Annotated in this window: 111 protein-coding genes and 4 pseudogenes (2 of these 115 only partly in view); 48 read left to right on the forward strand and 67 right to left on the reverse strand. The window is 64.4% G+C overall.

Going from position 1 to position 111,563, the window contains the following annotated elements:
* A protein-coding gene (locus B0I08_RS08340) for an AraC family transcriptional regulator (RefSeq protein WP_106211756.1) crosses the window boundary here: on the reverse strand, positions 1 to 363 show its 5' end (the start). 504 nt of this gene lie to the left of the window's left edge; the window shows 363 of its 867 coding nt (coding positions 1-363); its start codon is at positions 361 to 363; the stop codon falls past the left edge of the window.
* 190 nt (positions 364 to 553) lie between these two features.
* Between B0I08_RS08340 and B0I08_RS08345 the strand changes: the two genes are divergently transcribed.
* The 3 genes from B0I08_RS08345 to B0I08_RS08350 all read left to right on the forward strand — a co-directional run bounded on the left by B0I08_RS08345 (position 554) and on the right by B0I08_RS08350 (position 1,710).
* Positions 554 to 1,072: a helix-turn-helix transcriptional regulator gene (locus B0I08_RS08345; RefSeq protein ID WP_245884710.1), complete on the forward strand. Its 519-nt coding sequence runs from the start codon at positions 554 to 556 to the stop codon at positions 1,070 to 1,072.
* The gene (locus B0I08_RS18020) at positions 1,005 to 1,259 is read left to right on the forward strand and encodes a helix-turn-helix transcriptional regulator (protein WP_245884738.1); all 255 of its coding nucleotides are present in this window, start codon (positions 1,005 to 1,007) and stop codon (positions 1,257 to 1,259) included. The genes B0I08_RS08345 and B0I08_RS18020 overlap by 68 nt, the downstream gene beginning before the upstream one ends.
* 76 nt (positions 1,260 to 1,335) lie before the next feature.
* The gene (locus B0I08_RS08350; protein WP_106211758.1) at positions 1,336 to 1,710 is read left to right on the forward strand and encodes a VOC family protein; all 375 of its coding nucleotides are present in this window, start codon (positions 1,336 to 1,338) and stop codon (positions 1,708 to 1,710) included.
* Between the two features lie 74 nt (positions 1,711 to 1,784).
* Here B0I08_RS08350 and B0I08_RS08355 read toward each other — a convergent pair whose 3' ends face one another.
* From B0I08_RS08355 to B0I08_RS08365, 3 genes are all read right to left on the reverse strand, one after another.
* Complete coding sequence (locus B0I08_RS08355; protein ID WP_106211759.1) at positions 1,785 to 2,438, reverse strand: hypothetical protein; 654 nt, start codon at positions 2,436 to 2,438, stop codon at positions 1,785 to 1,787.
* Positions 2,439 to 2,546: 108 nt separating this feature from the next.
* The gene (locus B0I08_RS08360) at positions 2,547 to 2,672 is read right to left on the reverse strand and encodes a ComEA family DNA-binding protein (RefSeq protein ID WP_106211761.1); all 126 of its coding nucleotides are present in this window, start codon (positions 2,670 to 2,672) and stop codon (positions 2,547 to 2,549) included.
* A 163-nt stretch (positions 2,673 to 2,835) separates the two neighbouring features.
* Positions 2,836 to 3,693: a helix-turn-helix transcriptional regulator gene (locus B0I08_RS08365; RefSeq protein ID WP_106211763.1), complete on the reverse strand. Its 858-nt coding sequence runs from the start codon at positions 3,691 to 3,693 to the stop codon at positions 2,836 to 2,838.
* 163 nt (positions 3,694 to 3,856) lie between these two features.
* Here B0I08_RS08365 and B0I08_RS08370 point away from each other — a divergent pair, with 163 nt between their 5' ends.
* A complete protein-coding gene (locus tag B0I08_RS08370) occupies positions 3,857 to 4,180 on the forward strand; it encodes a putative quinol monooxygenase (protein WP_106211765.1) in 324 nt (107 codons plus the stop codon).
* Positions 4,181 to 4,201: 21 nt separating this feature from the next.
* Positions 4,202 to 4,894 (forward strand): SDR family NAD(P)-dependent oxidoreductase, encoded by a 693-nt coding sequence (locus B0I08_RS08375; protein ID WP_106211767.1) that lies wholly within the window; start codon positions 4,202 to 4,204, stop codon positions 4,892 to 4,894.
* A gap of 13 nt (positions 4,895 to 4,907) precedes the next feature.
* On the opposite strand, the gene B0I08_RS08380 is transcribed toward B0I08_RS08375, so the two are convergent.
* The gene (locus B0I08_RS08380; RefSeq protein ID WP_106211769.1) at positions 4,908 to 6,416 is read right to left on the reverse strand and encodes an aldehyde dehydrogenase family protein; all 1,509 of its coding nucleotides are present in this window, start codon (positions 6,414 to 6,416) and stop codon (positions 4,908 to 4,910) included.
* 100 nt (positions 6,417 to 6,516) lie between these two features.
* Between B0I08_RS08380 and B0I08_RS08385 the strand changes: the two genes are divergently transcribed.
* Positions 6,517 to 7,344, forward strand: a complete 828-nt coding sequence (locus B0I08_RS08385; protein WP_106212274.1) for an SDR family NAD(P)-dependent oxidoreductase — start codon at positions 6,517 to 6,519, stop codon at positions 7,342 to 7,344.
* 70 nt (positions 7,345 to 7,414) lie between these two features.
* Here the strand turns inward: B0I08_RS08385 and B0I08_RS08390 are convergent, their stop codons facing one another.
* The 9 genes from B0I08_RS08390 to B0I08_RS08430 form a co-directional block, all read right to left on the reverse strand.
* On the reverse strand, positions 7,415 to 8,062 hold the full coding sequence (locus tag B0I08_RS08390) for an isochorismatase family protein (RefSeq protein ID WP_106211771.1): 648 nt from the start codon (positions 8,060 to 8,062) through the stop codon (positions 7,415 to 7,417).
* Between the two features lie 100 nt (positions 8,063 to 8,162).
* Positions 8,163 to 9,455 (reverse strand): MFS transporter, encoded by a 1,293-nt coding sequence (locus tag B0I08_RS08395; RefSeq protein ID WP_181243341.1) that lies wholly within the window; start codon positions 9,453 to 9,455, stop codon positions 8,163 to 8,165.
* A 5-nt stretch (positions 9,456 to 9,460) separates the two neighbouring features.
* The gene (locus tag B0I08_RS08400) at positions 9,461 to 10,156 is read right to left on the reverse strand and encodes a GntR family transcriptional regulator (protein WP_106211775.1); all 696 of its coding nucleotides are present in this window, start codon (positions 10,154 to 10,156) and stop codon (positions 9,461 to 9,463) included.
* Positions 10,153 to 11,343 carry an FAD-dependent oxidoreductase gene (locus tag B0I08_RS08405; RefSeq protein WP_106211777.1) on the reverse strand — a complete coding sequence of 397 codons (1,191 nt, stop codon included), beginning with the start codon at positions 11,341 to 11,343 and terminating at the stop codon, positions 10,153 to 10,155. Before B0I08_RS08405 ends, B0I08_RS08400 begins: the two co-directional genes overlap by 4 nt.
* A 50-nt stretch (positions 11,344 to 11,393) precedes the next feature.
* Entirely contained in the window at positions 11,394 to 12,140 is a 747-nt protein-coding gene (locus tag B0I08_RS08410; protein WP_106211779.1) for a maleate cis-trans isomerase family protein, read from the reverse strand.
* An 89-nt stretch (positions 12,141 to 12,229) separates the two neighbouring features.
* On the reverse strand, positions 12,230 to 13,267 hold the full coding sequence (locus B0I08_RS08415; protein ID WP_106211781.1) for an ABC transporter ATP-binding protein: 1,038 nt from the start codon (positions 13,265 to 13,267) through the stop codon (positions 12,230 to 12,232).
* On the reverse strand, positions 13,264 to 15,195 hold the full coding sequence (locus tag B0I08_RS08420) for a dipeptide/oligopeptide/nickel ABC transporter permease/ATP-binding protein (RefSeq protein ID WP_106211782.1): 1,932 nt from the start codon (positions 15,193 to 15,195) through the stop codon (positions 13,264 to 13,266). Before B0I08_RS08420 ends, B0I08_RS08415 begins: the two co-directional genes overlap by 4 nt.
* Entirely contained in the window at positions 15,192 to 16,133 is a 942-nt protein-coding gene (locus B0I08_RS08425) for an ABC transporter permease (protein WP_106211784.1), read from the reverse strand. The genes B0I08_RS08420 and B0I08_RS08425 overlap by 4 nt, the downstream gene beginning before the upstream one ends.
* Before the next feature lie 108 nt (positions 16,134 to 16,241).
* Complete coding sequence (locus tag B0I08_RS08430; RefSeq protein ID WP_181243343.1) at positions 16,242 to 17,783, reverse strand: ABC transporter substrate-binding protein; 1,542 nt, start codon at positions 17,781 to 17,783, stop codon at positions 16,242 to 16,244.
* Between the two features lie 218 nt (positions 17,784 to 18,001).
* Between B0I08_RS08430 and B0I08_RS08435 the strand changes: the two genes are divergently transcribed.
* Both B0I08_RS08435 and B0I08_RS08440 read left to right on the forward strand, forming a co-directional pair.
* Positions 18,002 to 19,099 (forward strand): NAD(P)-dependent alcohol dehydrogenase, encoded by a 1,098-nt coding sequence (locus B0I08_RS08435; protein ID WP_181243345.1) that lies wholly within the window; start codon positions 18,002 to 18,004, stop codon positions 19,097 to 19,099.
* 38 nt (positions 19,100 to 19,137) lie between these two features.
* Positions 19,138 to 20,049 (forward strand): MBL fold metallo-hydrolase, encoded by a 912-nt coding sequence (locus tag B0I08_RS08440; protein WP_106211790.1) that lies wholly within the window; start codon positions 19,138 to 19,140, stop codon positions 20,047 to 20,049.
* Between the two features lie 54 nt (positions 20,050 to 20,103).
* Here B0I08_RS08440 and B0I08_RS08445 read toward each other — a convergent pair whose 3' ends face one another.
* From B0I08_RS08445 to B0I08_RS08470, 6 genes are all read right to left on the reverse strand, one after another.
* Positions 20,104 to 20,310: a DUF4177 domain-containing protein gene (locus B0I08_RS08445; protein WP_106212276.1), complete on the reverse strand. Its 207-nt coding sequence runs from the start codon at positions 20,308 to 20,310 to the stop codon at positions 20,104 to 20,106.
* A 123-nt stretch (positions 20,311 to 20,433) separates the two neighbouring features.
* Positions 20,434 to 20,922, reverse strand: a complete 489-nt coding sequence (locus B0I08_RS08450; RefSeq protein WP_106211792.1) for a HEPN domain-containing protein — start codon at positions 20,920 to 20,922, stop codon at positions 20,434 to 20,436.
* The gene (locus B0I08_RS08455; RefSeq protein ID WP_106211794.1) at positions 20,922 to 22,061 is read right to left on the reverse strand and encodes a DUF262 domain-containing protein; all 1,140 of its coding nucleotides are present in this window, start codon (positions 22,059 to 22,061) and stop codon (positions 20,922 to 20,924) included. The genes B0I08_RS08450 and B0I08_RS08455 overlap by 1 nt, the downstream gene beginning before the upstream one ends.
* A gap of 320 nt (positions 22,062 to 22,381) precedes the next feature.
* Positions 22,382 to 23,383 carry a protein NO VEIN domain-containing protein gene (locus tag B0I08_RS08460; protein ID WP_106211796.1) on the reverse strand — a complete coding sequence of 334 codons (1,002 nt, stop codon included), beginning with the start codon at positions 23,381 to 23,383 and terminating at the stop codon, positions 22,382 to 22,384.
* Between the two features lie 144 nt (positions 23,384 to 23,527).
* Positions 23,528 to 24,697, reverse strand: a complete 1,170-nt coding sequence (locus B0I08_RS08465; RefSeq protein ID WP_106211798.1) for an MvaI/BcnI family restriction endonuclease — start codon at positions 24,695 to 24,697, stop codon at positions 23,528 to 23,530.
* Positions 24,675 to 26,081 (reverse strand): DNA cytosine methyltransferase, encoded by a 1,407-nt coding sequence (locus B0I08_RS08470; protein ID WP_106211800.1) that lies wholly within the window; start codon positions 26,079 to 26,081, stop codon positions 24,675 to 24,677. Before B0I08_RS08470 ends, B0I08_RS08465 begins: the two co-directional genes overlap by 23 nt.
* A 164-nt stretch (positions 26,082 to 26,245) precedes the next feature.
* On the opposite strand from B0I08_RS08470, the gene B0I08_RS08475 reads away from it, so the two are divergent.
* The 7 genes from B0I08_RS08475 to B0I08_RS08500 all read left to right on the forward strand — a co-directional run bounded on the left by B0I08_RS08475 (position 26,246) and on the right by B0I08_RS08500 (position 32,280).
* Entirely contained in the window at positions 26,246 to 26,647 is a 402-nt protein-coding gene (locus B0I08_RS08475) for a very short patch repair endonuclease (RefSeq protein WP_106211802.1), read from the forward strand.
* 533 nt (positions 26,648 to 27,180) lie between these two features.
* A complete protein-coding gene (locus tag B0I08_RS17570; RefSeq protein WP_146134366.1) occupies positions 27,181 to 27,450 on the forward strand; it encodes a hypothetical protein in 270 nt (89 codons plus the stop codon).
* 118 nt (positions 27,451 to 27,568) lie between these two features.
* Complete coding sequence (locus tag B0I08_RS08480) at positions 27,569 to 28,582, forward strand: acetamidase/formamidase family protein (protein WP_106211804.1); 1,014 nt, start codon at positions 27,569 to 27,571, stop codon at positions 28,580 to 28,582.
* A gap of 33 nt (positions 28,583 to 28,615) precedes the next feature.
* Entirely contained in the window at positions 28,616 to 29,377 is a 762-nt protein-coding gene (locus B0I08_RS08485) for an SDR family NAD(P)-dependent oxidoreductase (RefSeq protein ID WP_106211806.1), read from the forward strand.
* Positions 29,378 to 29,617: 240 nt separating this feature from the next.
* Positions 29,618 to 31,198, forward strand: a complete 1,581-nt coding sequence (locus B0I08_RS08490; RefSeq protein ID WP_106211808.1) for an RNA-directed DNA polymerase — start codon at positions 29,618 to 29,620, stop codon at positions 31,196 to 31,198.
* A gap of 173 nt (positions 31,199 to 31,371) precedes the next feature.
* Positions 31,372 to 31,797 carry a hypothetical protein gene (locus tag B0I08_RS08495; protein WP_106211810.1) on the forward strand — a complete coding sequence of 142 codons (426 nt, stop codon included), beginning with the start codon at positions 31,372 to 31,374 and terminating at the stop codon, positions 31,795 to 31,797.
* A 180-nt stretch (positions 31,798 to 31,977) separates the two neighbouring features.
* Positions 31,978 to 32,280: a hypothetical protein gene (locus tag B0I08_RS08500; protein WP_146134367.1), complete on the forward strand. Its 303-nt coding sequence runs from the start codon at positions 31,978 to 31,980 to the stop codon at positions 32,278 to 32,280.
* Positions 32,281 to 32,385: 105 nt separating this feature from the next.
* Here B0I08_RS08500 and B0I08_RS08505 read toward each other — a convergent pair whose 3' ends face one another.
* Positions 32,386 to 33,042 carry a histidine phosphatase family protein gene (locus tag B0I08_RS08505; protein ID WP_106211814.1) on the reverse strand — a complete coding sequence of 219 codons (657 nt, stop codon included), beginning with the start codon at positions 33,040 to 33,042 and terminating at the stop codon, positions 32,386 to 32,388.
* A gap of 118 nt (positions 33,043 to 33,160) precedes the next feature.
* Between B0I08_RS08505 and B0I08_RS08510 the strand changes: the two genes are divergently transcribed.
* Positions 33,161 to 33,628, forward strand: a complete 468-nt coding sequence (locus B0I08_RS08510; RefSeq protein WP_106211816.1) for a VOC family protein — start codon at positions 33,161 to 33,163, stop codon at positions 33,626 to 33,628.
* Positions 33,629 to 33,645: 17 nt separating this feature from the next.
* On the opposite strand, the gene B0I08_RS08515 is transcribed toward B0I08_RS08510, so the two are convergent.
* From B0I08_RS08515 to B0I08_RS08520, 3 genes are read right to left on the reverse strand one after another with little or no spacing between them, the layout of a single operon-like run.
* Positions 33,646 to 34,038: a hypothetical protein gene (locus tag B0I08_RS08515; RefSeq protein ID WP_106211818.1), complete on the reverse strand. Its 393-nt coding sequence runs from the start codon at positions 34,036 to 34,038 to the stop codon at positions 33,646 to 33,648.
* Positions 34,039 to 34,044: 6 nt separating this feature from the next.
* Positions 34,045 to 34,380, reverse strand: a complete 336-nt coding sequence (locus tag B0I08_RS17575) for a hypothetical protein (RefSeq protein ID WP_146134368.1) — start codon at positions 34,378 to 34,380, stop codon at positions 34,045 to 34,047.
* Complete coding sequence (locus B0I08_RS08520; protein ID WP_106211820.1) at positions 34,280 to 34,648, reverse strand: hypothetical protein; 369 nt, start codon at positions 34,646 to 34,648, stop codon at positions 34,280 to 34,282. Before B0I08_RS08520 ends, B0I08_RS17575 begins: the two co-directional genes overlap by 101 nt.
* A 212-nt stretch (positions 34,649 to 34,860) precedes the next feature.
* Between B0I08_RS08520 and B0I08_RS08525 the strand changes: the two genes are divergently transcribed.
* The 4 genes from B0I08_RS08525 to B0I08_RS08540 all read left to right on the forward strand — a co-directional run bounded on the left by B0I08_RS08525 (position 34,861) and on the right by B0I08_RS08540 (position 38,268).
* The gene (locus B0I08_RS08525) at positions 34,861 to 35,451 is read left to right on the forward strand and encodes a YdeI/OmpD-associated family protein (RefSeq protein WP_106211822.1); all 591 of its coding nucleotides are present in this window, start codon (positions 34,861 to 34,863) and stop codon (positions 35,449 to 35,451) included.
* A 42-nt stretch (positions 35,452 to 35,493) separates the two neighbouring features.
* On the forward strand, positions 35,494 to 36,282 hold the full coding sequence (locus B0I08_RS08530) for a transglutaminase-like domain-containing protein (protein WP_106211824.1): 789 nt from the start codon (positions 35,494 to 35,496) through the stop codon (positions 36,280 to 36,282).
* A 42-nt stretch (positions 36,283 to 36,324) separates the two neighbouring features.
* On the forward strand, positions 36,325 to 36,951 hold the full coding sequence (locus tag B0I08_RS08535) for a hypothetical protein (protein WP_106211826.1): 627 nt from the start codon (positions 36,325 to 36,327) through the stop codon (positions 36,949 to 36,951).
* Positions 36,952 to 37,044: 93 nt separating this feature from the next.
* Positions 37,045 to 38,268: an MFS transporter gene (locus B0I08_RS08540; RefSeq protein ID WP_106211828.1), complete on the forward strand. Its 1,224-nt coding sequence runs from the start codon at positions 37,045 to 37,047 to the stop codon at positions 38,266 to 38,268.
* On the opposite strand, the gene B0I08_RS08545 is transcribed toward B0I08_RS08540, so the two are convergent.
* Positions 38,265 to 38,861 carry a putative glycolipid-binding domain-containing protein gene (locus B0I08_RS08545; RefSeq protein WP_106211830.1) on the reverse strand — a complete coding sequence of 199 codons (597 nt, stop codon included), beginning with the start codon at positions 38,859 to 38,861 and terminating at the stop codon, positions 38,265 to 38,267. The two genes, B0I08_RS08540 and B0I08_RS08545, sit on opposite strands and share 4 nt — an antisense overlap.
* A 184-nt stretch (positions 38,862 to 39,045) precedes the next feature.
* Here B0I08_RS08545 and B0I08_RS08550 point away from each other — a divergent pair.
* Positions 39,046 to 39,594: pseudogene (locus tag B0I08_RS08550) on the forward strand (transglutaminase-like domain-containing protein); the annotation flags it as partial.
* A 212-nt stretch (positions 39,595 to 39,806) separates the two neighbouring features.
* On the opposite strand, the gene B0I08_RS08555 reads toward B0I08_RS08550, so the two are convergent.
* From B0I08_RS08555 to B0I08_RS17580, 6 genes are all read right to left on the reverse strand, one after another.
* Positions 39,807 to 41,963: a beta-galactosidase gene (locus tag B0I08_RS08555; RefSeq protein ID WP_106211834.1), complete on the reverse strand. Its 2,157-nt coding sequence runs from the start codon at positions 41,961 to 41,963 to the stop codon at positions 39,807 to 39,809.
* 81 nt (positions 41,964 to 42,044) lie between these two features.
* Positions 42,045 to 43,076 carry a LacI family DNA-binding transcriptional regulator gene (locus tag B0I08_RS08560; RefSeq protein ID WP_106211836.1) on the reverse strand — a complete coding sequence of 344 codons (1,032 nt, stop codon included), beginning with the start codon at positions 43,074 to 43,076 and terminating at the stop codon, positions 42,045 to 42,047.
* 125 nt (positions 43,077 to 43,201) lie between these two features.
* The gene (locus tag B0I08_RS08565) at positions 43,202 to 44,548 is read right to left on the reverse strand and encodes an extracellular solute-binding protein (RefSeq protein ID WP_106211838.1); all 1,347 of its coding nucleotides are present in this window, start codon (positions 44,546 to 44,548) and stop codon (positions 43,202 to 43,204) included.
* A gap of 105 nt (positions 44,549 to 44,653) precedes the next feature.
* Positions 44,654 to 45,601, reverse strand: a complete 948-nt coding sequence (locus B0I08_RS08570; RefSeq protein WP_106211840.1) for a carbohydrate ABC transporter permease — start codon at positions 45,599 to 45,601, stop codon at positions 44,654 to 44,656.
* Positions 45,598 to 46,422 (reverse strand): carbohydrate ABC transporter permease, encoded by an 825-nt coding sequence (locus B0I08_RS08575; RefSeq protein WP_106211842.1) that lies wholly within the window; start codon positions 46,420 to 46,422, stop codon positions 45,598 to 45,600. Before B0I08_RS08575 ends, B0I08_RS08570 begins: the two co-directional genes overlap by 4 nt.
* A 238-nt stretch (positions 46,423 to 46,660) precedes the next feature.
* The gene (locus B0I08_RS17580; RefSeq protein ID WP_146134369.1) at positions 46,661 to 46,861 is read right to left on the reverse strand and encodes a hypothetical protein; all 201 of its coding nucleotides are present in this window, start codon (positions 46,859 to 46,861) and stop codon (positions 46,661 to 46,663) included.
* Positions 46,862 to 46,883: 22 nt separating this feature from the next.
* Between B0I08_RS17580 and B0I08_RS08580 the strand changes: the two are divergent.
* Positions 46,884 to 47,435 (forward strand): annotated as a pseudogene (locus B0I08_RS08580) (formate/nitrite transporter family protein); the annotation flags it as partial.
* Between the two features lie 33 nt (positions 47,436 to 47,468).
* Here B0I08_RS08580 and B0I08_RS08585 read toward each other — a convergent pair.
* The 12 genes from B0I08_RS08585 to B0I08_RS08640 form a co-directional block, all read right to left on the reverse strand.
* Positions 47,469 to 49,253: a glycoside hydrolase family 35 protein gene (locus B0I08_RS08585; RefSeq protein ID WP_106212278.1), complete on the reverse strand. Its 1,785-nt coding sequence runs from the start codon at positions 49,251 to 49,253 to the stop codon at positions 47,469 to 47,471.
* Positions 49,254 to 49,257: 4 nt separating this feature from the next.
* A complete protein-coding gene (locus B0I08_RS08590; protein ID WP_106211846.1) occupies positions 49,258 to 49,932 on the reverse strand; it encodes a bifunctional 4-hydroxy-2-oxoglutarate aldolase/2-dehydro-3-deoxy-phosphogluconate aldolase in 675 nt (224 codons plus the stop codon).
* Positions 49,929 to 50,972, reverse strand: coding sequence for a sugar kinase (locus B0I08_RS08595; RefSeq protein ID WP_106211848.1), 1,044 nt, complete (start codon positions 50,970 to 50,972; stop codon positions 49,929 to 49,931). The genes B0I08_RS08590 and B0I08_RS08595 overlap by 4 nt, the downstream gene beginning before the upstream one ends.
* 8 nt (positions 50,973 to 50,980) lie before the next feature.
* Entirely contained in the window at positions 50,981 to 51,835 is an 855-nt protein-coding gene (kduI, locus tag B0I08_RS08600) for a 5-dehydro-4-deoxy-D-glucuronate isomerase (RefSeq protein WP_106211850.1), read from the reverse strand.
* A gap of 62 nt (positions 51,836 to 51,897) precedes the next feature.
* Positions 51,898 to 52,662, reverse strand: a complete 765-nt coding sequence (gene kduD, locus B0I08_RS08605) for a 2-dehydro-3-deoxy-D-gluconate 5-dehydrogenase KduD (protein WP_106211852.1) — start codon at positions 52,660 to 52,662, stop codon at positions 51,898 to 51,900.
* The gene (locus B0I08_RS08610; RefSeq protein WP_106211854.1) at positions 52,652 to 53,584 is read right to left on the reverse strand and encodes a fumarylacetoacetate hydrolase family protein; all 933 of its coding nucleotides are present in this window, start codon (positions 53,582 to 53,584) and stop codon (positions 52,652 to 52,654) included. The genes kduD and B0I08_RS08610 overlap by 11 nt, the downstream gene beginning before the upstream one ends.
* 28 nt (positions 53,585 to 53,612) lie before the next feature.
* Positions 53,613 to 54,794, reverse strand: coding sequence for a glycoside hydrolase family 88 protein (locus B0I08_RS08615; RefSeq protein ID WP_106211856.1), 1,182 nt, complete (start codon positions 54,792 to 54,794; stop codon positions 53,613 to 53,615).
* Between the two features lie 26 nt (positions 54,795 to 54,820).
* Positions 54,821 to 55,492 (reverse strand): YesL family protein, encoded by a 672-nt coding sequence (locus B0I08_RS08620; protein ID WP_106211858.1) that lies wholly within the window; start codon positions 55,490 to 55,492, stop codon positions 54,821 to 54,823.
* Positions 55,493 to 55,497: 5 nt separating this feature from the next.
* The gene (locus B0I08_RS08625; protein WP_106211860.1) at positions 55,498 to 56,415 is read right to left on the reverse strand and encodes a carbohydrate ABC transporter permease; all 918 of its coding nucleotides are present in this window, start codon (positions 56,413 to 56,415) and stop codon (positions 55,498 to 55,500) included.
* A complete protein-coding gene (locus tag B0I08_RS08630; RefSeq protein WP_106211862.1) occupies positions 56,415 to 57,353 on the reverse strand; it encodes a carbohydrate ABC transporter permease in 939 nt (312 codons plus the stop codon). Before B0I08_RS08630 ends, B0I08_RS08625 begins: the two co-directional genes overlap by 1 nt.
* A gap of 89 nt (positions 57,354 to 57,442) precedes the next feature.
* On the reverse strand, positions 57,443 to 58,741 hold the full coding sequence (locus tag B0I08_RS08635; protein ID WP_106211864.1) for an ABC transporter substrate-binding protein: 1,299 nt from the start codon (positions 58,739 to 58,741) through the stop codon (positions 57,443 to 57,445).
* 50 nt (positions 58,742 to 58,791) lie between these two features.
* Positions 58,792 to 60,843, reverse strand: a complete 2,052-nt coding sequence (locus B0I08_RS08640) for a DUF2264 domain-containing protein (protein ID WP_106211866.1) — start codon at positions 60,841 to 60,843, stop codon at positions 58,792 to 58,794.
* Positions 60,844 to 61,019: 176 nt separating this feature from the next.
* On the opposite strand from B0I08_RS08640, the gene B0I08_RS08645 reads away from it, so the two are divergent.
* From B0I08_RS08645 to B0I08_RS08665, 5 genes and pseudogenes are all read left to right on the forward strand, one after another.
* Complete coding sequence (locus tag B0I08_RS08645; protein ID WP_106211868.1) at positions 61,020 to 63,038, forward strand: heparinase II/III domain-containing protein; 2,019 nt, start codon at positions 61,020 to 61,022, stop codon at positions 63,036 to 63,038.
* Entirely contained in the window at positions 63,035 to 64,192 is a 1,158-nt protein-coding gene (locus tag B0I08_RS08650) for a substrate-binding domain-containing protein (RefSeq protein ID WP_106211870.1), read from the forward strand. The genes B0I08_RS08645 and B0I08_RS08650 overlap by 4 nt, the downstream gene beginning before the upstream one ends.
* 402 nt (positions 64,193 to 64,594) lie before the next feature.
* Positions 64,595 to 64,750, forward strand: a pseudogene (locus B0I08_RS18300) (DapH/DapD/GlmU-related protein); the annotation flags it as partial.
* A 1,295-nt stretch (positions 64,751 to 66,045) separates the two neighbouring features.
* Entirely contained in the window at positions 66,046 to 67,404 is a 1,359-nt protein-coding gene (locus B0I08_RS08660) for a hemolysin family protein (protein WP_106211874.1), read from the forward strand.
* Positions 67,401 to 68,441, forward strand: a complete 1,041-nt coding sequence (locus B0I08_RS08665) for a hemolysin family protein (protein WP_106211876.1) — start codon at positions 67,401 to 67,403, stop codon at positions 68,439 to 68,441. The genes B0I08_RS08660 and B0I08_RS08665 overlap by 4 nt, the downstream gene beginning before the upstream one ends.
* Before the next feature lie 37 nt (positions 68,442 to 68,478).
* Here B0I08_RS08665 and B0I08_RS08670 read toward each other — a convergent pair whose 3' ends face one another.
* From B0I08_RS08670 to B0I08_RS08700, 8 genes and pseudogenes are all read right to left on the reverse strand, one after another.
* Positions 68,479 to 69,024, reverse strand: coding sequence for a CbrC family protein (locus B0I08_RS08670; protein ID WP_181243347.1), 546 nt, complete (start codon positions 69,022 to 69,024; stop codon positions 68,479 to 68,481).
* A gap of 8 nt (positions 69,025 to 69,032) precedes the next feature.
* Positions 69,033 to 69,737, reverse strand: coding sequence for a hypothetical protein (locus tag B0I08_RS08675; RefSeq protein ID WP_106211880.1), 705 nt, complete (start codon positions 69,735 to 69,737; stop codon positions 69,033 to 69,035).
* 109 nt (positions 69,738 to 69,846) lie between these two features.
* The gene (locus tag B0I08_RS18155; RefSeq protein ID WP_106211882.1) at positions 69,847 to 70,830 is read right to left on the reverse strand and encodes a Gfo/Idh/MocA family protein; all 984 of its coding nucleotides are present in this window, start codon (positions 70,828 to 70,830) and stop codon (positions 69,847 to 69,849) included.
* A gap of 57 nt (positions 70,831 to 70,887) precedes the next feature.
* Positions 70,888 to 74,106, reverse strand: a complete 3,219-nt coding sequence (locus B0I08_RS08685) for a cutinase family protein (protein WP_245884711.1) — start codon at positions 74,104 to 74,106, stop codon at positions 70,888 to 70,890.
* A 159-nt stretch (positions 74,107 to 74,265) separates the two neighbouring features.
* Positions 74,266 to 74,931: pseudogene (locus tag B0I08_RS18305) on the reverse strand (cell wall-binding repeat-containing protein); the annotation flags it as partial.
* 92 nt (positions 74,932 to 75,023) lie between these two features.
* Positions 75,024 to 75,512, reverse strand: a complete 489-nt coding sequence (locus B0I08_RS08690; protein ID WP_245884713.1) for a hypothetical protein — start codon at positions 75,510 to 75,512, stop codon at positions 75,024 to 75,026.
* A 62-nt stretch (positions 75,513 to 75,574) separates the two neighbouring features.
* Positions 75,575 to 76,594: an aldo/keto reductase gene (locus B0I08_RS08695; RefSeq protein WP_106211886.1), complete on the reverse strand. Its 1,020-nt coding sequence runs from the start codon at positions 76,592 to 76,594 to the stop codon at positions 75,575 to 75,577.
* A gap of 138 nt (positions 76,595 to 76,732) precedes the next feature.
* Complete coding sequence (locus B0I08_RS08700; protein ID WP_219905638.1) at positions 76,733 to 76,990, reverse strand: hypothetical protein; 258 nt, start codon at positions 76,988 to 76,990, stop codon at positions 76,733 to 76,735.
* 138 nt (positions 76,991 to 77,128) lie between these two features.
* Here B0I08_RS08700 and B0I08_RS08705 point away from each other — a divergent pair, with 138 nt between their 5' ends.
* Positions 77,129 to 78,013, forward strand: coding sequence for a serine hydrolase domain-containing protein (locus B0I08_RS08705; protein WP_106211890.1), 885 nt, complete (start codon positions 77,129 to 77,131; stop codon positions 78,011 to 78,013).
* A 44-nt stretch (positions 78,014 to 78,057) separates the two neighbouring features.
* Here the strand turns inward: B0I08_RS08705 and B0I08_RS08710 are convergent, their stop codons facing one another.
* Positions 78,058 to 78,951, reverse strand: coding sequence for a dihydrodipicolinate synthase family protein (locus B0I08_RS08710; RefSeq protein ID WP_106212279.1), 894 nt, complete (start codon positions 78,949 to 78,951; stop codon positions 78,058 to 78,060).
* A 223-nt stretch (positions 78,952 to 79,174) separates the two neighbouring features.
* On the opposite strand from B0I08_RS08710, the gene B0I08_RS08715 reads away from it, so the two are divergent.
* Positions 79,175 to 80,071, forward strand: coding sequence for a glucose 1-dehydrogenase (locus B0I08_RS08715; protein ID WP_106211892.1), 897 nt, complete (start codon positions 79,175 to 79,177; stop codon positions 80,069 to 80,071).
* A gap of 7 nt (positions 80,072 to 80,078) precedes the next feature.
* Here B0I08_RS08715 and B0I08_RS08720 read toward each other — a convergent pair whose 3' ends face one another.
* Both B0I08_RS08720 and B0I08_RS08725 read right to left on the reverse strand, forming a co-directional pair.
* Positions 80,079 to 81,023, reverse strand: a complete 945-nt coding sequence (locus tag B0I08_RS08720) for an NAD-dependent epimerase/dehydratase family protein (RefSeq protein ID WP_106211894.1) — start codon at positions 81,021 to 81,023, stop codon at positions 80,079 to 80,081.
* On the reverse strand, positions 81,020 to 81,667 hold the full coding sequence (locus B0I08_RS08725; protein WP_106211896.1) for a MerR family transcriptional regulator: 648 nt from the start codon (positions 81,665 to 81,667) through the stop codon (positions 81,020 to 81,022). Before B0I08_RS08725 ends, B0I08_RS08720 begins: the two co-directional genes overlap by 4 nt.
* 174 nt (positions 81,668 to 81,841) lie before the next feature.
* Between B0I08_RS08725 and B0I08_RS08730 the strand changes: the two genes are divergently transcribed.
* Both B0I08_RS08730 and B0I08_RS08735 read left to right on the forward strand, forming a co-directional pair.
* Positions 81,842 to 82,669 carry a class I SAM-dependent methyltransferase gene (locus B0I08_RS08730; RefSeq protein ID WP_106211898.1) on the forward strand — a complete coding sequence of 276 codons (828 nt, stop codon included), beginning with the start codon at positions 81,842 to 81,844 and terminating at the stop codon, positions 82,667 to 82,669.
* A 105-nt stretch (positions 82,670 to 82,774) separates the two neighbouring features.
* A complete protein-coding gene (locus B0I08_RS08735; protein ID WP_106211900.1) occupies positions 82,775 to 83,332 on the forward strand; it encodes a hypothetical protein in 558 nt (185 codons plus the stop codon).
* A 586-nt stretch (positions 83,333 to 83,918) separates the two neighbouring features.
* Here B0I08_RS08735 and B0I08_RS18035 read toward each other — a convergent pair.
* Complete coding sequence (locus B0I08_RS18035) at positions 83,919 to 84,161, reverse strand: hypothetical protein (RefSeq protein WP_245884714.1); 243 nt, start codon at positions 84,159 to 84,161, stop codon at positions 83,919 to 83,921.
* Positions 84,162 to 84,342: 181 nt separating this feature from the next.
* Here B0I08_RS18035 and B0I08_RS08750 point away from each other — a divergent pair, with 181 nt between their 5' ends.
* From B0I08_RS08750 to B0I08_RS17765, 3 genes are read left to right on the forward strand one after another with little or no spacing between them, the layout of a single operon-like run.
* Entirely contained in the window at positions 84,343 to 85,098 is a 756-nt protein-coding gene (locus tag B0I08_RS08750) for a DeoR/GlpR family DNA-binding transcription regulator (protein ID WP_106211904.1), read from the forward strand.
* 49 nt (positions 85,099 to 85,147) lie between these two features.
* Positions 85,148 to 85,585: a hypothetical protein gene (locus B0I08_RS17760; RefSeq protein WP_181243349.1), complete on the forward strand. Its 438-nt coding sequence runs from the start codon at positions 85,148 to 85,150 to the stop codon at positions 85,583 to 85,585.
* Positions 85,546 to 86,247: an MmpS family transport accessory protein gene (locus B0I08_RS17765; RefSeq protein ID WP_181243351.1), complete on the forward strand. Its 702-nt coding sequence runs from the start codon at positions 85,546 to 85,548 to the stop codon at positions 86,245 to 86,247. Before B0I08_RS17760 ends, B0I08_RS17765 begins: the two co-directional genes overlap by 40 nt.
* Positions 86,248 to 86,276: 29 nt before the next feature.
* On the opposite strand, the gene B0I08_RS08760 is transcribed toward B0I08_RS17765, so the two are convergent.
* Positions 86,277 to 86,945: a hypothetical protein gene (locus tag B0I08_RS08760; protein WP_106211908.1), complete on the reverse strand. Its 669-nt coding sequence runs from the start codon at positions 86,943 to 86,945 to the stop codon at positions 86,277 to 86,279.
* A 125-nt stretch (positions 86,946 to 87,070) separates the two neighbouring features.
* Here B0I08_RS08760 and B0I08_RS08765 point away from each other — a divergent pair, with 125 nt between their 5' ends.
* Positions 87,071 to 87,334, forward strand: coding sequence for a hypothetical protein (locus B0I08_RS08765; protein WP_146134370.1), 264 nt, complete (start codon positions 87,071 to 87,073; stop codon positions 87,332 to 87,334).
* A gap of 12 nt (positions 87,335 to 87,346) precedes the next feature.
* Here the strand turns inward: B0I08_RS08765 and B0I08_RS08770 are convergent, their stop codons facing one another.
* Complete coding sequence (locus tag B0I08_RS08770) at positions 87,347 to 88,393, reverse strand: aldo/keto reductase (RefSeq protein WP_106211912.1); 1,047 nt, start codon at positions 88,391 to 88,393, stop codon at positions 87,347 to 87,349.
* Between the two features lie 80 nt (positions 88,394 to 88,473).
* Between B0I08_RS08770 and B0I08_RS08775 the strand changes: the two genes are divergently transcribed.
* The gene (locus B0I08_RS08775; protein WP_106211914.1) at positions 88,474 to 89,598 is read left to right on the forward strand and encodes an epoxide hydrolase family protein; all 1,125 of its coding nucleotides are present in this window, start codon (positions 88,474 to 88,476) and stop codon (positions 89,596 to 89,598) included.
* A 19-nt stretch (positions 89,599 to 89,617) separates the two neighbouring features.
* Here the strand turns inward: B0I08_RS08775 and B0I08_RS08780 are convergent, their stop codons facing one another.
* Both B0I08_RS08780 and B0I08_RS08785 read right to left on the reverse strand, forming a co-directional pair.
* A complete protein-coding gene (locus B0I08_RS08780) occupies positions 89,618 to 90,115 on the reverse strand; it encodes a GNAT family N-acetyltransferase (protein WP_106211916.1) in 498 nt (165 codons plus the stop codon).
* 14 nt (positions 90,116 to 90,129) lie between these two features.
* Positions 90,130 to 90,924: an IclR family transcriptional regulator gene (locus B0I08_RS08785; protein WP_106211918.1), complete on the reverse strand. Its 795-nt coding sequence runs from the start codon at positions 90,922 to 90,924 to the stop codon at positions 90,130 to 90,132.
* Positions 90,925 to 91,169: 245 nt separating this feature from the next.
* Between B0I08_RS08785 and B0I08_RS08790 the strand changes: the two genes are divergently transcribed.
* The 8 genes from B0I08_RS08790 to B0I08_RS08825 all read left to right on the forward strand — a co-directional run bounded on the left by B0I08_RS08790 (position 91,170) and on the right by B0I08_RS08825 (position 100,551).
* Positions 91,170 to 92,063 (forward strand): D-hexose-6-phosphate mutarotase, encoded by an 894-nt coding sequence (locus B0I08_RS08790; protein ID WP_106211920.1) that lies wholly within the window; start codon positions 91,170 to 91,172, stop codon positions 92,061 to 92,063.
* A complete protein-coding gene (locus B0I08_RS08795; protein WP_219905639.1) occupies positions 92,060 to 93,589 on the forward strand; it encodes a tagaturonate reductase in 1,530 nt (509 codons plus the stop codon). Before B0I08_RS08790 ends, B0I08_RS08795 begins: the two co-directional genes overlap by 4 nt.
* 58 nt (positions 93,590 to 93,647) lie before the next feature.
* On the forward strand, positions 93,648 to 95,045 hold the full coding sequence (gene uxaC / locus B0I08_RS08800; RefSeq protein ID WP_106211921.1) for a glucuronate isomerase: 1,398 nt from the start codon (positions 93,648 to 93,650) through the stop codon (positions 95,043 to 95,045).
* A gap of 81 nt (positions 95,046 to 95,126) precedes the next feature.
* On the forward strand, positions 95,127 to 96,584 hold the full coding sequence (locus B0I08_RS08805) for a glycoside-pentoside-hexuronide (GPH):cation symporter (protein WP_106211923.1): 1,458 nt from the start codon (positions 95,127 to 95,129) through the stop codon (positions 96,582 to 96,584).
* A gap of 96 nt (positions 96,585 to 96,680) precedes the next feature.
* On the forward strand, positions 96,681 to 98,228 hold the full coding sequence (locus B0I08_RS08810) for a UxaA family hydrolase (protein ID WP_106211925.1): 1,548 nt from the start codon (positions 96,681 to 96,683) through the stop codon (positions 98,226 to 98,228).
* A complete protein-coding gene (locus B0I08_RS08815; RefSeq protein ID WP_245884715.1) occupies positions 98,225 to 99,235 on the forward strand; it encodes a sugar kinase in 1,011 nt (336 codons plus the stop codon). The genes B0I08_RS08810 and B0I08_RS08815 overlap by 4 nt, the downstream gene beginning before the upstream one ends.
* Positions 99,232 to 99,876, forward strand: a complete 645-nt coding sequence (locus tag B0I08_RS08820; protein WP_106211927.1) for a bifunctional 4-hydroxy-2-oxoglutarate aldolase/2-dehydro-3-deoxy-phosphogluconate aldolase — start codon at positions 99,232 to 99,234, stop codon at positions 99,874 to 99,876. Before B0I08_RS08815 ends, B0I08_RS08820 begins: the two co-directional genes overlap by 4 nt.
* Before the next feature lie 468 nt (positions 99,877 to 100,344).
* Positions 100,345 to 100,551 carry a hypothetical protein gene (locus B0I08_RS08825; protein ID WP_106211929.1) on the forward strand — a complete coding sequence of 69 codons (207 nt, stop codon included), beginning with the start codon at positions 100,345 to 100,347 and terminating at the stop codon, positions 100,549 to 100,551.
* A 21-nt stretch (positions 100,552 to 100,572) separates the two neighbouring features.
* On the opposite strand, the gene B0I08_RS08830 is transcribed toward B0I08_RS08825, so the two are convergent.
* Positions 100,573 to 102,246 carry a cation:proton antiporter gene (locus tag B0I08_RS08830; protein ID WP_106212288.1) on the reverse strand — a complete coding sequence of 558 codons (1,674 nt, stop codon included), beginning with the start codon at positions 102,244 to 102,246 and terminating at the stop codon, positions 100,573 to 100,575.
* A 130-nt stretch (positions 102,247 to 102,376) separates the two neighbouring features.
* Here B0I08_RS08830 and B0I08_RS08835 point away from each other — a divergent pair, with 130 nt between their 5' ends.
* Entirely contained in the window at positions 102,377 to 102,814 is a 438-nt protein-coding gene (locus B0I08_RS08835) for a MarR family winged helix-turn-helix transcriptional regulator (protein ID WP_106211931.1), read from the forward strand.
* 107 nt (positions 102,815 to 102,921) lie between these two features.
* Complete coding sequence (locus B0I08_RS08840) at positions 102,922 to 104,328, forward strand: MATE family efflux transporter (protein ID WP_106211933.1); 1,407 nt, start codon at positions 102,922 to 102,924, stop codon at positions 104,326 to 104,328.
* On the opposite strand, the gene B0I08_RS08845 is transcribed toward B0I08_RS08840, so the two are convergent.
* Positions 104,325 to 104,897 carry a GIY-YIG nuclease family protein gene (locus B0I08_RS08845; RefSeq protein ID WP_106211935.1) on the reverse strand — a complete coding sequence of 191 codons (573 nt, stop codon included), beginning with the start codon at positions 104,895 to 104,897 and terminating at the stop codon, positions 104,325 to 104,327. The two genes, B0I08_RS08840 and B0I08_RS08845, sit on opposite strands and share 4 nt — an antisense overlap.
* 95 nt (positions 104,898 to 104,992) lie before the next feature.
* Between B0I08_RS08845 and B0I08_RS08850 the strand changes: the two genes are divergently transcribed.
* Positions 104,993 to 105,640, forward strand: coding sequence for a hypothetical protein (locus B0I08_RS08850; protein ID WP_106211937.1), 648 nt, complete (start codon positions 104,993 to 104,995; stop codon positions 105,638 to 105,640).
* Here B0I08_RS08850 and B0I08_RS08855 read toward each other — a convergent pair.
* Both B0I08_RS08855 and B0I08_RS08860 read right to left on the reverse strand, forming a co-directional pair.
* Positions 105,577 to 105,807, reverse strand: coding sequence for a hypothetical protein (locus tag B0I08_RS08855; RefSeq protein WP_106211939.1), 231 nt, complete (start codon positions 105,805 to 105,807; stop codon positions 105,577 to 105,579). The two genes, B0I08_RS08850 and B0I08_RS08855, sit on opposite strands and share 64 nt — an antisense overlap.
* Before the next feature lie 43 nt (positions 105,808 to 105,850).
* On the reverse strand, positions 105,851 to 107,629 hold the full coding sequence (locus tag B0I08_RS08860) for an ABC-F family ATP-binding cassette domain-containing protein (protein WP_106211941.1): 1,779 nt from the start codon (positions 107,627 to 107,629) through the stop codon (positions 105,851 to 105,853).
* Positions 107,630 to 107,871: 242 nt separating this feature from the next.
* On the opposite strand from B0I08_RS08860, the gene B0I08_RS08865 reads away from it, so the two are divergent.
* Entirely contained in the window at positions 107,872 to 108,861 is a 990-nt protein-coding gene (locus B0I08_RS08865; RefSeq protein WP_146134371.1) for a hypothetical protein, read from the forward strand.
* A gap of 142 nt (positions 108,862 to 109,003) precedes the next feature.
* Here the strand turns inward: B0I08_RS08865 and B0I08_RS08870 are convergent, their stop codons facing one another.
* The 4 genes from B0I08_RS08870 to B0I08_RS08885 all read right to left on the reverse strand — a co-directional run.
* Positions 109,004 to 109,318 (reverse strand): hypothetical protein, encoded by a 315-nt coding sequence (locus tag B0I08_RS08870; protein ID WP_106211945.1) that lies wholly within the window; start codon positions 109,316 to 109,318, stop codon positions 109,004 to 109,006.
* 78 nt (positions 109,319 to 109,396) lie between these two features.
* The gene (locus B0I08_RS08875; protein WP_106211947.1) at positions 109,397 to 109,879 is read right to left on the reverse strand and encodes a DNA alkylation repair protein; all 483 of its coding nucleotides are present in this window, start codon (positions 109,877 to 109,879) and stop codon (positions 109,397 to 109,399) included.
* Between the two features lie 90 nt (positions 109,880 to 109,969).
* Complete coding sequence (locus B0I08_RS08880; RefSeq protein WP_106211949.1) at positions 109,970 to 110,623, reverse strand: PadR family transcriptional regulator; 654 nt, start codon at positions 110,621 to 110,623, stop codon at positions 109,970 to 109,972.
* Between the two features lie 128 nt (positions 110,624 to 110,751).
* Positions 110,752 to 111,563, reverse strand: the 3' portion of a protein-coding gene (locus tag B0I08_RS08885; RefSeq protein ID WP_106211951.1) for an LLM class flavin-dependent oxidoreductase. Its footprint extends 115 nt past the window's final position; only the last 812 of its 927 coding nucleotides appear in the window; its start codon lies beyond the right edge, outside the window — the gene reads right to left on this strand; the stop codon is at positions 110,752 to 110,754.

Consider the following 111,563-nt stretch of genomic DNA (forward strand, 5'->3'; position numbering starts at 1 on the left):
CCCTTCTATCGTCAGGCGGAACGTGATCTGCGGTTGCGAACGCAGGGGGCCTCCGTCTCGGCGCACAACAGCAGCACCGACGCCGTGCACAGCCACGAACGCACGATTGAATGCTTCGGTCGAGCCATAGCCAAAACGCACCGCAGTTTCCAAAAGGGAGCCATCACCGAGCACATCTGCTGCTGCGACGGTCATGCGCCGCCGCCGGATGTATTCAGACAGGGGGATGCCCGCAAGTGACGAGAACATCCGGCGAACGTGATACTCGGTGGTACCGAGATCGCCGGTGAGGTCGGCCAGGTTGATCTCGTCAGTGAGGTGCTCCTCGACGAAATTCACAACCTGGTTCAGAACTGCGATCACGGTTCCCTTTCCGTATCAAGCCTGCGCATCGGGCCACTGCTACACCCGACTATCGCGGTTCGATTCGATCGCTCTACCTTTCAGGGTTCAGCAATGCTCGCACGCGAGTCCGCTCCCGGTCGCGATTGTATTCGGACATCGCGCATACCGCGCGTCTTGGTCGACTCGAGCGAAGAACTAAAGTCAACGTGTGAATCGCACCGACCGGCTCTACGCACTAGTGGAAGAACTGCGGGCTGTAGCGCCCCGTCCGCGAAGCGCCCGCTGGCTCGCCGGGAAGTTCGAGGTCAGCTCGCGGACGATCGAGCGGGACCTGTCGTCGTTGCAGCTCAGCGGGGTCCCTATCTGGGCGGAACCCGGGCGCACGGGAGGCTACTGCCTCGATCCGACGCACACCCTGGCACCCCTCAACTTCACCGTCGACGAGGCACTCGCCGTGATGATCGCTCTTGGCACCCTGGGCACCAGCCCGTTCCACGATGCGGCGGCCTCGGCGCTCCGCAAGGTCGTCGCCGTCACGGATGAGCGCAGCCTGAGAGACAGCGGACCTGGCTGCCCGCATCCACCTCCTCGGGGAGCACAAGCCGAACGGCGCACCGCCCGAGCTGGGCGACGCGCTGCGAACCGGACATGTTCTGCAGATCGCCTACGTCGACCGGCACGGGTCCGCGACCTTGCGGGACGTGGAACCCATGGGCTTTGTCGGTAAGGGCAGCGACTGGTACCTGATCGCCTGGTGTCGCCTTCGCGACGGCCTCCGCGCTTTCCGGGGCGACCGCATCACCGAGGCGAACCCCCTCAGCGAGCGGGCCGCACGACGCCCGCTCCGCGCGGAAGACCTCGGCATCGTCCACGGGGAACTGCGCATCGTCGCCCCGGCCGAAGAACCGACGTAAACACCGACAGGACGTTGTCGCGAAGCCCATACAGGATGAGGAGTCGGGCCGGACGGCCCGGCTGAAATGGAGCATCATGGACCTCGCATCAATCCGCATCATCACCCACGACGTCGACCGGCTCGCCCGCTTCTACGAGACCGTCACCGGAACAGTCGCGACACGACCCGCCCCTGTCTTTGCCGAGATCCGAACGACCTCGGGAACCCTCGCGGTCGCGAGCACGGCAACCGTCGCGATGCTCGGCGACCAGGCACCGAAGCCGGCCAGCAACAACACGATCGTCATCGAATTTCTCGTAACAGATGTCGATGCCGAGTTCGCCCGACTGGAGAACGAGCTCGACGACATCGTGCTCGAACCCACCACAATGCCCTGGGGCAACAGGTCCACGCTATTCCGCGATCCCGACGGCAACCTCGTCAACCTCTTCTCCCGGCCGAGCCTCTAGAGCGCCTGGCGACCCCGCGGAATACCGGTCGCTGCGCCGCTGACGCCAGCGCCGGCACGGGCCGTCGACGCGTTTCAGTCCCGGTTGATCTCCAGCCCTGGCCGGCGAGTGTACTTGTCCCGCAGGAAGGTGCCGTGGGCTTCGACCGACCGCAGGTCGGTCGAATACAGGGTCTTCTGGATGCGCAGGGCCTCCGCGTCGAGGATGCGCACCTGTTCGCCGAGTGCGTCCCAGGCCCGTACCTGCTCTGGCAACCAGGTTTTACGGAATTTGTGGCCCGGGAGGTTTCGATAGGCCTCCATAAGACCGGGAATGTAGTCGGTGATCATCGCCTCGACGGTGAACCTGTCGTCGATCGTCGTCATCAGCTGTGCCCATTTGGAGAGGATGTCATCGACCTTGGCGATGACCTCGGCCATCTCGGTCGAAACGCGGCGACCGAGGTGCCGCCGAAGGGAGGCAACCTGACGTCGGTCCTTCGCCAGCTCTTTGTACACGGCGACGCGATACTTGTCGGTGCGCGGATCGCCCTCGATCGCGCGCACGGTGCGCCGCGACGAGATGATTTCGAATCGGCTGGTGCGCGCCGTGCGACCGCCGACGATGTAGCCGCCGACCAGCAGGATCGACCAGCCGCCCCAGGGCCCGAACAGGGCGTCCCCCGCGACGGCCACGGCCCCAACGGCCGCGAGTCCGAGGGCCGAGAGGATCGTGCGGGTGCGAGACATGTCGGTGCGCCAATCCTTGTGGGTCGTGGCTGCGTCTTGTTTCCCTTATTCTCTCATCGCAGCCTGGGAACGGCGACTCGGGCCGCCCGACACAGGCCGACAGGGCGTTCAAACCGTGATCAGGTCCTGGAGCGCGGCGAAGGTCTTGTCGCCGATTCCGGTGATCTTGCGGAGATCCTCGATGCTGTTGAACCGGCCCTGAGCCTCCCGGTAGGCCGGGATGCGTTGGGCCATGCTCTACCGGTCACTCCCCCGCGCGATCGTCACGACCGTGAGACCTTTGCCGCTCTTTGGCGGTGTTCTGTTGCCGACAAGGGGCGCGTTTGGCCAGTCAAGAGACCAACCCTGCTTGTAAAGATTCCCGAACAATCGGCTGTATTCCGAAAGACGGCTGGGGTTACCGGTCGGCTGGGATCTGGGAGTGGACAGCGCGGACACGGAGAAAGTCGAGTTTCGCCGCGTCGGGACTGCTCTCCGTTGCGGAATAGACGACGAGTTTGATGTCGGAGTCGGGGACGGTAACTACGTCACAGTCCAGGGTGACGTCTCCAACGAGGGGGCTATGCACGGTTTTCACCATTGATTGGTGTGCGGCCGCGCGGCCTTCATTCCAGAGTGCTGCGAAGCGAGGGCTTTGCTCCCTGACCTGGGCGATGAACGTCTGGAAGTGCGTGTCGCCGGTGAGGATTGCTGCGCTGCGGCGGAGGTCGGCAACGAGGGCCCGTTCGAAGATGTCGGGGCCGCCGTGGGCGGTGGCGATGTCGGCGATGCTGTTCTCCACGAACGTCTGCACGATGAGGTTCTGGGACGGGTCGCTCAGCACAGACGGGGCACCGAAAAGGGCCCGCCAGAGCGGGGTGGAGTGCAGCAGAGTCCAGTCCGCAGCGAACACCGCGAGCGGGAGGTCGGACATTCGGGCGAGCATCCTCTGTACTCCCGACGGAATGTGGTGTGAGACGGTCCCTGCCCCGGGTGGCGCCAAACCTGCGGCACGGTAGAACATCTCGGTCTCGGTGCGGTCAAGCTGGAGGGCTCTGGCGAGGGCTGTCACGATCTGGGCTGACGGTGTGCGAGAGCGCCCTTGTTCGAGTCGCATCACGTAGTCGACGCTGACACCGGCGAGCTGAGCAAGTTCTTCCCGGCGGAGCCCCGCTGTCCGCCGCCGCCCGTAGGACTCCATCCCGACGTCCGCCGGAAGCAAGCGACCCCGCCAGGCGCGCAACAGGCCGGCGAGTGTATCGGCGTCGGATGGCATGCCCCTATTCTCCGCCACCCGGCAAATCTCAGCCTAGGAACACCTTTCCCATGCTGATGCCCGAGTCGGGGCGCCCCCATCGGTGGGTAGCACGATCCTTCTCTGGCTAGCCCGTCTGTCGACGCGCAGGCTGATACCCACAACCAACACAGGAGGAACACGCATGACTGCAACACCGAACGGATACGTCACCGTCATCTGGGAAACCAAAGCGAAGCCCGGGAAAGAAGCCAACCTCATGGCGTTCATCACCGCCGCCGTCACCCCGTCCCGAAATGACGCCGGAAACATCGACTACGAGGCCCACGAGGTTGACGGCCAGCCCGGCGCCTTCGTAATTTACGAGCGCTGGGAAACCCGAGAGCACCTCGACGCCCACTTGAGTGCACCACGCATGCAGGACCTCGTCCCGCAGATGCTCGACCTCATCGATGGATCCATCGAGGACGGCATCACACTCCTCCGCCCCTTTCGCCCCACGCACTGACACCAGAACAAGGAACAAGTCATGACCGTTACCCTCATCACCGGCGGCAACAAAGGCATCGGCTATGAAACCGCACGCCGCCTCATCGCAGAAGGACAGACCGTGTGGATCGGCGCCCGCGACCCCGAACGCGGCCGCCAGGCCGCCGCGACGCTCGGCGCATCGTTCGTGCAGCTTGACGTCACCAGCGATACCTCCGTCGCAGCGGCAGTCGACACCATTCGGGACCGGGCCGGCCGCCTCGACATCCTCATCAACAATGCCGGGATCCTTGGCGACGTCACCTCACCTGAAGACATGACAGTCGACCAGCTCCGCACCGTTTACGAGACGAACGTGTTCGGAGTCGTGCGCGTCACCAACGCCTTCCTGCCCATCCTCCGACAAGCGGCGACGCCGTCGGTCATCAACGTCACCAGCGGACTGGGATCATTCACCATGATTCACGACCCCGAGCGGGTCGAGTCGAAGTACCCGCTCGCTGCCTATGGGTCCTCGAAAACGGCGGTAACGATGTTGACCATGCAGTACGCCAAGACCGCCCCCGACGTGCGGTTCAACGCCGTTGACCCCGGCCAGACCGCAACCGAGTTCACCGGCAACCTAGGGCATAGCGTCGAAGACGGAGCAGCTGCGGCCGTCCACATCGCGACCCTCGGCCCCGATACTCCGACCGGAACGGTGACCGACCGCGAGGGGGTGCTGCCCTGGTAGCGACTTCGATACCCTATCGACGGCGGGGCGGTACAGCTAGCACCGGATACCGGTTCGCAGCCATGCGCGAACCAGGATGGGCGGCGCGCGGGTAGTTGATCGAATGGTTCTGCACGTACTCGGAGAGCCCGAGATCACCGAACTCGCGTCCGTGACCGCTCAGGCCGCGGCCACCCATGGGGGCACGCAACGACACTCCCGCCCGGTTCGCGCAGTTGATGAAGGTAAAGCCGACCCGCAGGCGGCGCGCCACGTCGCGGGCACGATCGGCATCCTTCGACCACACCGATGACGCCAGGCCGTGCTCGACGCTGTTTGCCCGTTCGATAGCTTCGTCGACGGTGTCGTAGGCGAGGATCGGGAGCACGGGACCGAATTGCTCGTCCCTCACAAGTTCGTGATCATCGTCGAGCCCGGTCACCAGCCGCGGGCGCATCCAGTGTCCGCCGGTCGGGAGGGCATCGTCGATCGAGCCGATTTCGATGACCGTGCCGCCCGCGCGTGCCGAGGAATCAACGAGCCGCTCGAGCCGCTCGCGGGCATCAGCGCTGATGACGGGACCCATCGTGACACCCTCTTCTCGTGGATCTCCGACCCGGAGCACCCGCTGTGCCGCTTGCACCAATTCGTTGACGAAGGCGTCGTGGTGGCTGCGCGGCACATAAACGCGCTTGATCGCCATGCAGACCTGGCCACTCGTGAGGAACGCGCCGAAAATGATGCGCTCGGCGAGTTCCTCTCCCCACTCGGCATCTTCCAGAATGATCGCCGCGTCGTTGCCGCCGAGCTCCATAACCGTGGGGCGGATGCTGCGAGCCGCAGCAGCGCCGATGGCACGAGCCGTCGCGGGACCACCCGTGAACGAGATCATGTCGACGCGCGGGTCACTCACGAGAGCGTCGCCCGCCTCGGGTCCCCCGTTGACGAGGTTGAGCACGCCGGCGGGCAGCCGCGCAGCAACATCAGAGAGGAAGCTGGTGACCGCGAGAGGCGCGAGCGGGGACGGCTTGAGTACCATGGTGTTGCCCGTCATCAACGCGGGAATCACCTTCAGCGCCGCGAGTATCACCGGGGCGTTCCACGGGGTGATCGCTGCGATAACACCCATCGGCTCCGCCACCCGAAGCAGCGTACCCTCCTCGTCCTCGGTCCAGTGCTCGGCGCAGATCGCCTCCGCCTGGTCGCCGCAGAACCGGGCGTATCGTTCGGCGAACGCGAACTCGCCGTCGGCCTCGCCCGCAGGCTTTCCCATCTCCGCGGCGATCAGCTGGCCGCTTTGCGCACCAACCGCGAGCACCTCGGCGATAGCAGTCTGGACCTGCTCAACTCGCGCACGCACCGGAACCTCCGCCCAGGCGGGAAGAGCGGAGCTTGCGGCGGCGATCGCCGCGCGCACTTGCTCAGCGGAAGCTGACGCGACGCTCCCCACGACGGTGACACCGTCGATCGGGCTGACACAGACAAGGCGGGCATCTCCAGGCGCGGACGTCGGATGACCATTGATAAACGAGTCGAGATCCATACGCCAAGCATGAGCGAGAGTCGCAACGATCGTATGCAATTTGTGTTACCGGCTCGTAAATTATCGGGTTGCGAAACACAATTGCATGCAAGCTGACTCCATGACAGACGAATCTATTCCCTTCCGGACGGCCATCGTGACGGGCGGCGCGCGCGGGCTTGGCCGCGTGATGGCGCTCGCTCTGCGCCGTGCCGGTTATGCCGTAACTATTACGGCGTCGGGCCCGTCCGCGCAGCTCGACGCAACCGTCGCAGAGAGCGCGACGCTCCCCGGCGGCGACGGCCTGCTCCTGCCCCTCATCGCCGACGTCAGCGATCCGGAGGAATCCACTCGCGTCGTGGCGGAGACCGTGGACAGATTCGGAGCGCTGCACGCGCTTATCAACAACGCGGGGCGAGGCATGCGCGTGGTATCGGAAACGTTCAACACGGTGCCCGTCCCATTTTGGGAAATTGCCGAAGAGAAGTGGGACCAGATTCTTGCGACGAACGTCAACGGACCCTTCTATATGACGAAAGCCGCGATGCCGCATTTCCTCGGCCAGGGCGAGGGCCGAATCATCAATGTGTCGACGAGCGCGCAAACCATGATCCGCACCGGCTATGCGCCCTACGGCGGAAGTAAGGCCGCGCTCGAAGCCATGACTCGCTCGTGGGCCGCTGACCTCAAGGGCTCGGGAATCACCGCGAACCTGCTGCTGCCCGGTGGCGCATCCGACACCGACCTTCTCCCGGCATCTCCGACGAAGCAGGGAGCGGATGGCAACCTCCTCGACCCGGAGATCATGGCCGCGCCCGCCGTGTGGCTGTGCTCGCCAGAAAGCGCACACATCAACGGCGCACGCATCATTGCGCGGTACTGGGACCCCGCGGCGCGGCCCGAGGATGCACTCGCTTCCGCATCCCAGGCCCACGTCGTTGGCGTCTAGCAGGAAAGAGAGCGGGTGCGGGAGCGGGAGCACAGCCTTGCGGCCTCGGTCTCGCACCAGTCCCGCGTGTCTAGCTGGTGAACGCCGCGAGGTACTTGAGCACCTCGTGCTCACCAACGACGTCCGCGTACTTCGCGTCGAGGTCGAAGAGCGCGGCGTCGTGCGGCTCCTGCCGGCGGTCACCGACTGCCTCGCGGACAACAAGGGGAATGAAGCCGTACTGGCACGCGTCGACGGCCGTCGCGCGCACGCAGCCCGAGGTCGACAGGCCCACCAGGATCACGCTGTCACACCCCAGCACCGTGAGGTCGGTCGAGAGGGACGTGCCGAAGAACGAACTGGCGTACTTCTTCGAGATGATCGGATCTTCGTCGCGCGGAGTAAGCGGAGCGGCAATGGCCCCGAGCGGGGAACCTGAGGCAAGCGTTTCGAGCCCGGTCACCTTGCGCGCGAAAACGCCGCCGCCGGTGGGACCCTTGGCCTGCTCGACCACGGTGTAGATGATCGGAATTCCGGCGGCCCGTGATGCCTCCAGGACACGGGTGGCAGATTCCAGCGGTTCCTCGACGCCTGCGTACAGGGGTGATCCCTTGACGAGGTAGGCGTCGACGAAATCGATAACGATGAGCGCGGGCTTTTTGCCGAATCCCAGGCGTCGGCCGAACCCGGACGCTGCATAGTCACTTGCGGCGGTCACCTGCGTGGTGTCTGTAGTCATGATGGAGTCCTTTCCAGCGGTGTGGCGGTTGGGTGGTGAAGCGTGATGGTCACACGAAAAGAGTGGTCACGCGAGACGAGTGATCAGGCGCGAAGAGTGATCAGGCGCGAAGCTGACGCGCGCTGCGGCGATCGGGATGGAAATACGCAGCAACCAAAGCCACAGAAGCAGCGACTGCCGCGATGATTGCGGCGGCGATCCAGCCCGTCGTGGATCCGAAGGAATCGAATACGAAGCCCATGGCGAATGGGCCCGCGGCGCTTCCGATGTAGGCGCCGGACTGGACGAGCCCGGTGGCCCGGGCCGCATTGCTGCCGGCGGCCTGGGACACGACGTAGTGCAACAAGCCGCTCCACCCCCAGCCCAGGCCGAAGGCGAGTACACAGCCGACGGCGAAGGTCCAGGGCAGAGCGATTGCCATGCCCGTGAGCCCGAGGGCGCCGCTCGCCATCATGAGGGCCACCGTCGCCATCGTTCCGCCGATGCCTCGGTCGGCGATCCACCCGACGAGTGGGCGGGAGATCAGGTTTCCGAGTGAGCCCAGGCTGAGGAGCATGCCGGCGACGGCCATCGAGAATCCGGCGTCGATCGCCGCCGAGACGGTGAAGGCGCCGATCACATTGGACTGAGCCGCACCGAGACCGCTTGCGGTCGAGGCGAGGACAAGAAAGAGGAGGAGATCCCTTGGGAGCTTTTCCGTAGTTTTGGCGCGCCGCGCTTTCCGCACAACAGACGGGATCGGCGGCACCTGCCAGGCCACAAAGGCAACAACAAACGCGGCCAGAGAGCCGGCGATCGCGAACGTCCATTGCCATCCCACGGTGAGACCCAGCGATGGAACGGCGAGACCCGCGAAGAATGTCGCCAGGGGTATGGCGCCCTGTTTTATCCCGTAGGCGAACGCTCGATTGCGCGCCGATACGGAGAGGCCGATGAGTTCGTTCGACGGTGGGTGCCCGAGCGCGTTAGCCGCGCCCGCGAGCGCTAGCCACACGAGCAGCCACTGCCAGGTCGGCGTGAGCCCCGCTATGGCGAGGAGCGAGAGGCCACCGAGGGCGGCGGCACCCGACATCCCCCACCGAGATCCGAAACGGGACGAGATGCGGCCGGCCAACGGGGAACACACCGCGGAGGCGGCCCAGTAGGCGGCGACGACTATTCCGAGCCTGGACTGGGTCAGCCCGGTTTCTTCGGCGAGTTGGACCGACAGACCGCCGACGAGGAACACGGGCAGAACCGTCGCGACCGTGGTGCCAATTCCCGCGAGCGTCGACATCCGACCGGGTCGACGCGTGCGCCATTCGGGCATGTTTTGCCGGGGATGTGCCCCGGTCGGCGTGCTCGTGGCGCGTTCGATGACGGGCCCATCGCTGGGCCCGGATTTCTTCGACATGGGGGCTAGTCGCCTGAGGGTGGGGTCGCGGGCACTTGCATCGCGGCGTTGCGCGCGGCGAGGATATGCGAGCGCATCGCCACCTCCGCCCATAGGGCATCGCCGGTCTGCAGGGCGGTCACGATGTCGCGGTGGTGATGGTTCGAACGGCTCCGGAACGTGCTGCCGTAGGTACGGAAGTTGCGAACCATCATGGGCGCCTGGCTGACGCTCCGCAGAAGAGTCTTCAGCTGAAGGCTGCCGGAGACGTCAACGATGTGGGCGTGAAACTCGCTGTTGAGCCGCCCGAGTTCGACGGTGTCTGCCTCCTCGGTCGCGGTAGTCAGCGGTTCCATGCGCTCGATGCGATCCGTGAGCAACGCGATGTCCGCGTCGACGATGCGCGGAGCGGCAAGGCCGGCCGCACGAGATTCCAGCGCTGCGCGCACGAAGTAGGTTTCAGCCATCTGCTCGGCCGTGTAGCCGATGACGGTGGCTCCCTTGTTCGGCTCGTAGTGGACGAGCCCCGTCTCCGCGAGGCGTTGGAGCGCCTCGCGGAGGGGGGTTCGGCTCAACCCAAACTCTTCGGCGAGGGCCTGCGCCCGCAGAACCGTATTGGGCGCATATTGCCCACTCATGATGCGCGAGCGCAGCTCCGCATAGGCGAGCTCACCGCCCGTCAATGTCTCGGGAAAGTTGGAGCGCACCGAGGTGTCTGTCATCGCACACTCGTCAGCATGGAGGCGGTCATCAGGAACTTGTGGCGCGCCACCTCGTCGCGTCCGAGCGCCTCCCACTCGGCACGCTTCGCCGCACGTCGCTCGTCGCTGTTGTCGCGGAGCGCGTTCCAGTTGCCCTCGGTCTCCTCGCCCACGTAGGTCTTCGCGATGGCTCGGCGGTTCTCGGCCCAGAGGTCGAGGTCGGTATCGGGCGACTCGCCCCGGTCGACGCGAGGGAGCACGTCGGCGAGCATAAGCCCGTCGTGGATGCCGCTGTTCATACCCATTCCTCCGAGCGGATTGTTTACGTGGGCGGCGTCACCGATCAGGAAAACATTTCCTTTTCTGAACGTGGCCGCTACCTTGCGGTGCACCTCGTACACGGTGACGTGGACTACAGGATATCCGTCGACGACCGGCACCACACGCCGAAGCTGCGACAGCACGTAGGCGGGGTCGGTTTGCTCCTCGACGCTCAACGCGGGGTCCGAGGGCAACAGCACGCGCCAGCCGCTCGGGTTGCGCAGCAGGACGTGCCAGTTCTCGGGATCAGCGACGTAGTTGACTACGGCGAGGTCGTCGAGGATGTCGTGCAGGGGCAGGCTGGTGGTGATGACGAGGTAGCGCTCGGGGTAGGTGTGCCCTGCGAATTCGATGTCGTAATGCTCACGCACGAGCGACTTTGAACCGTCCGCGGCGATGAGGTAGCGGCCGGATGCCGTCACGGCGCCGTTCTTGCCCGAGACGACATCCACCTCGAATCCTGCACCGGTCTCACGCACGTCTGTCACCTCGGCGTCGAGCATCGCGGTCACGTTCGGCTCGAGCGCGAGGGCTTCGAGGGCGGCCGCGGTGAGGCGGCTCTGCTCGACCTGCAGCCGGTAGGGGTAGCGGGTGTCGTTGTCGAGCACGGAGAAGTCGAGGTCCACGATCTTTCCGAGCTTCGCATCGCGGAACTGGTATGACCGGGCCAGAATGCCCTTTTCGATGAGCGGGTCGGTCAGACCGAGCTCGTCGAGCATCTCGAGTGTCGGCGGGTGGAACGTCGATGCGCGGTGGTCGAGCGTCGCCGCCTCCCGCTTCTCGAACAGGGCGACCTTCATGCCCCGCTTGGCGAGCTTGAGTGCGGTGGTTGTGCCGACGGGTCCCCCGCCGACCACGATGACGTCATAGTCAATTGCTTCAGTCATGATGATTCCTTTGAATTGCGAGCGAGTGTTGTGCGCGTGAATGAGTCGAACTAGAAATTGCGGAAGAGGGTGCCGAAGCCGCCGACGGTGTCGTCGAAGCCCGCCTGGCGCAGGGTGTGCCAGACGGTGGCGGTGTTGATCGCGACGACCGGCTTGCCGAGCCAGCTCTCGGCCTCGTCGGCCATACGAATGAACGACAGGTTGGTGCCCACCTGAACGATCGCTTCCGTCTCCGGGGTGTCGATCTCCTCGAGCACCTTGACGAGGTCTCTCGGCGTGACCTCGGCGATGGAGGTGGCGGTGGGGCAGCGGAGCCCGGTGACGCTGACGACGTCGAATCCGGCTTCGGTGAAGTAGCGATCGACCCATTCGTCGGCGACCGGCTGGTACGGAGAGAAGACGGAGATCTTTTTGACCCCGATCGCCTCGAGGGCGGCCCGGCAGGCGGAGGCGCCCGTGGTCACCGGCATACCGCCGACCTGGTCGCTGACCTCTTTCTGGAAGAGCGTGTTGCCTTCCACTCCCCCGCTGAAGGTCGGTGCCGACATCCCCATCATCATCAGGTCTGGCTTGGCGGTCATCACATCGCGCAGCGCGATCGACATCGATGCGCGAAGCTGCGTCTGCAGATTCACAAACGAGTCGTGGTCGCCCATGGCTTGGTTCTCAACGTACATACGACCGCAGTGAAACGTGATCCCGTGGGGTGCGAGCGCGTTGACGTCGTGTTCGACGACCGTGTTTGTCGAGGGGACGATGACGCCGATTTTGGCGCGGTATCCGGTCACGTCTGGCATGGCACTCTCTTTCTGGTGTTCGTTCTGGCGTTCTGTGGCGCGCTTCTTGGGGCGTTTTTGGGGCGTTCTTTGTGGTGGATGTCGGGGGCCTAGGTGACGGCGAGCTCGACACCGGACATACCGGCGCCCTGCCTCGTGTGGCCGCTGGTCGCGTTGTACATGTGGCAGGCGACGCTTCGCTCCCCGACGGGGGTGTCGGCCGGGCGGTCTGTGGTGCACACCTCCTGGGCGAAGGCGCACCTCGCGGCAAAGGGACAGCCCGCGTGACCCGTCGTCGGGCCGATCTCGGGCGCGGGGCGCACTATCTTTGCCCGCGCTGTGCGGCGCGCTCGCTGCTCGACCGGGTCAGTCACCGGAGCGGCGGCATGCAGTGCCGCCGTATAGGGATGGAGCGGCCGGCTGTACACATCGGCCGACGCCCCCTGTTCCATAACCCGACCCCGGTAGAGCACCAGGGTGCGGTCGGAGATGTACCGCACAACGTCGAGGTCGTGCGCGATAAAGATGTAGGCAAGACCGCGGTCGGCGGCGAGCTTCGAGAGAAGGTTCAGAATCTGCGCCTGGGTTGACAGGTCGAGTGCGCTCACGGCCTCGTCGCAGATGACGAGCTTCGGTTCCATGATCAGCGCCCGGGCGATGCCGATGCGCTGCCGCTGGCCACCCGAGAACTGGCTCGGGTACCGGTCGGCGGCCTCGCGCGGCAGACCGACGGCCTCGAGCATGTCGCGCACTCGTGCATCTGCCTGGGCGTCGGATACGCGGGACAGCGCCTGCAGCGGTTCCGCGAGCGTTTGCCCAATCGTGCGGAACGGGTTGAGGGAGCTGTACGGGTCTTGAAAAACGACCTGGAGACGACTTGCGAGGTCGCGCCGGTTGCGCAGCTTCGAGTGGGCGCCGAGGTCGCTTCCATCAAAGTGGATGTCACCGTCCGACGGGGTCTCGAGACCGAGGATGCAGCGCCCGATCGTGGACTTACCCGATCCGGACTCCCCCACCACACCCACGATCTCGCCGGGGGCAACCGTGAAGCTCACGTCGTCGACCGCGTGAACCGTGTTGCGACGGTTCTTGGGGTTTTTGAAACGCATCTGGAGATGGTCGACCTGAAGCAGCGGCTCAATAGTCATGCGATGTTCCTCTCCTCGGTGCGGTTTCTGCTCTGCGCGAGCACTTCGTCAACGCGGATGCACCGCGAGAGTCCGCCGTGCTGCGCGAGGATCGGCACGGGTGCTGACCGGCAGGCGTCGGTGGCAAAGGCACAGCGCGGGGCGAACCGGCATCCCTCGGGCCAGTCGCGCGGTGCCGGCACTGCGCCGGGGATCGCGTCGAGCGGCAGGCCGGGGATGGCGTGGGACGGCATCGACGCGAGCAGGGCACGGGTGTACGGGTGGGTCGGTGTCGTGAGGAGCGTGTCGACCGCGCCCTGTTCGATCACCTGGCCCGCGTACATCACCACGGCCCGGTCGCAGAGGTCGGCGATGACGCCGAGGTCGTGGGTGACGATGATGACCGCGAGTCCCAGATCCTTCCTCAGACTGCGGAGGAGGTCGAGAATTTCGGCCTGCACGGTCACGTCGAGTGCGGTGGTCGGCTCGTCGGCGACGAGTACATCGGGTTCCCCCGTGAGGGCCAGCGCGATCGCGGCGCGCTGGGCCATTCCTCCGGAAACCTGGAAGGTGTAGCTCGCGGCGGCCTGCGCGGGGTCAGGCATTCCAACGAGGCGCAGCAGCTCGAGGGCTCGATCGTTCAGCTCGCGGCCCTTGCGGCCGGTGTGGTGTGCGATCGATTCACGCAGCTGGGCGCCGATCGTGAAGGTGGGGTCGAGAGCAACCATCGGTTCCTGGGACACCAGGGCGATTGTGGTTCCGCGTACCTTGCGCAGCTCACGGTTGCTGAGCCCAACGACATCCGTACCGTTAATAGTCACCTGACCGCCGGTGATCTTGCCGCCGGGCGCAATAAGACCAAGCAACGCTTTGGCGGTGACTGACTTGCCACAGCCGGACTCTCCGACGATGCCGAGCGCTTCTCCGGGCATAACGTCGAACGAGACGTTCTGCACGACTGCGAAGGTGCTGTTGCGGTCCGTGAACGACACGGTGAGGTCGCGCACACTGACGACGGCTTTCGGATCTGCGGGCACCAGTTCGCTCATCGCGACGGGCTGTTCGGCGACGGGCAGCGGCTTCATCCAGGGCAGGCGCACCCCGGCGAGTACGCCGCCGGGACGGTCGCTGGCGAGCGCATCCCCCAGCACGTTGAAGGAGAGGATCGACAGGATCATGATGGCGCCGGTGGGCACAAGCAGCCACGGGTGCAGGTAGATGAGGTCGCTTGCCTCGTCGATCATGCCGCCCCAGCTGGGCGCGGGCGGCGGAGTGCCGAGACCGAGGAAGCCGAGGCCGGCCTGAATGAGAAGGGCCGCGCCGGCGGTGATGGACAGCTGCACCAGCAACGGGCCACGGATGTTCGGAAAGACGTGACGCACGAGGATGCTGCCCGACGTGATGCCCGCAACGCTGGCCGCGTCGACGTAGAGTTCTCGTCGCACCTGCAGGGTCATGGCGCGGGCGAGGCGGATGAACCCCTCGCACATCGCCACACCGAGGGCGACCATCGCGACCGTGTTGTTGTTACCGAAGGCGCCGATCACCGCCATCAGGATGACGATGGTGGGCAGTGCCTGAAACACGTCTGCGAATCGCGACACCACGGTGTCGACCCAGCCGCGAAAGTATCCGCCGAGCATTCCGAGGGGGATGCCGATGGTCATAGCAACGACGGCCGCGAGGAGGGCTCCGCCGAGGGTTGATCCGCCGCCGTGAATGAGGCGCGAGTAGATGTCTCGACCGAATCCGTCGGTTCCCAGCCAGTGCGCCGCGCTCGGCAGTTCGCGAGCCCGCGCCAGATCTTGGGTGAGCGGGTCGATGGGTGCGACCACGTCCGCGAAAATGACCGCGAACGTGAGCAGGGCAAGGAATACGAGCGCGACGACGGCGCCCGGACGGCGGACGAGTCGAGTGAGGGCGTTGTCACTGCGGCGAGCGCGGGTCATGCGAGCCTGGCCTTCGGGTTGAGGACGCCGTACAGGATGTCGATGAGCAAATTCATCAGGAGGATGACGACGCTCAACGCGACGACAACGCCGAGGATCATGGGCATATCGCCGACATTGACCGACGCGACCACGAGGCTGCCGACGCCCGGGAGCGCGAAAACTTGCTCGATCAGCACGGCGCCACCAAAGAGCGCGACGAACTGAAGGCCGATTACGGTCAACACGGGAATGGACGCGTTGCGGAGCCCGTGGATCCAGATGACCCGCCATTCGGGGAGGCCGGTTGCGCGGAGGGTCTGCATGTAGTCCTTCGCCTGCACGTCCATCATCGCGACGCGTGCCTGGCGGACGACCGCGGCGGTGGCGGCTAGTCCGATCGCGAGCAACGGCAGGGTTGCGCTGCGCAGAAAGTCCAGGGGGTTTTCCGCAATGGGGGTCCATCCGGAGGCGGGGAGAAGTTTGAGGTTCACCGCGAACACGAGCACCAGCAGGACGGCGAGCCAGAAGTTCGGTATGGCCTGAACGACTCCGGCGCTGCCCCGAATAGCGGAGTCGACCCATCCGCCGCGGGTTGCGGCGACCACCCCGAGGACAACACCCAGAACGGTGGTCAGGATGATGCCGCCGATGGACAGCGTGAGAGTGACGGGCATGCGGTCGAGCACCTGGGTGACTACCGGCTGCCGACTGACGTAGGAGGTACCGAGATCGCCTTGGAGGAGACCGGTGATAAAGGAGAAGTACCGGAACAGAGCGGGGTCGTTCAGACCCATCTCTTCGCGGAGCGCGTCTCGAGCCTCACGGGTAGCGTCGGGCCCGAGGATGGCGGACGTAACGTCGTTCGGCATCAGCGCCACAAGGAAAAACGCCAGCGTGACGACGATAAAAACCATCAGTACAGTGATGCCAAGGCGGCGGAGAATGTAGAGGGTCACCGGTGCTCCTTTCTGCGGTCGGTATCTGCGGTCGGTATCTGGTGTTGGTGCGGGATCCCGCGGCACGGAGGCGGGCAGCTAGGTTGCCGCCCGCCCCCGGGGTTAGAACTACTCGCCGGCCGGACGCCATTCGAACGGCAGCGGGTAGGTCTGGCCCGCGGCGAACGAGACGCCGTCGAGCTTGTCGTCGTTCCACGCGGTGTGCGTGTGATAGAACGCCACGGGGGCGAACCAGGCGTTTTCGACGACCCACTCGTTGACGGCCTGCCACTTCGTAGCGGCTGCGTCTTCTTCCAACTCGCCCGCTGCATCCTGGATCAGAGCAGTTAGGGCCGGGTCTACCGTTTCGAACGGGTTGAGCTGCGCGTTGGGGGCGAGCATGTTGCTCATGTTGACGTAGGAGTTCGTTCCGCCGTTCTGCTGGCCCTGTGCTGCGCCGTACTCCTGGTTGGTCATCGCGTCGAAGTAGTCGTTGGTGCGGTCTTCTACCGTCGCGTTGATGCCGATGGCCTCGAGGTACGGAAGTGCCGCCTCAAGACGCTGGATCTCGCCGAACATGCTGCGAGCGAGGATCGGCAGGTCGAAACCATCCGGGTAGCCGGCCTCGGCGAGCAGTTCCATCGCCCTTTCGGGGTCGTACTCGTAGTAGTCGTCGAGGGACTCTTCGTACGCGGTGGTGTAGATACCGAAGACGGCCGAGCTGGGCCGCTGGTACTCGCTCCACAACGCCGTGCCGACAGCTTCGCGGTCGATCGCGTAGTTGATCGCCTGGCGAACACGCACGTCGGCGAGGGCGGGGACAACTGCGCCGGCCCGGTCGAACAGCCAGATTCCGCCGACATTCGACTCGCTGCTGAGGGCGGCGAAGCCCTGGGCTTCGGCCGTCTCGCGCTGGCTCCACTGAGCCGAGATGAGGTCGACGTCACCGGCGAGGAGCGCGTTGAGCTGTGCGGTCAGGTCAGTGATGACCGTGAAGTTCAGCTCGTCTACCGCCACGTCGAGGGGGCCCGAGTACTCGGGGTTGCGGATGTAGTGGTACTCGGAGTCTTCGGCGTAGCTGTCGAGAACCCATGGTCCCGACCCGTACGTGTCGGTCAGCAGCAGGTCGGGATCGTCGATCGCTGCCTGGCTCACCATCATTCCGACGCTGAGTGAGAACGCCTGCGGCAGCGACTGGTCTGCCGTGTTCAGCGTCAGAGACAAGGAGTCTTCGTCGACCACGGTGATGGTGTCAATCGAGTTGAGGCGCGCCTGGTAGGTGCCGGGCGTCGTTCGGTAGCGCTCGAGGTTGGCTGCGACGAGCTCGGCGTCAAGACCCGATCCGTCTTCGAAGACGACATCCGTACGAATGTCCATGGTCATTTCGGTGGGTGTTGTGTACTCCCACGCTGTGGCGATGCCGGGGAGCAGGTTCCCCTCGTCGTCGTACATCACGAGAGTCTCGTAGGCCGCCGCGGCGTAGTCGTACGCGGCTCCGTTCATGTACATCACCGGGTCGAAGGTCGGCGCGCCTTCCAACGAGGCTGCTGTCACCTCGAACGAGCCGTCAGTGCTCGAGGCGTTGGTGGTTCCTGAGCAGGAGGTAAGCACGAGGGTAGCGACGCCGAAGATGGCGACGCCCGTCGTGACGCGGAGCTTCCGAGAACGCATGTGCGTCCTTTCCATAACGTGGGTGCGGTGTTGTGCGGGGAAGGGATCTGAGAGGGACGTTAGCCCGGTTTGCATGCAATTCGGGTCGAAAGGCCCTTTATTTCACACTCTGGAAACAAAACTGCATGCAACGAAACATGGGGGTAACAGGGCTCGACGAAGCTAGAAGTCACGTTACGGAGCGCGCTCGGCGTTTCTCACCGTCACGAAGGAGCCCCATGGTCCTCGCTACAGCGGCAGTCATCACCGAGCACGGAGCCGATTTCGTGCTCACCCCGGTCGAGGTACCCGACCCCGGCCCGTTCGACGTTCGCGTGCGAATTCGCGCTGTCGGGATTTGCCACACCGACATCGCCGTGGCCGGCGGCCATCGGGCAGTACCCACGCCCATCGTGCTCGGCCACGAGGGTGCGGGGATCGTCGAGGCGGTCGGCGCCGCCGTGACGTCGGTCGCGGTGGGTCATCGCGTGGCGCTGTCGTTCGCCTCCTGCGGCGCCTGCGCGGCCTGCGACTCGGGGCACCCGGCGCTGTGCGCAAGTTCGCTCGCGCTGAACTTCGGTGCGCAACCGCAGCCAGGAACGCCAGCGCTCCGTTCACCGGACGGATCGGCCCTGTACGGGTCGTTCTTCGGTCAATCGTCCTTCGCCACCCACGCGCTCGTGCGGGCGGATGCGGTTGCGCGCATACCCGACGACTTCCCTTTCGAGCTCGCAGCGCCGCTCGGATGCAGCGTTCAGACGGGCGCCGGCGCGGTCTGGCGCAACACCGACATCCGTCCGGGTGACACCATCGTCGTGAACGGAGTTGGTGCCGTCGGGCTGTCCGCGGTGATGGCCGCGGTCGTCAGCGGCGCCGAGCACATCATCGCGGTCGACATTACTGAAAGTCGGCTCGAGGTGGCACGCGGAGTCGGGGCGACCCGAGTGGTCGACGGCCGAACGGAGGACCTCCGCGACGTCGTGCGCAGGCTCGCGCCGGCCGGGGCCGATGCCGTCATCGACACGACGGGTGCACCGAGCGTCATCGAACGTTCCCTCGAGGCCCTGCGCCTCGGCGGCACGCTCGCGATGATCGCGAGCGGACGTGGCGACGATTCCGTACCTCTGTCACGACTCGTCGGCAAACGCGTGGTCGGGGTACTGGAAGGGGACTCGGTTCCCTCGCACTCGATCCCCCAGCTCATCGCCCTGCATCGATCCGGTCGTTTCCCCCTCGAGAAGCTCGTGACCACGTACCCCTTCGATGCCATCTCGACAGCGATCGCCGACATGAAGACGGGCAAGGCGGTCAAGCCCGTGCTCGTGATGCCCGACTAACCCCCGACCAGACGCCAGACCAGACGAAGGAGAATTGCATGCAACCGATCCTGCGCCAGGGCGACACCGAGATCTACCGCATCGAGGAGTACCGCATCCCGATGCTCCCCGTCACCGAAATGTTCCTCGACACCGATCGCCTTCGCCCCCAGATTGCCGAGCTCGGACCCCTCGACTACGACCCGTCATCCGATCAGCTGGTGATGTCGTCGAGTAGCTATTTGGTGCGGCGGGGCCAGACGGTCATCCTGTTCGACACCGGCGTCGGCAACGACAAGCCGCGGGCCCGCAGCATCTGGAACCAGCTCTCCACCACCTGGCTCGACGAACTCTCCGCGATCGTCGATCCCGCAGACGTCGACTTCGTGGTCAGCACGCACCTGCACTGTGACCACGTGGGCTGGAACACCGTCATGAATGAGGAGGGCGAGTGGGTACCGACGTTCCCGAACGCCCGCTACCTGTTTAACGAGCTCGACCGAGAGTTCATCACCAGCGACGCCGCGACCGTCATGCTCGAGCGCAACGGCGACTTTCGCGCAGACTCGATCACCCCGGTCTTCGACGCGGGCGTGGCCGACATTGTGCCGCTCCCCTACGAGATTTGCCCCGGAGTTGAGCTCGTGCACGCCCCCGGCGACACTCCAGGACACATGATTGCCCGCATCAGTGATCCCGAATCGTCGACGCCACTCGCCCTCATCACCGGCGACGCTCTTCACCACGTGCTCCAGGTTCCGTTCCCCTGGCTCACGTCAAGCTTCTGCTCACTCAGGCAAGTCGCGGAAGACACCCGGCGGAGCGTGCTCGCGGAATGCGCGGACACCGGCATCCCGATGCTCGCCGGCCACGTCGCCTCGCACGACCTGCTGTACATCGAGCGGACGCCCGACGGCCAGTTCCGTGTGGCCGCCCCCGACATCCCGATCCAACCAGGCGAAACACCCTAAGACCTTCAAATTCATCGAAGGCGGATGCCACGGCGCCCGTCATCGCTCTTGGCTCTACACGAGTCGTTCGAACACGAGTGTCGCTTGGATACGATCGCCGCCGCCGAAGCCCTTGCTTCCCGACGCCGCGGTCGTGATTGTGTGGAGACGGTAGCCGAGCGCGGCCTGCGCGTTGATCGCGTTCTCCAACTCCACGAGATTGCCGGAGCCGGTGCCCATGAACTTTTCCTTGAGCACGATCTGGAGTACTACGTAGTTCATACCGTTTGCCATTATTGCCTCGCGTTTCTTCTCACACGCCCTTGTGGCGCTAGCTGACTATTACAAACGCTTGAACATCGTCTGCAGTATCGGCGGGCTTCGCGTCCCCAGACCCGCGAGTACTCACGGCTTCAATATGCCCCCCTGCGGGTCCCCCAATAGACGGCTTAGATGCCGCACCAGTGCATTGACGTCAGTAAAATAGGAAGAAATCGTTCCCAAGGTGATACCTGAGTCCTGACCGTGGGCGATCAAGTTGCGTACGCTTGCGACGCTGGCCAACGATGCCAGCTCCTCGGGTCGCTCCGTAGATAGTTCAGCCCACCACGCCGCATCGAGCGCCTCCACAATCCGCTGCAGCTTCGTAGCATCGAGCCCCCAAATCTGCTTCAGTTGGGCCGAAACATAGCGATGAACTCTTTCAGAAGATTGCAGCCGAGCGTACTCCGAGATGAGTTCCTTGACTGATTGTTCGGCGAACCCAGCAACCAGCACGCACAAATATTTTGCGTAATGGGCCAGCACCTCCGAAGGGAGATCAAGTCCATCAAGGCTGCGAAATGCCGCCGCCAACCTTTTGTGGCGACGGTCCACCTCTGCCAGGCCGCGCATTATCGGACGGAAGCGAATGCAGCTTCCGCCTCTGATATGCGGGTCGTAACAGAGTCCTCAGCGGCGGTCGAACTAGTTGTCGCAATTCGGTAGGTCGTTTTTGCGATAAGCACGTCGTATGCCGCCGCCAGCGAAGGTGGATCTGTTATCGGGCCAACGAGAAGACGCCGCATGAGGCCCACTGAAAGGGAGTCAACGACAGCAGCGTTTACGGGCCGCACCGGTCGAAACGCACGTGGCCCGACATTCGCCGACAGTAGCGTCATGGCCTGGCTAAATAGGTTCCCAAGCGCGGTCGTCGCGTCTAGTTTTACATGCTGGTTGAGTTCTAGATAATCGTTGAGGTATCCCTTTAGTGGCCTCGCGTAAGGGACAGTATTTTCCAACAAGGCAAGGCTTCGAAGAATCAGTTCTTGATCCTTAAGGCGAGGAGACTTCGCACCATAGAGAGCTCGCCACCCGAGGTCGTCATTGAGCTTGCTTAGCCCACTCAGGAATGGTCCGGGAAAAAGTGCCACCCGTATCTCTTGAGGCTGAAGAGGGCTGCCTCCAGTGTTCAGCCTCTCAAAGATTGAATACACGGCACTCTGAGAGCCGGCGGCCGTCTCTTGCCGAAGTACCGTCGCGTGGATGATGCTGTCGTCCAGACGTCGCCGATCCTCGGGATCGAGCTCGGCGTACGACTGGCCGGCAAAAGGCTTCTGCACCTGTCTCAACTTGTACCTCTGGTCGCCCCAGTAACCCGAGTAAAAGTACTGGAGCGAACGGAGTCGCTGTTGTCCGTCGAGGACTAGCAGACGATTCTTTTTATCTCGGACAAGAAAGATGCCGGGTACCGGAAGACCAAGCAGCAGGCTTTCGATGAACTTATCCATCTGCGGACGCGACCATACGAATCCCCGCTGGAACGCTCCAACGTCCTCCGATTCGGTGTATGCGGGATCAAACGATGGGATGACGATGTCATTTGCGTCCATGCGCTTTATGAGGCCGTCAACGGGATAATCCGCTCCATAAGAAGTTATGTCATAAGCGGCGGTGAGGACCTCCTCGAGCTGATCGACGTCAACCACATCTTCGTCTGGTTGAGCTATCTGGTCATCGCTCGATGGTTCCGAAAGCGCGCTGTCGTCGGTCATGCTGTCTCCCAATCTGGAGTGTATTTCTTTTGGTAGATCGTAGCGGCGGTCAACCCGACGATTTTGTTTGAATGAGCAATGCAACTTGGGAGCCGGCAGGTCAGTCGAGGTCAAAGTAATCGAAGGCGCGCAGCGCGGGGGCTCCGGCGGCAGCTGCCATCATCCGCTTCCGTCTCGGGGCAAGACTCTTGCGGTCGAGATACTGAACCTGTTTCGTCAAATCGCAATCGAGGTCAACAAACAGTCCCTTCACACACCGATGCGCAATTCGGTCCGCTCTCCGGGGTCAGGACGGAGGTTCGCGAGCCCAAGACATTCGTTCAAACAAGTTCTCCGGTCGGGACCTCGTGCAAGTAGGAGATGGGCGTTAGTGAATTCTTCATGATGTCCCACGGGGACACGACGGAGAGGTGCCCACCCGATGCGGTCGAATCATAACCTCGGCGGACGAGTTGTATCTTGCTCACAACTATCAGCATGTTGTGCGGATATACGTCTCGATGAAGTGCAACCTCGTTCTTGGTCAGAATCACATTCGAGCCTGCGGTTGTGGTCCCCTTCACCTCGACCCAGAGCGTTTTTTCGCCATTGACGGCGTGTATGTCATAGGACGAAGTGTCTCCGACGTCTTCCACCTCAAACCCCAGCGTGATCAGGTAGTTGAGTGCCAGATGCATTGCTTGCGTCTCGATTGCCTTTCGCTCTGCCGAGCTCGGATTGAAACCGTGCGCAATCACAACCGATTCCCCATCAACGCCATCCATGCGCATTGGCACGTCCGGCGTCACCCCTCCTTCGATCCCGTCCGCCTTCATCGGTGCGGTCGTTCTAGCCCATCGTCCATCGACATCTAGGCCCGCCGGACGTTCGCCGTTAGTTCCGGCGGACAAGTTAAATAGCCAAAGGACAGACTTCCAACTCACAATCGCGATCGCGTCGTCCGCATTGGCAATTGCCCGGAGAGAGCTGAATCTCATCCGACGATCTCCACGTGCGGTTCTATAAAACTTTGCATCCGCTGCGACGGTGACTCCACCGTCAACAACGAGCACTACGCGCACAAGTACGGGCGTCGCATGGGACTCCCGGTCGTAATCGATGATTCCGGCGCGCAGCAGCATCTGTCTCACCGGGATCGTCGCGTCATGGATCTGCTTGTCGAAACCAGTGAGAGTGGGAGAAAACACTGCTACTAACCCACCCACAGCTTCCAAGTTGTTAAGCCGGGCGGCCTCCGCCAACGTCAATGCTCTGATGTGCGCACACTCCGAATTCTCGATCAACGAGAACCCCGGCCATGCAGCCGATATCTCCGTCACCATCGCAACCACCTAGGGTTAGGTGATCAAGACTCAGCTTACGGCTAATTTAACGAAATATTCCCATGCTCACACCTGACCGATTTGCGTCGTGCGGCTCATCTTGTAGCGGGCTGGCCAGCCAGTCCAGACCGGATTCCCTAGCAGCTAGAGGAAATATTCCTTGGACGGCGGGAAGAGTAGCGGCAGGCTCCCATGCTTCAACTTGAAGAGGGGGCCCCGTTCCGCAGCAGCCCCGTTCTTCTCCCTGACCAAATGATCAAGCGTGATGTCACGGCTCTTGATCAGGGGAACCAGCTGCTCGACGATCGGATCAGCGGTGTGCTCCACTTTCGTGAAGTGAAACTGTTCATTGGAACCGCTTCGACGCGATTCGGCCGTCACCCAGAAAGTCTCCGCATGCTTCGCAAGCAACGCTCCTTCGAGCGCTGCAACTTCCCAAGATATGACCTCGCTGGCTTGAAGACGAGTGGAGCGTTCCCTGACGACGAGTTCGTCGAGCGCGACATCTAAGAAAAGAGTTTGCGGGTTAGGCCGGTCGTAAGCCACCGTGCAATAGAGCTGAAGTCGCCCTTCTCTGACGTAACCGAACTGATCGAGCACCTCACGAGAGCTTTTGAGCGCGCTGATTTCCCAATTCGGTACGCGGGCAAAGAGGTTGTGGCGGTTTCCGCGGCCGCCGCGCGCGGCTTTGATTTCAATGCCTTTGTAGTCGGGTGACTTGCTTGAATTTGCGGCGATTCCGAGCTCGGCCTCCAGCAACATGCCTACAGTCGTATCCGCGCTTCCGATTCCTTCGATGAATCCCTTCGACGAAATAGCCGACAGCGCTGAGAGCAACTCATCCACAACGCTGAACTTCCGGCGCCTGAAAGGGGCCAAGAACTCACTCAATGCCCCCGAGGTCTCGGAATACCTCAGCAGGTCCACGCGGGTCAGATTGAAAATTACGAGCTGATCGCCGTCGTTTGCGACAGCCAGAATGTCACCTGCATCTGCCCAATTGCTGAGTCTCGAAAACCAGACTCGAGGATCACCCGCCTTCGTGACCGGTCGATACAGCGACGCGTTCGCCCGGACAAAATTGTTGCCGTCCGTCAGGAGGATCGCAGGAACAATTCTCTTCGAGGTTGGCCCCTGGGGCTGCAAATCGAAGTCATGTACTCCGGCCAGAAGCAAGAAACGTCGGAAGTCTGACACCGCGTCGATAATGCTCTTGCGCAACGCGATCGCCGTCGGCTCCAGTAAACCGAACTCGACACCAGCCTCTGTTAGTACCGATAGGCGAGCAATCTCAAGCTGACTCAGCAACCTCACTTATGTCCCCCACGGTTTGTTCAATCATCTGTCCCACGGCGAATGCCAAAAACGGCGAGACTGCGTTTCCTACCTGCGAGTATTGCGGAACCTCGAATCTGCGTCGCAACGAACCCGTCGTTTCCTTCCCTCGAAACTCAAAGTCGTCCGGAAATCCCTGAAACCGGGCCATCTCACGCACCGTGAAAATACGCGGCTCACTTGGGTGCACGTAGTCATCGGGCAAAGTCACAACCGTCCGGGCCGGCTCATTCCACTTAAGCGCCTTCTGGGTGTGCTTCTTCGTGCGAAGCCGCTGCATGAGCACAAGCATCTCGTCGGCGTTGTGAGCCAAAACCGTACCGTCGGGCGAGGTCGCCGGAAAGTTGGCTGCGGAAATGTCTTCGAGCGCCCGGGCTTCGAGCAGCGAATTACCGGAGGAGAGCTGGGACAGGAGTCGAGGTGGTAGTCCATTCGCGCTCAGCCACTGATAAACGCGAAATCTAGATTGAGTATTGTCGGAGTGTTTCCTTGGCTGCTGGTTCGCGATGGGGTCAACCGATTTCGCGCTCCGCGGTAGACCCCAGACTCGACGCGACTTGGTCACTTTTCGGAACGCGGCTGCTCGCGCGTTGTGGGGCGCGGGTAGTACATGCTGGAGATCGCCGATCGCGTCCGCGATTGTCGGCGAGCTATGCCTCGCGACCGTCGGAATGGGAGCAAGGGCCGGTATGTCGTGCATGTCAATCTCGTCAACAAACCCCGACCTCCAAAGCGCGTTTGACGAGGCAACTCCGAGGTTGGACGCTACATCGGATCTGAGGCCGATGATCATGAGACGGGGGCGGTTCTGCGGTGCCCCGTAGTGAAGTGCGTTGACCGCTACACCTTGAACTATGTAGCCGCGGCCTGTGTCACGCAGAGCCTGCTGAAGCTGCACGAAAGGAGCATCCTCGTCGTTCGCGAACTTGTGATTCATCCCGACAACGTTCTCAATCACGACCATCCGTGGAGACGTTCGATTTACAAATTCGAGGTACTCCCAAGGAAGCGTATTCCTGACGTCATGGGGGTTACGGCGCCCGGCGAGCGAAAACCCCTGACACGGGGGTCCACCAACTACGACGTCAACACCTGCGTCTAATATTCGTGCCATGGCGGCTGGACTGTCGAGGACATCGCGCAATGGGGTTACTGCAACCGTCGATTCGACCTGCTCTTCTACTGACCGTGCAAGATAAGCCCGCCAGCTCGAATCGTCGATAGTCTCATCCACGAAGTTCGCGTAAAAAGTGTAGGCCGCCATGTCGGACTTTTCGACGGCCAGCTGAAGGTGACCACCGGCTCGTTCGATGCCTAGCGAGAGTCCACCGCACCCGGAAAATAGATCGACGTAGTTGTACAAAATTCCTCTTCTTGGTTCAGCCAACGGTCATTACGGCGCCGGCCCACAGTCGAGAGTATCGTCGATGCCCCTGACATCCGCCGCGTGACATCCTCGCGCACGATATTGCGCGCCTAGGGACCGACGCCCAGACTTGTTAGGTGCCAAACCTTACGACCGACCCGATGAAGCGCAGCTATCTCATGTCCCGGATACGAGCGGAGAATACCCGCGCCGAGCTCATCGTGTTTGCAGCGATGAAATCCGCGGGCATCACCTATCAATCGCACTACAAAAGGGCGCCCGGCACGCCAGATCTCGCCAAGCCCCGCAAGAAGCTCGCGCTATTCATCGACGGTGATTTCTGGCACGGGAGAGAGCTCGACCGAGTGGTTGAAACGCACGGGGACGCGAGCAAATGGGCGCAAAAACTCCGACGTAACATGCAACGTGATGCTGATCAGAATGCGCAACTCGCTGTTCTTGGGTGGGCCGTGATGCGGGTCTGGGACAGCGACATCCGTCGCGTGAGTACCCGCGCAGCCACGCTTTCGTCCATTGAGTTCTTCCTGCACTCACGGGACTGACCATGCAGGTCCCCCCCCGGCGTGTCCGATCACTTCAACTTCTGCTCCGACGGCGGATGGGGTCATGACAGTTGAAGGATTTACTGCCGTGCCATACAGGCCTTCCGTGAGCCCAGGATTGGAAGACAGGAATCACTAATGGCCATGTATCACGCAATCTCAAAACAGTTGCGCTTTCCTCACGCTCTCCACTAGTTTGAAGCAACGCCATTCAACGAAAGGAGCCTCGCGTGATTACGAACAGAAATGCATCCGTACTTCCCACCGCCGCCGGCTTCGTCGGCGTCTTCTCCGCCTGATCAGCCGGTAGTCACTCACCGGTCCAGTCGGTGGTGACGCTTTCGAAGCTCGACCAGGCAGCATCCGCAGGTCTCTGCGTTCGCCTGCCGTAGGTCTACCACCTCAGTCGTGCCGCGTACTCGCGCGTCACGCTTGGCCGCCCCTGCGGCCACCTCTATTCGGCGAGCCCGCACGCTTCTTCGGCGTGCCCGGATTCGCCACCACTCTTCGGTTCACATAAGGAATCCACCATCATGAAAACCCCTCTGGCGACCGCGCCAGTACTGCACGCCCATCCCCCTCAACCTGTCCACACCCCTCAGCCTCACCCGGTTCGCCGGGTTGGTCTGCTCGACCGGGCCGCACTACACCTCGGTGTCGCGCTGATCCGGTGGGGCCGCCGACCCACTCGCGCCGAGCGACGCACGCGAGCGACCCTCAGCCCGGAGGCGCAGAACGCCCGCCGGCAGCTGGAGGAGCTGCGCAACCAGCACGAATCGATGATGATGACCCGCTTCCGATGACGTATCGCAAGCTGGTGGTCGGAAATGTCCCTGTCACACGAGATGTGTCAGGCTTTGACCACCAGATTCATGCAGCACGGCGTTTGTCGCACCCGATTCATCCCGATCGAGGAGTTCCATGAGCATCGTCAGCTTCACCCCATCACCAAGCCAATACAGCTTCACGTTCGGCGGCGTCGCGCCGGTGATGCGGGTGAAGCCCGGAACCATTCTGAGCCTGTTCACCGAGGACGCCTACTGCGGCCGCATCACCTCGCGCAACGACCACGCCAGCAGCTCCCTGGTGGCCCACGAGCTCAACCCGCAGACCGGTCCCTTCTATATAGAGGGAGCAGAACCGGGCGACACCCTCGCGGTGCACATCGTCGATCTCACTCCGGCGCGCAGCTGGGGTGCTTCGGCGCTGATTCCCTTCTTCGGTGGGTTGAGTAGCACGCCGCAGAGCCCGAGCCTGCAGCATCCGCTCGACGAACGCACCTACATCTACGAGTACGACTCCGCCAACCACACCGTGGGCTTCGCGGCCCAGGGCAGCGACTTCACCGTGGCTCTGCCGGCCAACCCGATGCTGGGAACCGTCGGCGTCGCCCCGGCGGCGAATGAGGTGCGCACCTCGCTGGTTCCCGAGCGGTTCGGCGGCAACATGGACACCCCCGAGATGCGGGCCGGCTCCACCTGCTACCTCGGCGTCAACGTCGAGGGCGCGCTGCTGTCGCTCGGCGACGGGCACTACCGGCAGGGCGAGGGCGAGTCGTGCGGCACCGCGGTCGAGGGCGCGATGAACGTCACCATCATCGTGGACCTGATCAAGGGCGGCGGCCCGGGCTGGCCGCGCATCGAGAGTGACACCCACCTTTCGTCCATCGGGTCGGGACGTCCGCTCGAGGAGGCGTGGCGTGCGGGGCAGGTCGACATGATCGATTGGATGTCGGAACTCCACGGCCTCGATCGCCTCGACTCGTACCAGCTGCTCAGCCAGATCTCCGAGGTGCCGATCGCGAACGTGGTCGACACCAACTACAGCGCCGTCACCAAAATCGACAAGCGCCTACTGCCCGTCTCCCCCGCGTTCGGCGGGATGCACGCGCACCTCAGCAACACCGCCGCCACGCTCGGCACGATTACCTACTAACTCGCACTAGAACTAGAACTGGAGAACCACCCGATGGACCTTGGCCTCACCAACAAGATCGTGCTCGTCACCGGCGGAACCCGCGGAATCGGCCGCGCCATCGTGGAGGGCTTCCTCGCCGAGGGCGCGACGGTCGCGTTCTGCGCGCGTGACGGGGTCGCCGCCCACGAGCTGGCCGAGGAACTCTCCGTCGACGGCCGCGTCGCGGTGGGATCGAAGGTGGATGTCGGGGACGCCGAAGCCCTAGCCCTCTGGGTAGACGCAACCGCAGAAGCCCTCGGCGGCATCGACGTAGTGGTGGCCAACGTGAGCGCGCTCGCGATTCCCGAGAACCCCGACAATTGGCGCACCTCCTTCGACGTCGACCTGATGGGAACCGTGGGGCTCGCCACCGCCGCGCTCCCCTACCTGGCGACGAGCGACGCTGGAGCGATCGTCACGATTTCCAGCGTCTCAGGGCGGGAGATCGACTTCACGGTCGGCCCGTACGGCACCATGAAGGCCGCGATCATTCACTACACGCAGGGCCTGGCCTACCAGCTCGCGTCGAAGGGCATCCGCGCGAACACCGTCAGCCCCGGCAACACCTACTTCGAGGGCGGCGTCTGGCAGTCGATCGAGGCGAACAACCCACAGCTCTTCGCGGAGTCGCTCGCGCTCAATCCGACCGGACGGATGGCTCGTCCGGACGAGATCGCCAACGCCGTAGTATTCCTGGCGAGCTCGGCGGCCAGCTTTGTCACCGGTACGAACCTTGTTGTGGATGGTGCGCTTACGCGCGGGGTGCAGCTGTAGCGAACTTTTTGGGCGCCGAAGATAGCGGCGCCGTAGTTGCCGAGCATCCGTCTTCGTAGGCCCTCTAACAAACTCCACTTGCCCGATGGCCGCCCGCTACCGGGGTGGGCTTTCGTGAGTCGCATCCCTGGGTGGGCGAAGCAGCAAGTGCCATCAAAAAGTTCTGGCAGACGCGGTCGAAGGCTTGGCCGAGACGACCTGACGTCTTGAGTCAATTAGCCGTTAGGGAATGATGAGCATATGAACGTTTCCCCCGAGCTACTTGGACGACTAAACCTCAAGCGCGCAGTCGAGTTAGAACTGACAACATTCAATCGGCTAATGCCGCGCAGGCCCGATCGTATTGCGCTTTCGGCGCACGCCGACGATGTCGGCCGTCAGTTTCGGACTAAGTATGGCAAGGGGCAATACGGTGATTTGGCGGAGATCATATTCGTTGACAAAAACCGAAAGGGGCAACGCCCCATCAGCGAATTGACCTTGCGGGACAAGGTCTTGTATCGCGCGCTCGTCGAACTGATCGCTGAGTCCTTACCGACGCGCCTCGTCACACGGACGCCACACGAGGAATTCAGAAAGTCCCCCTTGAATGTTGAGGGAGTGCAGTACGTCAGCAAGACTGACGTTGCGTCTTTCTACGAGTACGTGGATCATGACAGACTCTCGGATGAATTAGAGGCTCAGACAGGGGAAGCACCGGCAATCGCCGCGTTAATGAAGCTCTTGTTTCGGGTAATGGGCCGTCGAGTCGGCCTCCCGCAGATCCACCGAGCGAGTGACATATTAGGCGATACGTACATTGATTTAGTTCGGCGGCGCATGCGCCGTGCTGGCTATCAAGTGACCACCTATTCGGACGATTTCCGCATCGCGTCACCATCACTTGGTCACGCCCGGGAGGCGCTCGAGACTTGCGCACGCGAGGTCCGGTCACTTGGCCTCATTCTCAATGAAGCGAAGACCTTCACCTACACCGCCCCACATTACGCTAGGTCGCTCAATGCGTTCACGGAGGCAGAAGAGCGATTGTTCGATGAGAGCAATGTTCCCGCTGAGGACTGGGGTCTCTTGTTTCTAGATGACTACGCAGACGACAACGATGAGGATGCGACGGACACGCCACTGACCCTGGCTGCCTCCGTCGCACAGCCCATCTTTGAGGAAGAAGTGTTGACATCCCAGCCGCCGGATGAAGCCACCAACCTTGACGACGCACAAAGCCGCGCTGCGCGGAAAGCATGGGAAATCTGGTTAGACGAAGACGAGTCCGACGAGAAGCAGTCCACTATCGAGGCCGCCATCACAGAGACGCTCCTCAGGCGAGCTCTTCCCATCCTGGGCCGTTCTGGCGAAGAGCAGCCCGTAGCCTACCTTTCACAACTGCTGCGTTTTGAGCCAGCTCTCACTCCTCACATCAGCACCTATATCACCGAACTCGCGGCCACCGGCCCCGCAGCGAGAACGAAGCTTCGCCTCCAGCTGGACGAAATAGTCAAGAAACAGGACATCAGCTTGTGGCAGAAGATTTGGCTAGCGGAAGCGGCCGGGAGCATTCGCCCAGGTTCTAATGAGCACGCACATTACGCGTGGTTACGAGAGTGTGTGTCCGACGCGAGTCCGGCACTCGCAGCGACGGCGGCAGCGGCACTTGGCAGGCTGCGTCGAGGCGACGTGGGCAAGCTCACGGCCGCACTGGACCAGACCGGGCCCGCATGGCGCTCGCTGATGTTGTGGGGGATTGGCCGGGCTGAGCTTGAAACGGCCCAATCGATTGCCGATGACCAGATTGAGCGCATACTCCTGAGAACGCTCGAACCGTGAGCCTGCCAACGGTCCTTGGAACGCGAGCGGAAGCCGCTTGCCGCCTTCTGAATCAGACGCTTGGACTCCACAGGGTTCAGGTCACTTCGACCCAAGGAGCAAACGCACCGGCTCGATTAGCACCGCCGCATTTTGATGGTGCGCAGGTCCAACACCAAGCAACATTCTTACGGATGATCTCCATCACCGAAGCCTTCTGTGTCGATAGACTCCTCGATTTGGCGGAAGTCGAGGTCTCGCCAACAGGCAATTTCATCCGCGGCCTCATCTGGGACAAGGCATCAAGTTCAGCGGTGAGCACATGGCCGACGATTCAGGAATCGTATAAGACTTGGTATGGAATAAAGCCGAACTGGACCCCACTCAATCACCTGATTGAGGTTCGCAACGCCATTGCTCACGGGCTCGGTCAGCTAACCAGACTCCAGCGCGCCAAGCGCCAATCAACAATCACAAAGATCGGCCTCGCCAATATTCACCTCATTGGCGATCGCGTAGTTCTCGAGGACGCGAATATACAGGACGTCAAAATAGCCTGCGTAAATTTAATCACCGAGGTCGACGGGCTCGTCCAAGCAAAGACGGGCGATAGCAGTTAGAGGTGCGGCTCTACGGTCAACAGCGATCATCGAGAAGCGGCAGCTTCGGTGCCTGCCGCACAATTTACTCAGAACGCCTCCTGCATCCCGCAACTCTGGCGGGATCCGGGCCGAGGTCACCCGCCTGTCCCCCGTCAAATGGACTACCTTTCTGCAAACAATACGCGTATCAGCGTCCGGATGAACCATCTTGATAGTGTTCGATGGAAGAAGCGCGACAAAGATGGTCGGTATGGCATTATTCGGCGTAGCAGAGGCTACAGGCTGGTCCCGAATGACGTTTATCCCGGTGCAAAAGAAGAAGCTGACCGGCTCGCCACTTTCCTGGAGGAAGTAGCGGTCCCGGACGGTCTGCACGGCCGGGGTGTCGCCGAACTCATCCATCGCTCGGACGAAGGGTCCTTTGACTTCTCCGGGCAGGAGGGGCGCGATGGCGAGGTGGACGCGGGCGGCAGCGACATCCACCTCGCAACTCAATGGTGAGTAGCAACAAACCAGGGTCTCGGAAACGTCGTGTTGCCGCAACCGTCGACTAAGGCGTAGTGGAACTCAACATCCACCTAAGCGTGGGATCTTCGCTATCGCGCCTCAGGACTCCGAGGGCTCCATGGGCAGTTCGGCTCCGTAGTTCCACGACAGGATGGCAGGCTGCTCGCGGTAGTAGCTGAGCACGGAGACTGATCCAGCATCCAGCGTGATTTGAGCACCGAATCGCGGGGCCAGTCTCAGGTACACGGCGGTCAGGATGCGCAGGAAATGGCCGTGCGCAATCAGGGCAACATCTCCCTTCTCCATCGCAGGCAGCACCCGCGTGAGCACCCGCGATGCACGGGCGGCTACCTCCTCGACCGTCTCGCCGGGAGTGTCACCACGAATCACTCCGTGGGTAAATGCGCTCCAGTTGTAGCCGAGCTCGCTGCGGATGTCGCGCGTCGTGCGCCCCTCGTACCCGCCGTAGTCCCACTCAACGAGAAACGGGTCGACCTCGGCGTCAAGGCCCGCGAGCTCAGCCGTTTGCCGCGCACGCAGCAGGGGCGAGGTCAGCACGAGTGAGAAGTCGTAATCGGCTACTAGCTTGCCTGCGCCGCGGGCGAGGTCCTCGCCCCGAGCAGTAAGGGGTATATCCGTGAGCCCGGTGTGTTTGCCACTCTTCGACCACTCCGTCTCTCCATGACGCAAGAGAATCAGCTTGCCTGACGGGTTGTCCGGAGCGGGGTGGCTGGGCAGCGGGTCGTTTGAGAACATATGGCAACAGTAGTATTTCCGGACGATTGTGCGATCCGATCACGCGACATCCGGCCTCGCCAGCGCTGCTGCATCCGCGTAGCTTGGACCTACCGCAAGTGCGAACGAGGAGGTTCTCATGGCCGAGCTCTCATTCATTCAGCCGTGTCTGTGGTTCAACGATCAGGCCCGCGAGGCGATGGAGTACTACGTCAGCGTGTTCCCGAACTCCGAAATCCTGTCGATTGACGAGTATCCCGATGAGTCACTGGACGAGCATTTCGTTGGGATGGCCGGAAAAGTGGTGAACGGCCAGTTCCGACTGAACGGCGTGGACTTCGTCTGTCTCGACGGCGGGCCGGACTTCACCTTCACCGAGGCGATTTCATTCGTCGTCTCGTGCAGGGACCAGGAGGAAATAGACCGCTACTGGTCACAGCTCTCGCACGTCCCCGAGTCGGAGCAGTGTGGATGGTGCAAGGACCGGTTCGGCCTCAGCTGGCAGATCATCCCTGCGAACATGGGCGACTTGATCCGTCGCCCGGAGCAGATACAGGTGATGATGCGGCAGAAAAAGATCATAATTGCCGAGCTCGAGAACGCTTGATCCCTGAGAAACGAACCTCAGTTCTCGAAGGGGAGGTAGTACTTCTTGGCCTGCCGACCTGCCGGGACAGACGCCTTGTCGGGAGTTGTGGCGAACGCGATCTTCCCCGTCGCGGTGTGGTCGAGGCCATACGACTGCAGCGTCCGCACGAACTCCTCGAAAAACAGCTCCGACGCGAAGCTTTGCAGCACGTCGATCGTGATGTGCTCCCCCGCCGACAGCATGTTCAGGATGAGTCCGTGGTTGCCGCTGCTGTACAGGTGCACCGACTCGACGTACCGTGCGGCGTCGCCGAAGTTGAGCTGACCGAGGTAGCTGATCACGAAGGTGTCGATGCGCAGGTTGTCGAAGAACGACAGCATCTGCTTCTTCTCGGCGAGGGTCTTCAGCTGGTCGAGTTTGTTGCTCATTCCGATCTAAATGTTCGCGGCGTTTCGGATCGCATCCGGTGCTCTGCATACCAGAATCGCGGGCGTCGCGTTGTTCGCTTTCGCGACCGCCAGGAACTGCTCGCGACCGATGGTGATCTCGGAGCGGTAGTAGGCGTCGACGGGGTCGGAGTGTTCCGGAAGGACGTACCCGTCTTTGATTACCTGCGGGAGCGGAGCGTTGCCGACTTCGTAGGGTGACTGGGCGAAGGGTTCATCCGTCTCACCTTCGAGAAGCGGCTCGCCCGCAAGCCTGACGCCCGTCGAATCGAGAACCGCTTTGTACCGCAGCGAGGATGCTGTTGTCGGTGTAGGTGACGTCAATGAGGTGGTAGTTCACCTCGATGCCGCCGAGGGCGCGCAACTTCGCGGTCTTTGCGAAGGCGACCGGCAGCAGGTTGTCAGCGATGTAGAAGTCGCCGTCCTTCTCGACGAGCTTGCTGCCCAGGTACGGGTAGCGCAGCATCGCTTTCTCGAGCGCCCGCCGCAGCAGGTCGCCGCGCACCTTGTCCTTCATGCGCACGTCGAGGACGGTGCTGCGGAGTCCGCCGTTCCTGTAGAGATACGCCTGGCCTGACCGGATCTTTTTCACGAGTGTTCCTCTTCCCGCACGAGTGTTCTTCGAGCTGAGACGAGTCTTGTACTGCGCCGCCAATCGCGAATCGTCCAGCCGGACCGCGTTCGACTACTGCATTCGGAGTAGTTCGAGATGCCGCGACCGAGGCGAACAACGAGGATCGAGAAGGATTGACACCTCACTCCGACGCGGAGACACTCGGAGGTGGAGTCCGTCAGGGAGGACAAATGCAACTGGCATCGGCCCCGAGAGTACATGCCGAAACGCGCTCGGAGTGGCGTGAATGGTTGCTCGCCAACCACAACACCCAGTCCGCGGTGTGGCTTGTCTCGTGGAAGAAGGCCACCGGTCGCCCCGCTCTTACCTATGACGAAGCGGTGTCCGAGGCGCTGGCGGTGGGGTGGGTTGATAGCAAACCGCAGAAACTCGACGACGAACGAACGCTTCTGTACTTCTCCGTCCGCAAACCCGGCAGCGCGTGGTCCCGCCCGAACAAGAACCGGATCGATCAACTCCGGCGGGAGGGTCTGATGACTGAAGCTGGAGAGTTGGCTGTCGCGCGTGCCATCGACAACGGCTCGTGGTTTGCGTTAGACGAAGTCGAGGATCTCGTTGTGCCCCACGACCTCGACGATGCGTTCGACCACAATCCACCGGCGCGCTCCAACTGGAACGGGTTCCCTCGCTCAGCGCGTCGAGGAATTCTGGAGTGGATCGTGCAGGCCAAACGCCCGGCAACCCGGGAGGCACGGATCGCTGAAACCGCGCGGCTGGCGGCCCTGAACCAACGAGCAAACCAGTGGCGGCGAACGCCGTAGTCAATCGGCGACAAACCGCCCGCCCCATGTCAAACTTGAGCAATGGTACGCAGCGCGTTTTCCCATCTCGAACTCGACGTCTCGTCGCCCGCCCAGCTGATCCTTTCGGTCGCGGTTGCCGGCAGTGGACACCACGAAACCCTGACCGTCATCCAGAACGGTTCTCCGCTGGAGGTTTCCGAGGTCACCGACCAGCACGGCACACGCCTGCACCTGGTGAAGGCCGAAGCGGGCCGGGTGGTCGTCGATTACACCGTGCAGGTGGATGCCGCGCTCGCCACGGCCGAGATCGATGAACTCGACGAACTCCGCTACATCCGTCCCAGCCGTTACTGCGAGTCGGACACCCTCGGACCCACCGCGCGCAACCAGTTCCGCGGGCTCACCGGTCGCGACCTGCTCGCGGCCGTCAGCTCGTGGGTCGGATCCCAGCTGTTCTACGTGCCCGGCTCCAGCGCCCCGACCGATGGCGCCGTCGCCACGATGCTCGCCCGCCAGGGCGTCTGCCGGGACTACGCACACCTCGTTGTCGCCCTGCTGCGCGCACTCGACGTGCCGGCCCGCCTGGTCTCTGTCTATGCACCGGGGCTCTATCCGATGGACTTTCACGCGGTCGCCGAGGCCTTCGTCGACGGCGATTGGCATGTGGTGGATGCCACAACGCTTGCACCGCGTCAATCGCTCATGCGCATCGCTACCGGACGAGACGCCTCCGACACCGCGTTTCTGTCCACCCGAGGTGGCGCGGTCTCCATCCACAAGATGGAGGTCGGCGCGGTCGTCGACGAACTCCCCCGCGACGACGTGAACCTGATGGTGAAGCTGGCGTAACCAGCAACAATCCGGATCAATAAGTGGGATAACCTCACCACTATGGAATCCCCCGCAGTCACGAAATCAGGCGCCTTCGCTCGTCGGACTCTGCTCGCGCTCACCGGTGTCGTCACGGCGACCCTGCTCCTCGCCGGATGCGCTGCAGGGTCGAACGATGCCGCAGGTTCGTCCAGCGAACCTTCTGTGGCGGTGACGGCGACCGCGCCCCCTGCGTTGGATGCTCCGCCCGAAAGCGAGGAGCACGCGCTCGAGTCTGCCGAGGCCAAGCTCGCCGAATACTTCGTGGTACTCAACACGATTCTGGGCGAGGGCGGGGTGTCGCCGGAACGGATCAACCAGGTCGCGGTCTCCCCGCAACTCGAACTCTTCATGGACGGCGCGAAAAACATTTCGGACAACAAAATGGTGATGACCGGCGATGCGATCAGTACGGTGACGGCGAGTTCCATCTCAGACGGGGTCGAGGGCGATACCGCTGTTCCCTTCGGGACTGCGACGATCACCACCTGCTTCGACGGCTCGCCGCGCACGATGACGTTCCCCGACGGCAGCCCCGCGCCGCGGCCCCAATTTCCTCGCACTCTGTCGACGTTCACCATCAACTACCTTCCGAGCATGGGCGACTGGTTTATCTCCGATCAGAAGAGCGACAACGAACCGTGCTGACCGCGCGGACGCGGTAGCGTCGCCTCAGTGATGGTGAAGCTCTCGTAACCAGCGAAAAGGCAGGCGAACGTCGAGCAATAGACTTGAGGTTCCGTGCCTCCCGCTAACTCCGCTCTGACACCAGACTCCGCCCCCAGCTTTCGTCGGGTCGCAATAGCTCTCTTCGCGGCGGGCTTCGCGGTGTTCGCGCAGATCTTTGGCGCGCAGGCGATGCTGCCGGCCATCAGCGATGACTTCGACCTCGGGGCTTCTGCTGCCGCGCTGACGGTGTCTGCAGCAACACTCGGCGTCGCTGCATCCGTTCTCATCTGGGCGTGGATTGCCGATCGTATCGGCCGGGTGCAGGCGATGAAGATCAGCATCGTCACCGCCACGGCCATCGCCTTCGTGGTGCCGATACTGCCCACGTTCGAGACGATGATCATCGCCCGCGTCGCGCTCGGAGTCGCCCTGGGAGCTGTGCCCGCCGTGAGCGTCGCGTACCTCGCGGAGGGGCTCGCCGCGTCCCGCGTCGCGGTCGCCGCGGGCATCTTCGTCTCGGGCAACACCTTCGGCGGCATCACCGGCCGGCTGCTCGGTGGGCCTCTGTCGGAGATTGTCGGATGGCGCACGGCAATGCTCGTGATCGCCGGGCTCTCTGTTATCGCGGCGATCACGTTCCTTGTCCTGATCCCCCGCACTCGACGCCCCGCTGGCGGGGACACGTCGCCGTATCCCATGCGCACGCGCATCCTGTTCCAGCTGCGCGACCCGGTGATGCTCGGGCTGTACGCGCAGGGGTTCTTCCTGATGGGTTCGTTCGGTGCGATCTACAACTATCTGGGGTACCGCCTCGAGTTGCCGCCCTACGAGGTTCCGGCCACTCTCGTCGGGCTGCTGTTCACCGCCTACCTGTTCGGCACGGCCGCGAGCCGCTTCGCGGGCGGCCGCGTCGCCCGGTTTGGCGCCCTCCGCGTCATTCTGGCGGGCATCACCCTGATGCTCGTGGGCCTTGCGCTCCTTCTCAGTCCGACCCTGATCGGCGTGATCGCGGGGCTCGTCATCTTTACGGTCGGCTGCTTTACGGCGCACCCGGTCGCCAGCGGCCAGTCCGGCGTGCGCGCCCAGCTCGGCCGGTCGCAGGCCACCGCGCTCTACCAACTGTCGTGGCTCGGCGGCACCGCGCTCTTCGGCTGGCTCGCGGGGGTGGTGTTCGACGAGTTCGGCTGGCCGTGGACGGTGGCGTTCGTGGCGGTGCTGGGCGTGCTGGCGGCGCTATTCGCCGCCCTCGGGCTACGCGTGTTTGCCGACCGCCGACCCGTTGTGCCTGCGCGCTAGACGCGGCGGGCGAGGGTGGGATAGTCGACCACGAGACCGTGGGCGTCTACTGACAGGCTGGCATCGAAATCCCGACTGAAGCTCTGATATCGAACATGGGTGCGGTCACCTCGGGCACCCGACGAATAGAGCTGATCGCTGCGCAAAACTCGCAGCGAGGGCATCTCTACCCAGGCCATTACGAGGTGTGTCTCGTCCACATCGCGGTTGAGGAGATCGAGTCGGCGGATCGGCATGGTGTTCGTCACGGGGCAGAGGCCCAGGTCGCAGTCGACCGCGCCGGCCACGCTTCCGGGATCAGCAAGCCCCGGTAGCGGCAGATCGGCGTCACCCCAGGCGGTCGACTGCGCGGCCCACTCACCGGTCGCGGATCGGGTGAGTTCCAACGAGCGCGCCCATCCGAAGCCGCGCGTGGTCACGCGAAGGGCACGGGTGACCCAGCCGATACCGACATCCAGCTCCCAACTGGACGAAACGTCCTGAGCGACGGCACCTCCAATGGCGCGCATCGATGTCTGGCCCAGCTCGACAGAGGCATGGTCAACGCGGGTGGGATCGTCGACTCCGGACCACGTGAGTAGGTGGTGTGTCACCGGTCCAGTTTCGCCTGTCCGGCGCTCGGAAGATACGGCGTCTCGCAAGATACGGCGTCGTGCGGCCTATTCCTCGACCCCCCGCGACGACGTGAACCTCACGGTGAACCTCGCCTGATGCTGTCGCACGGGTTCGCGCACGCGGCTAGTTGGTCCCGGTGTTGTGGATGCCGCGCTCGCCACGGCCGAGATCGATGAACTCGACGAACTCCGCTATATCCGTCCCAGCCGGTACTGCGAGTCGGACACCCTCGGACCTACCGCCCGCAACCAGTTCCGCGGTCTCACCGGCCGCGACCTGCTCGCGGCAGTCAGCTCCTGGGTCGGATCCCAGTTGTTTTACGTGCCCGGCTCCAGCGCCCCGACCGATGGCGCAGTCGCAACCATGCTCGCCCGCCAGGGTGTCTGCCGCGACTACGCGCACCTCGTCGTCGCCCTGCTGCGCGCACTCGACGTGCCGGCCCGCCTGGTCTCCGTCTATGCGCCCGGGCTCTACCCGATGGACTTCCACGCGGTCGCCGAGGCCTTCGTCGACGGCGATTGGCATGTGGTGGATGCCACAACGCTTGCACCCCGTCAATCGCTCATGCGCATCGCTACCGGACGAGACGCCTCCGACACCGCGTTTCTGTCCACCCGAGGTGGCGCGGTCTCCATCCACAAGATGGAGGTCGGCGCGGTCGTCGACGAACTCCCCCGCGACGACGTGAACCTGATGGTGAAGCTCGCGTGAGGTACTTTCTTCCGACCTTCATAGCCAGTGATGACTGCGTGCGCTCCTGATAGGGAATCACGTGCAGTTACTGACCTGCGGGCGGCAGAACATCAGCGCAAGGAATCAGGGTGGACGTCGCCCGACCCAGTGAACATGACGACTTTCAGATCTAAGCCAGCACCTGGATGAGACGCCTCGCATCCCAAGGGATTTAAGACGCTAGCCTCGCGCTAAACATGTTCGGATGGTATTTCGCGCAATACTCGAACGTCCCAGGCTTTCAGTTCGAGGGTGGATCCAGCCCGGAGAACTATACGGTCGCCCGCTACCTCTCTTTCTGCGAGCAGATCTTCACAATCGACGGGGATGACGAGCGTCGTTGGGTGCCATGAGTAGTTGTGCACGTATCGAACCGGTCGCCGTGATCTGGCAGGCCCCTGGTCTGTCGGCCGAGCGGCGCCCGTCACGGTCACCGATCCCCAGGTGCCATGCTCTGGCAACCATGCGTCGCTGAGTGCGTTCGGAACGGCCCAGCGCAGAATGGCGCTTCCGAACGTTGGGTCAGGCTGTGTCCCCACCACGGTGATGCGCCCATCGCCGTGGGAGCGCGTGGTCACGGCCGGGGAAGCTCCGAAATGCGGGTGGTCGTATTTGGCAAGAACTTGAGTTCCTTCTTCCACCCGTAATGCATCAACCCACAAGCGCGCCGACGATCCATCAGGGATGTCAAGGCCATTCGATCCACGTACCGGCACGGTGTCGGCGTTGGAAAACTCGTCATATGTCACCCCCGCAGCCTGAGACAAGTGCGCTGGCTGCGCATCCGTGCGAGGACGCGCCTCCGTGTCGGCAACACCGGATCGGATGCCCAATACAAGGTGTCCGCCCGCCGCCGCGTAGTCGCGAAGCCACACCAGCTGCTCGTCAGTGGCAATGTAAAAACCCGGAACGACCAGGACGGGAAGTTCGGTGGCGATGTCTCTCGGGGTCCGCGCGAAGAGGTGGCGGGGTTGCATCACCCTGGTCTGGAGGCGGGCGTCAAACGCGGCACGGTACCAGCCATCGACAATGCGCTCGTAAGAGCGGGGATCCGGCGTTGAGAGACCGAGCGGGGGCTGGAATGCCATGGCCCATTTCGAGTCGGTCGAGTACAGGATTCCCAAGTCGGCTTCAGGCACGAGCTGGGTGACATCCTCGCCCGCACGTGAGAACTCCTCGCCGATCACCGAAATTTCGCTGTAGATTCGACCGGGCTCATTGGTATGGGGCAGTACCCCTCCCCAATATGTTTCCGCGCCAAAAGGAAGCGTATTCCAGTGCCAGTATTCGATCGCCTGTGCACCTCGCGACACGAGCGCCCACGCGGCCTGCCTGAGCTGGCCCCGGTAGGGCGGCTCATTCAAGCTGGATCCCCAGATGGAGGATGCTCCCGTCTCCGTCACCAGGAACGGTGCCTGCTTGCTGGACCACATGCGGTCGGCGGTGCGGTAAAGCGCCCAGGTTCCCGTCGTGTACCACGACTGTTCGACGTCGAGATCCGCGGTATCTGGCACCGCGAGGTGGTGCTGCATGCGGTAGTACGGATTTCCGGACGTGACGTCGAGAACAGCGCTCAGGGAGTCATCGCGCAGTGCCGGGCGATCGTAAGAGATGCAGGTGGTTATGAACTGGTTCGGGTGAGCCAGTTCCCGCACTACCTCTGTCTGCCACGTGATGAGTTCTGTCGTCAGCCGCGCCTGGAACCGGCGCCAGGCGAGGTCGTACTGTGGTTGCGAGTTGTTGTCTGGTGTCCAGAGATCGGCCCAAGTGGACAGCCGATGGGACCAGTACGTGAGACCCCACTCGGCGTTGATTCGCTCAACCGTCCCGTATTGCTGGCGTAGCTCGTCAACGAACCTCTGGAAGACGTCGTGGTTGTGGAAAAGCTCATTGCCCGGTTCGTTGTCGACTTGGAAACCGATGACCGCAGGATGATCGGCGTATCGCTGGACGACCTTTCGGATGACCCGCTCCGCGTGGAACCGAAATGTCGGATGGCTGAAATTAACCTCTTGCCTAGTGCCCCACCCGATTCGCTGACCGGATTTGCGTTCGCCTGCAATTTCTGGGTATTTGCGGGCGAGCCACATCGGCACCGCGTATGTCGGAGTGCCAAGGATGACGTGGATGCCGCGCGCATGTGCCCCATCGAGCACCGGCTGCAGCCACTCGAGGTCGAAGACGCCGTCTTCCGGCTCCCAAGTCGACCACACCGACTCGCCAACCCGGATGAGATCGAAGCCCGCTTTGACCATGAGGTCGAGATCGGCGTCGAGGTTGGGAGTGCGCTGGTACTCAAGGTAGTACGCGGCTCCGAAATGGACACGCTGAGGAGCAGGTGCGTTCATAAATGTTTTTCCTGACTGCGAGGTGAGTATGGTCGTGCCGCCGTGTGCAGGTGTCGGGAACGTCCTGCGGAGCAGTGTGGCTCAGCGAATGGGCGCGCCGGTGGTGGTGCGCACGACAAGCTGCGTGGGCACAGCAAATCGGCGCGTTTCTAGTGGGCGTCCCTCGATAACATCGAGCAATCTCGACATTCCCTCATGGGCAATCTTGTCGAAGTCTTGTCGGATCGTGGTGAGTGGCGCATGCAGGTAGGCAGCAAGCGGGATGTCGTCAATCCCGATGACGCTGACGTCCTGGGGTACCGTGCGCCCGGATACCTCAATGGCGTGAATAGCCCCAATGGCCATATCGTCATTGGCCGAGAGAATTGCGGTGACCCCCGTCGAAGCGAGCCGCTCTCCTGCGGCGAAACCCGATGCCGCACTCCAGTCGCCCCTCAGCGGTTCTGGTATTTGCAGACCAGCCTCTGTGAGGGCATCTCGCCATCCGAGGATCCTGTTCTGGCTCGTTGCCCACCCCTGAGGGCCGGCAATGTGCGAGATCGAGCGGTGGCCGAGTTCGATGAGGTGTTCTGTGGCCTGACGTGCGCCGGAGCGGTCGTCGGCACCGACCATGATCCAGTCGGTATCGACTGCGGCGTTCATGTCGAGGGAAAGAACCGGAATCCCGTTTGTTGGAAGGTCGTCGGGCCGAAGATCATCGGCAGGTTCGGAAACAACGATTCCATCCACACCCCGTCCGATGAGATCGTCGAAGGCAACGCGAACGCTTCCGGGTGTTCCGTCGCGCGTGTGCACGACCGCGATTGTGTATCCCGCGTTCCGGGCAGCTCGTTCGACGCCGACCGCCATCGCGCTCGGACCGAATAATGCACTGCCGGTGTACACAAAGCCGATCGTTCTGGTGCGCGCCGAGGCGAGAGCCCGCGCTGCCGAGTTGGGCCGGAAGTTCAGTATTGCAATGGCGGCCAACACCTTCGCCTGCACTTCCGATGACACATGCGGTTCGCCATTCACCACGCGAGAAACGGTTTTTTGAGAGACACCGGAGAGTTTCGCAACGTCCACCATCGCAGCCGGTCGTGCGTTTGCTGCTCTTTTAGAGGGTTGTGGCATGACGTCTCATTCTCTCTCGGTAAGGACCTGCGACGCATTTTACGGTTCTCGAAGGCCAACAACTGCCAGCGTGACGGTCTCACGAACGGACAGCACCCGTGCGACCGTCAACGCTGGCGTTGCGATTAGCCTCCGTTGACGGTGAAGCCCTGGTTGTTGCCGTAGCTCACGATCGCATCCTGCCAGCTCGCCAGTCCTTCAGTCAGGGGCTGGTCGCTGGTGTAGGACTTCCCCAGGTTGTCGTTGAAGATCGAGACGGCATAGGCCTGGAACGGGAGGTACTGCCAGCCGGAGGAAACAGAGGTGGCAGCAGCTGCAAGCACCTCGTTGACCTTTTGACCACCAAAGTAGGGGAATTCCTTCCCGGTGAACTCGGGTGATTCAATGTCGGCCACGGTCGCGGGGAAGGTCCCCGCCTCTAGACGCACACCCACGCCGTCGCCAGAGTTCGAGAATTCTGTGAACCCGTAGGCCAGTGCCTGCTGTGCGCTGGCTTCCGTCACCACGAGGGCGCTGCCGCCGTTTTCCGCGTTCGTGTCGTCACCCGCGGTGTACTGGGGCATCGGCGCCGCTCTCCAGTTCCCAGCCGCTTCCGGCACTCCGCTTTCCAGGTTCACCGGCATCCACGCGCCGATGAGGAGTGTGTTGATGGTGCCATCACCGAGAGCCTTATACCACTCGTCCGACCATGTCACGACGGGTGCTACCAGGTCTTCATCGAGCATCGGCTGCCACATCTCGGCAAACTTATTCGAGCCGTCGTCTCCGAGGTCGACCGTGACGTCGGTCCCCTCGCTCTGGAATGGGCGGCCGTCGGCCTGCCAGATCATGCTCTGCACGAAGCCAGCATCTCCGGCATCTCCGACCATGTACTTGCTCGGGTCCGCAGTATGGAGGGTCCGTGCGGCTTCAACGTATTGTTCCCATGTCTCGGGAACAGCGATGCCGTTCTCCTCGAAGACAGTGGCGTTGTAGAACATCGCCATGGGACCGGAGTCAAGCGGGAGTCCGTACACGCCGTCGTCGATTGCGACCGATCCCCATGTGCCAGGTGTGTAGCTGTCCTCGAGGTCAGCAGCTCCGAATGGCGTGAGGTCGGCAAGATCTTCGGTGAGGGCGAATTGCGGTACGGCCGAGTACTCCATGTGCACGACATCGGGGATGCCAGAGCCAGCTTGGATCGCGTTCTGCAACGCGGTGTAGGCGTCTGTGCCCGTGCCCACGTTGGCCAGTTCGACATTGACGTTCGGGTAGGCCTCTTCGAAAGCCTCAATCATGGGCGGCAGGGTTGCGTCCCATCCCCACACAAGGAGGTCGCCCCCCTGTTCAAGAGCCGCGGCGACGTCGGTTTCCGTTTCGCCACCCCCGTTGCCTCCGTTGTCGGATGAACTGCAGGCTCCGAGCGTCAGGGCGAGTGCTACTGCTGCGGCACTGCCCGCGAGTGCGCGGCGCCGGTTGAATATGCGGATCATTTGTCTCTCACTTCATTGTTGATGGACTATTTGACGGGGAACTGTTAGGTGGAAGAGCTATGGAGAAAGAAGCCGTCGGAGTGGAAGGCCGGTCAACGGGGGGCTTCATTCTTTGACGGAGCCGGCCGCGAGCCCGGACTGCCAGAAACGTTGAAGTAGCAGGAATGCCACGATCAAAGGCACGATTGTCAGAAGCGACCCTGTGACCACGAGGTCGAAGATGGCCTGGCCGCCGACGGTCGACGCCTGCGCGTTCCATGCATTCAGACCGACAGTCAGCGGGTACCACTGCGGGTCCCTCAGCATGATCAGCGGGAGGAAGTAGTTGTTCCAGGTGGCGACGGTGGTGAACAGGAGTACCGTCACGGTCCCGGGCGCCAATAAGGGGAGCGCTACTTGCCAGAACGTTCGGAACTCCGATGAGCCGTCCATGCGGGCAGCCTCCAGGAGCTCGGTCGGCACGGCTTGGCTTGCAAACGTCCACATGAGGTACAGACCGAATGGCGAGATCAGGGAAGGGATTATGACTGACCAGGGAGTGTTGGTGATTCCGACCTGCGAGAACATGAGGAAGGTGGGGACAGCTAGCGCGGTTCCCGGCACGGCCACGGCGCCGATGACTACGGCGAAGATCGCTTTTTTGCCGCGGAACGTGAACTTCGCGAGTCCGTAGCCGCCCATTACCGCGAGCAAGGTTGCCCCGCCGGCGCCGACGACCACATACAACAATGTGTTGGCGAACCATCGCACGAAGATGCCGTCGTCATAGGTCAACGTGTTAGCGATGTTCTCGAACAGGGCGAAGGAGTTGCCGAAGGTGAACCCGAACGTCGAGAGCAGGTCATCCTGCGTTTTTGTCGACGAAATGAGGAGCCAAACCAGGGGGAGAATCGCGTAGATCAGCACCACCGCCGAGACCACGGTGAGCCAGATGCTCCGCCGCGGTCTGTCGATACTGGGGGCTTTGCGGGTGCGCAGCCGCGGGACGCTTGCCCGCGACTTGGACGGCGAGACCAATGGGGACGGCGCGGCGGCCGTGTTGCGAAGGGTCATGACTCGTCCTTTCGGATGCCGCGCAGCTGCACGACATAGGCGACAACCATGGTGATTACGCCCATGATGATTGCGACGGCGGCTGCGTAGTTGTACTGCTGGCCGCTGAACGACAGGTTGTAGGCGTACAGGTTCGGGGTGAAATACGTCGAGATCGCATTGGGCGCGATGCTCTGCAGGATGCTGGGCTCGTTGAAGAGCTGAAAGCTGCCGATGACCGAGAAAATCGTGGCCACCGCGATCGACCCGCGAATGGCGGGAAGTTTGATATGGCGGATGATGTGGCTTTGCGAGGCACCGTCCAACTCGGCCGCCTCGTACAGCGAGGTCGGGATCGTTCTCAGAGAGGAATAGAAGATCAACATGTTGTAACCCACAAACGACCAGGTCACGATGTTTCCAATGGCCAGCAGGATCCACTCGGGAGTCAATAGGTTGGGCAAAGACCACCCGAAGAAGTCGTTAACGTACCCCACAAGGCCGAATCGGGGACCATACATAAAGCCCCACATCAAGGCGGCAACGACGGCGGGTACCGCGTATGGCATAAACACAGCAATACGCAGAAAGTCCTTGCCGTACAGACGCGCGGAATCGATCGCGAGCGCGACGACCATCGCGATCCCCAACATGATCGGCACTTGGATGACGAGGAAGAGGCTGACGCGCCCCACGCCGGACCAGAACTGGGCATCGGTGAAAGCCTGAACGTAGTTGTCGAACCCTACGAACTGAGTGTCACCGACCAGTTGCGCACGGAACAGGCTGATGTAGAGCGAATAGACGATGGGCGCGATGAAGACGACTGCGAATACGAGCATGAACGGTCCTACAAAGCCCCATCCGCGCCAGGACGGGCGGTTAGACCGTTTACGACTTCGATCAGGCTGCGTGCCGATCGCGGCGGCACTCACCGCGGCTCCCGGCTGAACACTTCATGCATCGCACTGGGATACGAGTTCACGATATCTCCTTTGATATGAACCCCTTGGGACAAGGGCAAGTTGACTACGTAGTCAAACCCGGTTTATAGGAGAGTAGGAGCAATTGACTACGGTGTCAAGCTCGTATTGGATTCAGATGTTCGTCGCGGATGCGTTCGTCGATACGGTAGTGGACACCACCAATCCCCCGGATGCGAAGCAACCACCGCAATAACGAAGCAATGGCCCACTGCCCGAAGGCGTCGACGTCGCGATCGTCGTAGAGACCTTCGAGAACGCCAACTTCTTTACCCCGACGAATTCTCGTCTGGCTCATCTGACGGCCATAAATGCTCTTGCTCCTGCGCAACTGGGGCCTTGTCTTCGTCGGAAACTTCGCGGGCGCGTTGACCACTGCCCGGCTTATGGCCATCGTCTTCACCTTCGGATTCTCGTCCGAAGTCAGCGAAGCGTGCCCGGCGATTGGACTCATCGGCGAAGGACGAACGGTCGGGTACGCCGACCACGGACTCGCCGGCATGCTCACGCTGTTTGTGTGCGGAGCGCTTTGGAACTGGTTGGTGTCAACGGGTGTCGTCGGAGCGATGATGTCAACGAGCCTCCCCGGCAAAGTCATCGCAATGTGGATGCCGATCATGCTGTTTTTCTACAGGGGATTCGTGCACTCGGTCGTGAACATGCTCCTGTTCCCCATCGGCCTCATGCTTGGCGGAAACTTCACCATCGGCGACTATCTGATCTGGAACGGAATTCCGACCGTGATCGACAACTTGGTCGGCGGGCTGACGTTTGTCGGACTGGTCATCTACGCCACCCACGTGCGGACCGCGCCGTCACGAGACTTGGGGATCAAGGTCGGATCGACGCACAGCACCGGACGACTCCGGTGAAGTCGACGGTCAACGGGTGAGCCGATGACCGTCTCACTCCTCCGTGTGCCCGAGCGACGCTGTTCCAACGAACCGGGCCACGTCTCGAGTGCCTCGCTCGAGCTCGACTACGACCACTGAGTTCTCCCCCGCGCGTACGACCGGTCCCGGCACGTAGAGGGTCTGTTGTGGGCCGGTGCGCCAGTAGCGACCGAGGAAGAAGCCGTTCACGAAGGCATACCCTTTGCCCCAGTGGCTCGTGTCGAGGAACAGGTCGGTGGAGGCGTCGAGGGTGAAGGTGCCGCGGAGGGTTGAGCGTGCGGACGCTCGGTAGGGCGGCGTCGACTGCGGCGCAGCGACATCCGCCTGCTGTCCGAGAAGGGCGACATCGATGGGGGTGGCGGACCAGCCTTCGAGCGGGAGGCCTGCCAACAGGGGTGTTCCGATGAGGCCCTTGTGCTCGCCGATGCGCTCGGCGTAGTTGACGCGTCCCTGTTCTTCGACCAGGACGGTCAGGGTGTGGCCGGGCGGGAGCACGATCGAGCGCTGCTGGAGGGTGCGCGAGAGGGTTCCGACGGGCAGTCCGTCGACCTCGACCCAGGCGTGGTCGCGCACCTCGTCGACCTCGAAGAGCTCGCTTCGCTGCATCGGCGGGAGGTCGACCTCGTAGAGAACCAGGGCGCTGATCTGCTCGAGGTCCTCGAACGTCGGAGGGGTGGAGGTGTTGGTGCTGGTGCTGGTGCTGGTGCGAGCGGATGCCTCGGGGGCGGTCACGGTCGGGGTCCAGTCCCCCGCAACGACAAGGGCGACCTCGAACGCGGGAGCGGGCGGGGCGACCACGGGCGTCTCCGCCGGAACCGGCGCATACCGCGCGATCACGTCGCGGAAGGCGAAGTACTTCTCGGTCGGATTGCCGGCCTCGTCGAGGGGCGCGTCGTAGTCGTAGGAGGTGGCGATCGGCAGGTAGCGGCCCTTGTGGTTGGCGCCGTTGGTGAGGCCGAAGTTGGTTCCGCCGTGGAACATGTAGAAGTTGACGGATGCGCCGGAGCCGAGCAGGGCGTCGAGTTCGTTCGCGGCCTCCTCGGCGGAGGTGACGTGGTGGTGGGATCCCCACCAGTCGAACCAGCCGTCCCAGAACTCCGCGCACATCAGCGGTCCGGTGGGCTGGTGCTCGCGTAGGGTGGCGAGCCGGTCGACGGCGCGGGAGCCGAAGGAAGCGGTGAGGTGCACGCCGGGCAGGCTGCCGTCGCTCAGCATCGCGTCGGTGGGCTGGTCGATCGTGGTGAGCGGCACGGTGATGTCCGAGTCGCGGGTGACGGTCACGAGTTCGCGGAGGTAGTTCTTGTCGGAACCGTAGGCGCCGTACTCGTTCTCGATCTGCACCAGGATCACGGGGCCGCCGCGGTCGATCTGGCGGGGCGCGACGATGTCATACACCTGGCGCAGGTAGCGGGTCACCTCGGCGAGGTACTGCGGCTCGGAGCGGCGCAGCCCCACACCGTCGATGCTGGTGAGCCAGACGGGCAGGCCCCCGTTGTGCCATTCGGCGCAGATGTAGGGGCCGGGGCGAACGATCGCATGCATGCCCGCCTCGGCCACGAGATCGAGGAAGCGGGCGAGATCGTTGGACCCCGTGACATCCCACACCCCCCTTTTCGGCTCGTGGGCGTTCCACGCCACATAGGTCTCGATCGTGTTCAAACCCATGGCGCGAGCCTTCTGGATGCGGTCGGCCCACAGATCGGGGTGAACGCGGAAGTAGTGGATCGCTCCGGACAGCACCCGGAACGGTTCGCCGTTCAGCAGGAAGTCGGTGTCGCCGAAGGTGAAGTTCGTCATGACGTCAGGCACGGACGGACGTTACCAGCAGCGCGGCGAGCTTGTCGAGCTGGGCCGGGTCTTCGAGCGCGGAGCCCACGGCCGCGACCCGCACCCCGGCGTCGAGGAAGGACTGGACGTTGCTCGCGTCGAGTCCGCCGGTTGCCACAAACCGCACCTGCGGGAACGGGCCGCGGATGTGCTTAAACCAGTCGGTTCCCAGCCACTGCGCGGGGAACGCCTTGAGCCAGCGAAGTCCAAGACTGGAGGCGAGCTGCACCTCGCTGGGAGTCGAGACGCCAGGGAGGATGGGGATGCCGAGGCGCTGCGCCTCGAGCACAACTCGCGGGTCGAGGCCGGGCGAGACGAGGTAGCGGGCCCCCGCGCCGACCGCGAGGGCGATCTGGTCGGGCGAGACGATGGTTCCGGCGCCGACGATTTTGCCGCGTTCCTCGCCGAGGCGGGCCACTTCGCGGAGCGCCACGACGTCGTCGGCGTTCTGGATTGTCACCTCGACCGAGTCGATGCCGAGGTCCCAGGCGGTGGTCGCGAGTTTCACCGCGCGCTCGACGCCGGTGCCGCGGAGGATCGCCATCAGGGGTGCGCGGGCGAAGATCTCGTCGAACCACGCGGCGGTGGATTCGGTGGCGATGCTGGGCTCGGCGGCATCCACCGGTGAAATGAAGGTCTGATCGCTCATTGCAGCACGCTTTCGTTGCTCGGGGTCTGAGGCCGGTGTGAGGCGTCGCCGATGGGTTCGCTCGGGGCATTGCCGAGTTCTCGCGGGGCGTCGCCGACGGAGTCGCCGGTGGTTTGGAGGGTGAGTGCGGCGCGGTGGTGCCCGGCCCGGAGCCGGTCGCGCGGGGGCAGCCCGTCGAGCAGGGCCGCGAGGTAGCCGCCGGCGAAGGCATCCCCCGCGCCGACAACATCGACGACCGAGACCACGTGGGACGGCTCGAAGAACTCGTCGTCCGACGAATTAGGTCCGCTGAGGTACACGGATGCGCCGATGTCGCCGTCCTTGACGACAAGCTCGGGCACCTCGGAGAATTTCGCTCGGATGGCGGCGGGTTCCACCGTTCCCCACAGGCTCTCGGCTTCGTCGCGTCCGGTGAACACGAGGTCTGCCCGGCGGGCCAGCGACTCGAGCACGGCCGCAGCCGCGGCGCAGTCCCACAGGGCGAGCCGGTGGTTGACGTCGAAGCTCACCAGCACTCCGGCTTCGCGCGCACGATCGATCATGCGGTCGAGAAACTCCGCGGCCGAGGGAGAGATCGCCGCGGTGATTCCGGAGACATGCAGGATGCGCACGCCGACCAGGGAGACCGCGTCGGCGTCCTCCGCGGTGAGGCACGAGGCCGCGGAGCCCGCCCGGTAGTACCGAACGCCGTGGCCGGGGTCTTTGAAGTACACCCCGGTGGGGTTGTTCGGGTCGAAGACGACGGACGAGACATCCACCTGTCGCTCAGAGAGCTGCGCCACCACCCGGTGCCCGAGGGAGTCGTCTCCGAGGCGGCTGAACCAGGCCGCGCGATGTCCGAGGGCCGCCACGTGCGCGGCGACGTTGGACTCGGCGCCGCCCGCGTCGAGGCGGAAGTGCTGCGCCTCGCCCAGGCGATCGCCCGCGTGAGGTGCCACCATCGCCATCGTTTCGCCGACCGCGAGCAGCTCGGGCGCGAGGGCCGAGCCGGGCGCGACGCCAGCGCCGTGCGGGTCAGGCGAATCGGGTGCCTCGGACATCGCGGGGATCACTTCAGCTCGGAAACCGGCGCCGCGTCCATGTCGTCGAACGCCTGGTTCTCGCCGGCCATCGCCCACACGAACGAGTACGCAGAGGTGCCGACGCCGGAGTGCAGCGACCAGCTCGGCGAGATGATCGCCTGGCGGTCGGCAACCACGAGGTGACGCGTTTCGTCACGCTCGCCGAGCAGGTGGATGACGCGGGCGTCTTCGGGAAGGTCGAAGTAGAGGTAGCACTCGGTACGACGGTCGTGGGTGTGGGCGGGCATCGTGTTCCACATGGATCCGGGGTGCAGCGAGGTGACCCCCATCACGATCTGGCAGGACTGCACGCCGTTCTCGTGGATGTACTGGTTGAGCGTGCGCCGGTTCGAGGTGACCTGGTCGCCCAGCTCGCGCACGGTTCCCTCGCCGGGCGAGACGAGCGCCGCCGGGTAGGAGGTGTGCGCGGGGGCGGAGAAGAGGTAGAACTGGGCGCCCGCTGCGGTGTCCGGCGAGGTGGTTTCTGACGCGACTGCGTCTGCGAATACGACCGAGCGGATGCCCCGTCCGAGGTACAGGCAGGCGCCAGTCACGAGGGTATAGACCTCGCCATCGGCGGTGACCGTTCCGGTGCCTCCGACGTTGATGATGCCGAGCTCACGGTGCTCGAGGAAGTAGTCGCTGCGAATCTCGGGGTAGCCCGTCAGCTCCAGGTCCGACCCGGCGGGTACCGCACCGCCGAGCACAATCCGATCGTGGTGCGTGTACGTGACGCGCACCTCGCCGGGCACAAACAGCTCGGGCACGAGGTACTGCGCCCGCAGGTCGCTCGTGGTCATGCCGGGGATCTGGGTCGGGTTGGTGGCGTATCGCTGGTCCATGGTGCTCCTCAGTGCTGGTTAGTGCTGGTCGGTGCTGGTGAAGTCGGTGCTGCGGGCGGCGCTCAGCGCACGAGCCAGCCGCCGTCGACCGGGATGATCGTTCCGGTGACGTAGGCCGCGGCGTCGGAGGAGAGGAAGACGAAGGCGCCCTGCAGGTCGGCGGGGGTGCCCCAGCGACCGACCGGGATGCGCGCGACGATCGAGCGTTCCCTCTCGACATCGGCGCGGAGCGCTGACGTGTTGTCGGTGGCCATGTAGCCGGGGGCGATCGCGTTCACGGTGACACCGGACGCTGCCCACTCGCTCGCGAGAGCCTTGGTGAGTCCGGCAACCGCGTGCTTCGACGCGGTGTACGCGACCACGTTGATGCCACCCTGGAAGGTGAGCATCGACGCGACGTTGATGATGCGTCCGCTGCCCTGCGCGACCATATGGCGGCCGGCGGCCTGCGAGAGGTGGAACACCGCGTCGAGGTTGATCGACAGCACGTCGTCCCAGTCGGTGGCGCTGTAGTCCACGGCGGGCGAGCGCCGGATCGTGCCGGCGTTGTTGATCAGGATGTCGACGGTGCCGAGCTCGGCGATGACCTCGGTGACGGCCGAGGTGAGCTCCTCCGGCGTGGCAGAGATCAGGTCGCGTTGCACCACGAACGCCCGACGCCCGAGCGCCCGAATCTGTTCGGCCGTGTCGGTGGGGTCTCCGCGATCGAGCAACGCGACATCCGCCCCCGCCTCAGCAAGCGCGATCGCCGCAGCCTGACCGAGCCCGCGGGTGGACCCGGTGACGAGCGCCACCTTGCCATCAAGGCGGAATGAATCAAGAATCATGGTTCTCCTCGGGTGAGTCGGAGGCCGGTGAGTCGGCGGCGGGCGGGTCGATGAAGGTCGTGGTCAGTTCGCCGAGGCCGGCGACCCGCACGGTGACCGAGTCGCCGTGTTCGAGCCGGCGGTAGGCGGCGAGTGCCTCGGGCAGCTTCTGCGGGCTGCCAGTCGAGATGACGTCGCCGGGCTCCAGAGTCATCACGGTGCTGAGGTAGTGCACGACGTACGCCATCGGAAAGATCATGGTGGACGTGCTCTGCGACACCGTCACCACGCCCTCGCGCAGTACCTCGACGAGCAGGTCGTGCGGGTCGGCGATCTCGTCGGCGGTCACGAGCGTCGGGCCGAGCGGGCCGAAACCGTCGAAGCATTTGCCGAGTTCCCACTGGCTCGTCCTGCCCTGCCAGTGGCGGTCGGACACATCGTTGAACAGGGCGTAGCCGGCGACGTAGTCCATGGCCGACTCCAGCGGAACCTCCCGAGCGCGCGTGCCGATCACCAGGGCGATCTCGCCCTCGTAGTCGACATCGCGGGTCGCGGCGGCCAACACCACCGGGTCGGTAGCCGACGCCAGCACGTTCGGGGTCTTCACAAACACGTCCGGATACTCCGGGTCGCCGGCCGTGGGGTCCTCCCCCGCGCGCACGTGTCCGCGATAGTTGTAGCCGAGACAGATGATCTTGCCGGGACGCACGGGCGGCAGCAGCTTGACATCTGCCAGCAGCGGCAGCGCGGCGGTTTCTTCTGTGGCAGCGGCGACTGCGGCCTTGGCAGCGGCCAGCGCCGATGCATCCGCCACAATTTCGACGACGGTGGATGCCCCGTGGCAGAGTTCCGGCGAAAGCTCCAGCACACGATCGCCACCGACACTGGCGATCACAGCCCCGGGCCGCGCGCCGAGCGGGTGTGCATAGGTGATCAGGCGCATGAACGTGCCCCTCCCGTTTGCGGCCCCATCACCAGAACGGCTTCCAGCCGGGAAGGGCGACGCGAGTGAGGGCCTCGAGATAAAAGTAGTCCCCCCACAGGGTTCCCTCGTCAACGCCATTCTTCTTCGGAAGGTCGTAGACGCTGTGCAGCAGCAGCGCGTCGGAGTCCTGCGACCGCGCCGGGGTGTAGTTCTCGATGAGCGAGGCGAGGATCGTGTGGGCGGCATCGGAGGCGACCGCGGCACGGGCCTTGTCGGGTTCGAGGCCGGCGAGCTCGAGCAGCCCGCAGACGGCGATCGCGCCAGAGGAACTGTCGCGGGGGGCGTCGCTGCCGTCGGTGTAGACGAGGTCCCAGAAGGGAACGGAGTCGGCCGGAAGGTGCGCGACGAAGTACTCGGCGCAGCGCCAGGCCGCCTCGAGCAGCAGCGGATCGCCGGTGGCACGGTAGTTGAGGGCAAACCCGTAGATTCCCCACGCTTGCCCGCGCGCCCAGCACGAGTCGTCGCCGGCTCCCTGCTCGGTCGCGCCGTACAGCGGCGCTCCGGTATCGACGTCCCAATAAAAGGTATGGAAAGTCGAGTTGTCCGGGCGCAGGATGTGCTCGCGCAGCTGCGCGGTGTGACGGCGCACCGCGCTCGCGTAGCGGTCGTCGCCGGTCTGTTCGGTCGCCCAGGTGAGCAGGGGCATGTTCATCAGGCTGTCGACGATCGTGCGGCCGCGCTGCCGGGGGTCGGTGAGATCGCCCCAGGCCTGAATGATGCCGGCGGGTTCGAGCAGGCGTCGCATCAGGTGGTCGGCAGCCAGCAGCCCGGCCTCTCGAGCGTCATCGTCGTTCAGCAGCCGCCAGGCGGGCACGGTCGAGAGGGTGTATAGAAAGCCGAGATCGTGGGTGTCGAGGTCTTTTTCGTCGCGAACCCGCGCGGCGAAGTCGGCGGCGTGCCGCTGGGCTGCACCGAGAAAAACATCCTCTCCGGTGAGCTCGTAGGCCAGCCACTCGAGGCCGCTCCAGAAGCTGGTGGTCCAGCCGCGGTTGCCGCCGAGCGGAAAGTCCGCGGTGGCCGGACGCAGCTGGTAGCGCCCATCGGTCGTGGTGTCGTCGGGATAGTCGTCGCCGAAGGTGGCGATGTTTCTGCGCACCGTTTCGAGCGCGGCGCTGAGGGCAACATCTGCCGCCGAGGCGGTGGTGTCCTGCGTAAAGGGGGTCGTCATCGTGAAAATCCTTAGGTTCGGTCCGGCTAAACGGCCGGAGCCTCTTCGACTTCGAGGACGGGCAGGAGGGAGTACCGCGAGTTCGCCCAGGCGAGATACAGCGCCGGGGCGGCGGTGAGCCCGAGAGCCACCGCGGGCAGGGAGGTGAACAGCACAATCTGGGTTGCGAGCACCGCCAACGAGACGATCGTGAGGTGCCAGTTGCGAACGCCCAGGTAGATGCTCGCCTTGACCACATCGCGCAGGCGGGCCCGGGGCTCGTCGGCGATCGCGACGAGACTGAGCAGACCCGTGGCGGCAACGAGTGCCGTGAGTACGCCGAGTGCCGGCACCACCGCGATCGCCAGCGGGCTGTCGGAGAAGAAACGGATGTCAGCGAGGAAGATCACCACGATGCCCGTCACGGCGGCACCCACCACGAGGGAGTGGCGCCAGGTGGTGCGCCACGCGGCGAGGAAGGTGCGCGCCGGGGTGACTCCCCCGCGACCGAACGCCCGGAAGGTGGCGAACGCGGCGGTCAGTCCCGGAGCACACAGCGGCGCCGCGGCGGCCAGCATCGGCCACGACAGTGCCGGGTCGGTGGTGATCAGCAGGATCACCAACGGCAGGCACGAAACCACGAGCAGCACATTGGTGATGAGGGCCAAATAGATGACTCCGGCGATCATCGTGTAGGTGCCGTGCGAGATGCGCTTCATGGTGCTCAGCCCTTCATCCCGCTGGTGGCGATGCCCTCAACGAAGTACTTCTGGCCGAGCAGGAAGATGATCGCGATGGGGATCACCGAGATGACGAGGCCCGCGAACAGCAGGGCGTAGTTGGTGTCGTACAGGCTGCTGACGAAGCTCTTGAGTCCGAGCTGGATCGTCCAGAGGTCGGGGTTGCGCAGGTAGATAAGAGGACCGAGGTAGTCGTTCCAGGTGTTGACGAAGGTCAGCAGGGCGAGGCTGGCGAGGGCCGGAATCGACAGCGGAAGCATGATCCTCCGCCAGATGCCGTACTCGCTGAGCCCATCGAGCCGGGCGGCCTCCGAGAGGTCCTCCGGAATGGTTTCGTAGAACTGCTTCATCAAAAACACCCCGAATGCTCCGAACGCCTGCAGCAGCACGATTGCCCACAGGGTGTTCGATACCTTCAGCTCCGACAGCAGGATGAACTGCGGAATCATGTAGGACTGCCACGGCACGGCAATGGTGCCGATGTAGACGAGGAACAGGGCGTCGCGACCGGGGAAGCGGATGCGGGCGAACCCGTAGGCCGCGAACGACCCGGTGAGCACCTGCAGGAACGTCACCACCACCGACAGAAACAGCGTGTTGCGCAACCACGTGACCATGTCGGACTGTGTCCAGATCTCGACGTAGTTGTTCCAGACGAAGACCTCCGGCACCCAGGTCACCGGAATCGAGAACACCTCGTTCGCGGTCTTCAGCGAGCTGGCGATCATCCAGATGAAAGGCGCGAACAGCCCGGCCGCGGCAACAATGAGCACGAGGTAGAGGCCTATGCGGCCGATTCGACGCCAGGGGGATGCCGCGCGCGCGGGCCGCGGCGGCGGGGAGGAATCGGCGAGCTTGCGAAGAGCACGCGCATCCTCGGGGGGAGCCAAGAGTCCGGTCATCAGACGCTCCTTTTCTTATTGAGGAGGAACTGGGCGACCGTCACGATGATGCACATAAAGAACAGTGCGACCGAGGCGGCGGAGGCGTAGCCGAACTGGCTTTCCTCGAATCCCTTGGTGTAGATGAACTGCGACAGGACGAGGGTCGATTGGCCGGGGCCGCCCTCGGTCATCACGAGGATGAGGTCGAAGATCTTGAACGAGTTGATCGTGAGCATCACCGTCACAAAGAACGTGGTCGGCCGAAGCGACGGCAGGGTCACGTTGAAGAAGCGCTGGATGGTGCTTGCCCCGTCGACGCGAGCGGCTTCGTGCAGCTCGCGGGGAACGGTCTGGAGGCCCGCGAGAAACAGGATCATGTAGTAGCCCATGTCGCGCCAGGTGCTGACGATGACCACGGCCGGCATCGCCCAGTCTGACGAGGTGAGCCAGCCGGGTGGGTTCTCCATACCGAAGAAGCGGAGGATCTCGTTGATCGGTCCGTAGTCGGGACTGAACAGCAGGTTCCAGACGATCGCGATGGCGACAATCGAGGTGATGTACGGGAAAAACGCGGCGGTGCGGAAGAACGCGACGCCCCGGAGTTTGTTGTTGAGCAGCAGCGCCAGGCCCAGCGCGACCACGAAGGTCAGCGGGATATGTAGCGCCGAGTAGTAGAGCGTGTTGAGCAGGGCGATGCGGAAGCTGCCGTCACCGACCAGGCGCTCGAAGTTGTCGAACCCGACCCAGTTCGCGGTGCCGAACACGTTCCAGTTCGTCATCGACATGTAGAACAGCACAACGATGGGAACGAGGGTCAGCAGCGCAAATCCGAGAAAGTTCGGAAGGATGAAGCTCCACCCCAGCAGGGTGTTGCGCATGGCGAGCCGAGAGCGGCGGCGCTGGCCGGACGGCCTCGGCGGCCGTGCGGCGACTTTTGTGGCGTCAGTGGTCGCCATGGGTGATCTCCTTCGATCTGAGGAAGAGGTGCGGGGGTGGTGGCCGACGCGAAGCGCGGAATGCGCCCGCGTCGGCCACCGGGGTGGAACTAGTCGATGTCGACTTCATTCTTGAAGCGCTCTTCGGCCGTTTTGATGGCGCCCGCGATGGGCTCGGAGCCCGACATGACCGCCGTGTGGAGGTCAAGCAGAACGTTCTGGATTGCCGCGGTGTCGCTCGACGTCGGGTTTTCCGGAAGCGTCTCGTGGGTGGAGATGGCGAACCGTGAGAGTTCGTCTTCCGGCGTGCCCTCGACCGAGAAGTAGGTCTCGACGACGGCGTCGTTCAGCAGCGCCGGCATGATTCCGATGGCGGCCAGGGACTGGGCCCCTTCCTCCCCCGCGGCGTACGCGAGGAAGTCCTTCGCCGCCTCCAGCTCGGCGCCCTCGACCGCGGCGTTGATGCCGAGGCCGGTCGGGTCGCCGAAGGTGACGGGAACGTTGTCGATACCGGCGGTGGAGTCGTCGTACTGCGGGGCGGGCGCTATACCCCAGTCGAAGGCATCCGCTTCGCCTGCGGCCTGCTGGGCGATGAGGGTGGCGACAAACCAGGATCCCATCGGCAGCATCGCGGCCTTCTGCTTGCCGAACTCGCCCTGGTAGGTGAGCTGGTTGGCGTTGCGGGTGTTGAAGTCCACCTGCGCCTTGTCGTCCTGCAGCGCGAGCACTCGCTCGTAGTATTCCTCGAGGTGACCGAACTCGCCGCTCAGGATGTCGGCGTCGGGCACCTGCGCATTGGCGAAGCCCTGCACGGTCGACTGCCAGCCGTGCTGGTAGCCACCGAAGGCGCCGGTTCCGGCCAGCGCGGTCGCGAGGTCTTCCTCGGTGTCGGCGTAGTCATCCCACGTCCACGAGCCGTCGGGGTACTCCATACCGGCCTGGTCGAAGAGCGCCTTGTTGTAGAAGACGACCCACGAGTCCTGGCGGTACGGAACGGCATAGCTTGCGCCGTCGATGTCGTAGGCCTCGGTGCCGCCGATGTCCTCGGGCAGCTCCACGTCGGAGACGTCAACCAGCTGCGCGCCCTCCTGGAAGGTCGAGACGAATTTGACCTCCTTCTGCACGATGACGTCGGGCCCCGAGCCGGCCGCAAGGTCTGCGGTGAGCAGGGTGTTGTAGTTGAGCGGGTCGTACTCCTTGAGTTCGACCGTCACATCGGGGTTCTTCGCCATATAGCCGTCGGCGAGTACCTGGAACTCGGGGGTGGTGGCGAGGCTCCACCCCGACATGGAGATGGTGACGGGGCCGCCGGCTTCCGCGCCGTCATCCGCCGATTCCCCGCTGCACGAGGACAGTGCGAGGGAGGCCACCATGGCCACACCCGCTGCTACTACAAACTTGCGCTTCATTGCTGCTCCTTTGTGATTGCTACCAGAACCCGTTCTCGGATTCTGTTGTTCTACCGGTCTGTCCGTGAGGGACGGCGGTGCTTCGGAAGAAGGCTCGACGTTTCGCGGCCGTCCGGCCACACCACCTCGACCTCCCATTCATTTCCGTGGTCGAGGATCTCGACCGACGGAGACTGCTGATCGTCGGGCTCTGACCCGGGCAGCTGTGCCCCGGAGAGCGGTGCCCCCTGCAGCTGTGCCCCAGAGAGCTCGACAAGAACAGCCACCCAGTCGCCAGCGACGACCGGGAAGTCAAGAAACGGAACCGCGGCGACCGGTGCGAGCGGGGTCGCGTTCGGTCGAACCGCTACCTGCGGCACACCGGCATCCCCCTGCAGGCAGGAAATACGGCTGAGCAGGGTGCCCTCGGACGCCCAGGCCGCGTCGCCGGTTTCGCCGGTGATCGGGGCGATCCCGGCGAGGGGCCAGCCACCGATGCGCAAGCGAAGGGAGGCTGCGTCGAGGCCGGATTCGAGCGATTCGAGGCGGGCCAGGCGCACCTCCCAGGCACCCCGCACAAGCGAGTGCACGCTGAGGGGGCCCGCGACGGTGATCGCCCCGTCGAGGCCAGACCCGTGGCGGCGTCCGCCGAGCTCGGCAGTCACCCAGTGCGCGTCGGAGACGGAGGCGGCGATTGCGAGGGTGCCGTCGGCGTCGTCCTGGAGGCGCACCTCCGTGAGCTGCATCGCGGCCCGGTGCGTTGCCCGGCCGAGCGAGTCAACGATCGTCACCGACTGCTCGAGCGGGTTCTCCCACGCCTCGGTGTCGAGCAGCGGACTGGTGGCCGTTGAGTACCCCAGCCGCGCATACAGCGGTGAGTCCCCGACGAGGCTCCCGTCGGTTGCATGATCGGTGCCGTGGTTGATGACCCGAACGATTCCGTCTGCGGAGGTGCCCGAGACGATCCAGCCCGCGGCGTTCACGGTGAGCAGGGTGTCTGCGTTCTCGATGGGCAGGGGGGCGGATGTCGCGCTCCACACTTCGTGGTCAGCCGGCAGCATCACGCCGAGCAGTCCCTTCACCGCCCAATACGGTGACCCCGGCCCGGAGTAGGACTGCGCGAGGCCCCGCCACTCGTCGTGCCAGCCCATCGTCAGGATGCCGTCGGCGGTGGGCACGGTGTGCTCCGCGAAGTGGGCAACCACCTTGTTGGCGGCGTGACGCAGAGCGCCCGCAGACAGCGACGGCACCTCGGCGAGCACCCCCACCCAGAAGGGCGCGGCGGCGGCGAAGCGGTAGATCAGGCTTCGGCCCTGCAGCAGCGGAGATCCGTCGGCCCCGACGAGTGCGACGGCGTCGAGCAGAAACCGGTCGAGGGCGACGATGTCGGCGGCGGTGCGTCCGTTCGCGAGTTCCGACGCGCCCTGCATCCGGGACCACAGCACCGGATAGAGGTGCAGCGCCCAGCCGACGTAGTGATCGAACGAGCGCTCGTCACCGTCCGACATCCACCCCTCCGACCGGGCGAAGGTGTCGTGACGGGCGAGATCGTCGGCCACGTCGTCGGCAGACCAGGGCCCGCCGACCGAACGGAGGAATGTCTGCACCACGAGCCGGAACCAGACCCAGTTGGTCTGCGGGTAGGTGGTGTCTCCCACCACCGGCGAGAAGTAGTCGATCACGCGCTGCTGGGTGAGGTCGTCGAGGCGAGCCCAGATCCACGGGCGGGTCATGTCGAGGATGAGCGCGATCGATGCCGCTTCCACCTTCGCCTGGGCGTGCTCGTCGAGACGCACCCACCGGTCGGGTGCGGTCGGATCGACACCGGCGGTGATGCCGCGAGCATAGAACGCGGCGAGCTCCTCGATGGCGTCGCCCTGGCCGCGCTCGCCGACGATACGGAATCCTGCGAGCAGGAAGGTGCGGGCGAATCCCTCGAGACCGTCGATGGCGCGGCCGTAGCCGCCCTCGGCGCCGGGAGGGGTGATGCGTGCGTTGTTGGGCGAGGCGAAGGCCTGGGCTCCGGCGAGAACGCGGTCGGCGTAGGCGACCCACTCGGTGCGCGTCCAGTCGGCGGTGGCGGGGGCGGTGTCCGGGGTGACGGCGGTCTCGGAATCGGTCACAGGATCGGATCCACGACGGGGAGCTGTCGTCCGTGCATCGATCACCGAATTCTCCTTTGAATAGCCGTGTCAGTGTTTCAAACTTACGTCTCAGACTGACCGTTCTGGGAACATATCAATCTTTTTCAATCATTGCAAGCTTGTTTTGTTCGTGTCTGATCGTTTATGATCGTTTTATGCACACCCGTAACACCGAGCACAGCGACAGCACCAGCCACGCGGCATTCCGCGGGCACCTCACCGTCGCTCTTGAGCGCGAGGCGAACGCCCCCGTTGGCGGCCTCGCTGACGCCCTGCGGGATCTGCTGCGTTCCGCTCCCGCCAGCCTCCCCGTACTGCCCGCCCGGCACCGCGATCTCTGGGCCGCGGGCACCGGACACGCGGACGCGGTCACTGTGCACGACATCCTGACCCGCGCGGAGGACGACCTCGGAACGCCGTGGGGGGTGCCGCTGGCCAGCGCCGCCGCGCGCGTGCACCGCGACGGAAACCGCGACGAGTGGGAGGGCACGGTCTTCGCCCGGCAGCGCCGACTCAGCCGCGCAGTGGTCACAGCGGCGGTCACCCTGCAAGATCGGTGGATCGACGAGGTCGCCGACGGCGTTGTGCTGCTGTGCGAACAAAGCTCCTGGTGCTGGCCGGCACACGACGACACGATGGGTTCCCACGGAGCGATCCTGGCGACGATCACCGACCCGTTCCTCGACCTCGGTGCTGGCGAGGTCGCGGCGCAGCTCGCGTGGATCGACCACCTTCTCGGCACCCAGCTCGACGTTCGCTATCCCGGTTTGCGGGCACGGATCCGGCACGAGACCCGCACCCGGGTGCTCGATCCGTTTGTGCTCCGTCGGGATTGGCATTGGCTGGGCCTCGACGGCGACGTGCACAACTGGAATCCGTGGATCCACGGCAACGTGTTGGTGGCGGCGCTCCGCCTGATGGACGCGCCCGCGGAGCGCGACGACCGCGCTCGTGTGGTGGCGCTGGCCGTCGAGGGTCTCGACCGCTACGTCACCTCTCTTCCGGCCGACGGGGCGATCGATGAGGGCTACGCCTACTGGTGGAACGGCGCGTGCCGGGCCCTCGAAGCGCTCGATCTGCTGTCCTTCGCCACCCGCGGCGTGCTGGAGGTCACGGCGTCGATCCCCGCGCTGCGGGAGACGGTCGCGTTTCCGCACCGGATGCACCTCGGCGGCGACTGGTATCTCAACCTCGCCGACGGGCAGGCCCGGCCGCCCCGCGACCAACCCTGGCACTCGCTGCACCGCGCGGCGCGTCGCGTCGGTGACTCTTTCGCCGAGGCTCATGCCGCCGCGCACCGGGATCCCGAGCGCCCCGCCGCGAGTGAGACGGAAGGGCTCGGGCGGCTGCTTCGCGGCATCACTGATCCGGAGTGGCTGCGCGCGGTGCCGGCACCGTCGCCGCTGCCGCGCGACGTCTGGCTGCCGTCCACCCAGGTGCTGGTCGCCCGAGAGAACGAGGGTGTGTGCGACGGACTCGCCGTCGCCGCGAAGGGTGGCCACAACGCGGAGCACCACAACCACAACGACGTCGGTTCCTTCATCGTCGCCTCCGACGGCGTGCCGGTGATCGTCGACGCGGGACGCCCGACCTACACACTCGCCACCTTCGGCGCGGAGCGGTACTCCATCTGGACGATGCAGAGCTCGTGGCACAACGTGCCCGAGATACGCGGGGTGCCGCAGCCCGCCGGGGCCGAGGCCCGAGCATCCGATGTCGTGGTGCACGTCGACGAGCACTCCACCAGCCTGGGCCTCGACCTGGCGGCGGCGTACCCCGTGCCGGGCCTGGTGACCTGGCGGCGAGACATCCACCTCGATCGGGGCCTCTCCAAGATTGTGGTCGACGACCGCTGGACCCTCGAACCGTGGGGCAACGGCTCCCCCGCCGCGTCGTCGCCAGAGCCCCGCACAACGGTGCGCATGCTGCTCGCCGGTGAGGTGCAGCTCGACGACGGCTCGGCACTCGTCATCCCCGTCGACGGCGCGCCCGCCGTGCGCCTCCGCTGGCCGACCGGGGTGGCCGCCACGCTGGTTCCCCGTCCGCTCGACGACCCCCTGCTCAGCGATGTCTGGGGTTCGCATCTCACCCGTCTTGATCTTGATGTCACGGATCGAAACTCCCTCTCTGTCACGGTAGAAATGAACGAACCGAAAGCGCGGAACCCACGATGACAGACCAGATTCATCACACACCCCTGGCCAGCAGCCGGCGGACCCACGTGCTCGATGCGTTGCTGCGCGACGGCGCGGTGAGGATCTCGCAGCTCACGAACGAACTCGGTGTCGCTCCGGTGACGCTTCGCCGGGATCTCGCCCAAATGGAGAGCGAGGGACTGCTCGTGCGGGTGCACGGCGGGGCGGTTCCCACGAGCGACAGCGCCTCGGTGCGTGTGCCCAGCTTTGCCCTGCGTGCCCCCGTGATCGAGTCCGGCGCAAACGAACCGCCGACGGCTCAGGGCTCCATCGCCGTTCTCGTGCCGTCGCTGAACTACTACTGGCCCGGCGTTATGCGCGGCATGGAATCCGAGGTGGAGAAGCACGGCATGCGGGTTCTGCTCCGCGGTGCATCGTACGAACTGCAGGACGAACGCCCGGTGCTGGAGCGGCTGGTGCTCAGCGACGACGTTCGGGGCCTGATCGTGGCGCCGAACACGGAGACGCCGCATGCGCAGGATGTGATCCAGTGGCTGGCGGAGTGCGGAACCCCCAGCGTGTTGGTCGAACGCGACGCGGTGCTGCTGCCCGGCGGCACTCCGGTCGAGTCCGTCACCACCGACCATGCCCTCGGGGCCAAACTCGCCGCCCGCCACCTGGCGTCGCTCGGCCACCGCAAGGTGGGCCTGATGCTGTCGCGATTCTCGCCGACCTCGCGCAAGATCGCGGCCGGCTGGCAGGCTGCCTGCCTCGAGCTCGGGCTGACTCCCACCGACCACTTCGAGCGCATCCTGCCCGACCGCAGCAGCCCCGAGTTCTCCGCCGCGGTGGACGCGACGCTCGACATGGCGCTTCGCACCGGCATCACTGCCCTGCTGGTGCACTCGGATCCCGAGGCCATGGCCTTTGTCGACCTGGCGCTCACCCGCGGAATCTCCGTGCCCGACGACCTCTCGATCATCGCCTACGACGACGAGGTGGCGCAGCTGTTCTCGCCCGCCCTGACCGCCGTGAACCCGCCGCGGGCTGCCGTCGGCGAAGCGGCCGTCGACCTGTTGCTCAAGCGCATCGCCGACCCGACGCGACCGGTGCACCGCGTCACCCTGAGTCCGAGCCTGAACGTGCGCGGCTCGACCGCTCCCCCACGCACGCGCGCCGCTTCGGAGGGCTAGTCGGTGATGATCGATCGGTTTCAGTACTCCCCGTGGGATTTTTGGGCGAAGGCGGATGCCACGGCGCAGGCACAGCAAATCGCCACCCAGCGCGCCCTCACTGCCGAACGCCCCGGTGTCACGTTCGGCGGCGAGTGCTTCGTCTCCGACCTCGCCTCCGTCGACAACGACGAGTTGGCCCTCGGCGACCGCAGCTACATCGCGGCCGGAGCGTACCTGACGGGGTCGCTGTCCACCGGGCGGGACTGCAGCATCAACGCCTATACCGTTCTGCGCGGTGACGTTCGGATCGGCGACGCCGTGCGCATCGGAGCCCACACCTCGATTCTTGGCTTCAACCACACCATGTCGGACCCCGGGATCGAGATGTTCCGGCAGCCACTGACCACCGAAGGCATCCGCATCGGAAATGACGTGTGGATCGGCTCGCACGTCGTGATCCTCGACGGGGTCACCGTGGGCGACCAGTCGGTGCTCGCCGCGGGTGCCGTGGTGACGAAGGACGTGCCCGCCGGTGCGATCGTCGGAGGCAACCCGGCGAAGCTGATTCGCTGGCGAGTGCCGCAGGCAGATCATCCGCTCGCGCCGTCAGATCAGTCCCTCGCGCGTGCAGATCAGCCCCACGCGCCGGGCGATGTGGTCGTGACGTCGAACAACGACCTTGCGGCTCGGGTCGCGGCCTTCGCCGAGACGGCTCGAGCGCAGGCGGTGGCGCTGCTCGACCGCTCGTTCTCAGAGGAGACCGGCCTGTTCGTCGACCGCCCCGGTAACAGCCCCACCGTACGAGCCCAGTGCGACGCCATCGAAATTGCGGATCTGCTGCTCGACACCGCGCCGCCCCAGCTGCCGGCCGACCAGCAGCTCGAACGGTTGCGGGGATGGCAGGATGCCGCGACCGGCGCCGTCGCCTCCCTCGGCGCTGGCTCGATGCAGCTCGCTTCAGCCGGCTTTGACGACCCGGATGCCGCGTACCACGTGCTCTGCGTGGGCTACGCCCTGCAGCTCCTTGGCACCGGGTTTGCCCATCCGATCACGCTGGTGACCGCCGCCTCCGCGACCGACATCGCGGTGGCGATGAACGAGCTGCCCTGGACCACCAACGCGTGGGGCGCGGGGCACCAGGTGGATGCGTACGGCACTGCCCTGCACCTGAGCCGACTCCGCGGCGACGAGGTCCCAACGGGGACAACAGAGGCGCTCTTCGGGTGGCTGCTCACCCACGCCGACCCCACCACGGGAATGTGGGGCAGCCCCAATCGCGAAGACGGGCTACTGCAACTCGTCAACGGTTTTTACCGCGCCTCGCGGGGCACGTTCGCGCAGTTCGGACTGCCGGTGCCGTACCCCGAGCGAGTGATCGACACCGTGCTGCAGCACGCGCGCGACGAGCGCTTCTTCAGCGCGGGTCGGCAGAATGCCTGCAACGTGCTCGACATCGCGCACCCGCTGTGGCTCACCGCGGGTTCCGGCTACCGCTCCGAGGAGATCACGGCCCTCGCCTCGCGGCTCCTTAACGCGGCCCTCGATCACTGGAGCGATGGCGAGGGCTTCGGGTTCCGCGCACCCGCGCCACACCTGGCCGGCCTCGACGAGACGACTCCCGGCTTGCAGGGCACCGAGATGTGGCTCGCCATCATCTGGTATCTGTCAGATCTGGCGGGTGTCTCGGACGCTCTCGGATACCGCCCCCGCGGCATCCACCGACCCGAGCCGGCTCCACACTGACGACGCAGATCAGGAGAAGCGCAGTTTCTCCTATTACACTGGCCGCATAATGGACGACCCTCCCCATCACAGATCCCAGCCCCTAAGCCCGTTGACCTCAGTGGTCCGAGTTCAGGAAGGGGCGGAACATGAATGAGTGGATCATGGTCGGTATCGGCCTTGTCTTGACGGTCGGAACGGGCATGTTCGTCGCGTCCGAATTCGCTCTGGTGAACCTCGACAGAAATGACCTGGAGAAGCGCCAGGCGCGAGGCGAGAAACGTCTGGGACCCACCATCCGGGCGTTGAAAATCACCTCAACGCACCTGTCCGGGGCGCAACTCGGCATCACGATCACCACCCTTCTCACCGGCTACACCTTCGAGCCTGCGGTGAGCTCGATGCTTGAGGGGCCCCTCACAGCGCTCGGCATTCCGGCTGCGATCGTCCCCGGAATCGGCACGGTCATCGGGATCCTGCTTGCGACCTTGTTCTCCATGGTGATCGGTGAGCTGGTGCCGAAGAACTTTGCCCTCGCCCTTCCGCTGGCCACGGCTAAAGTCGTGGTGCCGTTCCAGAGCCTCTTTACCACGATCTTCAAGCCGATCATCGTCGGCTTCAACAACACGGCGAACGCCATTATCCGCTCATTCGGCATCGAGCCGAAGGAAGAACTCTCTGGCGCCCGCTCGGCCGAAGAGCTCGGGTCGCTGGTTCGCCGCTCGGCGATGGAAGGCTACCTCGACCAGGACCACGCCACCCTGCTCGGGCGGACCCTTCGCTTCTCTCAACATTCCGCCGAAGAAGTGATGACCCCGCGCGTTCAGGTGAGGTGGGTCGAGGCTGACCAAACCGCGGCAGCAATCGTCACTCTGTCGCACACGACCGGGTACTCGCGTTTTCCGGTGACCGGTGAGACGACGGACGACATTCTCGGAGTAGTCCACGTCAAGCAGGCCTTCGCCGTGGCGCTCAGCGAGCGGTCGACGGTCACCGCTCGTGACCTGATGGTCGAGCCGACCCGCGTACCGGAGTCGATGGAAGTAGAGACTTTGTTGGTGCTGCTGCGCCGCAGTGGGTTTCAGATCGCCATCGTCACCGACGAGTACGGCGGAACCGCCGGGATCGCCACCCTCGAAGACCTCGTGGAGGAAATCGTCGGCGAACTCGAAGACGAGCACGACCGCCACAAGCCCGGCCTCATTCGAGCCGGCAGCACCGTGACGTTCGACGCCGGATGGCGTGCGGACGAACTCCGTGAGCGTGCCGCAATCCTCGTGCCGGAATCGGACCACGAAACCATAGCCGGGTTCGTCACGGACGAGCTCGACCGCATCCCCGAGGTCGGCGACGAGGTTGGCATCCCGACGGGCACGCTTCGAGTCGAGCGCATCGACGGCGCTCGCGTGCTGCGGCTGAGCTACACCCCGAACGAACTACTAACCGACCCGCCCACGGCCAGCAAGCACGACCAGATCATCGACGAGATGAAGAAGGACCTGAAATGAGCGAGTACCTGCCCGGAATCATCTGGCTCGTTGTGCTGCTGGTCGTAAACGCCTTCTTCGTCGGTGCCGAGTTCGCCGTCATTTCCGCACGCCGATCGCAGATCGAACCTCGTGCGGAGGCCGGCAGTAAAGCGGCCAAGACCACGCTCTGGGCCATGGAGCACGCCACGCTGATGCTGGCCACCAGCCAGCTGGGCATCACGGTCTGCTCGCTCGTCATCCTCAACGTTTCCGAGCCAGCGATCCACCACCTGATCGAAATACCCCTCGGGCTCACCGCTCTCTCCGGAGAAGCGATCGGGGTCATCGGTTTCATCGTCGCACTGCTCCTCGTGACGTTCTTGCACGTCGTGATCGGAGAGATGGTGCCGAAAAACCTAGCATTTTCGGTGCCCGACCGCGCCGCGCTGCTGCTCGCGCCGCCGCTGGTGTTCGTGTCGAAGGTGTTCAGACCGATCATCGGCACGCTCAACTGGCTGGCGAACATGATCCTGCTGGCATTCCGGGTGCAGCCCAAAGACGAGGCCACCAGCACCTACACTCTCGATGAGGTGGCGAACATCGTCGAACAGTCCACCCGCGAGGGAGTGCTGGACGACGCGTCCGGCGCCCTCACCAACGCCTTCGAGTTCACCACGAAGAAGGTGGCTGATGTGCAGGTGTCGATCGCGGAGATGGTGCTGCTCCCAGCAACATCAACTCCCGCCGACATCCAAAAGGCGGTGGCAACGCACGGGTTCTCCCGCTACATCCTCACCAACGGCGGATCTGAGCCGACCGGCTACCTGCACCTCAAGGACGTGATGGATCTCACCGATCCCGTCGAGTTCACGACACCAGTGCCCGCGAAGCGAGTGCGCCGGCTCACCTCCGTGCTCGCCGAGTCCGACCTGGAAGACGCCCTCGCGTCGATGCGACGCGCGGGCTCACACGTCGCGAGATCTCTCGACGCGAGTGGCAACACCACCGGAGTGCTTTTCCTGGAGGACATCATCGAGGAGCTCGTCGGCGAGATCGAAGACGCGACGAGCAACTAGCGCGGCGGAAGCCGAACTTCACGCTGGGGGTGCGGGCTCAGCTTGCGTCGACGTGCAGTCGATGCGCTCCGCACGACAGACAACGAAACAGGTAACCGGCGAGCTCTCCCCCGGCCACAAGGTACCTGCGTAGCACCGCTGGATCCCACCGAAGCCCTCCGTTGACGTCGGCTGCGAAGTCCGGCTCGTGGAGATACTGCCCAAGGTCGGACGAACCGATATCTCCGATGAACGCGCAAGGGCGACCACAGTGTGAACGCCACTCTTCTTGCTGCCACGACGAGTAGGACGGGGTACGAGTAGCGACTTCCATAGCCTCGGCCACGTCCACCGTTGCGGGCAGCCCTGGATCAGACGGGATGCCGTCGATTGCGGTGTAACTGGAGAAATGACCATCGAAGACGCGCGCCGCGGTCCCGTCGGCGACGCACCAGGGGCAGATGTAATTCACTTCCTCAATCGAATAGAACGATGACGTGTAGCGCAGAGTGCGGCGCGACATGCAGGCCTCGCAAGTTCCTTCGACGGCCTCAAACACGCCTAAGTCATAGGCATTCGGATGAAACCGGAACACCGGGGGCACGTCAGAGGTCATCCTTTCGGCCGCACGTATCGTGTGCCAAACGCCAGACCGATCAGCGGATTCACGACCAAATGGCCTTGCAGTTTGCGCAGGGTCGCAAAGGTCAGCGCGTCGGGGATGGTCGTCATATCCACCCAGTCAGTCGCGGCTCCAAGGGTCCCGCTCATAAAAACCACCTCGGTCGCAAGCATGCTCCGTGCCCAGTCGATGTGCTTCATCGGCCGTTCCGCTTCGATATCAGAGGCAATCCGGCTGCCCTCACGGAACAGGTCTTGGATGGAACAAAAACCAAGCGCAACGGCCATCTCTTCGGTGCAATGAGCGGGGCCGCCCCACTGAATCAAACCGTGCCGAAGAACATACCGCTCAAGCCAGGTGAGTTCGTAAGGTACGAGCTCGTTCAGATCGAGAAGGGAAGCAAAGCCGACCACACGCCTTTCGGTCACATCGAGATGGGCATCTTTCCATCGTGCCGAGGTGCGGACGGAGAAGCGGATACCGAAGTCGCGAGCACCTTCAACCCGGTCGAGCCGATCGAGTACCTCAATAGGCAGTGTCCAGTTTTCCGAAACTACCGCGCCACACCGAGGGAACTTGTCGAGGATCTCCATCCACACCGAAGTTTCGGCCTCACCCCTATAGAGGATGTCATTGCGTTCGCGGGTGGAGGGTTGATCGAACAACCGGGAATACTCGATTGCAGAGTTGATCACAGGCCATCAGACCACGGCGGAAGCGCGGGGTGCAGAGCCGCGAGGTAGCCAACAGATGAACAAACCTTATTTCCGACGCATCATGCACCCGCGACTCGGGCACCGACGTTCAGGACAGCCCGCGACGCCACTCGGCAAGAATGTCGGCGACGGTGGATGTCTCGGCCCACGTCATCTCGGGAATCTCGGCGCGACCGTCGGCTAGAGCCAGCGAGACTGCGTCTGCTTCCGCAGCCATAGGGTCAACGACGTCCACCTCGACTCGTCGTGGTTCTTCTCCTGTGCGGTGGATGATGGCTGAGCCCGAGCTGAGCTGGCGACTCCCCCACACGTTCGGCAGTTCGATCCACCCGTCCGACCCGAACAGGCGAGATTCGTCGGGCAGATCTGACACAATCGCGGTGCGTACCGTGGCGACAAAGCCGCCCATCGTGACGTCGGCGCGCGCCCAGACGTCGACTCCCTCGGCACCAAGCTCCCCATCGATGTCCGTGATCGTGGCGGAGGCGCTGGCGATGCCAGCCCACTCAGCGAAAGCGACGGCGAGGGAAACGGGATAGCCGCCCATGTCGAGGATGGCCCCACCGGCCAGCGCCGGGTCAAACAATCGACCGGTGTGCTCGGGGGCGGCGAAGCCACCGCTCGCTTCGAGGCGCTCGAGGGTGCCGATCTCACCTCGACTGAGTATCGCGCGCAGCTCGTCGGCGAGGGGTCCGAAGCGATATTTGTAGGCCTCGAGGAACGGTCGCTGGGAGGCTTGGGCGGCAGCAAGCACCTGCGCGGTGGCCTCAGGCGTAGGAGTCACGGGCTTCTCGCAGAGCACAGCTTTGCCCGCCTCGAGCGCGGCGATGGCGAGTTCGGCGTGGGTGGTGTGCACGGTGCCGATGTAGACGGCGTCGATGTCGTCGCGCGACAGAATGTCCTGGTAGGTGCCGCTGAACGGAGCGTTCCGGTCACGGGCAAACTGGGCGGCGCGCTCGGCGTTCGAGCTTCCGACCGCGTGCAACACCCCGAGCTGCGAGTGTTCGAGAGAGTCAGCGAAGTTGCCGCTGATCGTGCCTGGTCCAAGGATCGCCCACCGCGTTGTGCTCATTGCGCGAACGTACCAGATCCACTGCCTGCGTGAGCAGGCATCGTCTGGATGTCGCTATCAGAACAGCCCCGCTGCGGCCCGGCCGAACGCAGCCAGCTCTTTCGGGGTATACCCGCCATGAATGGCGCCCATCGCGTCGTTGTCCATCCCATCCTGAGGCGCGCACAGCAGGTCACCGACGTTGCAGTAGGTGAGAGTACGGCCGACAAACTCGGGCGGGAACTTCGCCCCAAGCGAGTCGACTAGAACGTTCATTCCATCGTCGTCGTAGAACGACTTGATCAGGCTGGCAACCGCCGGTGTCTCAATTAGCTGTTGAATCTTGCCTTTCTGGTTCGCCGCAGAGCCGCCGGACATACTCCCCAGAACGGTGTATCGGTCTGAACCAGGATCCTGCACCGGGTTGGCAAGCATCAATACCGCGTTGACGGCGTTCCGCTCCTGGCTAGAGCCGTGCGCTGCCAATTCGGCCAACGCCATTTGGATCACAAGTGAGCCCTGCGAGTACCCGACTAACGCAATCTTCTGGTCGGGGCAGTCGTGCACCTGGTCCTTGACCTCGTCGAGAAGCCAACTCAGCCCCCATGACATGCTCGACAAGTAATGGGTGAAGTTCTCGACGCTGAGATCCTTTGTGATCAGGTCGACCGAGGCCGCCGGATAGCGGAGTGGTTTGATGCGCACGCTTGTATTTACGTCAAAACCGTCGATCTGCCCGAGAGAGTCAAGCAGGCCGTCCGCGTGATCCACGATGGTTCCGGGGATCGGTTCGCCGGCTACATCGCGGGCCCGCATCTGGCCGGTCAAGATTCCCTGAACCCGGTCACCAAGCCCCCGAAACTCGTACGCGCCGGGAGCTGTCATTTCGGCGTAGGTGAAGTGGTCATACAGGTCCGGGTCAACGGCGGCATCGACGAGCCCGCCCGGCACCTCACCCGAACCTCGGACCGCGATAATGAGGTTGGAAACACAGCGAGTATCCGCCCCTGGTACGTAGACCGGGGCCGGTGTCGTGGCTGGCTCGGTGTAGCCCACCCACGGCACAACACTGACGTTTCCGATCACCTGTGCCCCGGATCCGAACGGGGGTGGGCCGTCGGCCGAGCCCCAATTAACTCCCGTGGCATCGAATGCCGTGAGGCGGCCGTCAGCCGCTACTCCAACGGCGCAGCCTGACACGTCCCCTCTGAGGTGACCGGTAGCTTCTCTGCTGATGTAAACACACGCGCCGCTACCGTCGCCCCGGTCACCCTCGAAGGTGACGTCGTCGAGAAGGAGCGTGGCGGCGTCCATCGTTCCGATACCGCTCGGCCCCGAATCGTAGGGCCCCGTCGGGCTGCTCCGAAAGACCACGTGTTGCCCGGTCAACGTGCCTTTTCTGTAGAGGCTTGTGTACACGTTGTGAAACACAATTGGTTTCGACGCCGTTCCTATCGCTACTATTTCGGCCGTTTCGTCCCCACCTGCATATACGTACCCTCGCTCCAGGGTTGTGCCCGGCGGTATAACGAGCCGGCCGGAGCCCACCGACAGCTGCGGCGACCACGTTAGATTCGGCATTGTGGGCAGCGTCCAGTCGCCCGTGATTGTGCCCTCAAGCCGGAACGTCGACGGCCGCGCGGCTTGGTTGCCGGCAAAATTCGCGGGCACCAAGTCACCCACCGAGAGGTCGTACGCCGGAAGGTTGTCCGCGGAGACACTGGAGTCGTAGTCGACGGTGTTTCCCGTGACAACAACCGATCCAGCCGGGCTGAACCAGGCGTTGACCGAGATCGAGCCCCTCGTGACCGACGTGTTCTTGACTATGATCTTCCCGACGTTGGGGTCGTCGTCGCTGCCCCACGGTTGCCAGAGGCTGATGTTTCCGGCAAGAAACGAGTCGGCGATGTAGATGTTGCCGGTCTTTCTGCCAGACCCGGATCTGGTGATCGCGTCGTCGTAGGCGGAGGCCTTCAGGTTCAAGTAGGTCGCGCGGAGCGTTCCACCCTGGGCGACTTCGATCCCACCCCACCCGACGTCCTCGCCACCGGCGGGCAAAAAGTCGACGGGCCGACCCTTCGCGCCTGCGGCCGTCAGGGTTCCTTCGAGATAGATCAGCCCGGAGCCCATACGAGTGCCCGCGGGAAGCGTGACGCTGATGCCCGCAGGGACCCGGAGAGACAGGGTGATCGCCCAATTGAGTCGGCCTTGTTCCGCGACACTCCAGTTCTCTGCGAGCGTTCCCTGGAGACTTATCCAACCCGATGACGGCGTCGAGTTGCCGGTAATGCGGGACGGTCGCAACGCGGGCGACCACACCTGTATGGCGACGTCGGAGTGTTCACTGGGTGTAATGGTGTTGTCGCGCACCTCGAAGTCGGTGTCACGTAACTCCGAGGTGATGGACAGGCGACCGTCCTCGATGATGTTGCGTGTAAAAACAAGAGAGGGCTTCCAGTTCGTAGGCCACGAGGAACTCGCGTTTCCGGGACCCCATTGCACCGAACCGCTGAATCGTGAATCGGTAATCACCGTCGCGTTGGAACCGGGAGCGGTGTGATGCACCAAACCTTCGCCGAAGCGTTGCTCCAGAAATACGAGGTCGACGTTCGAGCCCGGTTGGGCGACGATGCCCGACCATTCGCTATTATTTGTCGGCGACGTGCGAGCACCATCCAGATTGGTGTCGCCCCCGGCCGAGTCGTCAAGGGCGCTCGTCATCACCACCGGTGCCGCAGAGGACCCGGCCACTCGGAGCGTTCCATAGACGTACAACCCCGCGATGCTCACCTTCTGAAACTTCACTACGACGCCGGGTTCGATGGTCAGTGTGACTCCCGCTGCAACAGTGACCGCGCCCTCCAGCACAACAACGTCAACGGAAGTTTTCGACCACGTCGTGTTCGCCGCAATTGAACCGCTGTACCGAATTGTCCTGTTCTCCACTGGCACCGCCCTTGCGACGCTCGTTCGAGAGACGGTCGAGAACCCGGCCTTGGACCCAGTGACCGTCACTGTGATGGTCTTTCCCGAATCCGACGCGGTGAGTGTATAAGCGGCCGCCGTCGCTCCGGGGATCGCAACTCCCGCCCGAGACCATTGATAGTGCAGCGACACCGGCGCAGGAGCCCACACTCCCGGCACTGCAGTCACGACCTGGCCGACCCGAATCGTTCCCGTAATGGTGGGCACGGGTGTCGCAGTGAGCTGAGCCGACGGTGTGGGGGTGGGGGTGGGGGTGGAAGTCGGCGTGGACGTCGGGGGCAGTGCCGGAGTGGAGGTCGGCGTGGGCGTCATCACTGGGGTCGGCGACACGGTCGGGGTTGGAGAGGCGGTTGGGGCCGGGGTGGGGGTAGAAGTCGGTGTGGCCGGGGTCGCATACCCGTTCAGCTGGCCTTCGAGTGTCGCCGAGACACTATTCGGCCCACCCAAAATCACCACCCGCCCCGGATTCAACCGATCCAACTCAGCAGCAATCGACGCCGGGATACTTCCACCCGGCACGAGCAGCACCGGACTCCCCGACATCCCCGCCACCGGCGCACCCGACAACGCATCAGCAAACGTCACCCCGGTCGCCACATACGCCACGGGAACACCCGGAGCGAACGTCGACTTCGAAATCAGCGCAGAAACCTCATACCGATCCGCACCCGCCATGCGGGTCACGCCGCCCGAGGTAAACGACCCCAATTGGCCTTCGAGTGTCGGCGAGACACTATTCGGCCCACCCAAAATCACCACCCGCCCCGGATTCAACCGATCCAACTCAGCAGCAATCGACGCCGGGATACTTCCACCCGGCACGAGCAGCACCGGACTCCCCGACATCCCCGCCACCGGCGCACCCGACAACGCATCAGCAAACGTCACCCCGGTCGCCACATACGCCACGGGAACACCCGGAGCGAACGTCGACTTCGAAATCAGCGCAGAAACCTCATACCGATCCGCACCCGCCATGCGCTCGATCGTCGAGCTCCTGGCCTTCAGGCGAGGCTCGTCCGAAGTCGCGCTTGCGGGCAGAGCGCCGACGCAGGTCAACACGGCACAGACGACCGCCGAGATGAACATCGAGACCGGCCGCTTCCTCGGCCTACTGACCTGAGGACGACGACTCATGGACCCACCCCTACTCTTCGCGGGGCAGACGCCCTGCTCGACCCGTCTCGGGTCAAGATTCTGCACGGTACCACGGCGGCTTTTCTGGCGTCTCACCCCAGTTCGGGTGCGCTGTCACCCTCCAGTCGTCTGCCAATCCGCGCTTCACAGGCCCTACTGCGTTGCCACGCACTGTCCACGAAAAGCAATGCTCTGACGCGCCGCAGCACACCGACGAGCGACGACATAAGAGCGACCCGCAGATCGTCACGCAGCTCCAGGTGGAGCACGCCGAGGGCAGGCTCGTCCTTGTAGGCGGCGAGGAGGCTGGGCGGCGGCGGCACGTACGACGACAGGGCGCCCGCCGTGACGAGGCTCATAAGGCAGAACAGTTGAGCGCCGTCGCCGAGCTCGGGCAGGTGGCTGCGCACGAGGTCGGTCATGGTCGTGAGCCCCGCGAGTGAAGCTCGCTTGTGCTGCTTGACCACCTCGACCGAGACGTTGTGTTCCAACACGCCGCCCTGCGCGCCGAAGAGGTCGCACAGCACCACCCGGTCAGCCAGCGACTTGCTCAGGATCTCGGACAGCTGGCCCGCGCGCACTTCCGGTAGGGCGTGCGCTTCGATGCCAGCGGACGGCTCTACCGCCAGCTCGGCAAGCCAGCTTAGCGGCGGCGCAGCGCCGGATTGAGCAGTGATGGCGGGGTATCGGACTTCTCGTCGGCAGCAAGGTCAGTGCCCGGCGCCACGACGGAATCGATGGCATCGAGCACCTCGGTCGAGAGAACCGTGTCCGCTGCGGCCAACTGCGACTGCAGGTGATCCAGCGTGCGCGGTCCGATGATGGCGCTGGTGACCGCGGGGTGCGCGGTCACGAACCCGAGCGCGAGCTGGATCAGTGTGAGGTCGGCCTGCTCCGCTACCACGGCGAGTTTCTCCACGGCGTCGAGCTTGGCCCGGTTAGCGGGGACCGGAAGGTCGAATCGCCCGGGCATCGCCGACGAGCGGTTGGTGGTCATTTCGCGGCCCTCACGGATGGCGCCTGACAGCCACCCGGATGCCAGGGGGCTCCAGGCGAGCACACCCATCCCATACTCCTCGGTAACCGGTAGCACGTGCGTCTCGACGGCGCGCTGCAGGATGGAATATCCAGGCTGTTCGGTGACATAGCGACCCAGGCCACGAGACCGGGATTCCCACTGCGCCTGCACGATCCGGTAGGCCGGGAACGTTGACGACCCGAAGTAGCGAATCTTGCCCGCCCGCTGGAGGTCGGTCAGCGCCGAGAGGGTCTCGTCGTCGCTGGTCTCCGGATCCCACCGATGCATTTGGTACAGGTCAATGTGATCAACGCCGAGCCGGCGCAGACTGTCTTCCGCTGCGGTGTGAAGCCAGCGGCGAGAGGTTCCCTGGTGGTTTATCTCCGTACTCATCGGCAGGTATGCCTTCGTGGCGAGCACAATGTCGTCGCGCCGCCCTGCGATCGCGCGACCCACCATCTCCTCCGATTCGCCCGCGCTGTAGCGGTCGGCGGTATCGATCATGTTCACGCCGGCCTCGAGAGCAACGTCGACGATCGCCGTGGCCTCTTCCTGGGTGGTGCGTCCGATGGCACCGAAGTTCATAGCGCCGAGCACGAGGGTGCTCACGTTCACGCCGGTGCGGCCAAGTGTGCGGTACTGCATTGGAGACTCCTCTTGTATGCGGAAATGCAAACGGAACGTTGTTCCACTCACTATTTGGAACACGGTTCCGCTTTACAAGCGACAAGAGAAATCAACTGCAGGTCCGTACCGTCAACGGACTCCCACGGACGCTGTCAGCTAGATGCGGTCTTCGAGCTCGTCGGCCGTCAGACTGTCACCGGGGTTCGGGGTCCGGAAGGGCGTCTCTTTTGCGCCCCTGGCTGCGTCGGGCTCTTTGGCCTTCTCGTTGAGGCTCTGTTCGTCGTCCGCGGATTCCGCACCGGGCAGAATGTCGGGCTCCCCGGCAGCGGGGGTACCCGGTGCTCCCGGTCCCGGCTCGGCAGCGGCCGAAGCAGACTCGTCGTTATCAACATGGGGCATCAGAGGTTCAGACATTGACATGACCTCAGGGTTTCACCGTGCGCGCTGATTCGCTACGCGAGCGAGCGAACTCACAGCCACGGGTAGGCTCCCACGGTGCATCCCGCCGGCCAGAGGCGAAAAATACTTAGAACGCTCTGGGAGACTGGCGTCATGACGACTGCCTCATCCGTGCTCGATCGGATCTCCGCCAGAATTGACGCCGAACAGCTCGGTGCGTATGGCGTGCATGTGTTGATCGGCGCCGACCGAGCAGAACACCGCTGGCGTAGCGACGACCGGGAGAATGTCTACTCGGCGTCGAAAGGCGTGTGTGCGCTCGCCATTGGAATCGCGATCGATGAGGGAATCCTCGCGCTCAACTCGTCCGTATCCGACCTGCTTCCTGAAATGAAGCTCGGCGCTGGCGTCGACGCTGTGACGGTGCGGCACCTGCTGACCATGTCGAGCGGGATCGATTTCGCCTGGTTTGCAGACGAGCCAGTACCGTGGCCGGATCTGGCCCAGGAGATGCTCCGGAGGCCAACACGGGGTGCTGGCCTGGTGTTTCAGTACAGCGACGCGAGCACGTACGTTGCCATGCGGATGCTCGGTGCGGTCGTCGGCGACGTCCGCGACTGGCTGATGCCGCGGCTGTTTGAACCCCTCGGCATTCACAATCCGCAATGGCATCGGTGCCCGCTCGGCTGGATCATGGGTGGTAGCGGGTTGCAACTTCGCACAGCCGAACTCGCCCGGATCGGCCAGGTGCTCCGTGATCGCGGCCGATGGGAAGGCACACAACTGATCGGTGCGGGCTGGATCGATCGCATGCACGGCGAATGGGTTGAGACCGGCGGTGAGGCACCCTACGAGCGCTACGGGTTCGCGGTCTGGGACGGGCCCGGAGGATGCTGGCGTCTCGACGGCCGCTACGGACAATACGTGCTCGTAGACGAGTCGCGGGACGCGGTGATCACGATCACGGCCCACGAGGAGACGCGGGACCACCTGCTGGCACGCATCGCGGCCACCGCGCTGGAGGCGACTTCGGAGTGAGGCCCACCGCCTGACCCGGAAAGGTCTGTGGCTTCGGGTCGCTGTCAGTCGGCGAGGTCGAGCTCGTCAATGAGCTGGGCTACCCGCGTGCGTGCCGCCGTCCCAAGTCCCTGCACCGGACGCGGCAGGCAGTCGGCGGCGACCAGCCCGAGGTGCTCCGCGATCGCCGCAGTGACACGGTAGCTGCCGTGCTCCGCAAAGAGCGCCCACAGCGGCTGAAGTCTGGCGGATTCCTCCGCGGCCGCCGCGTGGTCGCCGGACAGCGCGGCACGGGTGATGCGGAGCGCCGGCGCGGGGAGCGTCCCGCCGATGACCGAGTACCACACGTCGCAGCCAGCACTGAGGCCCGCCGCCGCAGAGCCGTCGCCCGAGACACCGACGCTGACCGCACCGGGAACGCGCTCACGAATGCTCCGCACGCGCGCGGCTGCCTCGCCGGGGTCGGCCGGAACGCCGGGGATCTTGATGGATGCCACGTGGGGCAGCGTCGCAATCCGCGAGTAGAGGTCCTCCGCGAACGTCACGTGCGTAGTTCCCGGATTGTCGTAGACCACGAGCGGCACGGACAACCCGGCGGTAACGTCTTCGAAAAGACCGAACACCTCGTCGTCGCTGAGGGCCTGGTAGGTGACCGGGGCCAGGAGCACCGCGCTCGCGCCCGCCTCCTGCGCGTCGTCGGCGAGCATCCGCACCTGCGAGGTGCGCAGCGCGCCGATCCCGACCATGACCGGCACCGAGTCGGCGTGCTGCACCGCAGCCCGAGCCACCTGACGCCGTTCGTCTCGATCAAAGTACATGTACGAGCCGGTCGACCCGAGCGCGGTGATCGAGTCGACGCCGGCAAGAACCAGGCGTCCGATCAGCCCCGCGTAGGCCCGCTCGTCGAAGGCATCGTTGCGGAGCGGACTCAGGGGGAACGCGCTGAGGCCAGTAAACATCGGTGCTCGCATCATCCCGGGATCCTATCGGCTGGATCGTCGACCCACCGGACTCCCCCACTCGACCTCAGGTGTCGATTACACCAGGAACTCGCAGCTGACAACCCCCAGCACCTATTCAGGTACTGCACAGAGGGGGTGCTTTTAGGCTGGGATTGAGGCGGGCGCATCATCCACCCCGCCCCTCAGCGATGCCCGATGACGATGCAACGAAAGGCACACAATGTCCTCCGACCAGTACATCTTCGAAGACCCGTCCAAGAAGTACGCCGACATCGACACGACGGCCCAGTACCAGAAGGGTCCCGGCCTCGACGCCGACCTGAACGAGACCGCTGACCGCGGCGAGAACTCGTACCGTGGCACCGGCCGCCTCGAGGGACGCAAGGCGCTCGTGACCGGTGGTGACTCCGGCATTGGCGCCGCCGTCGCCATCGCCTATGCCCGTGAGGGTGCGGATGTCGCGATCTCCTATCTTCCGGAAGAGGAAGAAGACGCGCGCAAGATTGTCGCGCTCATCGAGAAGGCGGGACGCACGGCCGTCGCGCTTCCCGGTGACCTGACCGACGCGGCTTTCTGCCGCGAGACGATTACCAAGGCCGTCGAGGGGCTGGGCGGACTCGACATCCTCGTCAACAACGCCGGCAAGCAGCAGCACGTCGAGGACCTCTCCGAGCTGAGCGACGAGCAGTTCGACGAGACGTTCAAGACCAACGTGTACGCGATGTTCTGGCTCACCAAGGCGGCGCTCGCGCACCTGAAGCCCGGCTCGACGATCATCAACACCACCTCGATCCAGGCCTACTCCCCCTCGGAGAACCTCGTCGACTACGCCTCGACCAAGGCGACCATCAACGCGTTCACGAAGGCACTCGGCCAGCAGTTGGCTCCAAAGGGCATTCGCGTCAACGCGGTCGCGCCGGGCCCGATCTGGACCCCGCTGCAGACCGCGGGAGGACAGCCCACCGAGGAGCTTCCCGAGTTCGGCGAGCAGACCCCGCTCGGCCGTGCCGGCCAGCCGGCGGAACTTGCTCCGGCGTACGTGTTCCTTGCCTCCGGCGAGTCCAGCTACGTCATCGGCGAGACTCTGAACGTGAATGGCGGGATGCCGACTCCGTAAGCAATCGCTAGGTACGAGTGGCCGCGAGTGATACTGCTATCCCCTTTTCTGAAGGGGTCGCGGTGATGCCGAAGGTTGTCTCGAAAGCGGCGGAGTCGAAGAGGTACGGCGCGGTGTACTGGTACGCCATCTCGAGCGTTTCGCGCGCGGAACTGTTGAACAGCGCGCCGATGCGCATGGTCGCGTTTCCCATCACTTTGGTGCGGGCGGTTTTGCCGGAGCGGGAGCTGGCGATCGACTCTGCCGCGAGCTCGATGTACTGGCGACCCGTCAGCGCGGGCGCGGTCGGCACGTGCCAGGTGCCGCCGCGCGCTCGTGCATCGGTACCGAGGGTGGCAAGCGCGTCACCGATGTCCGGCGTGTAGGTGAGGGAGTGCGGCTGGTCGGCGTCGAAAAGCCAGGTCGCGTCCTTACCGGCGGCGATGTTATCGAGCGCAAAGCTATTGAAGACGCTCGTCGACGCCGACGGGCCGTAGAAGTCGGCGCTTCGGGCGACGGTCACGGTGAGACCGCGAGCGGTCGCTTCCTTGAGAGCGCGAAGAGCGGCTGCTCGCACCTCGCCTTTCTTGCTGCTGGGATTGATCGCGGTCGTCTCGGTCATCGGTCCGCTGACGCGGCCATAAGCGTAGACGTTGTCGAAATACACCAGGTGCGTGCCGTGCTCGACCGCAGCGTCGATCGTGTTGCGAAGAATGGCTGGCCACTGCTTGGCCCAGACGCGGGACGAGTACGGCAGTCCGACGGTGAGATAGGCAACCTCGGCGCCGCGCAGGGCACGCAAGACTTCGGCGGGGTCGAGGAGGTTGGCGCTGACGGATACTGCGCCGCCGTTGCTGGCGGGCCGGCGCGCAACCGAGGCGGGAGTTTCACCCCGGTCGAGGAGGGCGCGGACGGTCTCGCGTCCGACGACGCCGCTGCCGCCGAGAACGATGTGGGTGGGGACAGTTGTCATGATTGGGCTCGATTCGTGTCAGAAGTGGGCGGGCGGGTGTGCGTAGCGTCTTCGTGGGCGAGTCGGCGGAGTCCGGCAAACAGCGGATCGCCGAGAACTGTGCCGACGACCATCAGCTCGGCGACCTCGTCGAGGGTGCCCCGGTCGTCGAGCGCACGCAGGTCGGCCGCGGCGACGGTTGCCGCCGCATCCGCGTACGCGCCGAGGTAGGAGTCTGGCGGGTCGAACCGGATTGCGAGTAGCCCGTCCAGGGCTCGAGCTGCCGCGCTGATGCCGGGGTTCTCGACGGAGATGTGCCACCCGTGTGATCGGGTTATGGCGACGATCCGGTCCCGCGACTCCTCGCTCGGCGTCGACTCCGTCGTGCGCGGCGTGCTCATCGCGTGCTGCGCGACCTCGAAGGTCTCCGCCAGCGGAGCGCCCGGAACGTCCAGCGCCGCGACGACGGCCTTTGTCGCGGCAATTGAAAGCCCACCCGTCTGAAGCAGCGCGCGGATCAGGCGTACCCGCTGCACATGGGCGTCGCCGTAGTCGACCTGGTTCGGTGCCGAGCGCATGCCCTCGGGCAGTAGCCCCTCCCGCTGGTAATACTTCACCGCGGTCAGCGGAACGTTCGCTCGTTTCGACAATTCAGATATGCGCACTATCGGAGAGTAGCACTATCTACATGACGCCTGGCACCCCCGCTGTCAAAATTTCCCCAAGTCCGCTCGGTCAGCACGACGCTCATCCCACGCTCGTCTGACCTTTGCTCGGTTAAGGTGGCCATAGGGCATCGCGCGCTGCGGCAGATCGCGCACCACCGGATAGGGGCAGTAATGGGCTACGTCGACGAAGTTGAGGCAAACCGGGCGAACTGGGATGAGCGGGTCGCCGATCACCTTGTTGCTTACGAAGCCGAGAAATTCGCGGATGACCCGGACGCCAATCGGGTCCGATTCGAAGCGAGCGTTCTGGCTCCCCACCTCCCCGCAGAGTCGCTCGACGGTCTCGATGTAGTGCACCTCCAGTGCCACATCGGGGTCGATTCGATCAGTTTGGCGAGGTTGGGCGCCCGGGTCGTCGGCACCGATTTTTCTGGCGAAGCGATTGAGGCGGCACAGCGACTAGCGGCCAGGGCGGGAGTGGAGGCCAGCTTCATCCGCACATCGAATGAAAACGCTCCGGCGCTGCTCGGTCGCCAGTTTGACGTGGTGTACACGACCGTTGGTGTGCTCGCGTGGCTTCCGGACCTTGCGTCGTGGGCACGGTCGATCGCGCAATTGCTGAAGCCGGGTGGCGTGCTCTTTCTGTACGAGTCGCACCCTATGGTGATGACCCTGCAGTACGACCGCACGGACGAGCTGCTCGTCGTTTCGGAACCGTACTTTGGCACCGCTGAGCCTCAACGCTTCGACGAGGGCACCACGTACGCCAGCGACACGATCCTCACCAACCGCACGACCTACGAGTGGCAACATTCTCTCGACGAGATCTTTACGTCGATCCTGACCGCAGGACTCGGCATCGAGGCGTACCACGAGTACACGGCTATGCCGTGGAAGCCCATCCCGCAGCTCGTGTCCACGGACGCCGGCTTCGCGTTGCCGACGGGCAGGGAACGGGTGCCCCTGATGTTCTCAATCGTTGCGCGCAAGCCAGCGTAGATACCCTCTTCGCGGCTGGCTGAAACGGCAAAGTTGTCAACCCCCACCCCCGAAATTTTTCGTCACGAAGACTGGAGGCTCACGTAAAAACAATTGGAGCTCAGCATGTCCGAACGTAATACCTTTATCCGGTCCCTCCACGACATTGGCCTCGCGGCCTGGTTCGGTGGAACGCTGATGGGAGCCGTTGGCCTCAACGGCGGAGCGGCAACCGCAAAGGACCCGAGCGAACGCCTCGCCGTTGCATCCGCCGGGTGGGCCAAATGGGCGCCGGTTCAGCTCGGTGCTCTCGCCATCCATGGGATCGGCGGCGCCGGCCTCATCTTCGCGAACAAGTCGCGCCTTCTCAGCCAGCCGGAGAGCCGCACCAACACGATCGTGAAGCTCGGCCTCACGGTCGCCGCCGCGGGTACGTCGCTGTACTCCGGAATTCTCGGCGCCCGCATCGCCAAGCACGCCGAAGAAGGCGCCCACGGTGTGACGGAACCGTCGGCCGCAAGCTCAGACGAGCTTGAGTCCGCGCAGACGCAGCAAAAGCTCCTGCAGTGGGTCACCCCGGCGATCACTCTCGTGCTCATCGTTCTGGCCGCGCAGCAGGGCGAGCAGCAGCGTCCGGTTGCTGGCTTGCTCGCGAGCAAGATCCGCGACATCACCGGCAAGTAGCGCCCTCGAGCCGGCCAGTTCTGCCGCGTAGAGACCTAAGTCTCCCGGAGGCGCCGTCACACCTGGACGGCGACTCCGGGATTGCTTTGTTAGCGCGGACGGACGGAGCGAATACGCAGGGAGCGGTTTCGATCGAGCCCGAGGTAGCTGGCTCCGGAGGGCAATATCGCCGAGCAACCGAGTCGGAAGTTCACCGCTCCAGTGGCGATACCCTTCGGGATCGAGCGGAAAAATGCTCCGATCGCTCGTCCTCGCGTGGGTGGCTCTCCATGAAAGAGAAGATCGATCTGCTGCGGAGACAGCGCTTCGAAAGCGGCCACCTCCGCTGACGAGATGAGCCCCTCACGGTGGCGCCGGGAGTTCTGGCTGTAGCGCTGCACCTCGGCGCGGTCCGCCCGAGTGAGCTTCGTCCGTGGAGTCGTTTTGGGCACCATCAAGATGCCATTTCCGGCATGAAAATCATCTTCAGCTCTCTTCTCGTGCGGGAGGCAAACGGCAACTCGCGGGCGGACTCTTCGGGGTCCTGGAAGAGAAATTCGTGGCAAGCGTACCTCCGAGTCACGGCGACTCGTACTGAACAGGGCGATTACACAGCCACAGCGACTCCCGGGATCTCCTCGAGCGAGGTGTAGACGGGCAGTCCGCGTTCGCGGGCGATGGCGACATCCTGATCTGCGCCCTTGGACGTTCCGGGCAGGCGCAGAACCGCATCGCAGCGCGCCAGTAGACGCTCCGCGGTCGGGTACATGATCTCGGCGGCGATCGGGTCGGCGATGCTCGTTCCGCCTGCGCCGCGCAGTACCGGCAGAGCGACCCACTCGCCGATCATCGGCAGATGCCCCGCCTCAAAGATCGGCCATGCAGCCTCCTCGAGTCGGGCGAAGTGCTGCGAGCAGTTCGGGGTCGTCGCCCGTTCCCGACCGGTAGGGGCCAGCGATCAGAATCAGCAGTTGTTTATCCATGCCTGCACCATAACGTGCAAGAATGGACTTAAACAAGGAGAAACACGGATGCTGGCAGCAGAGCGACATGAGGTGCTACTCGAACGGCTGGCGCGCGACGGCAAGCTCGTGGCGAAGCTACTCGCGAGCGAGCTCGGCATCTCGGAAGACACCATCCGGCGCGACCTGCGCGATCTCGCTGCCGCTGGGCTCTGCCAGCGGGTCTACGGCGGCGCGCTACCCGTCTCCCCCGCGATCGGCGACTACACCGCGAGGCAGAGCATCAACGCGGACGGTAAGCGGCGGGTGGCGCGCGCCGCGGCATCCCTCATCACGCCGGGATCCACCGTCATTCTCGACGGCGGCACCACCACGCTCGCGGTCGTCGCCGCGCTCCCCCAGCACCTGCGCGCCACCATCGTCACGCACAGCCCCACCATCGCCTCGGCGCTCATCGACCACCCCCACGTCGAGGTCTACCTGATCGGCGGGCGGCTGTTCAAACACTCCGCGGTGGCCTGTGGTGCGGCGGCAGTCGAGGCGGCGCAGGTGGTGAACGCCGACCTGTTTCTGCTCGGCGTCACCGGCGTGCACCCGGAGACGGGGCTGACCACGGACGACTCGGACGAAGCCGCGATGAAGCGAGCGCTGGCCGCACGCGCGGCGGACACCTACGTGCTCGCGAGCTCGGAAAAGATCGGTGCGGCATCCCGGTTCTCGGTGCTGCCCCTGGCAAAGGTCGCAGGCATAATTACGGATGCCACGGCGGACAGCCCCGTCATGCGCCAGCTCACCGGCCTCGGCCACCACGGCATCTACGCCTGAAACGGAAGCACGCCATAGGCTGGCGGCGTGGATGACCTGACAACTTCTCGTGATCGCGGTGAGCTTCGCCGCCGTCGCCGCCGCGTCATGGCTCGACGCGCTGATCATCCCGTTTGGCACGGTTATGGTCAGCGACGTCAGCGTCCAGCTTCTTCGCGCCTCGTACTGGGTGCCCGCCATCATCGTGGGGCTCGCCATTGTGTGGTGCGGTGTGGGCACGATCGGCCGCGCGCTCGCCTCCGCGGCCAGCCTGCTCCTCCTGTGGCTGACCCCGGCTTTGGTCACCGCCATCACCTCCGCCGCGGGAACCCGCGTGCTCGCCCCCTACCCCGCCGAAATGGCCGAATACGCCGTGCAGGTATTTTTCAGCGCCCTGGCTCAGCCCGGCTGGTCGGCTCGGTTGGTTCTCGTTGCTGTGATCGTGGCCGTGGTTGGCATGGGAGTCACATGGATGATGCGCAAAAGAGCAACTCACCGCGTGCCATAATCATCAATGTGAATTACGCCCAGCACAATGACAGCCCATACTCAGCGCCTTTTCAGGTGGAGATCGTGAGGCGAGGCAATGGACTGGGTGTCACTGCCATCGTGCTGGGCAGTGTCGCGCTTTTCGGGTCCATAATTCCCATCGTCAACTTCGCGAGCGGGTTTCTCGGCTTCCTCGGTCTCATCTTCGGCATCACGGGCTGGGCGTTGAGGGGGCGCAGGAAGGCTCCTGCTGTAGTCGGTACCGTCTTGTCATCGGTCGCGATTGTCTTGTCGATCTTGCTCGCCATCGCGTACACCGCCGGAATCGCCTCGGCCATCAGTGGATCGATCAACGACTCAATCGGTGAAGGTAGCTCGGTAGCGACCAACGGCACACTCATGTACGAAGTCACCGGTGATGGCACTGATTCGACTATCGCCTTCACGGTCCTGGATGCCGGTCGCATTGGTTCGGAGCAGGTTGAAGCAGCGGCACTTCCATTCACGCGAGAGATTGTAGTGACGAGTGGAAGCGCCATCGATTTCAGCAACTTCTCCCTCGTCGCATCCAGCGGTGCGACAGGAACAACTATCAGCTGCAGAATCACCCTCGATGGAATGGTCATCGCGGAGCAGATTGCAACGGGCCCCTACGCCTCAGTATCCTGCCACGCCTACTGACGGCCACCGATCGCAAGCAACGCAGTGCGCTACGAGCGAGGCGGCGCACCCGTCACGAACGCGAGCGTGATGTACGGGAGGTGCTCGCGCGCAACCACCACGGTGAGCACCCGGTCGCCCAGGTCAGCGCCCACGGCATAAACGTGCGGATCCGTGTCGATGCGCATGCCCGCAACCTCGCGACCGTCGACCACGACGCTCACACGTTCGATGTGCCGTTCGTCTACAGGAGAGTCCAGGTCGCCGAACAGCCCATCGACCACGCGCTCCTCGCGGAACACGTTGGTCAGGATGTGGTTGACGTGCTCCACCAGCGTCAGCTCGGCGCTGGCATGTCGAGTAGTCATCACTGCCTCCCACAGCGACGGGAATCGCATCCGTTCGGTGAGCCGGATCATCCAGTCCGGCAAGGGACGCACGGGAGGCATCTCGAGAGCCGCGCGGTCTGCCTCGCTCAGCTCGGCGAGGTTGACCGGGTCGCTCCGGTCGTCTGGATTGCGCCACAGTGTGTACGAAACGGAGACAGAGTCGAGGTGCATCGGTCCGCCGTTCATCGAGTGTCCGGTCGCGCCTGCGCCCAGCTCTTCAAGCGACCGCTGCGCCGCGAACGACATCACCGGTACGAGGAAGTTCGCCGCGACCTCCGCGAGGGTAGGTGGCGCGGCCATGTCCATGGGATCGTCATCGGAGATGTGCATGGCTCCCTCGGGTCGTTGCCCCACGATATCGACCGTCGTCCCGGGATCCAATAGGGTGCGGACATGAACCGGTTCTGGAGGAACTCCACGCGCAATACGTCGCGTCGGGGCTGCCCTGCGAGTGGGTGGTGGAGAGTCCCGTCATCTCGGGAGCCGGCGAGACCGGTCTCTGCCGGAACTCCGTGAACGGAATCCAAACTTTTCCCTCGCAGGCCGACATAGACGCGCTCCTGAAGCTCAACACCGACAGCATCGAACCCGGCATTTTCCTCGTCGGCGATCGCTGGGTGGTGGGCAGTGAGAATCCCGAAGACCTGGTCACGGCCCAGACCACTATGGGCGGAGAGCTTTGGCCGGCGGACTCGGAGTTCTTCAACGCCGACCAGTAAAGCACCGGGCTTTCAGCGGCGGCGGCGGGGTGCTTCGAGCCAGTAGTTGCTGAACCCCGCATCATCCGGGTTGATATTGGTTCCCGGCGGCACGATCGCGTCGATTCGGTCCAGGGTGTCGTCATCGAGTTCGAGCGAGGCTGCGTGCAGCTGAGACTCGAGCTGCTCCATCGTGCGCGGACCGATGATGGCGCTCGTGACTCCCGGGTGGCGCAGCACAAAGGCCAGCGCGAGGTGCACGAGCGGAACCTCGAGCTCGTCGGCGAGGGCACCCAGCTTGTCGGCGGCCTCAAACTTGGCGCGGATCTGCGGGTGCTCGAGGTTGTAGCGGCCCGGATCGCGGTCGCTGCGGTGTGTTGTGGGGAGTGGCTGACCCTCGCGGAATTTTCCACTCAGCCAGCCACCGGCGAGCGGGCTCCAGACCAGCGTGCCCATCCCGTGACGGTGCGTGGTCGGCAGCAGGTCGGCCTCAATACCGCGGGTGAGCATCGAATATGGCGGCTGCTCGGTGACGAAGCGGGCGGTGTGGTTCTGCCGTGCGGCCCACTGCGCCTCGACCACCTGAGACGGCTGGAAGGTAGACGACCCGATGTAGCGCACCTTGCCTTGCGTGACGAGATCGCTGAGGGCGCCGAGGCTCTCCTCGATGTCGGTGTACTCGTCGGGCCGGTGCATCTGATAGAGGTCGATGTAGTCAGTCTGCAGGCGCCGCAGGAAGTCTTCGACCGAGCGGATGATCCAACGGCGCGAGCCACCCCGGTAGTTCGGCTGCTGCTTCATCCCATTGAAAAATTTGGTGGCGAGCACAATGTCCTCACGCTTTCCGGACTGCGCGATCGCCTTGCCTACGATCTCTTCCGACTCGCCGAACGAGTAGATGTCGGCGGTGTCGATGAAGTTGATTCCGGCATCGATGGCACGGTGAATGACACGGATCGAGTCGTCGTGGTCCTTGTTACCCCAGTCCCCGAACATCATCGTGCCGAGACAGAGGCGGCTGACCTCCACTCCGGTGCGTCCGAGGTACGTTGTGGGCTGGGATCCGGTCTTCTCTGACATCTTTTCAGCCTAGGTGCCGCGCGGTCGTGACGTACGGTTCTGGCACAGTGATCGGTGAACCCAATCAAAAGGATGCGCCCGTGACACCAGCTTCGGTCATTTCTGTCTCTCCCGACGACCTCGCGGATCTTCAGAGCCGCCTGCGTCACACGCGCTGGGCGCGACAGTGGCCGTCGGTTGGGTGGGAAGCTGGCACGGAGCAGGCGACTCTTCGCCGTCTCGTGGCGCACTGGGCAGACGGGTTCGACTGGCCGGCGCACGAGCGCGCGATCAACGCGTTGCCCTGGCACTCGGCCGATATCGGGGGCACCCCGCTGAACTATCTCCGGTTCGAGGGCGAGGCGCCTGCTGCACTTCCGCTGGTGCTCACCAACGGGTGGCCGAGCACCGCGCTGGAGCTCGTCGCTCTGGCAGAACGACTCGCGGAGCCGTCGAGACACGGCGGGGTCGCGGCGGACTCCTTCACGGTCATCATCCCCGCGCTTCCCGGATTTGCGTTCTCGCCGCAGCGGCCGAGCCACAACGAGCAGACCCACGAGCTGTGGCACACCCTGATGACCGAGCACCTCGGCTTCACGCGCTACGCGGCCCACGGTGGGGACCTCGGGGCGGGCATAACCTCGCGCCTCGCCCAGGCGCACCCCGAGGCGGTTCTCGCAATTCACCTCCTGGCGGTAGCTGCTCCCCCACACGTTGAGCACGCCACGCTCACCGTGGAGGAGCAGGCGCACCTGGATTCGGTCGAGGTGTGGATCGCCCAGGAGGGCGCATACCAGCACCAGCAGCAGACGCGCCCGCTGACCCTCGCGCCAGCCCTGTCGGACTCCCCCGCCGGGCTGCTGTCGTGGATCATCGAGAAGCACCGGGCGTGGAGCGATTGCGGCGGCGAGATCTCGAGCGTGTTCAGCGACGATTACCTTCTGACGCTGGCATCCGCCTACTGGTTTGCGAATTCGATTTCGACGTCGTTCCGTCCCTATTACGAGTACGCGGCCGGGCTGACCACGCGTGTCGAGCGGGTGGATGTGCCGACCGCAGTCGCGGTCTTTCCGTATGACCTCTCGCGCCCGCCGCGAAGCTGGGTGGAACGCACCTACAACCTCACGCGGTACACCTCGATGCCGCGCGGCGGACACTTCGCGCCGCACGAACAACCGGAGCTTCTTGCGGCCGACCTGACCGAGTTCTTGCGGGAGTTCCGGTAATCGGCATCCTCACCTCGTTCTAGGCAAGCACCTTCTCGAAGCACAACGAGTGAGGCATCGACGCGATGTAAGGCTGGTAGACCGCAATGCGGGTGTACCCGAGGTTCTCGTACATCGCGACCGATTCCGGCTGCTTCTCTCCGGTCTGCAGGATGAGACGGGCCGCGCGCGCGTCCCGGGCGAAGCGCTCAAGCTCTCCCATCAGGGCCCTGCCGACACCGCGACCGCGCTGGGCATCGCTGACGACAACCCGCCTGACCTCGAGCTCGCCGTTCAGCTCACGCAATGCGGCGTGCCCGATGGGGGTGCCGTCGGCGTCGATCGCGAGCAGCGTTGCGCGCACGTCGTTGATGTCGACCGCGAGAGCGCGATTGATTTCGTCGCTGTTGCCCGCGCGGCCCGGGACGCTGTAGCGGATGTCCATTTCGACGACCATGACCCGGCGCAGTTCCAGCGCCCGAGGGTCATCCCACGCGACATATTCGAGGCGGAAAGTGGATTCAGTGACGTGAGACATCGTTTGGGCCGGCTCTAGAGCAGCATCATCACGTCGCGCGCCGCGGTAAGTAGCAGCGGGGCGTACGACTCAAGCTTCTCCTGCGGCACGAGCGGTGCAATTGTGGTTATGCCAATTCCCCCGATGAGATTGTGCTGGGTGTCGAACACGGGCACCGCCATGCACCGGATGTGTTCCTCATTCTCCTCGTCATCGATCGAAAATCCGCGGGTGCGCACAAGGGCGCCGTCGATCAGCAAGCCATCGATGTCGGTGATGGTCTGCACGGTACGGGTGGGGAGGCCGGTTCGCGCGGCGTAACCGCGCACCTCGCTTTCGGGCAGGTGCGCGAGGATCGCCTTGCCGATCGCGGTTGAGTGCAACGGGATCTGGGCGCCGACCCGCGACGCGATCTTGATCGGCTGCGCGGCGTCCTCGATCTTCTCAACGTAGGTGGCGTGGTCGCCGGTGCGCAGCGCGAAGTGAATGGTGCTGTGCACGTCTGCCTGCAGGAGTTTCAGGCGTGGGCCGACCTGGTCGACCTCGCTCGATTGCGCGGTGGTTTTCAGCGCAAGCAGGCGCAGGGCGGGTCCCGGTCCGTAAGAGCCATCGGAGGTTCGAGAGACGTACCCCCCATCGATGAGGTCCGTCAGAATCCGGTACACACTCGTCTTCGCCAGACCCGTCTCTTTGACGAGGTCGCCGAGACGGTGCGCCGCACCCGGGTTCGATACGGCCTCCAGTACGCGCAGCAACTTACGGGCAGCGTTGTCCTTGTCGGCGGACGCTACGCCCGCGACATCCGCTTCGCTGGTCTGTGATTCTGACATACGTCAAATATATGGACTTCCGTTCTGCCCTGCAGACCTCATCGAGTTTCCTTTTGCTCTGGACATCTCTCGGAATCCGTGTATGTCGCTCGATTTCGGCGACAAATTCTCGGCGGATTCCCATATTCGGCGTTCCGTAAAGCGGAATAAACCTAGTGTCGTTGGTGCGGTCCTCTTGACGGACTACAAGTCCGTCAGGCGGAACAGCAGGAATTGGTCTCACCAGTTCTCGATGAGGAGGAACAATGACTACACCCAGTGCCCCACTAACGGATCTTCCGGTGGGTATCAGCATGATCGACGGGCTCGGCTCCCTGCCCGCCGTCGCCGTCGCCCACCCCTCGGCCACCGCCCTCATCTACCTGCACGGCGCCCACGTCGCCGAGTGGTGCCCGACCGGCCAGCTCCCCGTCCTGTGGATGAGCGCCCTCAGCCGCTACTCGACCGCCGACCCGCTCCGCGGCGGCATCCCCCTCTGCTTCCCCTGGTTCGGCAAGAATGCAACCGACGCCACCCTCCCCAACCACGGCTGGGCTCGGCTGGCCGAATGGACCCTCATCAGTGCTGAGAGCGGGGCGGATGCCGCGGAGCTCACTTTCGAGCTGACCGAGCAGAGCGTGGGCGTACCCGACGGCACCGCGCCGATGCGTCTGCTCTACGTGGTCACAGTTGGAGCCGAACTCACCGCTGACCTTCAGGTCATCAACACCGCCGACCGCGATCTCACATTCGAGGAGGCGTTCCACACCTACGTCACGGTCGGCGAGATCACCGCCACCACGATCGGCGGCTTTGAGAACCTGCCGTACCTCGACCGCGCGGCGACTCCCGAGGCAACGGGTGTGTCCGCTCAGCGGGTGCTTTTCGGCGGCGAACATCTCGAGCGCATCTACCCGATGCCTGCCCTGATCGACGTCGATGACGCCGCACAGTCGCGGGTCATCACAGTCGTCGCCCCGGCATCCGCCCAGTCCGTCATCTGGAACCCCGGCAGCGTCAAGGCCGCCGACATTGCTGACTTCGGCGACGACGAGTTCACCTCGATGGTCTGCGTCGAAGCCGCCAACGTCCTCGACGGGGCAATCACACTCGCTCCGGGCGCCAGCAACCACATGACCACCACGCTGGCCGTGCGATGACCACCTCCACCCCGACCGAACGCGCTCCTCGCGAGCTTCCGAACACCGCACACCAGAAGGAATCGAACGTCATGCAAACACTCACGCGTGCAACTCTCCCCGTCGAGACGCTGGCCACCGCGTCGTCGACCACCGACGCGTCCGGTGCCCAGACGCTTCCCACCAAGGCCATTCAGTTCGGCGAGGGCAACTTCTTGCGCGGATTCGTCGAGTGGCAGCTCCAGCAGATGAACAAGCAGGGTCTCTTCAACGGCGGAGTGACCATTGTGCAGCCTCTCGCCAGTGGCCTCGTCGCCGCCCAGGGCGCGCAGGACGATCTCTTCACCGTGCTGCTCGAGGGCAAACTCGACGGCCACGAGGTGCAGAGCCACGAAATTATCACCGTCGTGACCGGCACCGTCGACCCCTACACCGACTACGCGGGCTACCTCGCGCTCGCCGAAAACGACGACATCGAGTTCATCTTCTCTAACACCACCGAGGCCGGTATTGCGTACAACGGCGACGACCTGCTCGCCGACGGTCCGCAGAAGAGCTTTCCGGGCAAACTGACCGCGCTGCTCTACCGCCGCTTCGAGCTCGGCAAGGCCGGATTCCAGATCATCCCGTGCGAGCTCATCGAGCACAACGGTGACCGTCTGCGCGACATCGTGCTGCAGCTCGCCGAGCTGTGGAACCTTGGCGAGGGCTTCACCCGCTGGATCTCCGACGAAAACGTCTTCTACTCCAGCCTCGTCGACCGGATCGTGCCCGGCTACCCCAAGGACCGCGCGGCGCAGCTCGCCATCGAATTCGGGTACACCGACAACTTCATCGTGAAGGCGGAACCGTTCCTGCTCTGGGTCATCGAAGGGCCGCAAGAGCTCGTCGAGCGCCTGCCGCTGGCCAAGGCCGGGTTGAACGTCATCGTCACCGACGACATGACCCCCTACCGCGAACGCAAGGTGTTTTTGCTCAACGGCCCGCACACCGTGATGGCCCTGCTCGCCCGCCTCGCCGGCGTGCTCACCGTGCGTGAGGTGATGCAGGATGCCGAGTTCGGACCCCTCATCGACCGCGTGATGTACAACGAAATCATCCCCGTGCTCGACCTGCCGCACTCCGAGCTCGCCGCCTACGCCGAGTCGGTCAAGGAGCGCTTCGACAACCCGTTCATGAACCACGAGCTCGCGTCGATCGCCCTGAACAGTGCCTCGAAGTTCAAGAGCCGCCTGCTACCAATTCTCCTCGCCACCCAGCGCGCCACCGTGGCACTCCCGCCCCGCATCACCCTCGCGCTGGCGGCACTCCTGCTCACCTACAGCGGTGACGCGGCCGTGACCTTCTCCCCCGTTGATGGCGACGAGGTGCTCGAAACCTTCCGCACCGCAGCCGCCACCGACAACTACGTCGAGACGATTCTCGCCAACGCGGAGCTGTGGGGCACCGACCTCACCACCGTGCCTCACCTGGTCACGCGCGTCATCGAAGGCCTTGAGAGCCTCCGCACCCGCGGCGTTCGCGCCAGCATCGCCAACCTCATCTAGCCCCACTCGCTAGCCCCACACGCTGGCTCCGCACGACCGACCACGAAGGACAGAAGTAATGCTTCTCAACGACGACTTCCTGCTCAGCACCGAGATGGCCAAAAAGCTGTTTCACAACCACGCGCAGGCGATGCCGATCATCGATTTCCACTGCCACCTGAACCCGCAGGAAATCTACGAAGACCGCCGCTTCGCCAGCATCACCGAGGTGTGGCTCGCTGGTGACCACTACAAGTGGCGCCTCATGCGAGCCAACGGCGTTGACGAGCGACTCATCACGGGTGATGGAGACGACTTCGACAAGTTCTACGCCTGGGCCGGCACCATCGAGAAGGCGCTCGGCAACCCGCTGTACGTCTGGACGCACCTCGAACTGCGCCGCTTCTTCAACATCACCGAGGTACTCAGCCGCGAGACCGCCCGCGACATTTACGACCGCGCCAACGCGCTGCTCGCCACGCCGGCATTCTCCCGCCGGAGCCTCATCCGCGGCAGCTCGGTCAAGATCATCTGCACCACCGACGACCCCGCCGATGACCTGAAGTACCACAAGCTGCTCAAGAGCGAAGAGTCGTTCAAGGTGCTGCCCGCGTTCCGACCCGACAAGGCGATGAATGTGCGGGATGCCTCGTTCGCCGAGTACATCGCCCGACTATCGACTGCGGCCGGCGTTGCCATCACCACCTTCGGCGACATCACCGACGCGTTGCGTCGTCGTATCGACTACTTCCATTCCCTCGGCGGACGCCTCTCCGACCACGCGCTCGACGTTGTGGTCTACGCCGAGGCCACCCCGGCCGAGCTGGACGCCATCGTTGCCACAGCGCTCGGCAGCGCTGCGGGCAACCAGGCACTCACCGAGCACCAGGTCGCGCAGTACCGCACCGCGGTGCTCAAGGCCCTGATGCGCGCCTACCACGCAAAAAACTGGACGATGCAGCTGCACCTCCACGCCCTGCGCAACGTCAATACCCCGATGCTCACCAAGCTCGGCCCCGACACCGGCTACGACAGCATCAACGACCGCAGCATCGCAGAGCCGCTCGCCCGGCTGTTCGACTCGATGGAAATCGAAGATGCGATCCCCCGCACCATGCTGTATTCGCTGAACCCCAACGACTACCTGCCCCTGGTGACCCTGATGGGCGGGTACCAGAAAGACACCGTGCAGAAGTTCCAGCTCGGCAGCGCCTGGTGGCACAACGACACCCGCAGCGGTATGCGCCAGCAGCTGTCGACCTTCGCAGAAGAGAGCCTGCTGTCGAACTTCGTGGGCATGCTCACTGATTCGCGCAGCTTCCTGTCCTACCCCCGCCACGAGTACTTCCGCCGGGTGTTGTGCGAACTCGTCGGCGAATGGTCGGAGCTGGGAGAAGTTCCCGACGACGAGCTCGTGCTCGGCCAAATGATCGAAGACATCTGCTTCAACAACGCCGACACCTACTTCGGACTGTAATACCCGCAACACCGGTGCCACGCAAGGCTGCGTGACGCTTCTGCCTAGGCATAACGAGAATCGAAAGTGTGTAAGTGAATCATGAGTATTCAAGAAGGACTTGATGTCGGGGCCGCGCCCGCGAGCAGCGACGGCGATGTCACCGAAGAGCGAATCTCCACCAAGGAGAAGGTCGCGTACGGGTTCGGCGACTTCGGCAACGGCTTTATGTTCGACCTCGGCCAGTCATACCTGACCAAGTTCTGGATCGACACCTGCGGCATCGGCCCAGCAGTCGTCGCGCTCATCTTCTCGCTCAGCAAGATCTTCGACGCGTTTATGGACCCGATCGCGGCCCACTACATCGACAGCCGCAAGATCGGCAAGCGCGGCAAATTCCGCCCCGTCATGATGGTCTCCGCGATCGTGCTCGCCGTCCTCACGGTCATCACCTTCACGATGCCCGACGTGTCGATGGGTTGGAAGATCGCGTTCGCCGCCGGTTCCTACGCGATCTGGGGCATCGTTTACTCCTTCACCAACGACCCGTACGGATCGCTGGCGTCGGTGATGACCCGCAACATCAAGGACCGCGCCCAGCTCGCGACCAGCCGCCAGACCGGCTCGCTCGGCGCCCAGTTGATCTGTGGTGTCGCCTTCATCCCCCTGATGCTGATGATGGGCGGGATGACCGGCCAGAACTACATGTGGGCCGCACTCGTTATGGCCGTCGTCGGAGTGATCTCATTCTACATCTGCTACCGCGGAACCAAGGAGCGGGTGCGCGTCAACCGCGCAGCAAGCCAGGACAAAAACGGCATGAAGGACTACGCCCGCGCCGTCCTCACCAACCGTCCGCTGCTCGGACTCGTGCTGATGACGCTCTTCACAATCTCGTCGATGAACGTCAACAACATGATGATGATCTTCTTTGCCCAGTACAACCTCGGCAACATCGCCCTGCAGCCCGTGCTCAACTTCGTGATGATCGGCGCCTCCATCGTCGGAATCATGTTTGTGCCGAAGCTCGTTGAGCGCTTTGGCAAGAAGCAGACCGCCATGGGTGGGTTCGCGATCAGCGTCGTCGCCAACGGCCTCAACTTCGTCATTCCGACCAACCTGTGGACGTTTATGCTCCTCGTCACCATCGGCTACGCCGCTCTCGCCGTGCCGAACGCCGTCACCTGGGCCTTCGTGTCAGACACGATCGACTACGGCGAATGGCACACCGGAGTGCGCAAGGAGACGATGACCTACGCGGCCTTCAACTTCTCCCGCAAGATCGCGCAGTCGCTCGCCGCAATCGTCGGCGCCGGCATGCTCGCCGTCACCGGCTACGTCGCCCAGGCCGACAACCAGACCGAAGAGACTCTCGCCGGCATCAAGTCGGTCATGACGCTCTACCCCGCCGTCGCCCTCACCATCGCCGCCATCATCCTGTTCCTGCTCTACAACCTGCCCGACAGCAAGTACCGCATGATCGCGCGGGAACTGTCGGCCGGTCGCTGGGAACACGGCGTCATCGGAGAGAGCTCGCTCTCCTCGATCACCGGTAAGTAGTCGGGCTGCAGCGCGGCTCCTGCCGCGCTGCATCCGTCTCACATCATCATCACCACCCACCCCGCATCAGCAGCACAACAAGAGAAAGCCCCCCCCATGTCACACATCGAAAGCATCGCGACGGGCACCTCGGTGCTCCTTATGGCAGACGGCGACGACGTCGCTGTAGCCCTCCGGGACCTGACTCCCGGCGAGATCGTTCCCGTGGGCGGCGGAGATCTCACCATCACCGCCGCGGTACCCAGCGGGCACAAGATCGCGCTGAACGACGTGGCCGTGGGAACACCGGTGCACAAGTACGGGCAGTCAATCGGTGTGGCAACGGCTCCGATCGTGCGCGGCGACCACGTGCACAGCCACAACCTGGGTATGGACCTGGCCGCTCGCGTGCACGAGTTCGGCACCGTACACACCGAGCTTGAGGCGCCCTCGGGCCCCAGCCGCACCTTCGACGGCTACCGCCGCGCCAACGGCCGGGCAGGAACGCGCAACTACATCGCGATCCTCACCACCGTCAACTGCTCGGGCACCACCGCCAAACTGATCGTGGACAAAGCCAAAGCCGAGATCAAGGCCCGCTTTCCCCACGTCGACGGCATCCTCGCCCTCACGCACCAGAGCGGCTGCGGCCTGGTTCTCGAAAGTGAGGGAGCCCAGATTCTGCTGCGCACCCTCAACGGGTATGCCCGCCACCCCAACATCTCTGGTGTGCTTGTTCTCAGTCTCGGCTGTGAAATGGCTTCGACCAGCCTGATCCTCGCGGAAGGCAACCTTCCAGAGGACACCCTGGTCGAGACGCTGTCCATTCAGGAAAACGGCGGAATGCGCGCCAGCGTCGCCTCCGGCGTTGAGGCGGTCCTCCGCATGGCCGAGACACTCGACAGCCGCCGGCGCGAACCGATCGACATCTCCGAGCTTGTTCTCGGGCTCAACTGCGGTGGGTCAGACGGATATTCCGGGATCACCGCGAACCCGGCGCTCGGGTGGGCGTCCGATGTGCTCGTCGCCGAAGGAGCCGCCTCCGTGCTCGCCGAGACCCCCGAGGTCTACGGCGCGGAGCACCTGCTCACCGCCCGCGCAACCTCGCGCGCGATTGGCCAGAAGCTGCTCGACCGCATCGACTGGTGGGAGAAGTACATCGCCATCAACGGCGGCACCATGGACAACAACCCGTCGCCCGGAAACAAGGCGGGCGGCATCACCACCATCCTCGAAAAGTCGCTCGGCGCGGTGGCCAAGGCCGGCCACGCCGACCTGTCCGCCGTCTACGAATACGCCGAACCGATCACCCAGCGCGGCCTCAGCTTCATGGACACCCCCGGCTACGACCCGGTGTCCGTCACCGGCCTCGTCGCCGGCGGCGCCACCGTCGTTGTGTTCACCACCGGTCGCGGATCCGTGTTCGGTTGCAAACCCACCCCGAGCATCAAGGTGGGCACCAACACGGAACTGTTCACCCGCCAGGGAGACGACATCGACATCAACGCCGGGCGCATCGCCGACGGCACCGCCACGGTCGAGGAGGTGGGCTCCGAGATTCTCGAGCTCATCATCGAGGTCGCCTCGGGCCGCCAGACCACCAGCGAAGAATTCGATGTCGGCCAGGAAGAGTTCGTACCGTGGCACATCGGAGCGGTCACGTGATCCCCGCCACAGTCACCGACCCGGACGCGATCGCCGTGCCCGACGCGGTCGCTTCTGACGTGCTCGCTCCCGACGTGCTCTGCTTCGGCGAGACGATGGGCATGATCACTCCGACCCAAACCCAGGCGTTCGACGAAGCCAGCGCGCTGACTCTCGGCACCGGTGGTGCGGAGTCCAACGTCGCCAGCCACCTCGCGGAACTCGGCCACCGTGTTGCGTGGGCCGGCAACGTCGGCAACGACACACTGGGCGCCAAGATCATCAGCACCCTCGATCGTGCCGGAGTGGACACCCGCTGGGTCGGTCGTAAGAGCTCCGCATCAACCGGCCTCTACCTCAAAGAGCCCGACACCGGATCGGGCGCGCACGTGTTCTACTACCGTGCCGGATCCGCCGCATCCGAACTGAGCGTGACCGACGCAGCCACCTGGCCACTCGACAGTGCGAAGTGGATTCACACCACCGGCATCACGCCGGCGCTGTCGGCATCGTGCGACAGCCTCGTGGAGTATGTGCTCGATCACGCCGCGGAAACCGGTGCACAGGTGTCGTTCGACATCAACTACCGCGCGGGGCTCTGGCCGCTCGAGGTGGCAGCGCCCCGCCTGCTCGATCTCGCCCGCCGCGCCACCGTGGTGCTGGTCGGACTCGATGAGGCACAGACGCTCTGGGGCTGCGAAAGCGCCGCGGACGTGCGCGCCTTGATGCCCGATCTGCCCTACCTGGTGGTGAAGGACTCATCGATCGAAGCGGTCGAGTTTCGTCTCTCCGCCGGTGAGCAGACCATCACCCGGGTGCCCGCCCGGCGTGTTGAGGTCGTGGAGCCGGTGGGTGCTGGGGATGCCTTCGCCGCCGGTTACCTGTCGGCACTACTCAACGGAGCCACCGCCGCCGACCGCCTCGCGAACGGGCACTCGCTCGCCGCGTGGGCGCTGGGCAGTCGCGAAGACTTCCGTCCCGGACACACCCTGCGCGACAGCGCCGACCTGAGGAGACAACTCGCATGACACTCGCAACTACCACCGCCACCTGGTTCGCCAACGACTTCTTTCGCGTTCCCGTGATCGCGGTGTTCCGTAATCTCTCAGTCGATGAATCTGTTCGCCAGTCGGAGAACGCCTGGGACGCGGGTGTGGAGAACGTCGAAATCCCCATCCAGACCCCCGAGGCAATTCCCGCACTCAAAGCCGTCGTTGCGGCAGCCGCTCGGCGCGGACTCAGCGTCGGCGCCGGCACCATCACCACCCTCGAACAGCTCAACGCTGCGACCGACGCCGGAGTGAGCTTCACCGTGTCGCCCGGCCTCGATGCTGACATCGTGCAGGAAAGTGCGCGACGAGGCATCCCACATCTGCCCGGCGTTGCCACCGCAAGCGAGATTCTGCTTGCCCGCAGCTTCGGTCTGCACTGGGTCAAGATGTTTCCGGCGTCGCTGCTCGGCGCAGGCTGGGCGAAAGCCATGAAGGGTCCGTACCCGGAGATGCGCTTCATTGCCACGGGCGGAATGACCCTGGCGAACGCGGACGATTTTCTCGCGGGCGGCGCCAGCGCTGTCGGCCTCGGCTCGGCGTTTGTCGACGATGCCGGGACGGCATCGGTGCGCGAGCTGATCGCGGCCCATGCGGCGAAGCACACCGTCTCGGCCTGAGCTAGCCCGGTAGCGGTTCGGCCGCTCAGTCACGGATCGGTCGCTCGGTCACGGATCGGTCGCCCGGTGGAGCGATCGCCTCGCGCCCGTGACCGTCCAACACGTCTACGTGCAGTCCTCCAACATGCGACCCGTCCGAAGCCGAATCGACTCCGTCGCCGAGCGGACAGTCGTCGACTCGACCCCTTGATTCCGCTCGCCCACCGGACAACAATCGAGCATTTCCTCGCAAAAATGCGACGGGACTGACCGTTCGGCGAAAGGCCGCGTCGACGACTGACCGTTCGGCGAAAGGCCGCGTCGACGACTGACCGTTCGGCGAAAGGCCGCGTCGACGACTGACCGGTCGGCGACGGCCGGACGGCGCCGTGGAGCGGCCTTGCGGATCGTGCGGCATCGTTCTCCCCCACCGACAGCGTATTCTGCTGATTCACCCGCTGGTGAAACCACAACCCGATCGGAGAACTCATGCCCGAGACATCCGCTTCTTCCAGCTCGAATACGCCGGAAGACGACTCGCTCGCCGTGCCGGTGGGCGGTAATGCGCTGAACCCGCAGGGCGAGACGACCCGCAACCCCGACAAGCTCGGCGCGGGCGGCGAGGTCGACGCAGACACCGAGGGTGCCGAGGTCGACGCAGATGCTGAGGGTGCGGCAAGCGGCACCGACGACTAGGACGGCGCGCTAACTCCCGGGTCAGTCGACGGGTTTGCCCCGCATCTCGATGGCGATTTGTGCCGCGTCGAGGTTCGCGAGTGCGTTGGCGAGCACGTCTGCGTCGAACGTGCCGTTGTCGCGTGCGTCGAGAAGCGCTGAGCGCTGCGCCGCGAGAACTGCGAGCCGGTGGCGCTTCGCCGATTCGAAGTGTTGCGGGCCGGGTTCGCCGTCCGGGCGCGACGGCTCCGGCACGGCCAGGCCGCTCGTTCGCATCAGCTCGAGTATCCGACCACGCTCAGCGCCGGCCTCCTGGTCGAGCGCGGCCTGGTCGACCTTCGGCGTGATGAAGCGCAGCAGCGGGCCGATGGTTCCGCCCTGCACGACGAGCGACATCGCCGCGACGGCGAACGCGATGAGCACCAGCACCGAGCGCTGCGGGGTTTCGATGGGCAGCGACTGCGCCGCGGCGACGGTGACGGCTCCGCGCATTCCCGCCCATACGACGGCCGTGCCCTCACGCCAGCCGAGCGGCTCGCGCCGGAAGTACTCGATGTCGGCCAGTCCCCGGGTGATCCGCGTGGCTAACCGGTCGAGGTCGCGTTCGGAGATCTTGCGACCCCGGCCGCGATTGGCTTCGTCCATCGCCTGTCTTTTGCTCTCGGACGTCGTCATCTTGCTGTTCATGTCGTTGAGCCGGCTCTGCAGCTGGGCGGAGCGCCGGGACCGGCTGTGGAGAAAACCGAGCAACGGAGCAATGTAGGCCGCCCGCACCAGGATCGTGAGCACGAGTGCGCCCGCGGCGATAACCACCGCCGGGCCGACTCCGGCGTGGTCCGCCTCCACGTTCTCCACGATGGAGCGAATTTGCACGCCCATCGTCAGGAACACCGCGCCCTCCAGCACGAGTTCGACCGTGCGCCAATTCTGCGAATCGGACAGGCGGTTCTGGGCCGACAGCTCCCTCGGAGCACGGATTCCCGTTACCAGCCCGGCGGCGACCGCGGCCACCAGGCCGGATGCACCGAGAAGTTCTGCCGGTATCGCCGCGATGAAGGGCACGGTAAACGAGATGACCGTGTTGACGGTCGGGTCCGTCACGCGTCTGCGAATCGCGAGGTTGATCCAGCCGACGAGACTCCCCACGATCACCGCGACGATGACCGAGTAGGCGAACGTGCCGACCGCCCCCCAGAACGAGAAGGACGCCGCCGTCGCGACGATCGCAGTGCGCAGCAGCACTAGCGCGGTCGCATCGTTGAGCAGGCTCTCGCCGTCGAGCATCGCGACGACGCGTTTGGACACCGGCGTTTGTTTGATGATGGATGTCGCCACGGCGTCAGTTGGGCTGACGATGGCACCGAGTGCGACGCCCCAGGCAAACCCGAGCCCCGGGATCACGAGCATAAAGAACAGCCCGAGCAGGAGGGCGCTGCCCACGACAAGCACCACGGATAACCCGCTGATCGCTCCGAACTCGCGGCGGAAGTTCATCGCCGGCATCGACACGGCAGAGGAGTAAAGCAGCGGCGGCAGGATACCCGCAAGGATCCACTCCGGCTCAATTTCGATCTCGCTGAACGCCGGCAGGAAGCTTGCGGCGACCCCGATCGCCACGAGGACGAGGGGCGACGCGATTCCCAGGCGCGGACCGACCACAGTGGCCGCGGCGATCACCACTAACCCAGTCACGATCAAGACAAGTAGTTCGGTCATGGCTCCAGACTGGCACCACGCGTGGGGTGCGCACGAATCCGTGATGGAGGTCAGCGACATCCGCTTCATTGATCGACATCATTCCGAACATTCGTTGACAGTTAGACCTCTAACGATTAGGGTTCTAACTATGGACGCACCCAAGCTCACTACCAGCCTCGAATTGGTCCGCTGGATCGGCTGGGCCCAGATGCGGGCCGGCGAAGACTGGGTCCGCGAACGCGAGCTCAGTCACGCGCAGTCTTTTGTGCTCGGCTATCTGGTGCAGAAACCGGGTGCGAGCCAGCGCGACATCGCCGAGGTGAGTCGTACAAGCGCGGCGAGCGTCTCGAGCCTCCTGCAGGGACTCGAGCGGCGCGAGCTCGTCGAGCGGCGCAGCGAGGACGGCAACGAGCGCACCAAGCGCGTATACGCCACCGTCGCCGGCGCCGAACTTATCGCCGGTTTCGAGGCCGCGATGGCCGCCGTCGATGAGACCATCCTTGCGCCGTTGGACGAGTCCGAGCGGGCAGCGCTCCATGCTCTGCTCACGAAGATCACCGGGCAGCTGGCGCAACCCACCCGCTAACCAGACGCTCGCCCATGCGCTCGTAGTCGTCAGCAACTTCTTCACCATCCCCTCGCCGTGCCGGCGTCCGTCGGCGCGCGCTCCGTCCTGCCCAGAAAGAAGCAGTCATGAGCACCAACCGCTGGTACCTCTCGTCCGCCCCCATCGTGCGCGCGCTCGTGCATCTCTGCGTGCCGATGGCCGCGGCTATGATCGTCGGCGCCGTCTACAACGTCATCAACGCTGGCTTTGTCGGATCGCTTCACGACAGCGCGGTGCTGCTGGCCGCTATCACGCTCGGCGCGCCCGTTCTTGGTCTGGTCATGGCCGTTGGCGGCGTGTTCGGCGTCGGCGGCGGGGCACTCATCTCCCGGCTGCTCGGCGCGGCGGAACACGAGCCCGCCAAGGCCAGCGATATCAAGCACGTCGCGTCGTTTGCGTTCTGGGGTTCGGTGATAGTCGGGGCTGTCCTCGGCGGAGCCGGGCTCCTTTTGTTGCATCCATTGGTTTCTCTTCTGGGAGCGGATGCCGCGGCAGCGCCCGCGACCGGTACCTACGTCACCGTGATGCTCGCCTTCGTGCCCGCGCTTGCCGCGGCGTTCTGCCTCGAGCAAATAGTGCGAGCCGAAGGCGCCGCCCGCCAGGTGATGGTCGGCCTCATCGCCTCGACGATCGCGAACGTGGTCTTCGATATTCTCTTCATCCTCGTCTTGCCCTGGGGCGTCGCCGGTGCGGCGCTCGCGATGGGCCTTTCGAACGTGGGAGTCGTGATCTACTTCATCGTCTGGCTGGAACGAAACAGTGAGCACGTGAGTGTCTCGCCGCAGTGGTTTACTCTCGCGCCAGCGGTGATGAAGCCCGTCTTCGGAGTCGGTGTCGGCGAACTGCTCCAGTCCAGCTTCCTGATCGTCACCTCGCTGGTGCTCAACAACCTCGCCGCCGCCTACGGTGACAGCGCGCTCGCCGCGATGGGCATCGCGGTGCGAATCGCGCAGGTTCCGGAGTTTCTGGTGATGGGCGTCACGCTCGGCGTGCTGCCGCTGCTCGCCTACTCGTACGGCAAGGGCGACCGACACCGTCTCACCTCGGCCCTGCGGGTGTCCGCGCTCACGGTCGGCGGACTCGTCGTGATCTCTTCAGCGACGCTCTTCGTCTTCCGTGAGCACGTGATCTTGGCGTTCTCGTCGGACGGTTCGGTGCTCACGATCGGCGTCACAATACTCACGGCGCAGCTCGTCGCGATGATCGTGAACGGGTTCACGGGCCTTCTCACGTCGCTGTTCCAGGCAACCGGCCGGGCGTTGCCCGCGATCGTACTGTCCCTGGCGAAAGGCACTTTGTTCATCCCGATCGTGATCCTGGGCAACCTCTGGTTTGGACTGGCGGGCATCATCTGGTCGCTGACGGTCTCGGAGGCCCTCGTGTTCGTCGTCGCCGTTGTGATGTGGCTCGCCACACGGCGCGCCATCAACCGCGGCCTCGCCGAGGGCAGCACCGAACGAGCCGAGGAGGCCCTCGAGCAGGTTGGCGCCTAGCCCTGCAGTGCGAGCTGCTGGCTGACCCACAGTTTGTAGAGATCCCACGGGTCGTCGATGCCGCGGCGCAGCACGTCGATGTGGGCAGTCAGTTCTCCACTGATCTCGAACCACTCGGTGCGGGCGAGGCGAAACTGGGCGAACTGGGCGTGCCGGCGCTGCTCGACCGAGCGGCCGCCACGTTCGAAGGCGAGGAGCTCGTTGTGCTTGAGCGTGGTCAAGCGGGAGCGCGGGTTGCCCGAGGTGCCGATCTTGATCCGGTCGTCGAAGCGGATGTAGTAGACGACGTCCACCCGGACCGCCGCCACTTCATGATCGGCGAGGTCGCCGACCTTCCACTCGCAGAGAGCGCAGAGCCATCCGGATGGGTACCGCACCCCGAGCCGCGACCCGCAGGCGATGCACGGCGAGGGGAGCACATCGGTGACCCCCACGTCACGGGCCACCCAGTCGTGCGCGACCGCGAGGTGGTGGGCACAGAGAGTGAGCGGTGACGCGGGATCTACCGCGGCACCGCACCTCGCACCCGGCGCAACCTCGATCGTGCACCCGGTGCTCTCGCTGAACATGGTTCGAGGGTAGGCGCGGCCCCCGACATCCGCTCGAATAATCTGACCGCGGCGGCGTTCACCCGCACGTAACCCGCGGCGGCGATACTCGGTGCATGATAACGGGGCACAGTTCCACGGATCAGGTGGGGCAGACACAGGACGCGGGCGTGATGGCGCGCGGGCGGTCGCTCCTAGTGGAGCGGGGGCAGTCGCTCGTCGTGGCGCTCATGGGTGCCCTGTATGTCGCGCTGGGCGCGCTGCTGGTACCGGATTTGATCGCGCACTGGCAGCCGTGCTTCGCGGCGGTCTCCTTCGATGACCCCGTGTGCGTGGATAGTCAGAACGAGTTCAGCTACGACGCCGTGTGGGCGGTTTGGCGAGTTCTCGCCGCGCTCGCCCTGGCTATGGTTGTGGCCACCATCTGGCAGTGGCGCGTGCGGCACTTCAGTCGCACCGTGCTGGTCGCCCTGGGGTTTATGGTGCTCGGCAGCGTGTACTTCGAGTTCATGATCGCGCCGGCGCTCAACGGCGGGTACCTATCGTCGGACTCCACGCCCGGCATGGGTTATTGGGCAGCGGGGTGCATCATCGCGGCCGGCGTGTCGCTCATCGTCGGCGCGGTGCTTCAGAGTGGGCGCCCGGCTCAGGACGGACGCCCGGCTCAGGACGGGCGCCCGGCTCAGGACGGGCGCCCCGCTCAGGACGGACGCTCATCGTTCGCGACCGCTTCGACCCAGTCCGAGGCATCGTCAGGAAAGTAAAAGCCGTCTGAGTCGATCTGGTTCGTCCACCACGGCTCTGACTTGCCCGGGCCACCGGCCGCGGCGATCTCGGTCATGATCTCCGCGGGCACGGCGTCGCCATTGTTCGCCAGCAGCCAATCCCGGGTCGCGTGCGTGAGCTTCGGCCACCATTCTGCGATTTCCATACACCGACGGTATGCCAGAAGTCGCGCGTGCGTCAGCGGGCGACTACTCCGCGTCGGCCGCGACGACCTGGCCGTTCGAGAGCTCCATCCGGGTGCCGGTCCAGCGCTGGCGCAACCACCGATCGTGGCTGGCGACGATCACCGCGCCCGGGTAGGTGCCGAGCGCATCCTCGAGTTCAGACGCGAGGGTCAGCGAGAGGTGGTTGCTCGGCTCATCAAGCAGAAACACGTGCGGCGGCTTCGCGATGATGAGCGCGAGGGCGAGCCTGCGCTGCTGGCCGATGGACAGCTCCCCCACGGGCCGGTCGATGTCGCGCGCGACCAGCAGGCCGAAGCTCGACAGCGGGAGGGCCGCGGCGCGCTTCTCCCCCACCTTGAGTTCGTAGATGGTGCGCGCGGTGAGGTGCGGCTCGAGAAAGCGCACGTCCTGTTCCAGTAGGGCCACGCGCAGGCCTTTGCGAGTGCGGAGGGTGCCGGCCGCGGCATCCACCTTAATCTGGCCGGCAAGAACGCTCAACAGGGTCGACTTGCCCGCACCATTGGGGCCGGTCACCAGCAGGCGCGCGTTGTCTTTGAGCTTGAAGTCGTCAATGGCCAGGCGGCCGGCAACCCGCGCTCCTGAGAGAGCCATGAGCGGACCCTCCTCCTCTTCGAGGCTCTGCGCGCCCTTGGGGATTCCGCCGAAGCTGAGTTGCGTCGGCGGCGCCCAGACCTGGTTTTCCTCGAGGTCGAGGTAGTGCGCCTCCGCGTTGCGCACCCGGCGGGCTACAGCGCGTTCGACGTTGCCGGCCTTGAAGTCGAAGCCGACCTTGTCGTTGTCCTTGCGCCCGAAGTCGTTCGAGACCTCGCGCGCCGTCACGCTGAGGGTGTACTCGAGGCGCTGCAGCTCGGCCTGCTCGGTGCGGAACTGGTGCTCCCAGCGCTTGCGCTCGGCGGCCTTCTCCACGAGGTAGGCAGTGTAGGTGCCGCTGAAGCGCACCAGCCCGTCGCGGGTCGGGTCGATGTCGACCAGCACGGTGGCGACCTCGTCGAGGAACGCGCGATCGTGGCTCGCGAACACGACCGGCCCGCGCCAGTTGATGAGCTGCTTGCGCAGAAAGTCGGTGGCGTTGTCGTCGAGGTGGTTGGTGGGCTCGTCGAGCAGCAGCGCGAGCGGACGTCCGAGCAGCAGGGCGGCGAGGGCGAAACGGGACCGCTGGCCACCGCTGATTTCATCCAGGCGTCGATCGAGCGGGATGCCGCTGATGCCGAGCCCCGCAATGAGCTCGTCACGGCGTGCCTCGACGTTCCACACATCCGCAGCCTCGGCCGCGGCCAAAGCACGGGCGTAGCGAGCATTGGCCCGACGGGCGAGGGTGGCCTCTTCGCTCGCATGCGTGCCGGAGCCGATGCCTGCGCCTTCGCTGAGGGCGATCGCCGCGTCATCCAGCTCACGTTCGATTCCGCGCAACCCGACGAGGCCACCCTCGATTAGGTCGTGCACGGTGTCGCTCGGGAGGTATTGCACCTCCTGCCAGAGCAATCCGGTGCGGGCAGGACGCACAACGCGGCCGACGTTGGGATCTTCGGCGCCGCCCATAATGCGCAGAAGTGTGGACTTTCCCACGCCGTTCTCGCCGATCAGGCCGAGGCGGTCCTTCTTGTCGACGACCATCGTGAGGTCGGTGAGTACGGGATGCTCGCCGTAGGAGTGCGAGACGCCGTCGACCCGGATGTGGGTCGGCGAGGGCTTGCGCGACACGTCGTCGGTGTTGACCAGGCGGGCGCGCACGGGGGCGGCCTGGGCGGTCGACGTGGGACGCTGTGAGGGTGTTGCAGGCATGGGGCCACCGTTCCGAAGGGTCAAATTGGTTCCTGCACGGGCTCTGCAGCGAACGCCACCCCACAACACCAGTTGGTACGGAGAATTTCAGAGGGGGCTTCTTCACGCTGCGCCTCAGGCGCGGGACGAAAGCAATTACCTCTTCATAGCCTTAGAAGGTTAGCCGCTTATGCCCCAGATGACAATCCAATCGTGATGAAACGGTGTCGGTAGCAGGCGTCCGGTGACGCAGACTGTTGTTGATGAATACTCCACGTAAGGGCAGGACTTGGGGCGGGATGCCGCGGCGCGGCCGGTCACGCGGCGCACTCGCGGCGGCCGCAGGCATACTCGCGCTCACCCTGGCCCTGACCGCCTGCACTCCGGGCGGCGACCCGGGCTCCGCGGTGACCCCGCGGCCGACATCCACCACTACACCACCGCCCACACCACCGGCGTCGAGCACACCCACCGGCACTCCCACCCCGACGGACGCTTCTACAGCTCAGGCTGAGGCGCCCGTCGGCGGTTCGAGCGGGTCCGGCGATGCGTCCGGATCCGGCGATGCACCCGGATCTGGCGGTGCGCCCGCAGCCGCCGCCCCGGCCGCCCAGCCGAACGCCACCGGCTCGCAACCCGCCCCGGGCGGATCTGCCGCGGGGTGCCCAGCCAACGGCGTGACAATTCCCGCGGGGGCCGAGGTCTCCCCAATCGAAGACGTCGACGGGGACAATGTGCCGGACACGCAATTTATGGTGGAGAACCCCTCCTTTTCCTACGGCATCAGCACCGCCAGCGGCGCGACCTACTTTCTCGCGGATCGGTTGGCCGGGCCCAACACCCATTCCGGCTGGTCCGCTCCGCTGGAAAGCGAGGTTGTGGTCACGGTTCTCGATGACGGACGAAGTGCGGAGCTCTCCACTTTCAGGGACTGCGCATTCGTGGACGTTATCGCGCCAAACGGACAGCAGTACAACCCGAGCCTCCACGGCTTCGGTGCCACAGTCACCGGGTTGCAGTGTACGAGCGGCAACGGCGGCCGCTGGCTGTCAGCTGTTCTCGCAACCCGGGCCGAATCTGGCCGCTATTCCATCACCCGCACTTCACTTAACATCAGCCGCGATGGCACCACGGTCACCCCCGGGCACACCGACGTTGTAGCGACCGACCTCGCCGCGGACGATCCTCAGGTGAAGCTGGCGATGCTGTCGACCTGTGGGAACATCCCGAAGGTTGCAACCAGCGGAAGGTGAGTCGGCGGGCCATAGGACCCCGTGGTATTTAGTCGCCAGGTGCTGCGCACAAACAACAGGAAGTTCACCGAGCGCACATCCGAAATGGTGACGACCATGTCGTGGGGCCACGGGTCACCGGGAACGGGTTCAGAGGCGCGGATCAGCGCAGTGCGACGGGCACGATCGTCGGGCGGTGCCAGCGCAACGAGATGTCGCGGTCACGAACCTGGGTGCGGATCTCGTCCTCCAGGGCGTCGACTGCGACCGCAGCATCCACCTCATTGTCGACAACAAAGTCCAGCTGCATGCTCGAGCGCGCTTCGGTAATCAAAACCCGGCCCACCGCGGGCATCTGCACAACCGTGCTGTCGTCCCGGGTGTGCAGCAGGGGAAACCGCGTGCGCAAACGCTCAAGGATTACGCCCAATAGTTGCGGAGCGTCCGTGGGCTGGAGCGTGGCTGCGATCGCGATCATTTCTCCACTGTGCGGTACCGCGGTGTCCTCAAGATGAACACAAACTGCGCGTCAGCTGCCAATGGCGTTTCGAGATTGTTACGGATTTCTCGCCTCGGCGCTTGCTCGCCGCAGCCAGGGGTCGCCGCCCTGGTGCCACCGGTCCAATACGGCATCCGCCCGCCGCCGTCCGACGGCATCGAGCCCGGCGAGAAGGGGCGCAATCACGTCGTGAGCGAGTGGGTCAACGAGCTCCGCGAGACCGGCCGTGCGTACGAAGCTCTCGATGCGTGTGAGGTCGGAAGCATGCAGCAGCCGTACGTTCGATTGCAGGAGCACCACCGCCGCGAGCCTTCGCTCATAGACGGGCACACTCCACAGTTCGCTGCTCAGTGAGGTGATCTCGTCATGGGCCATGCCGGGGAACTTCCGCGCGGCGTCACGCACGGTGCCACGCACCGCTCCCATCGACGCTCCATAGAAGCGAAGGTCAACGCCGAGGCGCTCGCGCTCTGCGTCCCCGCGATACCAGTCACCCTCGTACTGGAGCGCCGCGTCCACAAAGTCGCCCGCATCACTCATCACCCCATTCTGCCCGGGTGGTCAGTGCCCTGCGCGTCTGCCCGGTGACCGACTCAGCTGAGCGGTCGCCGGGCAGATGTGTGCTGATCACTACTCGCCGAGGATGCGGTACAAGGCGCGACGCGTCTCGTCGATCTGGGCGATGGCAGCGGCGCGCTGCTCATCGGTTGCCGCGAACTTGACCTGGTGCAGCACACCCATCAGTTTCGCGACGCTTTCGTGCAGACCGGCGTTGGCCTCGGTGTGCTCCGATGCGCCCTTGAGAACATCGGCCAGTTCCTCCGCGTGTTCGGTGACGTAGGTGCGACCCTCGTCGGTGAGCTGGAAGTCGGAGCGCTTGTCTTCGCTGGTCGCTTCGATCAAGCCTTCATCGACGAGCTGCTGCAGCGTCGGGTAGACCGAGCCGGGACTCGGAGTCCAGCTGCCGCCGGTTTTGTCGGAGATTGCCTTGATCAGGCCGTAGCCGTTCGCGGGCCCTTCGGCCAGCAGAGACAGGATCGCATCACGGGCGGCGCCCTTGCGACGTCGCTGGCCTGGGCCCATAAAGCCGCGGGGGCCTCCGCCACCGAAACCGCCGAAACCGCGACCCGGGCCGAAGCCAGCGCCGTGTCCGAAGCCAGGAGGGAAACCGTCGCTGCGGCCGAAACCCGTCCGGGCACGAGCCGGGCCGAACGGGAAGAACCCTTCGGCGCGGGGGTGGTGGTGATGAGGTTGTGAGGGGAATTGTGAGGATTCGCTAGTCATCGCGGACCCGTCCTTTCGTTTGAGATAAAACCAAGAACGAGACTGTTCTTAGATATCTCAACGATAGGTCTTTAAGTTCGACTGTGCAAGAGGTTCGCGCACGACCAGACGGGCCAGCAGACTCCGGGCTACAGCGAGCTCGCCGCCACCTCGTAGAGCACGTCCTCACTGCCCGCGTAAATGCCGTCCGCTCGCGGCCAATGCGAGATCACATCGGTGAACCCGAGCTCGGCGGCGCGACCGACCAGGTCGTCGAATGCACCGACGCTCTCGAGCGAATACTGGCCGCCGGAATCCAGCGAGAGGTAGCGGTCGATGGTTCTCGGATCCCGACCGGCTTCCTCTGCGGCGTCGTCGAGACGCCCGCTGAGAGCGGCGAGCGCCTCCCACCACTGCTCCCCTGTCGCGCCGTCCGCGCCGGTGGTGACCCAGCCCTGTCCGTACTTGCTCACCAAAGCGAGCCCCTTGGGGCCGTTCGCGGCGAGCACGAACGGCGTACGGGGTGTTTGGGCGGGCAGCCCAACCATGCGGGCGTGATCTGCCGTGTACCACTGGCCGGAGAACGAGATTCCACCGTTGCTGGGGTCCGTGGCATCCCGCACACCCGTGTTCGTCTCACCATGGATCTCCGCGGGCTCGAACCGCAGCAGCTCATCGAGGAGCTCCACGAATTCGGCGTACCGCGCGTGGCGCTCGCGAGGGGTGAGCTCGGCCTGTCCGAGCACAAAGGCATCGAAGCCGGTGCCACCGGAGCCGATGCCGAGCAGCATGCGGCCGCCGGCGATGTCATCGACGGTGGCGATCTCCTTGGCGAACGGCACGGGGTGGCGGAAGTTGGGCGACGAGACGAAGGTGCCGAGGCGGATCGTTTCGGTCGCGGCGGCCGCGGCGGTCAGGGTCGGGATTGTTGCGCCCCACGGCTCAGCCGCCAGGCTCCGCC

It is taken from the genome of Glaciihabitans tibetensis, assembly GCF_003003265.1.
GTDB lineage: Bacteria > Actinomycetota > Actinomycetes > Actinomycetales > Microbacteriaceae > Glaciihabitans > Glaciihabitans tibetensis.

Excerpts from the sequence above, each read along its gene's own strand:
- B0I08_RS08350 (WP_106211758.1), top strand. The coding sequence starts at position 1,336 with ATGGACCTCGCATCAATCCGCATCATCACCCACGACGTCGACCGGCTC.
- B0I08_RS08355 (WP_106211759.1), bottom strand. The coding sequence starts at position 2,438 with ATGTCTCGCACCCGCACGATCCTCTCGGCCCTCGGACTCGCGGCCGTT.
- B0I08_RS08360 (WP_106211761.1), bottom strand. The coding sequence starts at position 2,672 with ATGGCCCAACGCATCCCGGCCTACCGGGAGGCTCAGGGCCGGTTCAAC.
- B0I08_RS08365 (WP_106211763.1), bottom strand. The coding sequence starts at position 3,693 with ATGCCATCCGACGCCGATACACTCGCCGGCCTGTTGCGCGCCTGGCGG.
- B0I08_RS08370 (WP_106211765.1), top strand. The coding sequence starts at position 3,857 with ATGACTGCAACACCGAACGGATACGTCACCGTCATCTGGGAAACCAAA.
- B0I08_RS08375 (WP_106211767.1), top strand. The coding sequence starts at position 4,202 with ATGACCGTTACCCTCATCACCGGCGGCAACAAAGGCATCGGCTATGAA.
- B0I08_RS08380 (WP_106211769.1), bottom strand. The coding sequence starts at position 6,416 with ATGGATCTCGACTCGTTTATCAATGGTCATCCGACGTCCGCGCCTGGA.
- B0I08_RS08385 (WP_106212274.1), top strand. The coding sequence starts at position 6,517 with ATGACAGACGAATCTATTCCCTTCCGGACGGCCATCGTGACGGGCGGC.
- B0I08_RS08390 (WP_106211771.1), bottom strand. The coding sequence starts at position 8,062 with ATGACTACAGACACCACGCAGGTGACCGCCGCAAGTGACTATGCAGCG.
- B0I08_RS08395 (WP_181243341.1), bottom strand. The coding sequence starts at position 9,455 with ATGTCGAAGAAATCCGGGCCCAGCGATGGGCCCGTCATCGAACGCGCC.
- B0I08_RS08400 (WP_106211775.1), bottom strand. The coding sequence starts at position 10,156 with ATGACAGACACCTCGGTGCGCTCCAACTTTCCCGAGACATTGACGGGC.
- B0I08_RS08405 (WP_106211777.1), bottom strand. The coding sequence starts at position 11,343 with ATGACTGAAGCAATTGACTATGACGTCATCGTGGTCGGCGGGGGACCC.
- B0I08_RS08410 (WP_106211779.1), bottom strand. The coding sequence starts at position 12,140 with ATGCCAGACGTGACCGGATACCGCGCCAAAATCGGCGTCATCGTCCCC.
- B0I08_RS08415 (WP_106211781.1), bottom strand. The coding sequence starts at position 13,267 with ATGACTATTGAGCCGCTGCTTCAGGTCGACCATCTCCAGATGCGTTTC.
- B0I08_RS08420 (WP_106211782.1), bottom strand. The coding sequence starts at position 15,195 with ATGACCCGCGCTCGCCGCAGTGACAACGCCCTCACTCGACTCGTCCGC.
- B0I08_RS08430 (WP_181243343.1), bottom strand. The coding sequence starts at position 17,783 with ATGCGTTCTCGGAAGCTCCGCGTCACGACGGGCGTCGCCATCTTCGGC.
- B0I08_RS08435 (WP_181243345.1), top strand. The coding sequence starts at position 18,002 with ATGGTCCTCGCTACAGCGGCAGTCATCACCGAGCACGGAGCCGATTTC.
- B0I08_RS08440 (WP_106211790.1), top strand. The coding sequence starts at position 19,138 with ATGCAACCGATCCTGCGCCAGGGCGACACCGAGATCTACCGCATCGAG.
- B0I08_RS08445 (WP_106212276.1), bottom strand. The coding sequence starts at position 20,310 with ATGAACTACGTAGTACTCCAGATCGTGCTCAAGGAAAAGTTCATGGGC.
- B0I08_RS08450 (WP_106211792.1), bottom strand. The coding sequence starts at position 20,922 with ATGCGCGGCCTGGCAGAGGTGGACCGTCGCCACAAAAGGTTGGCGGCG.
- B0I08_RS08455 (WP_106211794.1), bottom strand. The coding sequence starts at position 22,061 with ATGACCGACGACAGCGCGCTTTCGGAACCATCGAGCGATGACCAGATA.
- B0I08_RS08460 (WP_106211796.1), bottom strand. The coding sequence starts at position 23,383 with ATGGTGACGGAGATATCGGCTGCATGGCCGGGGTTCTCGTTGATCGAG.
- B0I08_RS08475 (WP_106211802.1), top strand. The coding sequence starts at position 26,246 with ATGAAGCGCAGCTATCTCATGTCCCGGATACGAGCGGAGAATACCCGC.
- B0I08_RS17570 (WP_146134366.1), top strand. The coding sequence starts at position 27,181 with ATGAAAACCCCTCTGGCGACCGCGCCAGTACTGCACGCCCATCCCCCT.
- B0I08_RS08480 (WP_106211804.1), top strand. The coding sequence starts at position 27,569 with ATGAGCATCGTCAGCTTCACCCCATCACCAAGCCAATACAGCTTCACG.
- B0I08_RS08485 (WP_106211806.1), top strand. The coding sequence starts at position 28,616 with ATGGACCTTGGCCTCACCAACAAGATCGTGCTCGTCACCGGCGGAACC.
- B0I08_RS08490 (WP_106211808.1), top strand. The coding sequence starts at position 29,618 with ATGAACGTTTCCCCCGAGCTACTTGGACGACTAAACCTCAAGCGCGCA.
- B0I08_RS08495 (WP_106211810.1), top strand. The coding sequence starts at position 31,372 with ATGATCTCCATCACCGAAGCCTTCTGTGTCGATAGACTCCTCGATTTG.
- B0I08_RS08500 (WP_146134367.1), top strand. The coding sequence starts at position 31,978 with ATGAACCATCTTGATAGTGTTCGATGGAAGAAGCGCGACAAAGATGGT.
- B0I08_RS08505 (WP_106211814.1), bottom strand. The coding sequence starts at position 33,042 with ATGTTCTCAAACGACCCGCTGCCCAGCCACCCCGCTCCGGACAACCCG.
- B0I08_RS08510 (WP_106211816.1), top strand. The coding sequence starts at position 33,161 with ATGGCCGAGCTCTCATTCATTCAGCCGTGTCTGTGGTTCAACGATCAG.
- B0I08_RS08515 (WP_106211818.1), bottom strand. The coding sequence starts at position 34,038 with ATGAGCAACAAACTCGACCAGCTGAAGACCCTCGCCGAGAAGAAGCAG.
- B0I08_RS08525 (WP_106211822.1), top strand. The coding sequence starts at position 34,861 with ATGCAACTGGCATCGGCCCCGAGAGTACATGCCGAAACGCGCTCGGAG.
- B0I08_RS08530 (WP_106211824.1), top strand. The coding sequence starts at position 35,494 with ATGGTACGCAGCGCGTTTTCCCATCTCGAACTCGACGTCTCGTCGCCC.
- B0I08_RS08535 (WP_106211826.1), top strand. The coding sequence starts at position 36,325 with ATGGAATCCCCCGCAGTCACGAAATCAGGCGCCTTCGCTCGTCGGACT.
- B0I08_RS08555 (WP_106211834.1), bottom strand. The coding sequence starts at position 41,963 with ATGAACGCACCTGCTCCTCAGCGTGTCCATTTCGGAGCCGCGTACTAC.
- B0I08_RS08560 (WP_106211836.1), bottom strand. The coding sequence starts at position 43,076 with ATGCCACAACCCTCTAAAAGAGCAGCAAACGCACGACCGGCTGCGATG.
- B0I08_RS08565 (WP_106211838.1), bottom strand. The coding sequence starts at position 44,548 with ATGATCCGCATATTCAACCGGCGCCGCGCACTCGCGGGCAGTGCCGCA.
- B0I08_RS08570 (WP_106211840.1), bottom strand. The coding sequence starts at position 45,601 with ATGACCCTTCGCAACACGGCCGCCGCGCCGTCCCCATTGGTCTCGCCG.
- B0I08_RS08575 (WP_106211842.1), bottom strand. The coding sequence starts at position 46,422 with ATGCTCGTATTCGCAGTCGTCTTCATCGCGCCCATCGTCTATTCGCTC.
- B0I08_RS17580 (WP_146134369.1), bottom strand. The coding sequence starts at position 46,861 with ATGAGCCAGACGAGAATTCGTCGGGGTAAAGAAGTTGGCGTTCTCGAA.
- B0I08_RS08585 (WP_106212278.1), bottom strand. The coding sequence starts at position 49,253 with ATGACGAACTTCACCTTCGGCGACACCGACTTCCTGCTGAACGGCGAA.
- B0I08_RS08590 (WP_106211846.1), bottom strand. The coding sequence starts at position 49,932 with ATGAGCGATCAGACCTTCATTTCACCGGTGGATGCCGCCGAGCCCAGC.
- B0I08_RS08595 (WP_106211848.1), bottom strand. The coding sequence starts at position 50,972 with ATGTCCGAGGCACCCGATTCGCCTGACCCGCACGGCGCTGGCGTCGCG.
- kduI (WP_106211850.1), bottom strand. The coding sequence starts at position 51,835 with ATGGACCAGCGATACGCCACCAACCCGACCCAGATCCCCGGCATGACC.
- kduD (WP_106211852.1), bottom strand. The coding sequence starts at position 52,662 with ATGATTCTTGATTCATTCCGCCTTGATGGCAAGGTGGCGCTCGTCACC.
- B0I08_RS08610 (WP_106211854.1), bottom strand. The coding sequence starts at position 53,584 with ATGCGCCTGATCACCTATGCACACCCGCTCGGCGCGCGGCCCGGGGCT.
- B0I08_RS08615 (WP_106211856.1), bottom strand. The coding sequence starts at position 54,794 with ATGACGACCCCCTTTACGCAGGACACCACCGCCTCGGCGGCAGATGTT.
- B0I08_RS08620 (WP_106211858.1), bottom strand. The coding sequence starts at position 55,492 with ATGAAGCGCATCTCGCACGGCACCTACACGATGATCGCCGGAGTCATC.
- B0I08_RS08625 (WP_106211860.1), bottom strand. The coding sequence starts at position 56,415 with ATGACCGGACTCTTGGCTCCCCCCGAGGATGCGCGTGCTCTTCGCAAG.
- B0I08_RS08630 (WP_106211862.1), bottom strand. The coding sequence starts at position 57,353 with ATGGCGACCACTGACGCCACAAAAGTCGCCGCACGGCCGCCGAGGCCG.
- B0I08_RS08635 (WP_106211864.1), bottom strand. The coding sequence starts at position 58,741 with ATGAAGCGCAAGTTTGTAGTAGCAGCGGGTGTGGCCATGGTGGCCTCC.
- B0I08_RS08645 (WP_106211868.1), top strand. The coding sequence starts at position 61,020 with ATGCACACCCGTAACACCGAGCACAGCGACAGCACCAGCCACGCGGCA.
- B0I08_RS08650 (WP_106211870.1), top strand. The coding sequence starts at position 63,035 with ATGACAGACCAGATTCATCACACACCCCTGGCCAGCAGCCGGCGGACC.
- B0I08_RS08660 (WP_106211874.1), top strand. The coding sequence starts at position 66,046 with ATGAATGAGTGGATCATGGTCGGTATCGGCCTTGTCTTGACGGTCGGA.
- B0I08_RS08665 (WP_106211876.1), top strand. The coding sequence starts at position 67,401 with ATGAGCGAGTACCTGCCCGGAATCATCTGGCTCGTTGTGCTGCTGGTC.
- B0I08_RS18155 (WP_106211882.1), bottom strand. The coding sequence starts at position 70,830 with ATGAGCACAACGCGGTGGGCGATCCTTGGACCAGGCACGATCAGCGGC.
- B0I08_RS08685 (WP_245884711.1), bottom strand. The coding sequence starts at position 74,106 with ATGACGCCCACGCCGACCTCCACTCCGGCACTGCCCCCGACGTCCACG.
- B0I08_RS08695 (WP_106211886.1), bottom strand. The coding sequence starts at position 76,594 with ATGCAGTACCGCACACTTGGCCGCACCGGCGTGAACGTGAGCACCCTC.
- B0I08_RS08700 (WP_219905638.1), bottom strand. The coding sequence starts at position 76,990 with ATGTCTGAACCTCTGATGCCCCATGTTGATAACGACGAGTCTGCTTCG.
- B0I08_RS08705 (WP_106211890.1), top strand. The coding sequence starts at position 77,129 with ATGACGACTGCCTCATCCGTGCTCGATCGGATCTCCGCCAGAATTGAC.
- B0I08_RS08710 (WP_106212279.1), bottom strand. The coding sequence starts at position 78,951 with ATGTTTACTGGCCTCAGCGCGTTCCCCCTGAGTCCGCTCCGCAACGAT.
- B0I08_RS08715 (WP_106211892.1), top strand. The coding sequence starts at position 79,175 with ATGTCCTCCGACCAGTACATCTTCGAAGACCCGTCCAAGAAGTACGCC.
- B0I08_RS08720 (WP_106211894.1), bottom strand. The coding sequence starts at position 81,023 with ATGACAACTGTCCCCACCCACATCGTTCTCGGCGGCAGCGGCGTCGTC.
- B0I08_RS08730 (WP_106211898.1), top strand. The coding sequence starts at position 81,842 with ATGGGCTACGTCGACGAAGTTGAGGCAAACCGGGCGAACTGGGATGAG.
- B0I08_RS08735 (WP_106211900.1), top strand. The coding sequence starts at position 82,775 with ATGTCCGAACGTAATACCTTTATCCGGTCCCTCCACGACATTGGCCTC.
- B0I08_RS18035 (WP_245884714.1), bottom strand. The coding sequence starts at position 84,161 with ATGATCGGCGAGTGGGTCGCTCTGCCGGTACTGCGCGGCGCAGGCGGA.
- B0I08_RS08750 (WP_106211904.1), top strand. The coding sequence starts at position 84,343 with ATGCTGGCAGCAGAGCGACATGAGGTGCTACTCGAACGGCTGGCGCGC.
- B0I08_RS17765 (WP_181243351.1), top strand. The coding sequence starts at position 85,546 with ATGGATGATGCGCAAAAGAGCAACTCACCGCGTGCCATAATCATCAAT.
- B0I08_RS08760 (WP_106211908.1), bottom strand. The coding sequence starts at position 86,945 with ATGCACATCTCCGATGACGATCCCATGGACATGGCCGCGCCACCTACC.
- B0I08_RS08770 (WP_106211912.1), bottom strand. The coding sequence starts at position 88,393 with ATGTCAGAGAAGACCGGATCCCAGCCCACAACGTACCTCGGACGCACC.
- B0I08_RS08780 (WP_106211916.1), bottom strand. The coding sequence starts at position 90,115 with ATGTCTCACGTCACTGAATCCACTTTCCGCCTCGAATATGTCGCGTGG.
- B0I08_RS08785 (WP_106211918.1), bottom strand. The coding sequence starts at position 90,924 with ATGTCAGAATCACAGACCAGCGAAGCGGATGTCGCGGGCGTAGCGTCC.
- B0I08_RS08790 (WP_106211920.1), top strand. The coding sequence starts at position 91,170 with ATGACTACACCCAGTGCCCCACTAACGGATCTTCCGGTGGGTATCAGC.
- B0I08_RS08795 (WP_219905639.1), top strand. The coding sequence starts at position 92,060 with ATGACCACCTCCACCCCGACCGAACGCGCTCCTCGCGAGCTTCCGAAC.
- uxaC (WP_106211921.1), top strand. The coding sequence starts at position 93,648 with ATGCTTCTCAACGACGACTTCCTGCTCAGCACCGAGATGGCCAAAAAG.
- B0I08_RS08805 (WP_106211923.1), top strand. The coding sequence starts at position 95,127 with ATGAGTATTCAAGAAGGACTTGATGTCGGGGCCGCGCCCGCGAGCAGC.
- B0I08_RS08810 (WP_106211925.1), top strand. The coding sequence starts at position 96,681 with ATGTCACACATCGAAAGCATCGCGACGGGCACCTCGGTGCTCCTTATG.
- B0I08_RS08820 (WP_106211927.1), top strand. The coding sequence starts at position 99,232 with ATGACACTCGCAACTACCACCGCCACCTGGTTCGCCAACGACTTCTTT.
- B0I08_RS08825 (WP_106211929.1), top strand. The coding sequence starts at position 100,345 with ATGCCCGAGACATCCGCTTCTTCCAGCTCGAATACGCCGGAAGACGAC.
- B0I08_RS08830 (WP_106212288.1), bottom strand. The coding sequence starts at position 102,246 with ATGACCGAACTACTTGTCTTGATCGTGACTGGGTTAGTGGTGATCGCC.
- B0I08_RS08835 (WP_106211931.1), top strand. The coding sequence starts at position 102,377 with ATGGACGCACCCAAGCTCACTACCAGCCTCGAATTGGTCCGCTGGATC.
- B0I08_RS08840 (WP_106211933.1), top strand. The coding sequence starts at position 102,922 with ATGAGCACCAACCGCTGGTACCTCTCGTCCGCCCCCATCGTGCGCGCG.
- B0I08_RS08845 (WP_106211935.1), bottom strand. The coding sequence starts at position 104,897 with ATGTTCAGCGAGAGCACCGGGTGCACGATCGAGGTTGCGCCGGGTGCG.
- B0I08_RS08850 (WP_106211937.1), top strand. The coding sequence starts at position 104,993 with ATGATAACGGGGCACAGTTCCACGGATCAGGTGGGGCAGACACAGGAC.
- B0I08_RS08855 (WP_106211939.1), bottom strand. The coding sequence starts at position 105,807 with ATGGAAATCGCAGAATGGTGGCCGAAGCTCACGCACGCGACCCGGGAT.
- B0I08_RS08860 (WP_106211941.1), bottom strand. The coding sequence starts at position 107,629 with ATGCCTGCAACACCCTCACAGCGTCCCACGTCGACCGCCCAGGCCGCC.
- B0I08_RS08865 (WP_146134371.1), top strand. The coding sequence starts at position 107,872 with ATGAATACTCCACGTAAGGGCAGGACTTGGGGCGGGATGCCGCGGCGC.
- B0I08_RS08870 (WP_106211945.1), bottom strand. The coding sequence starts at position 109,318 with ATGATCGCGATCGCAGCCACGCTCCAGCCCACGGACGCTCCGCAACTA.
- B0I08_RS08875 (WP_106211947.1), bottom strand. The coding sequence starts at position 109,879 with ATGAGTGATGCGGGCGACTTTGTGGACGCGGCGCTCCAGTACGAGGGT.
- B0I08_RS08880 (WP_106211949.1), bottom strand. The coding sequence starts at position 110,623 with ATGACTAGCGAATCCTCACAATTCCCCTCACAACCTCATCACCACCAC.